This window comes from Haloarchaeobius sp. FL176, from assembly GCF_024609245.1.
Taxonomy (GTDB): Archaea; Halobacteriota; Halobacteria; order Halobacteriales; family Natrialbaceae; genus Haloarchaeobius.
Window position 1 is genome coordinate 53,308 of sequence record NZ_JANJYH010000001.1, and the last position, 111,940, is coordinate 165,247.

The following is a 111,940-nucleotide window of genomic DNA, read 5'->3' on the forward strand; positions in this document are numbered from 1 at the left end:
GCTGCTGACCGTGACCGAGCGCGGCTACGGCAAGCGCACGCTGTTGTCGAACTACCGACGGCAGTCCCGATACGGCAAGGGCCTCATCGACATCAAGACCAACGAGCGGAACGGGCGCGTCACGTCGGTCAAGGCCGTCGACGAGGACGACCACCTCGTCGTCATGTCCGAGCAGGCCCAGATCATGCGGACCCGCGTCTCGGACATCTCGCTCCAGGGCCGCAACACCATGGGGGTCACCGTGATGGACGTCGTCGAGGACGACGCCGTCGCGACGGTCGACGTCATCCCGACGCCGGAGGACGACGTCGCAGGTGACGCCGCAGGGAACTGATCCAGAGACTGCGGCCGTTTTCGGCCGTCGTGGACCGTCTCAAAACTTCTTTACTGTCGAATTTGCACTGAACGGTATGGCTGTCAACCGTACGTCGGTCGGCGTCCGGCTCATCGGGGCCTACTTCGTGCTGAGCGCTCTCGCGTTCGGCCCGGTCGGGCTGGGTGGTATGGACCAAGGGTTCGGGCAGTAAGGAGAAAAGGCCGAGCTCGGGTTCCTGGGCGCCAACGGGTCCACGCGGCCTCTGAACCTACAGGATTCGTTTTCCGAGCGCGCTGGCTGCGAGCTCCGTCGCCAGCTTCGCCGTCTGGTTGTGCTCGTCGAGCACCGGGTTAACCTCGACGGCGTCCATCGAGCGGAGTACGTCGTGGTTCTCGTCGTACTCAGCCACCCGTTCGAGCGCGTAGTGTGCCTCGCGGTATGTCGCACCGCCGTGGACCGGCGTGCCGACGCCCGGCGCTTCGTTCGGATCGAGCCAGTCGAGGTCGAGGCTGACGTGGATACCGTCGACGCCGTCGGTCGCGACTTCGAGTGCCTGGTCGATGATCTCGCTCATGCCCTGTTCGTCGATGTCCGACATGGTGAACGCGGTCGCCTCGCTCTCGCGGATGGCCTTCCGCTCCGCGTCGTCGAGGGACCGAAGCCCCACCCAGACGACGTTCTCCTCCTGTAGGCCGGGCGCGTTGGCCCACTCCACGTCGGCCAGGTCGCGATGGCCGAGTGCCGCCGCCATCGGCATCCCGTGGATGTTGCCGCTCGGCGAGGTCTCCGGCGTGTTGTAGTCGCCGTGTGCGTCGAACCAGATGGCACCGATGTCGGCGTCGCGGCTGGAGCCCGAGAGGCAGCCGATGGCGATGGAGTGGTCGCCACCCAGGACGAGCGGGACGCGCCCGTCGTCGATGGCCTCGGCGACCTGGTCCGCCAGCCGGAGCGAGACGTCCTCGACCTCGCGGACGAACTTCGCGTTCCGGCCCTCTTCCTCGGGCTCATCGACGTTCGGGTCCCGGGTCTCGGCCGTCGGTACCAGCAGGTCTCCGGTGTCGGTCACGTCCGCGCCAGCCGCTCGAAGCTCGTCCGCCAGCCCGGCGTATCGGATGGCCGACGGTCCCATGTCGACGCCGCGTCGGTTCGCCCCGTAGTCTGTCGGTGCGCCGATAATACGGACTTCTCTTCCCATAGACCCGCGTTCTCGCGGGCCCGGTAAGAACAGTCCGGTCCGGTGGCGTGACAACGGTGAACATTTAACCTACGGTGAGCTATAAGTAGACAACGGAGAGTCCGAAGCACATGAGCACGGAAGAGTACTACTCGGACGAGGATGGTCGGAGCAGCCTCCTCCTCCGCTTCGTCGTCTGGGTCCTCGCGGTGTTACTGCTGGGTCGGGTGTTCGACAACAACTCGCTGTACGACCTTCGGCAGCTCAGAGCGGAGCAGGTGGTCGTCCGGCTCGGGACGCTGGCCGTCATCGGGAGCTTCTTCTTCTGGACCATCTTCGTCGCTCGTCACGACGTCGTCGCCATCGTCTTCGCCGCCTCGGCCGGCTTCATCGGCATGTACACCCTGCCGCTCGTCGCGGTCAAGCTGATGACCTACGCCACCGACCGGGCCGACTACGAGGAGGCCCGTAACTGGGAACGCATCACGGAAGACCGCGACTTCGACTGACTACTCCAGGTACGGCGCACAGACCCGCTCCAGCCCCTCCTCGAACGAGATATCGGGCTCCCAGCCCGTCGCCTCCTGCATCTTCGTCGCGTCCGCCATCGTGTGCTGGACGAACACGTCCTCGTCGATGGGGTTCTCGACGTGCTCCGGTTCGACGTCGCTATCAAGAATCGAACAGAGCCGTTCGACGACCTCGTTCGCGGTGTGCTGCTCGCCAGTTCCGAGGTTGTAGATGCCCTGGAGCTCGTGGTCGGCCGCGAGCTCGATGCCCCGAACGATGTCCTGGACGTGGGTGAAGTCCCGTGAGTGCGTGCCGTCGCCGTAGATGACCGGCGACTCGCCGTTCGCGACGTCGTCGGCGAACTGCGCGATGATGTTCGCGAACTCGCCCTTGTGTTCCTCTGCGCCCCGGTAGCCCTGGTACACCGAGAAGAAGCGCAGCCCCGCCATCGACATGTCGTGGTAGTTGTGGAAGTACTCGGCGTAGCGCTCGCGGGCGAGCTTCGACGCTTCGTAGCCCGTGTTCGCCTCGACGGCCATCGACTCCGGGGACGGCTCGGTCCGGTCGCCGTAGATGGAGGAGGTCGAGGCGTAGACCACGGTTTCACAGCCGTCCTCGCGAGCCTGCTCGACGGTGTTGGCGAAGCCCTCGACGTTCACCCGCAGCCCGGTACAGAGGTTCTCGCGGGAGTCCTCGTGCATCTTCAACGACGAGAGGGCGGCGAGGTGGAACACCGCGTCGACGCCTTCGGTCGGGAGGTCGTCGTCGAGCACGCTCTGCTCGTGAAACTCGACACTGTCGTCGAGGTTGTCGGCCGTGCCGAGGTAGCAGTCGTCGACGACGACCACCTCGTTGTCGGCGGCGAGGTGGTTCGCGAGGTTCGACCCGATGAAGCCAGCGCCCCCCGTCACGAGGACCCGGTTTCCATTCATACACCGGCGTTCGACGGACCGGGTTGTAGCATTGTCGCTTCACGCCCCCCTGAGGACCCAGCCCGCGTTCTCGGGGTGTGCAGGGCCATCCCACGGATTTAAGGACGCGAGCGACCAATCGGACGCTATGTCGTCTATCGAACTAACGCCGAGCCAGAAAAACATCTTGCAGGCGTTGATCAACCAACACCGGGAGGACGAGAGCGCAGTAAAGGGGGAAGACATCGCACAGCGGGTCGACCGGAACGCGGGCACCATCCGGAATCAGATGCAGAGCCTGAAGGCGTTGCAGCTGGTCGAGGGGGTTCCGGGGCCGAAGGGCGGGTACAAGCCGACAGCGGCCGCCTACGAGGCACTCGAGATTCAGCAGATGGACGAGCCGGCGACGGTCCCGTTCCGTCACGAGGGCGAGACCGTCGAGGGGGCCATCGTCGAGGAGATCGACCTCTCGTCGGTCCATCACCCGGAGCTCTGCCGTGCCGAGATCCACGTGCAAGGTTCGGTCCGAGACATCCACGAGGGCGACGAGGTCATCGTGGGCCCGACGCCGCTCTCGAAGCTCCGCATCGAGGGCACTGTCGACGGCAAGGACGACACGAACAACATCATCATCCTCCGTATCGGCGAGATGACCGCGCCGTCGGAAGAGCCCGAACACTGACCCGACTTCTATCCTGACAATCTCTCGCACGCCCATCGGGGTTTCAACACCTTTGTATCGGTCGGTTTCTGAAGCTCTCGTATGGCTACGAAGGTCGTCGTGCTCGGCGCGGGGTACGCGGGCGCTGGCACGGTCAAAGACTTACAGAAGCAGCTGGGCCAGGGCATCGAACTGACGTGGGTGGCCGACGTCGACTACCACCTCGTTCTCCACGAGTCCCACCGCGTCATCCGGGACCCGTCGGTTCAGCACAAAATCACGATTCCCGTCGGCGAGATCGCAGACCCCGGCACCGAGTTCGTGCGGGGCGAGGTCACCGGACTCGACACCGACGAACGCGTCGTCGAGGTCGACGACGGCGAGACGACGGTCGACTACGACTACGCCGTCGTCGCACTGGGCAGCCAGACCGCCTACTACGGCATCCCCGGACTCGAGGAGCACTCCCACACGCTCAAGGGCCTCGACGACGCACTCGAAATTCACGAGGCCGTCAAGAACGCCGCACAGGACGCTACCCGCGACGACCGGGCGCAGGTCGTCGTCGGCGGTGCTGGTCTCTCGGGCATCCAGTCCGCGGGCGAGATCGCGGAGTTCCGCGACAAGCACCGCGCGCCGATGGACATCTACCTCGTCGAGGCGCTGGAAGAGATCTTCCCCCCGGGCGACCCGGAGATCCAGGGCGCGCTCCGCAAGCGCCTGCAGCAGAACGACATCGAGATCCTCACCGACGACCCCATCACGGAGGCCGAGGAGGACGCCATCCACTTCGACGAGCGCGACCCCATCGACTTCGACGTGTTCCTCTGGACCGGCGGCGTCACCGGCCGCGACGCGATGGACGGCGTCGACGTCGAGAACGAGCACAACCGACTGAACGCCGAGATGGACTTCCAGACGTCCGACGAACGCGTGTTCGCCCTCGGTGACTCCGCCATCGTCGACCAGCCCGGCGAGCACCCCGCGCCGCCGACGGCCCAGGCCGCCTGGCAGGCCGCTGAGGTCGTCGCCGACAACGTCGTCCGCGCCATCAACGGCCAGCGACTGGAGACCTGGACCCACGAAGACAAGGGTACCGTCGTCTCCGTCGGCGAGAGCGCCGTCGCCCACGACGTCTACATCTCCCCCATCGACACCTTCGGCGGCCTCCCCGCGAAGATGCTCAAGAAGGGCATCGCCGCGCGCTGGATCGCCGACCTGACCTCCTACAAACGCGCCTGGAACGCCTGGGACGCGCTGTAGAACGAACCGCCGCTCTCTCCGGTTCCGCTCCGACTGTTTATACCCGAAGCCGCGCCCAGAGCCGTCGTGACCTGAGCGACGACGGCGTGGGGGACGAGGCGGGTGTGCGACACACCCCACGCTCGCGGTGCCGTCGCCTGTTCGCAAAAGGGATTCCCGGTAGCAGTGCAGCGTTACTCGATGGAGAGCCCGGCGTGCCAGCGGTCGACCCCCGCCTCCTGCTTGACCTCGTCCATCTTCGCGAGGAGCTTCGTCGCCAGCGACGCCGTCTCCGAGGCCCGGCGCTCGCCTTCGGTCCGGAACTCACCGGTGACGCGGTTGGCGTACACCGAGCAGACTGCCCCCGCCCGGAGCCCGTAGACGTTGGCGATGGTCATGATGGCTGCGGCCTCCATCTCGATGTTCTTCACGTTGGCCTCCTGCAGGTGCTCGACGAGTTCCTCGGCGCCTTCGGCCATGAAGCCCTCGAAGCCGGGGCGGCCCTGCCCGGAGTAAAAGGAGTCGGCGGACATCGTGACGCCAGTGTGGTAGTCGTAGTCGAGGCGCTCGGCGGCGGCGACGAGCGCGCTGACGACCTCGAAGTCGGCCGTCGCGGGGTACTCGTCCCGGACGTACGCCTTGCTGGTGCCCTCCTGACGCATCCCGCCGGTCGTGATGACGAGGTCGCCGACGTCCATCTCGGGCTGGATGGCACCACAGGAGCCGACGCGAATGAACGTGTCCGCGCCGACGCGGGCGAGCTCTTCGACGGCGATTGCGGCCGACGGCGAGCCGATGCCCGTCGACGTGACCGAGATGGGTTCGCCGTCGTAGGTGCCCGTCGCGGTGCGGTACTCGCGGTGGTAGGCGATCTCCTCCGACTCGTCCCAGTAGCTCGTGATCTTGTCGACTCGCTCGGGGTTGCCCGGCAGCAGGACGGTGTCGGCCACGTCGCCAGCCGTCAGCTCGACGTGGTACTGCATCTCCTCGTTCGGGTCCTCGCTCGCGTCAGTCATGGCCCCGCCTTCACCGTCCGACAAGAAAGGTCTGTTCACTCCCGCCCCAGAGTCTTCGCGGAGATAGCGTCGGGGAGGAGAGTGCCGAGCGAGTACGACCGGTTCGTGTCCCCCTCGTCGCAGACGACGACCAGGTCGTCGTCCGCGAACTCCGAGAGCGTCTGCCGGCACATCCCACAGGGCGTGACGCCGTCCTGCGCGCCCGAGGAGACAGCTACGCGCTCGAACTCCTGCTGGCCGTCGGAGATGGCCTTGCCGACGGCGACCTCCTCCGCGTGCAGGCTGTTCGAGTAGTTCGCGTTCTCGATGTTGCAGCCGGTGTAGACGGTGCCGTCCGCCGTCAGGAGTGCGGCACCGACAGTGTACGTTGAGTACGGCGCGTACGCGTTCTCTCGTGCTGTCCGGGCGTGCTCGACGAGGTCTGCGTCGTCCATGCCCCTCGGTACCCGAGCCAGGGTGAAGTAGCCCCCGGCTTTTCGGGGGTCGTTCGGGAGACGGCGGTGATGTGGACCGCCAGAGACGGCAGTCAGTCCTCGCCGGACTCGTAGTGCTCGCCGGCGGCCTCGGGCAGTCGGGTGCGGCCGACCAGTACGAGCACGATGACGACCACGACGTACGGCAGCATCAGGAACACCTCCGTGGGGGCGATTCCCTGAAGCCGGATCTGCAGCGCCTGCAGTCCGGAGAACAGGTACGACGCGGCGAACGCGCCGAAGGGGTTGTAGTTGCCGAACAGGTACGCTGCGATGGCGATGAATCCGCGACCGTCCACCATCGTCTGGCCGGCTCCGTTGAACAGCCCCCCGCTCCCGAGCGAGAGCGCACTGCCGCCGATCCCGGCGAAGAAGCCGGAGATGAGGACGGCAGCGTAGCGGACGCGATTGACGTTTACACCGACGGTATCGAGGGCCTTCGGGTTCTCACCACTCGCCTGGACCCAGTAGCCGAAGCTGGTCCGGTTGAGCCCGTACCAGGCCACGGGCACCGAGACGAGCATGATGAACACCATCGGGTTGGCGTCGAACAGGATGGGGCCGACGAACGGGATGTCCGACAGGACCGGCACCGTCCACTCGCCGAGCCGGACGACCTGCGGCGTCGACGGCTGGCCGTACATCACCTTCGAGGCGAACGGTGCGAGCCCGAGCGCGACGAGCCAGACCGCCAGCCCGGCGATGATCTGGTCGCCCTCGTAGCGGATGCAGATGACGGCGAACAGGAACGCGAGCAGCATGCTCGCGAGCACGCCGCCGGCGATGCCGAGCCAGACGTTCGGGACGAGCAGCTGGACGCCCGGGTCGATGGTGTACGTGCTGCCGCCGACGTCGAAGCTGACGACCGGCGGGAAGCCGGTCGAGCCGGCGCCGCCGAGCACGTCGGCGACGACCACTGCGGCGAACGCCGAGATGATGAGCAGCCCCTCCAGACCGATGTTGATGACGCCGCTCTTCTCGGCGTAGAGGCCGCCGATGGCCGTCAGCGCGATGGGGACGGCGAGTCGGAGCGACGACTCGATGGTGCTCTGGCCGATCGCGGTCCAGAACACCTCGCCTGCCGTCGAGCCGGGGAAGACGATGCCGTAGAGGGCGACGAGGGCGAGTACGCCGACGGTCAGCCAGGTCGCGAGTCGCCGCGCGTCAGCGCGGCTCATCGAGCGGAGTTCGGCCACGCTGAGCGGCAGTACCTCGGGAGCTGCGTTGCGCAGTCGACGCTCGAGGTCGTCCCTATCCATCGTCCTCACCTCCGTCGGTGGCGACGGTGGCCTGTTCGTCGCCGATACCCATGCTCCGGCCGATGAGCCGGAAGAACTCGGGCATCGCGACGAACAGGATGATGAGGCCGGAGAGGATGGAGACCAGCTCCGGCGGCACGTCGGTCTGGAAGTTCAGCGCGTTGCCACCGCTCTTGAGTACGCCGAACAGGATCGAACCGAAGATGACCCCGAGCGGGTTGTTCCCGGCGAGCACCGAGACGGTGATGCCGTCGAATCCGAGGCTCGGCACCTCGGTGCCGGTCAAGAACCGGCCGTTGGCGAGGAGCACCCAGAGCGCACCGGCGATACCGCCGAGTGCACCCGAGATCGTCATACTCCGGACGATGGTCCGTTCGGCGTTCACGCCGGCGTACGTCGCCGCCTCGGGCTGGAGACCGCTCGTCCGGACGTCGAAGCCGAACGAGGTGCCCCAGAGCACGAAGTAGACGACGAACGCGAGCACCAGCGCGAGCACCAGCGCGAGGATCGAGAAGCGGGTGCCCTGGAACCCGAAGGGGATGCTCGGGACTAGCGAGTTGCCGGGCACCATCCGGGTCTGCGTACCACCGGCGGATTGTGGGTCCTGGAAGAACTCGCTGACGAGCAGCGTAGTCCCGAAGGTCGCCACGAAGTTCAGCATGATCGTCGTGATTACCTCGTTCGCGTCCGCGTAGGCCTTCAGTGCACCTGGTATCGCGCCCCAGATACCGCCCGCCACGGCCCCTGAGACCAGCGCGAGCGGGAGCAGGATTGCGGTCCCTGCCAGCCCGGCCGGTGCGAAGTCGGCGACGAAGAGGACGGTGACGGCGGAGACGAGCGCGCCCCAGATCATCTGCCCCTGCGTCCCGATGTTGAACAGTCCGGCGCGGAACGCGACCGCGACCGAGAGGCCGGTGAACAGCAGCAGGGTCGCTCGCTGGAGGAACACCTCCATCGCGAAGTTCGTCGGCTGCCAGCCGCTCTCCCACGGGAGACCGCCGATGGCCCCGATGAAGAGCTTCTCGTAGACGTTGATCGGGTCGTAGCAGGACTGGAAGCCGAGCATCGAGAGCCGACCGTCGAACAGGAGAATCTCGACGCTACCCGGCAGCGGGATGGCGATGTGGTAGTTCGCGCCGGCCTCGCAGGCCGCACCGAGACCGGAGACGAACACGATGAGGCCGCCGACGACGATCGAGAGCGCAAGCGCCGCCATACTGATGACGGCCCGTTCGACCCCGGAGGCACCGACGAGCCGTTCGAGCACGTCGCGGGCCCGGCTCATGGCCTGCCACCTGTCGTCCGCATACTCTCGATACCGTCCGGTCGTTCACCGGCCATCAGCAGACCGATCTCCTCCTCGGACGTCTCGTCTGGGTCGACGATGTCGACGAGTTCGCCCTCGTACATCACGCCGAGGCGGTCCGAGAGCTGTCGCACCTCGTCGAGCTTCGAGGAGATGAGCAGCACGGCGCGGTCGCGCTGCCGCAGGTCGAGCAGTTCCTCGTGGATGAACTCCGTCGAACCGATGTCGACGCCACGGGTCGGGTGCGTGGCGACGACGACCGACGGGTCGCGTTCGAACTCGCGACCGACGATGAACTTCTGCTGGTTCCCACCGGATAGCGAGTGTGCGTCGGCGTCAGCGTTCGGGGGCCGCACGTCGTACGTCTCGATGATGTCCTCTGCGTGCCCCCTGACGGTGTCCCACTCGATGCGACCGTTCTTCGAATACGGCTCTGCGTGCTGGCTCCCGAGCAATCCGTTCTCGACGAGGTCGAAGTCCATGACGAGCCCGCGCTCGTGGCGGTCCTCCGGGATGTACGCCATCCCGTCGTCGATGCGCTGGCGGCGGGAGTGTCCGGTGATGTCGTCGCCTTCGACCACGATTCGGCCCGATGTGGGTGACTCGAGACCGGTGATGGCCTCGACCAGTTCGGACTGGCCGTTGCCGTCGACGCCGGCGATGCCGAACACCTCACCGGCTCTGACCTCGAACGAGACGTCTTTCACGCGGTCGATGTCGTCGCCATCGGTGACAGTGACGTCGTCCACGGCGAGGGTGGTCTCGCCGGGCTCGTGTTCGGGCACGTCGACCTCGAGCAGCACCTCCCGGCCGACCATCATCTCCGCGAGTTCGTTCTGGTTGGTCTCGTCGACGGACACGGTGGCGATGCTCTCGCCGTCACGGAGGACGGTGATGTCGTCCGCGGAGTGCATCGCCTCGCCGAGTTTGTGCGTGATGAAGATGACCGTCTTGCCCTGTGCGGTCAGCTCGTCGAGCACGTCGTAGAGGTCCTCGACCTCCTGTGGTGTGAGCACCGCCGTCGGCTCGTCGAGGATGAGTACGTCCGCACCGCGGTAGAGCGTCTTCAGAATCTCGACGCGCTGCTGTACGCCGACACTGACGTCCTCGACGGTCTCGGTCGGGTCGACCTCGAAGCCGTAGCGTTCACACAGGTCGTGGACCTGCTGGATTGCCGCCTGTTCGTCGACGGCGAGCCCGAAGTACTTCCGGGGCTCCTGGCCGAGGACGATGTTCGCCCATATCTGCATGGGGTCGACCAGCATGAAGTGCTGGTGGATCATGCCGATGCCCGCGTCGATGGCGTCACGGGGCGACTGGAACTCGCGGCGCTCGCCCTTGACGTACACGTCGCCCTCTTCGGGCTGGAGCAGGCCGTAGAGCACGTTCATCAGGGTTGTTTTCCCCGCCCCGTTCTCCCCGAGCAGTGCGTGTACCGACCCCTTCTCCACGGTCAGGTCGACCTGGTCGTTCGCGACGACACCCGGGAATCGCTTCGTGATACCTGCCAGTCTGACTGCTGTGTTACTCATTGCTATCCGATGGAACGTGGTTCATCTGGGACCGGGCTCAGGGCTCGGTCGGAACGGTGATCTCGCCGTCGATGATGGCCTGCCGGGAGGCGGCGACCTGGTCCTTGACGTCCTGCGGGATGGCGTCGCCGAGCGCATCGCCGTAGACGCATGCCACGCCGTCCGACTCCAGTCCGAGCGTCGTGACGCTGCCACCGTTGAACTCCTCGTCGACCTCGTTCTCGATTGCTGTGTACACCGCGGTGTCGACACGCTTGACCATGCTCGCGAGAATCCAGTCGGCGAAGTCGGGTTCGCTGCGCGACTGGTCTGCGTCGACGCCCATGGCGAACTTCCCACGCTCCTGTGCGGCCTGGAACACACCGAGACCGGACGCGCCGGCGGCGTGGTAGACGATGTCCGCACCGGAGTCGTACATCGAGAGTGCGGCCTCGCGGGCCGTCGCGGCGTCGTTGAACGAGCCCACGTAGGACGTCTGGATGTCGATGTCCTCGTTCGCGTACTGCGCACCGGCCTCGAAGCCGGCCTGGAACTTCCGGATGAGCGGCACGTCGAGGCCGCCGACGAAGCCGACGCTCGTCGAGTCGCTGCTGGTCGAACCCTGGCCGGCCTCGAACGACTGAGAGGTCAGGAGGCCGGCGAGGTGACCGACCTGGAACGAGCCCTCGTGCTCACGGAACACGTAGCTCGCGACGTTGTTCGAGTCGATCGTCGAGTCGACGATCTGGAAGTGCTGGTCGGAGTAGCGGTCCGCGTTCTCCGTGAGCGCGTCCGTCTGCGCGAACCCGATGCAGGAGATGAGGTCGTAGTCGCCGGACTCGGCGAAGTTACGCTGTGCCGGCGAGAAGTCGGAGTTCTGTTCGGGCTGTGCCTGGTCGAACGAGATGCCGAGTTCCTCCTCGGCCTGGAGGGCCCCCTGTCGGGCCATGTCGTTGAACGACTTGTCGCCGAGGCCGCCGGTCGCGTACACCATCCCGATGTTCACGTCGGCACCGGCGTTGCTACCGTCGTCCGTCTCCGTCTCGGTCCCGTCTCCCGATTCCGTCTCCATCGAATCGGTCTCCTCGGTCGGGGTGTCCGTGTCGTCTCCACCGTTGTCTGTGCTGCTGATACACCCTGCGAGCGCGATGGTACCGACCGCACCGGTACCCTTCAGGAACCGCCGCCGACCACTGTTCGGGCTCATGGAGACAGCCTTTGCTACCATACGAAAAAACTCTTTGGAATGCGAGACGCCCAGAAACGGGCGTCTCGGTAGGCAATACGCCGAATATATAAATTGTATACCACTACAGATAGAATGAAAACGGCTGGTCTGTCTCGGACCGTTGGCTCAGCGCCCGGCGGCGACCGCCGTCTCCACGACCGAGGTGGCCTCGTCGACGAGGGTGTCGACGTCGTCGCTCTCCGCGTACACCCGGACGTACGGCTCCGTCCCGCTCGGCCGGACCAGCACCCAGGAGCCGTCCGGGAGGTCGATGCGGACGCCGTAGTCGGTGTCCACCTCGCCCTTCGGGAACGCTTCCGGGAGGCTCGTGCCGAGCCGCTCCATCGCACCCGGCTTCGCTTCGTCCGGACAGTCGACGCTCACCTTCCGGTACGGCCGCTCGGTGATCGGCTCCCGGAGCGCGGCCAGCCCGCCCGCGTCGGCGACGAGGGTCGACACGACGGCCGCGCTCGTTACCCCGTCGATCCAGCCGCCGAAGGCAGTGTGAATGTGCTTCCACGGCTCGGCGGCGAACACGACCTCGGTTCCTTCGTCGCCCGCCTCGCGCTCCCGCGCGATGCCCTCGTGCAGTGCGCCCAGTCGGACACGCTCGACCCGTCCACCAGCCTCTTCGACGCGTTCGTCGATGCGAGCGGAAGCGTTCGGGGTCGTCACGACCACAGGGTCGGTAGCGTCGCTCAGTCGGGTGTAGTGGCCGGCGAGCATGGCGAGCACCGTGTCCTCGTGGACGACCTCCCCGTCGCCGGTCGCGACGACGATGCGGTCCGCGTCGCCGTCGTGGGCGATACCGAGGTCGAACGAACCGTCGGCGAGCAGCGACAGGAACTCCGTGAGCGTCTCCGGCGTCGGCTTCGACGGGCGGCCCGGGAACCGACCGTCGACGTTTGCGTTGACCGCGACGACCTCGGCACCCAGCGCCCGGAGCACCTGGGGCGTCGCGAGACCCCCCATGCCGTTGCCACAGTCGACCGCGATTCGCAGGTCGGTGAGCGGCTCGGTCCCTGGCTCCGCCTCACCGCCCAGACCCCGTGCGTACGCCGCCACCGCGTCGCGGTAGTCGTCGAGGACGGCCGCAGTGTGGCCGTCGCCCCACTCGTCCCACGAGACGGTGGCGTTCTCGCCGTCGACACGTTCCTCGATGCGCTCCTCGGCGTCGCGGGCGTACTCGACGCCGTCGTCGAACAGCTTGATGCCGTTGTCCTCGGGTGGATTGTGGCTGGCGGTCAGCATCACTCCACGCCGCCCCCGTGAGGCGAACGCGAGCGCCGGCGTCGGCAACTGGCCGACCCGGACGACGTTCGCGCCCGAACTCTCCAGTCCGGCCTCCATCGCGGCCGCCAGCGCGGGGCCCGTGTCCCGGCCGTCGCGGCCGACGACGAACCGGTCACCGTCGCGGCCGGCCGCCCGCCCGACCGCCATCGCCAGCTCCGGTGTGACGCGCTCAGCGACCGGTCCTCGAATCCCCGCCGTCCCGAACAGTGTCATACCGGGGGGTTGCCCCGAGGCCCACTTAATTTGTGGCATACGGCCGTCGGACGGCGGCCCGGGGTTTAACCGAGGCCGTCACGTACGATGTCGCCATGTCTGCACGCCGGCTTCGAGGTGGGGTGACGCTGTGTACGACGTGAGCGACCACCTACCGGTCGGCGAACTCAGACGGGGGACGAACCTCCTCGTGACCGGCCCGCAGGGCGTCGGGAAGTACGAACTGCTCCGTGAACTCCTCGCGACGGGCGTCGAGCGTGGCCAACGCGGCGTCGTGGTCTCGACCAGCCGGAGCGCGCCGACCATCCGTGACGATGTCTCGGCCAGGACGACGACTGCGGACCCCGACCTGTCGGTCGTGGACTGCGTCTCCGAGCGCCGTGGCGAGTCGACACCCCCGGACGTCGACACCGAGTACGTCGCCTCGCCGTCGGACTTCAGCAGTATCGGCGTGGCCGCATCCGAGTTCCTCGGCCAGGCGGACGGGCGGGCGACGGAGACCCGGCTCGGGTTGCACTCGCTCTCGAACATGCTGCTGGAGGCCGACGTAAAGACCGTGTTCCGGTTCACGCACATCCTCACCGGGCGTCTCAGCGGCGTCGAGGGGCTCGGAGTCGTGACGCTCGACGATGGACACGACCAGCAGACCACGAACACGCTCAGACAGCTGTTCGACGGTGTCGTCGAGACCAGACACGGCGTCGACTCGCGCGAATGTCGAGTCGTCGGGGTCGCGGAGTCGGCGACCGAGTGGGCCGGGTTCTAGAGTTCGACGCCGCTCGGGATGAGACTCTGGTTGCGGAGGAGGTTCCCGTCGGCGTTGTAGACCAGGAACGTGCTCTTGTCGTAGCTGACGAACTCCTCGCCGTCGAGCAGGATGTGGACCCCGTACTCGCCCTCGTCGCCCGCGTGCTCGCCGTAGCGTCGGGCGGCGCGGATGAACTTCAGGACGTTCCCGGCGGATTCGTTGAGTTCGAGGACGAAGTCACCGGTGATCCTGTTCGTGACGCTGACGACCCCCTGGGCGTCGCTGTCGTCGACCGCGGTCTGGAGCCGGAACGCGACGTCCGTCTCGGCGGCGTCGAGCGGTTCGCCAGCCGGCCCGGTGAGGCGCTCTCGCAGTGTGGCGACTGGTCCCTCGAACGAGATGGTTACCGTCGGCCGTTCGGGGGTCCCGTCCTCATCGACCCAGTCGACGTTGCTGACCTGCAAAGTGAAGTAGTCACGCCTCATTCAACAGCCCTATCTTCGGTCTCACGCGGTATGAACGTAACGACCGGGGCAGGCCGGCGGACGCCACTCACCCCCACGGTTTCTGGCGTCCTGACCTGTCTCCACGACGGGAGGAACTGGCACCGACAGCTTTTACGTCCGGCGGCGAGGCGTCGTGGGTATGGTGTGGATCAACTCCGAGTACGTCGAGGAGTTCGCCGTGCTCACGACGTGGCTGTCCGTGCTCCTCCCCTGGTCCGTGGTACGAGCCACCAGCGAGCAGGGCGCGGAACTCGTCGTCCTCCGGTTCCCGTTCTTCGGTATCCAGTACGTGTTCGGCACGGGGCTCGTCGACGGGACGACCATCAGGACACCCTGGGAGTACTATACGCTCAACGCGGGACAGTTACCTGCACAGGCGACGGCGTACCTCGTCTGGACGGTGGCCGCCGTCGTACTGGTCGCGGCCGTCGTGGTCAGCCTGTTGATGTACTTCGAGCACGACCTGGCCGAGAAGCTCCCGGGACGTGGCGTGTACGTCCTCGGTGGAGCGATGCTCGTCCTCGGGGTCGCCTTCACCGCTGCCGCCATCCAGCTCCACATGAACCAGCCGGCCGACATCCTCGGCTGGAGCGTCTTCGTCCCCATCGGACTGCTCGGCGTCGTCTTCTTCTACGCGTTCGGCGTCCTCGACCTCTTCGCAGACCGGGCCTGACCGGCCGGCCGCTGGCTCTCGTTCGAGAGTTGGCCACCTCATTTAAGTCTCGGTACCCCCAATCGATTCCAAGAACCACCGTTCGGTCCGTCGGACGGGCCCGTCCCAGGGGAGGCGACCGTACACACGATGACAGAACCAGGCCAGCAGGCACCGAACGCGATCTCGAGCGACGAGAGCGACGGCACCATCACGCCCGGGGCAGTCGCCTCTGGGCGGAGCGACTCACTGACCGACCGAATCAAGCACACCCTCCAGATGCTCAGGGGGACCACCATCTCCCGCGAGCCGTACTACCCGGACGAACACGGCGAGCTCGTCACCTTCGACGGGCTCGACGGCTGGGAGGAGATCGACCGCTACTGGGTGAACGCCCCGTACGCCTACGTCAGCATCAACCACGATACGGACGCCAACGAGTTCCGGTACCACGTCGTCGAGCCCGAACTCGACGAGTACGAGCACGCGCTGCTCGAGACGCTCTTCGAGGACGTCCGCGACCCGCTGGTCTATCAGCGAGATATCGACGATGGCGAACCCGACGAGGTGCTCGACGACGCGCTGCTGGACCACCTCGAACGGTACGGGGCCGATGTGGACATGGGCACGTACCACAAGCTGTTCTACTACCTCTGGCGGGCGTTCCGTGGGTACGGAAAGCTCGACCCAGTGATGCACGACCCGCACGTCGAGGACATCTCGTGTGACGGCTACGACCTCCCGCTGTTCGTCTACCACGACGAGTACACCGACATCGAGACGAACGTCACCTTCCCGCAGGAGGAGCTGGACAACTTCGTCGTCCGGCTGGCCCAGCACTCGGGTCGACACATCTCAATCGGTGACCCGATGGTCGAGACGACGCTGCCGGACGGTTCGCGTGCCGAGCTGGCACTGGGCGAGGAGGTGACCCCGCGCGGTTCCGCGTTCACCATCCGGAAGTACGCCGAGGAGCCGTTCACGCCCATCGACCTGCTGGAGTACGGCACGTTCAACGTCGACCAGATGGCCTACCTGTGGCTGGCCATCGAGAGCAACAAGTCGCTCATCTTCGCCGGCGGGACGGCGTCCGGGAAGACGACGAGCATGAACGCCATCTCGATGTTCATCCCGCCACGCTCGAAGGTGCTGACCATCGAGGACACCCGCGAACTGACGCTGTACCACGACAACTGGCTCTCCTCGGTCACGCGCGAACGGCTCCACGAGGGCACCGACGTGACGATGTACGACCTGCTGCGTTCCGCACTGCGTCACCGCCCCGAGTACATCATCGTCGGCGAGGTGCGTGGTGAGGAGGCTATCACGCTGTTCCAGGCGATGAACACGGGCCACACGACCTACTCGACGATGCACGCTGACTCCGTGCGCACCGTCATCAACCGGCTGGAGAACGAGCCAATCAACGTTCCCCGGTCGATGGTCCAGAGCCTCGACATCCTCTGTGTCCAGACGCTCACCCGGTTCGACAACGAGCGCGTCCGCCGGAACAAGACCATCGCGGAGATCGAAGGCATCGACCAGCGGACCGGCGAGCTCGACTACTCGACGGCGTTCACCTGGGACGCCGAGGACGACACGTTCGGCTCCTCGGGCTCCCAGGTGCTCGACGAGATCCGCGACGAGCGCGCCTGGAGCCAGCAGGAGCTACTGCAGGAACTCCGGAACCGCCGCCGGTTCCTCGAGTACCTCCGCGACCAGGGCATCAACGACTACCGGCGGTTCACGGCGCTGATCAACGAGTACTACGCCGACCCCGATGCTGCACTGGGGCGCATCGAGGCGATGGGCCAGGAACGGGAGTTAGCCGAGGCCGAGACGGACTGATATGTCCTGGGCGAACTGGATTCCGCTGGTGCTGGCGGTCTTCATCGTGCTGCCGGTGCTTCTGGCGCCCGTGAGCGTGCACGCTGACCGCGTCGTCTCCCGGTTCGCCCTGCTCATCTTCGGGACGTACGCGAGCCGGAAGGGCCGGAACAAGGCAATCCGGAAGAAGCAGCTCCGGGCGGCGCACATGCCGACGACGTACCGGACCTACTCGGCGAAGACGATGCTGTACAGCGCGGTCTTCGCCGTCGCCGGCACGATCATGGGGATGTACGTCATCTGGTTCGGGCTCGTCCTGCTCGCCATCGACGCCGAGACCATCCGCCAGACGTTCCCCACGGAACTGCACTTCCTCACGGACTTCGTGGGGCTGCCGTCCCTGTCCGTGCTCGAACTGTTCGGACTGATGGTCGTGACGAGCCTGACCCTCGGTGTCGCCTTCGCCGGGGCGACGTACTGGCTGCGCTGGTGGTACCCGCAGTACGTCGCCGACGAGCGCGAACGCCGCATCGAGGCGTCCCTTCCGCGGACCATTGCGTTCATCTATGCGCTGTCGCGCTCGGGCATGGAGTTCCCGAAGGTCCTCCGCATCCTCGCCGAGAACGACGGTATCTACGGCGAGTCCGCCAACGAGGTCCGCGTCGCGGTCAGGAACATGGACATGTTCGGACAGGACATGATAACGGCTATCCAGACGATGGCCCGGCGCTCGCCGAGCTCGCAGTTCAAGGAGTTCTCCGAGAACCTCGCGAGTGTACTTCAGTCCGGGCGGTCGCTCTCTACGTTCCTGGAGCAGCAGTACCGCGACTTCCAGGAGGAAGCCGAGTCCCAGCAGGAGAAGCTGTTGGACCTCCTCGCGACGCTCGCGGAGGCGTACGTGACGGTTCTGGTGGCCGGCCCGCTCTTCCTCATCACCATCCTGGTCGTCATCGGTATCGCGGTCGGCAACACGCTCGAACCGTTGCGCGTGTTCGTCTACGTCATCCTCCCGGCGTCGAATCTGGCGTTCCTCGTCTACCTGCTCTCGGTGACCGACACGCTGTCCACCCAGCGTGGCTACGAGGATGTCGATGCGCCGGTGGACGGGCTCGCGGGAGTCCGCCTCGCCGACGGTGCTGGCTCAACGGGCGCACAGACCGACGGTGGCTACGAGCAGGCCGAGACGAGCGCGGATCGACAGGCCGCAAACCGCGACCGGCTGGACGCCTATCGGCGGTTCCGGTGGCTCCGAGGCAAGCTTGGCAACCCTATCCGAACCGTCGTCGAACGGCCGGTGACGGTGCTCTGGGTGACGCTCCCGATTGCATTCCTCATCGTGGCGCTCCGACTCCCGGGGAGCCTCACTGCGACCGGCCTCGACATCCGGTCGTTCGACGACGTACTCATCCAGGCGCTCCTGTTCGTGGTCGGGACGTTCGCAATCGCGTTCGAAGTCCACCGGCGACGTGCGGAGGCCATCGAGTCAGCCGTGCCGGACCTGCTCGACCGTCTCGCCAGCGTCAACGAGGCCGGAATGACGGTCGTCGAGTCCATCGAACGGGTTCGCCGGAGCGAGCTCGGCGCGCTGGACGCCGAGCTGGACCGTGTCTGGGCTGACATCCGCTGGGGGGCGGACGTCGAGACCGCGCTCAAGCGGTTCGAGTCCCGGCTGCGGACCTCCATCATCTCCCGCGTGGTCACGCTGACGACGCAGGCGATGAACGCCAGCGGCGACCTCGCGAGCGTCCTGCGCATCGCCGCGGGGCAGGCGAAGTCTGACCGGCGCCTGAAGCGCGCACGCAGGCAGGAGATGCTGACCTACATGGCGGTCGTCTACATCGCCTTCTTCGTCTTCCTGTTCATAATCGTCGTGCTCTCGACGGTGCTCATCCCCAACCTGCCGGACAGCGGCACCGGCGTCATCAACGGCACCGGCGCGGGGCAAACAGGGGCCTCGGGCGTCCCCGCGGTCGGGGGCGTCGGTGCCACCGGAGGGATAGACAAGGCGGAGTACACGCTCGTGTTCTTCCATACGACCGTCCTCCAGGGGCTGCTTTCCGGGTTCGTCGCCGGCCAGCTCTCCTCGGGTGACGTCCGCACCGGCGCGAAGCACGCCGCCATCCTCGTCGCGCTGGCCTACGCCTGCTTCCTCCTGCTCATTCCGGGGCCGTGAGCGAACGGAACCGCTAACCGACTGTGGACCGACGCTTCGCCCATGGATCGGTCGCCGAACGGGACGCGGTCGACGTACGACCGCATCGCCGACCACTTCGCCAAGACCCGCGAGTACGCCTGGCCGGAGGTCGAGTCGTTCCTCGAGAACCAGGAGGGCGCCGTGGGCCTCGACCTCGGCTGCGGCAACGGTCGGCACGCGGAGCTCCTCGCGGCCCGCTGTGACCACGTCGTCGGCCTCGATATCTCCGGCGGGCTACTCGCGACGGCCCGGGAACGCGCCCGCGAGCGCGGCTTCGACGTCGAGCTCGTGCAGGCCGACGCCGCGCGGCTCCCGGTGGCGACGGGCAGCGTCGACCTCGCGGTGTACGTCGCCACCCTGCATCACCTCCCGAACCGCGAGGCCCGTCGTCGGAGCCTCGACGAACTCGCTCGGGTGCTCTCGCCCGACGGGACCGCCCTCGTCTCCGCATGGAGCACCGCCCACGACAGATTTGACCGCGAGGTGGGGTTCGATACGACGGTCGACTGGACCCTGCCCGGCGGCGAGACCGTCCCGCGGTTCTACCACGTCTACAGCCCGGCGGAGTTCGACGAAGACCTCGCCGCCAGCGACCTCGGGATCGTGTCGTCGCGGGTCTCCTCGGGCAACTGCTACGCAACCGTCACCGAACAGAAAAGACCTTAAGTCGTCGTGGAGAAGTCCCCTGTGCGCACACCCGTTGGTGTGGGATTCGCGTGCCCTGTGGGCCCTCGCGCACGGCTCGCATGGGCGTCATCGGTGATGGTCTTCATCACCGCTTTCGAACGACCCCGTACCACCTCGGTTCGCGGTCCGGTGCGGCGTCGGCTTCCGAAGGAGTCTTAATGTGCGGCGCGACAAGCAGGTAGTGACGCGTTCCGGTGTCCGGTCGTGTGCCGCACGACCGGCACGAAACGTGTGAACGCCGGTGTCCTGCGGAGCGAAGCGACGCAGGGCTCGGCGCGAGAGGCGAAGCGACGAAGCGCGCCGGTGGTCTAGTGGTAGGACCTGAGCCTTCCAAGCTCATGGCCCGGGTTCAAATCCCGGCCGGCGCATTTCTGCAGCGCAACTGAGTGAGGAGCACTACCTCCGAACGAAACATGCTGAGAAGGGCAACCCTGTGAGATTCTGAACCCGACGGGGCACAGCCCGGGTAGCGGAGCGAGCAGGAACGTCTCGGATTGGTTCGAATCTCTGCCGGCGCACTCTCTCGAACCAGTGATCCAGGAACGAGTCGACTCAGAGCAACGTCGCGTCGACCGCTGGCGCGTACTCGTCGAGGATGCCGGCGACGCGGTCGGGCTGCTCGAAGTGTGCCCGGTCGAACCGGTAGGCCTGGAGCGGGAACCAGGTGTGGACGACGAACTCGCGGTCGGTCAGCTCGTAGCCGCGGACGTACCACCACGAAAGCGTCGAGCGGAGGCCCGAGCGCCCGTTCTGGACGACGATTCCGTCGTCGTACACGGTGAGCCGTCGGTCGCGGTCCGGCATGAGGAACGTCCCGATTGACGCTCCGAGAACGCCGCCGATGATGCTCGGGGCCACCTCGGCGAGGAGTCCCCAGGCACGGGTCGATTCCAACCAGCCGAGTCGGTGTGGGAGCAGAGTAAAGATGACGAGCGGGAACGCGATCACCATCACGGCGGCGAGGACAGCCACGATTCGCATCCGTCTGACCGTCCGGGGGTGCGGGCCGCCGAACCAGCTGACCCGGGCGGTCTCGCCTCCAAAGACCGTCTGGACGTGGCGGTCACGGAGGAGGACGAACGCGACGACGCCCGCGAGGGCGCTGAGGATGAACGGGAACACGAGCGGATGCGCCGCCTCCGGCCCGTTGCCTGCATCGAGCGCCAGCAGTGCGAGGAGGCCACCGACGTGGACGGCGAGCGTGACCGAGGGGACGTGGTACCGGACCACCGGCTCGGCAAGGGACGGCCGTCGGGCGAAGGCACCACCAACGAGCAGACATGTCAGGACACCAGCCGCCTGAACCGGAGGTTCGGACAGGCCGGTATCGCGCAGCAGCGCGCTGGCGAACGCGACGAGGAGACCGACGTAGGAGCCGACGGAGAGGCCGAGTTTGAAATCGAAGGAGGGCACGATTCGAACATTTCAGTTTCGATATAAAGGCGTTGTCGTCCACGGTCTCCAACCGCGTACGACCGCTCAGGGGACAAGCAGCACGGCCAGCGTCGCGGCGATGAACACTACCTTCAGCACGGTGTTCACCACGACCACCTTCGTCCCGAACTCGGCCCCCCAGATGCCGAACTGGAAGGGGATGGAGCGTTTGAACGTCGAGAAGGCGAACGAGACGATGCCGCCGACGAGCATCGTGGCGACGGCAGCCTCGGGCGTGAACGGGTCGCCGAGCATGGGGGCGACGAACGCCGCACCGCTGGTGGTGTCGATGGCGAAGACGCCGACGACGGCGGCGGCCTCACCGGGCAGTCCGAGGAGGCCCGTCACCGGCTCGGCGACGACGGTGAACGCGGAGATGTCGACGCTGGCGGTAAGCATGGCGACGATGGTGTAGACGAGAACGAGCCGTGGAGCGATGTCCCGGAGCTTGTCGCGGGTGCTCAGCAGCGCGTCGAGGACGGTCTCGCGGCGGGTCCGAGGCTCTTCGTCGTCGTCGTCACCGACCGCAGGGCCACCGTCGCTGGCGACGCCGTCGGGGAGTTCGTCGGGCTCGTCGTCCGGCGGCGAGAGCAGGACCGCGCCGGCGACGATGCCCGTCAGCGTGATGGCCAGCGAGATCGCGGCGCGCGAGCCGACGTACAGCAGACCGACACGCAGGCCGAGGATGGGGATGAGAACCGGGACGTAGAACGTGAAGATGTGCTGGACGAAGCCGAAGAACGTGTTGATGGTGACCGCCACGAGCGTCGCCCGATCGCCGAGGATGCCCTCCTCGCGGAACTCGGCGAGCATACCGTAACCAGCAGTCGGCGACGCAGCCGTCGAGAGGATGGCGGTGCCGACCTCGTCGGGCAGGTTCGCCGGCGCCGTGAGCGGCCGGGAGAAGATAGCGACGTACTCGACCAGCCCGAACTCGACGGCGAGGTTCGCGAGGGTGAGACCGAACCCGATGAAGACGAGGATGTAGAGCACCCGGCGGAGCACCGAGACCAGCAGGTCGAGCGGGACGCTTTCGATGCCGGTCTGCAGCGTCACGAGAGCGACGGGGAGCGTCACGGCTGGGCGTTGGCGTGGGACCGAAAAATGTGCGTCGGAACCGGTCTGCTTCGTCGACAGTGGCTGGCGTCGCCGTTACCGTCGGCGGAGTGTGACCAGTGCCGCGGCGACGAACGGGACGAGCGCGACCACTGGTCCGAAGCCGGGCGAGCCGCCGTTGACGTGAGCGCGTCCGCGGTCGTCGCGGCGACCGTCGCGCCTGCCGCCGTCGTCGGTGGTCGAAAGACGGTAGTGTCGACCGTCCCTCGTTCCACCCGTGAGCGACCCCGAACTCGCAGTCCTCGGCTGGCCGGCAGACGGCCCGACGCTCCGGCTCGACCACCGTCGGTTCAGCTACGCCGGGAAGTTCGTGATGTCCTCGACCGGGAAGGCCGTGGTCCGCGACGAGTCCTTCGATCCCGATGCCGGAGACGAGTACGACGACCACGTCCTCGCCGCAGTCGCCTTCAACGAGGACCGCACGGACCCCGACACGCTCTGGCTCCGGTACGTGACGGTGCGCGAGGACCACCGGGGAGAGGGGCTCGGCCCCCGACTCGTTCGATTTGCCGACGACCGGGCTCGCGAGCGTGGCTACGAGCGCGTTCGCATCGCCGTGAACAACCCGTACTCCTACGAGGCGCTCTACCGGGCGGGGTTCGGCTTCACGGGCGACGAGACCGGCATCGCCGAACTCGTGCTCGAACGACCGGGAGACCGGTCCACCGACCGCTACCGCGCCGGACTCGACGCCTTCGCGGAGCGGGAGGACCTCTCGGCCGCCGAGCGCGAGTTCGTCGCCGAGAAGCGCGAGCGCGGGCCGCCGGCGACCCTCGACGACGGGGCCGCGGGCACGGACCGCCAGGATTGAAGCCTCCCGAGCCGAAGAACGACCGATGGGTAACGCAGACCTCCGGGACCTCGCACACCTCGAGACGGTACCGTTCGACGAGCTTGACCCCGGCGTCGTCGCGGTCGACGCCCACAACTGGCTCTACCGCTACCTCACGACGACCGTCCGATGGACGAACGACGGCGTCTACACCACCAGCGACGGCGACGAGGTGGCGAACCTGGTTGGCATCGTCCAGGGACTGCCGAAGTTCCTCGAACACGACCTGAACCCAGTGATGGTGTTCGACGGCGGGCCGTCCGAGCTGAAGGCCGACGAAATAGCCGACCGGCGCGAACAGCGCGAGAAGTACGAGTCCCAGCTCGAAGACGCCCGCGAGGCGGGGGACGCCGTCGAGGTCGCCCGGCTCGAATCCGCCACGCAGCGGCTCACGCCGGTCATCCAGGAGACGAGCCGCGAGCTGCTCGAACTGCTCGACATCCCGGTCGTCGAAGCACCGGCGGAGGGCGAGGCGCAGTGCGCCCACATCGCCAGGCGTGGAGACGCCGAGTACGTCGGCAGCGAGGACTACGACGCTCTGTTGTTCGGTGCACCAACGACGCTCCGGCAGCTGACGAGCAAGGGCGACCCCGAGCGCATGACTCTCGACGAGACGCTCGCGGAGCTCGACCTCTCGCTCGAACAGCTCGTCGACGTGGCCATCCTCTGTGGCACCGACTTCAACGAGGGGGTCCACGGCTACGGCCCAAAGACCGCCCTGAAGAGGGTCAGAGAGCACGGCGACCTCTGGGCCGTGTTCGAACAGGAGGACGTCTACGTCGAGAACGCCGACCTGGTGCGCGAGCTGTTCCGGAACCCGAACGTGACCGAGGAGTACTCGTTCGACGTCGACCTCGACCCCGACATCGAGGCCGCCCGGGCCTACGTCGTCGACGAGTGGGAGGTCGCGGCGGACGAGGTCGAACGTGGCTTCGAGCGCATCGAGGACGCGCTCACCCAGACCGGCCTCGACCGCTGGACGTGACGGGTGCTCCCGTCTCGGTCGACGTGGCCGTTGGCGTGCCGCCGGCCGGCCGGACCGGGCGGTCGCCGGGCAGGTTCGGTACGGTGGTCTTTTGCCCTCCAACGCCCCAGAGGCAGACATGGAACCCGACGAGGTCGCGGCACTCATCGAAGCTGGTATCGAGGACTGCGACGCAACCGTCGAGCGCGCCCGCGGCGAACACGACGACGACCACCTGCGGGCGACGGTCGTCTCCCCCGCGTTCGAGGGCCTGCCGCTGGTGCAGCAGCACGAACTGGTGTACGACGCCCTCGGCGAGCACATGACGACGGACATCCACGCACTGGAGCTCAAGACGTACACGCCCGAGGAGGCAGCGGGCTGATTCACGGAGCCTGAAGCCGACCCCGCCGCTATTTGTGTGCTCAGGCCGACCTCCACGCTATGGAAGCCCTTCACGCGAGAATCCGAATCAGGTGGGTCCTCCGGGCCCTCATCGGTGCTGTCGTGCTGGCCGGCGTCGTCACGGTCGGAGCAGTGTTCTTCGAGGAGCAACTCGTCGACGCAGGCGTCCCGACGTTCCTCCCCGGGGCGCTCGTCGCGGCCCTGGGACTGCTGCTCGGCACCGCACACGCCGTCCTGCTGTACCGTGACTGGCGCTTCGAGCTGCAGGACGACGCGCTCTACCTCGAACGCGGCGTCCTCACCCGGGTCGAGACCGCGGTGCCGTACGTCCGGGTCCAGCACGTCGACACGCGACGGTCGCCGGTCGACCGCGCGCTCGGCCTCTCCTCGGTCGTCATCTACACGGCCGGCTCGCGCGGCGCGGACGTGACCGTGCCCGGCCTCACGCCGGAGCGGGCGAAGCGCCTGCGGAACGAACTCCGGGAGCTCGCGGTCGAGAGCGAGCCGGAGGACGCCGTATGAAGCGGCTCCACGCAGTCACCGGGGTCGTCCGGGCGCTGCAGTACGGCGTCAACGGGCTCTCGGTCCCCTTCTTCGTCCTGCTCGTTGGCTCGACCGGTCTCGAGGCGGCCCTCGGCATCGACTTCGGCGGGAGCGTCATCGACCTGCTGTTCGTTGTGGCACCGCTGTTCGGCCTGCTCGGGGCCGGCTACGGGGTCGCGACCTACCTCCGGTTCGAGTACGAGCTGACCCCGGACACGTTCGACTTCGCCGCCGGGGTCGTCGGACGGACCGAGCGCGAGATCCCCCTGCGGCGCATCCAGAACGTCGACATCTCCCAGAGCCTCTGGCATCGCCTGTTCGGCGTGGCAGTCGTCCGTATCGAGACCGCCGGCGGTGGCGGGACCGAGGCCCAGCTCTCGGTGGTCTCGCTCGCCGAGGCCAACCGGCTCCAGCGCGAGATCCGCGAACGCCGGAACAGTTCGCAACGCGCCACCGAGGCCGAGCCCGCGGCGGCTGAGGCCGACGGGGAGGCCCCCGCCGCGGATGCACCCACAGGGGCGTCGACGACGGACGGAGCAGCCAGCACTGGCGACTCGGGCCCGCTCGAGCCGCTGTTCACCATCACGCCCATCGAGCTGGTCGTGCTCTCACTCACGCGGTTCCGGCCGGGGGCCATCGTACTCGTCATCATCGGTCTCCCGGTCCTGCCGGAGCTGGCCGGCGAGGTCCTCCTCGCCACCGCGGACCCCTTCGGCGGCCCCGAGACGATGGCCCTCTTCGAGGCGACCGCCGACGAGCTGCTCGTGCTCGCGGTCGTCTCGCTGCCGCTCCTGCTCGTCAGCTCGTACCTCGTCAGCGGCGTGCTCTCCGCAGCCGGGTACTACGGCTTCCAGCTGGCACGTAGCGGCACCGACCTCGTCTACGAGCGCGGCCTCGTCCAGCGGTACTCCGGCTCCATCCCGAGCGACAAGATACAGACCGTCACGCTCCGGGAGTCGCTCCCCATGCGACTGCTCGGCTACGCGGCCCTCGACGTCGAGACGGCGGGCTACGCCGGCCAGCGGGCCGAGCAGGGGAGCCAGTCGGCCATCCCCGTCGCCGAACGCTCGCGCGTCGTCGAACTCGCACGCGACCTCGGGGAGTTCTCGGACCCCGACTTCGAGCGCCCGCCGAGACGTGCCCGTCGGCGCTACGCCGTCCGATACGGGCTGGTCGTCGCGGGCCTCCTCGCGGTCCTGTACGCCGCTTCGACCGTCGTCGCCGGCTTCACGCTCTGGTACCTACCGGCGGTCCTGTTCCTCGGTGTGCCGCCGGCAGCCCACCTGAAGTGGACGAACCGCGGCTACTACGTCGGTGAACAGACCGTCGTCGTCCGCACCGGTTTCTGGCGGCGGCGCACGCAGGTCGTCCCGTACTACCGGCTCCAGACCGTCATCCGGCAGGCGACGGTGTTCCAGCGACGGCTCGCGCTCGCCTCGCTCGTCGTCGACACCGCCAGCTCGAGCACGCTCGTCAGGTCGACGCCGACCGCGTTCGACATCGACGCGGGGACGGCAGCCTCGCTGCAGCGGACACTTCGAGACAGGCTCCATCTGGAGCTCCACGGGCGAGAACGAAGGGAGAACTGACCGCTCAGACCGCGCGACCGAGCGTCTCGGCGTCGTCCAGCGAGCGGTTCTTCACCGCCTGCCCGGTGTCGGCGTCGAACAGGTGGATCGCGTCTTCCGGGACGTGAGCGACGATGGGCTGGCCGGCCTCGATACGGTTCATGCCACCGGTCGTGGCGATGAACGTGTCCGGTTCGCTCGCGTCCGGGTCGAACGTCAGGTAGAGGTTGTTCTCGTCGCCCGTCGGCTCGACGACGTCGACGACCGTCTCGAAGTCGTGGGGACTGCTCGCCTCGGTCCGGAGCTCGATGTCCTCCGGCCGGATGCCGAGGCTCAGCTCGGTCCGGTCGCCGACCGTCGAGAGCGTCTCGTTCGACACTGGGTAGGCGAAGTCCTCGGCCAGCAGGCGGTCGCCCTGTACCTCGACCTCGAAGAAGTTCATCGCTGGCTCGCCGATGAAGTCCGCGACGAAGCGGTTCGCGGGCTCGTGGTAGCACTCCAGCGGGGTGCCGACCTGCTGGAGCACACCGTCGTCGAGCACCGCGATACGGTCGCCCATCGTCATCGCCTCCGTCTGGTCGTGCGTGACGTAGATGGTCGTCACGTCGAGGTCGTCCTGAAGGCGCTGTAGCTCGGTGCGCATCTTCGAACGCAGCTTCGCGTCGAGGTTCGACAGCGGCTCGTCCATCAGGAACACCTCGGGGTCACGGACGATGGCACGGCCGAGCGCGACGCGCTGCTGCTGGCCGCCCGAGAGCTCGCCGGGCTTCCGGTCGAGCAGGTCGCCGATGCCCATCATCTCGGCCGCCTCGGTGACCGTCTCGGCGATCTCTGCGGCGGGCATGTCGGTCGACTCCTCCAGCCCGAAGCTCATGTTCTGCTTGACGGTCATGTGCGGGTAGAGCGCGTACGACTGGAACACCATCGCGGTGTTCCGGTCCGCGGGCTTGCGCTCGTTGATGCGCTCGCCCGCGAGCCGTAGCTCGCCGGACGTGATGCTCTCGAGGCCGGCGATCATCCGTAGCGTCGTGGACTTGCCACAGCCCGAGGGGCCGACGAGCACGAGGAACTCGCCGTCGGCGACCGTCACGTCGACGCCGTCGACGGCCACGATCTCGTTCCCGTCGTCCTCGACGAACACCTTGGTGAGGTCGTCGAGTTCGAGTTCAGCCATGCGTGTACCTCCGTCGTCCGCGTGTGTAATCGTTGTTCATAGTCATGCGGTCACTCCCTTCGCGAACTGTTCGCCGAAGAAGATGTACACCAGCAGCGTCGGCAGGGCGGTGACGAACGCCGCCGCCATCTGCAGCGGGAAGTTGGTCACCGCCTCCGACTGGCCGATGCCGATCAGACTCTGCGTGATAACCGACGCGTCACCCGGTCCGACGATGATGAGTGCGAACAGCAGGTCGTTCCAGATCTGGGTGAACTGGTAGATGAGCGTCACCGCGAACATCGGGACGGACAGCGGGAGGATGATGCGCCGGTAGATACGACGGATGCTCGCGCCGTCGAGCCGTGCGGCCTCGACCATCTCGTCTGAGACGGACTTGTAGTACGACCTGAACAGCAGCGTACAGATGGGAATTCCGTACGCGATGTGGGTAATCGTCAACGCCAGCAGCCCGGCGTAGTCGGTCCCGAGCCCGGTCAGGTTCCAGATCGGCTCCAGCCAGATGTGGAGCGGGGCCCACTGCGACCAGAACCGCTTGAGCGGGACGAGGACAGCCTGGTACGGCACGAAGATGCCGGCGACGAACAGCACGTAGACACCGACCTGTCCGCGCCAGTCGATGTTCGTCAGGCCGTAGGCGGTCATGCTCCCGAGCAGCGCCGAGAAGACGGTCGCGGGGACCGCCATGAGGACGCTGTTGAACAGCCCAGCCGACAGCTGGTCGACGGCAGACGACCACTGCGCGACCGTGAACCCGCCCAGTGCGGGCAGGAACGGCGCTGTCTGGCCGTACGCGCGCATCGTCTTGAACGAGGTGACGATACCCGCCTCCAGCGGGAGGAGGTAAAACACCACGAGCCCTAGCAGTATGGCGTAGATGCCGATACGGTCCAGCGACAGTCCATCGTCGTCGAGCCTCGTCTGGGTCATAGTGCACCTCGTCTGTACTCGCTGTAGAGGTACGGCAGTACGATCGAGAACGCCAGCGCGAACAGGACGACCGCGACGGCGGACCCGTAGGCGATCCGGCTGGCGTCACCGAAGGCGACACGGACCATGTAGGTTGGGAGGATGTCCGTCCCGACCGCGGGCGTGTCGTTCCCGTACAGCGCACGGAGGAAGTCGAACGCCTTCAGTCCGAACACCATCAGGACGACCGACGCGCTCACGGTCGCGGTCCGCAACTGCGGGATGACGACCCGCCAGTACATCTTCACGATGCTCGCGCCGTCGACGCGGGCCGCCTCGAAGTGCTCGTCGGGGATCGCTCGCAGCCCGGCGAGGTAGACGACCATCGCGTAGCCGCTGAACTGCCAGATGAGCGCGAACACTACCGCCGCGAGCTGGACGTTCGGGTCCGGATTCCTGATGAAGTTCACCGGCCCGATGCCGACCACGCCGAGTGCACGGTTCACGAACCCGCCGTTCGAGCTGTACATCCAGAGCCACATCTTCGCCGTCACGACGAACGAGAGGCTCATCGGCAGCAGGTAGATCGTCCGGAACGTGTTCTCGAAGCGGATGTCACGGTCGACGAGGATGGCCACGACCAACCCGAACGCGAGACAGATCAGCGTGAACGCTACCAGCAGGACGATGGTGTTCACGAACGCGTTCGTGAACGAGTAGGAACCGGTCTCCTGGAGCATCTGCCGGTAGTTCTCTAGGTCGAAGCTGGCGTACTGCGGGTCGCCGAGGCCCTCGTAGTCGGTCAGTGAGATGATGACGTTCCAGACGATCGCCCCGTAGACGAACAGCCCGACGAGCAGGAACGAGGGGAGCCAGAACGGGGCCGATTCGACGGCGTCGCTGTCGAGGTAGCGACCGAGTCCCGACCGTCTCTCGCCCTGAGACACTTCGGATGCTGTCCCGCCGTCCGTCCGGACCTGCTGGTCGGTCTGGATACTGTCGATTCTGCGCCGCAGCCACGAGCGTACTGAGTCCATGGGAACGTTGTTGGCGGGGTGGACTTACTGGACCGCCGAGACGACCTCGTCGGCGGCGGATTCCACGTTGTATCTCCCGATGAAGGCGCTGATGGCCTCGACGACGTTCGTGCGCTGCTCGGGTGCGAGCGCGAGACCGTGCTGCATCGACGGCGGCTGGTGGTCGACGTTGCCGAAGTCCTCGATCTGGTCCTGCTGGAACTGCGGGAACTCCGAGGGGTCCACGTCGCCACGCGGCGGGATGGAGCCCTTGGCCTTGTTGAACCGAATCTGTGCGTCCTTCGTCCCGCAGTAGCGGAGGAACTTCTCCGTGGCTTCGGGCGTCGGGTTGTCCGCCGCGTACGGGAACGAGTCCATGTTCAGCTGGTAGCTGTGTTCGCTGCCCGGGAACGGCACGTAGCTCCAGTCCTCGCCGTAGGCGAAGTCGTCGGGGTACGCGCCGGCCGCCCAGTCGCCTTGGTGGATGAACGCGGCCTCGCCGTTGATGATCTTGGCGTTCGCGCCGGTGAGCTCGAGGGTCGACGAGTCGTCCGGGTAGTACTCGCTGAGCTGGGAGACGATGTCGAGGGCGGAGGCGACCGCTTCGCGGTCGGGATTGCCCTCGTAGAAGTTCTGGTAGGCCTCGTGGCCGGAGTCGGCGAGGAGCACCGTCGCCCAGAGCTGGACCGTCGACCACGGGCTCTTGGTCTGCTGGGTGAACGGCACCGCTTCGGTCTCCGTGGCGATGGTCTCGCAGGCCGAGACCAGGTCAGCCGGCGAGGAGAGGCTGGTCGGGTCGACGCCCGCCTCCTCGACGACGCTCTTGTTGTAGAACAGGTTGTTGATACGGTGGATGTTGATGGGGACCGATACGTAGTGGTCGGTCGTGCCCTTGGCCTGCTCCTTCGGGCCCTCGCGGTAGGCCGACTCCATGTCGTTCTCGCTCCAGACGGAGTCACTGATGTCACCGAGTGCGTTCGAGTCCACGTAGGGAGTCAGCGCCGCGCCCGGCCAGTTCTGCCAGGTGCTCGGCGGGTCGTCGTTGCGGATGCGCTCGTTGACGACCTGGCCGAGGTTCTGCGTCGCCGCACCGGAGATACCTTCACTGCTGAGTTCGATGTCCGGATACTCTTCGTTGAAGCCCTCGAACAGGGCCTCGATGGCTGCTGCGCCGTCACCGTTGCTCCACGCGTGGAGCAGCTCGAGAGGCTTTGGGCCGCTATCGCCGCTGCTCAGGCCACTGAGGCAGCCGGAGAGACCAGCCATGCCGGCCGCGCCCGCTGCACCGGTTGTCTTGAGTACTGTACGTCGCGAAACGCTGGAGTCCGAATCGTGTCCTGTCATGCCACCACGTGTCTCTATGTGAGACGTACCCATTCTTTACGCAAGGTCCTACTTAATAGTTCCCCAAATTAATTCGTTTCCGAGTAAGTGAATTGCTCACACGAGACGGGCCGCGCTGGCGGTCGAGACCGGCCGCCCAGTGTTACTCACGGGTGAGCCGGGACGGCAATATTAAATGGAACGCCTGTTTAGTGTGAACACACACCATGTCATATCTGGTCGGGGTCACTGCAGTGATGGCGGTGTTCCTCGCCGCCGTCGTCGCCTTCCTGGCGAGCCGTGCCTGGAAGGAATACGAACCCGGGGACGCGGACGGAGAGTCGTTCCTGCGGTCGCTCAAGGGAAGCCCACTCGTCTGGGTGGTCTCGTTCCTGCTCGTGGTCGGTGGGGTCGCCGCGAGCGTCGTCGTGTTCGTCTCCGGCCCGCCCGGCCAGCAGGCACTCGTCAGCGGCGTTCTCGTCGGCGTCGGTGCGCTGCTGCTCGTCGGGTACGTCGGCTACGGGACGTTCACGTCCACTCGCGCGCACGGACACACGAACGCGGTGGCGGCGATGCTCAGCGCGTGGGCCCTCGGCACCTTGCTCCTGTTTGCCGTCACCGCCAGCCTCCTGCTCGCCTGACGATGGCCGCGAACACGGCGACCGTCGACCCCGAGACGCTCCCCAGCGAGCGCACGCTCTGGCTCCTCCTGCTGGTCGCGGTCGAACTACTCGTCCTCGCGGCGTACTTCGTTGCGACCGGCGAGCGCGTGTTCGACCTCCGCTACGTCGTCTACCCGTTCGTCTGGATCAACGTCGCCGCGTACGCGGTGGTCCACACCGCACCCGTCACCGGCTCGCCTCGGACGAAAGCGGTCGCCGCCGCCGTCGCCCTCGGCTACCTCGCGCTGCTGGCCTGGCTCGTCGGCATCGTCGGCCTGCACGACGTGGGCACGGCGGCGACCGGCCTCTCGGTTCGTCTCGCTTCACCCGGCTGGGGGCCCATCGTCGCCTACGTCGCACCGTTCGGGCACGTGACGCTCGTCCCGTTCCGGGTGCTCGGCTACCTCGCGCTCTCCTATCTCGTGTACGCGACCGTCGTCGAGGCCGCCAGCTCGTCGGTCGGCGGCCTGGTGGGGCTGTTCTCCTGTGTGAGCTGTGCCCTTCCGGTGGTCTCCTCGGTCGGTGCGAGCCTGACCGGTAGCACGAGCGCCGCGCTCGGCACCGTGTACGCGTTCTCGCTCGACGCCTCGACGCTCGTCTTCGTCGTCGCGGTCGCGTTACTCTACTGGCGCCCCGAGGTGAGCCTCCGTGCGTCGGCGTGAGGCCGGACGCACCCTCCTCGCGACCGTCGGTGCGACCCTGCTCGCGGAGCCGGTGCTCGCGCACTCCGGCTCCCTGGCGGGCTCGCTCACCTCGACGTCGGTGCCGTTCTGGCTGGTCGCCCTCTCCGGTGGCGGCCTCGTCGGCGCGTCGTTCCTGTTCACGAGCTTCGCGACCGACCACGAGTTCATCGCGTGGCTCAACGACCGACGACTCGGGCTCCCGTCGGCCGCGTCGCTCTCGCGGTGGGTGGTCGGCGGGCTCCGCCTCGCGAGCGTCGCAGCCCTGGTGCTGTTGCTCGCCGTCGCGTTCGTCGCCCCCGCGGACCCCCGCCGGAACCTCGCCATCGTCGGCGTCTGGGCCGTCTGGTGGGCCGGCTACACGGCATCGGTGTACCTGCTGGGGAACAGCTGGCCGGCGCTCAACCCGTGGCGGGCCATCAGCGGCGTGCTCCCCGATGTGAACGACCGCGACCTGCCGGCGTGGGCCGGGGGGTGGCCGCCGACGGTCGGGCTGCTCGGGATGGTCTGGCTGGAGGTCGTCACGCCGGTGGCCTCGGAGCCGGTCCTGCTCGCGACGGTCGTACTGGCCTACAGCGTCGTCACCCTCGCCGGGGCAGCCGTCTTCGGCGACGCCTGGTACGAGTCCGTCGACCCCATCTCCCGCGTGTTCGCCGTCTACGGCCGGGTCGCCCCGGTCCGCCGGACGGACGATGGGTTCAGCGTCGAGCTGCCCGGCTCGCGGCTCGTCCACGACGCCGACGGCGCGACCCGGGCCGACGTGTGGTTCGTCCTCGCGCTCGTCTGGGTGACCTCGTTCGACGGGCTGGTGTCGACGCCGACGTTCGCCGGGACGGTCCGCTGGCTCGACGACCTCGGCGTGCCCGCGCTCGCGGTGTACGTCGTGGCGGTCCTGCTGGGGTACGCGCTGTTTCTCGGCGTCTACCGCCTCGCGGCACGCATCGGACGTCGAACCGCAGGGAGCTACGTCACCGCGGGCACGGTCGAGCGCCGGTTCGTCGGCTCGCTGGTACCCATCGCGGCCGGCTACCACCTCGCGCACTTCCTCGGCTACTTCCTCTCCTTCGTGCCGACCGTCGAGGTGCTCTTGCTCGACCCGTTCTCGCCGCCTCAGGGCCCGCCCGTCGCCGTGCTGCCGGGCTGGTTCGGATCGGTTGGGCTCGCGTTCGTCGTCCTCGGGCACCTGCTCGCCATCTGGGTCGCGCACGCCATCGCCTTCGAGACGTTCACCGGCCGGCTCCAGCCCATCCGCAGCCAGTACCCGTTCGCGCTCGTGATGGTGTTCTACACGATGACCAGCATGTGGCTGCTCGGGCAGCCGTACGTCTCCCCGCCAGTATGACCACGACACACGACCGCTCCACGGACGAGGCGAACGCGACCGACGAGGCGTCGGAACCCGCGGCGTCACCGACGTCGAACCCGACGGGCCACAGCCAGCCCGGCTTCGAGGTGCCCGTCGGCGAGGACCCGGCGGCGACGTGCGAGCGCTGCGGCCGGCCGTTCCCGACGACGATGCACCGCGACCTCCATCTCGGGGAGGTCCACGTCGAGGAGCTGACCGAGCGCGAACACGAGCGGTACGAGGACGCTGTCGAGGCGGAGACGGACGAGCTGTTCGTCTACCACCTGAAGGTCATCGCGGCGCTCGCGAGCATGTACGCCGTGCTCGTCCTCGTCTACATGGTGGTGTTGAGCCTGTGACCCGCCCTCGCTGGCGGCTGCGGACGCTCGCATTCGCCCACGCGTCGACCTGCTCCTCGTCGTACGTCCGCGCGCCGAGGCCGCGGATGGACGCCTCGTGGACGCGTCTGACCGCCGCGATGTCGTCTGCCGTCGCTTCACGGACCTGCATGGACCAGTGTCCGGTCGGATTCCTCCTCGAACTTTCGGTCGCACAGCCGAGGCTGCCGGGTTCGAGAGCACGAAAACGGCGGCCGGCGGTCAGAGGATGGAGTACGACGCGGCGACGGTGAGCGCGACCGCACCGAGCAGGCCCAGCAGCATCAGCGTCGTCAGCGAGCGGGGCTCCCAGCGCAGGTGCTGGTACCAGCCCGCGACGACGACGGCCTTGACCGCCGACAGGACCATGATGGCCCAGAACGCCAGCCAGTACGACTCCTCCAGATAGCCGGCCTGCTCGACGACTGCCTGTGCGGTCGCCAGCACGAACAGGACGACGTATATCGCGGTGTAGAGTTTGGTTCTGGACATGGGTATCACACGATGTAGAACAGCGGGAACAGGAACAGCCAGACGATGTCCACGAAGTGCCAGTACAGGCCGAAGTACTCGATGGGCTCGTCGTCGCCCATGTACGCCCCACCCCACGCTCTGAATATCATGTAGCCGGCGATGACGAGGCCGACGATGACGTGCAGCGCGTGCAGGCCCGTCGTGACGTAGAACGTCGTCGAGGCGATGTTCGTCCCGGGGTCCCAGCCGGCCGGGAACGCCTCGGTGTGGATGTGGAACAGGTGCTGCCACTCGATACCCTTGTTGATGAGGAAGCCGACGCCGAGGCCGACCGTGGCCACCAGCGAGCCGACGACGCCGAGGCGGTTCTCCCGCTTGGCGAACTCCATCGCGATGACGACCGCGAACGAGCTGGTCAACAGCAGGTACGTGTTGATGAGCCCCGGCAGCACCACGTGCGCCTCCGGGATGAGGTGGTGCCAGTCGGTCCAGCCGTGTGCGACGCGGGAGAACACGTACGCACCGATGAACGCCCCGAAGAGGATGACGTCGGAGGCGAGGAAGATCCACAGCCCCAGCTTCGTGTTCTCGACGGTCGTGAACGGCCAGCTCTCCCCGAACGGGCCCTCGGGGCCGTGGAACTTCTCGCGAGTCATCGCGACGAGGCTGCCGAACGCAAGCACCCCGCCGACGATGGCCGTCCCGATGTGCACCCCGCCCATCGTGCCCTCGGGGAAGTAGCCACGTTGGAGCCCGGAGAGTCCGAGCAACACAAGGAATGCGCCCGCGCCGAGGACGAACGGCCAGATGCTCGCGTGGCTCTCGCCGCCCCCGTGCTCGGTCTCGGTCACCTCGCTGCCCGGGAGCGCCGCGGCCTTGCCGTGGACCGCGCCGCCGTCGGTCTGGGCGCTCCCGCCGTCCTCGAACTCCAGGCGGCCGCTCGCGTACGTCGGCACGCCCGGGAAGTTCTCCAGCGGCGGCGGCGAGGGAACGGTCCACTCGGCCGTGGAGGCGAAGTCCCATGGCTGCCCCTCGACCTGCTCGCCGACGAACGCGCTCTTGAACAGGTTGTAGAACATCACAAGGAACGACGAGCCGAGCAGGAACGCTCCGACCGTCGAGAGCTGGTGCCAGCCGGTGAGTGCGGGCGCGTACTCGAACACCCGACGCGGCGTCTCCCAGGCCAGGAACATCGGGAAGTACAGCAGGTTGAAGCCGACGAAGTACATCCCGAAGTGGACTTTGCCGAGCGTCTCGTCGTACATCCGGCCGGTCATCTTCGGGAACCAGTAGTAGAGGCCGCCGACCAGCCCCGTCACGCCGCCGACCATCACGTAGTGGAAGTGCGCGACGACCCAGTAGGTGCCCCGGAGCGTGTAGTCGAGCACGACCGCGCCGAGGAACACGCCGGTGATGCCGCCGAGGATGAACAGCACCAGCGCGCCGAAGCCGAAGAGGAACGGCGTCTTGAACCGTATCTTCCCCTTCAACATCGTGTAGATGAGCGAGAACACCATCAGGTCGAACGGCAGTGATATTCCGATGGTCGTCGCCATGAACAGCGTCTTGATTTCGAGGTTGATGCTCGTCAGGAACATGTGGTGCATCCAGACGACGAAGCTCTGAATGGCCACGAGCAGCATCGCGCCGATGAACCACTTCCGACCGACGAGACGGCGGCCCGTGAACGTCTGGAAGATCTCCGCCATCGCGCCGAGGGCGGGGAAGAAGACGATGTACACCTCGGGGTGGCCGAAGAACCAGAACAGGTGTGCCCACAGCATCGCGCCACCGGGGCTGCTCTCGGCGAAGTAGGCCGTGCCGATGAGCCGGTCGGAGCTGAGCAGCATCAGCGCGGCCAGCAACGCGGCGAACGCAAAGAGCATCATCCACACCGTCAGCAGGATGCTCCAGGTGAAGATGGGCATCCGGCGGAGGGTCATCCCCTCCGCACGCATCCGGTGCATCGTCGTCAGGAAGTTCACCGACCCCACCGTCGCCGAGGCGACGAACAGTATCAACGCCAGGACCGTCGTCGTCCCGCCTATATCTGGCGTGTAGACGGGCATGTTCAGGGGCGCGTACATCGTCCAGCCGCCGTTGAACGTGCTCCCCTGGAAGAAGGAGATGCCCATGAGGATGCCCGAGAAGAGGTAGAGCCAGTACGAGAGCGCGTTCAGCCGCGGGAACGCGAGGTCCTTCGCGCCGATCTGCAGCGGGACGACGTAGTTCGCGAACCCGAACGCCAGCGGCGAGAGGAACCAGAACACCATGATGAGCCCGTGCGCGGAGACGGCCTGATTGTACGAGCCCGCCGCGAGGAAGTCCGCGCCGGGGGCCCACAGTTCGAGGCGCATCAGGAGGGCGAGCAGGCCGCCGAAGATGAGGAAGAACAGGGCCGTCACCGTGTACAGCAGCCCGATGTCCTTGTGGTTGGTCGTGACGAACCAGCGCCGGATGGAGTGGGTCGGCGGCAGCCCGTGGTCGTCCCCATGGGGGGTGTCCGGGACGCCGTCGGCCGGGAAGTCGTCGTCAACGATTGAACCGCCGTCGCTGGCCGTGCCGCCGTCGCTCACGGCTGGTTCGTCACCGGTCGGGTCGGCCGTCGTCTCGTGTTCGTCGTCGGTCATGCCCTGAGAACTCCCTCCGTGGCTGCTGTGCGGGCGGGCAGCCTCGTCGCCACGCCACCGTCAGCCGGCAGCCCGACCGACGGTGCGGAACTGCCACCGGCCGCCGTCGCGGGGTCGACGCGCTCCGTGCCGCCGTCGCTGGCGTTCGTGCTGTTCATCGGCTCCACGAACATCCGCTCGTACTCCTCGGCGTCGATGACCTCGACGGTCCCGGTCATGTAGGAGTGGCCCGCACCACAGAGCTCGTAGCACTTGATGGTGTACTCGCCGTCCTCGACCGGACCGAACCAGGTGCTCGTGGTCTGGCCGGGGATGGCGTCGGTCTTCGTCTTGAACGCGGGGATGCCGAAGTTGTGCATCACGTCCGAGGATGTCACCACGATCCGGACGCGCTCACCCTCGGGCACGTACATCGTCCCATCGGTCGTGTTGCCGTTGGGATACTCGAACTGCCAGCCGAACTGGTAGCCGGTGACGTCCACCGTCGTCCCGTCCTCCATCTCGGGCTCCGCGGGCTGTGCGGCGCCCGCCTCGACGTACAGCAGCGCCCAGTACGTCCAGAGGATGAGCGAGATGACGATGATGGCGCTGAGGGTGAACGAGAGGAGCAGTTTGCGCCCGTGACCACCGCCCTCCGGGAGCTCTCCGAGTGTGGGCCGCCCGATGTCCTCGGTCTCCTCGGCCGGGGCGGTGCCGTCGTCGCGGTACCTGTACGCGTTGTACAGCATGTACCCGATGACGACGACACCGACCGCTGTGCCGAGGACCAGGAACACCTCGAAGATGGTTCCGAACAGCTCGGCCCGGTTCCCGTCGGGCTCCAGCTGGCCAGCCACCTGTAGCAGTAGTCCACCGTGCATCGGTTGACCGAGAGTCCAACGCGTGAGTATTTATTTATTGGGGAGTGTTACCATGGACATTGGTGCATGACAGCATTGGTCTTGGTGCGGACGAGGAGCCCTCGTACTTAATCACCGCCGAAAAATTCATAGATAGCTGCTAATTACGTCCGGTTAGCAAGGACTCGACGCGGTGTCGAGCCGCTTGCCCTCCACCCACGATGACAGAAACCCGTACCCGACCGACCAGTCGCGAGACCGACCCTCGCGAACGCGACGTCTCCGAACAGGCACGCGAGCGAGAGCGATGTCCGGAGTGTGACAGCCGGCTCGTCAACGACGGACGCGGCGAGACGGTCTGTACCGACTGCGGACTCGTCGTCGAGACGGAGAGCGTCGACCGCGGGCCCGAGTGGCGTGCGTTCGACGCCGCCGAGAAGGACGAGAAGTCCCGCGTCGGTGCGCCGACGACGAAGATGATGCACGACAAGGGGCTGTCGACGAACATCGGCTGGCAGAACAAGGACGCCTACGGCCGCTCGCTGAGCTCGAAACAGCGCCGCAAGATGGAGCGCCTGCGCACCTGGGACGAGCGCTTTCGCACGCGTGATTCCCGCGAGCGCAACCTGAAGCAGGCCCTCGGCGAGATCGACCGGATGGCCAGCGCGCTCGGGCTCCCGGACAATATCCGTGAAACTGCGTCGGTCATCTACCGGCGCGCGCTCGACGAGGACCTCCTGCCCGGCCGCTCCATCGAGGGCGTCGCCACCGCCGCGGTGTACGCTGCCGCGCGACAGGGCGGTGTGCCGCGCAGCCTCGACGAGGTCGCCCGCGTCAGTCGCGTCGACGACATGGAGTTCAAACGCACCTACCGGTACATCGTTCGCGAACTCGGCCTCGAGGTCGAGCCAGCGGACCCCGAGAGCTACGTTCCCCGGTTCGCGAGCGACCTCCGACTGAGCGACGAGGGTGAGATGCGTGCCCGCGAACTCCTCCGGGATGCCAGGGGGACCGGTATCCACTCCGGCAAGTCGCCCGTCGGCCTCGCCGCTGCCGCCGTCTACGCGGCGTCGCTGCTCACCAACGAACGAGTCACCCAGAGCGTGGTCAGCGACGTGGCCGACGTGAGCGAGGTCACGATCCGCAACCGCTACAAGGAACTTCTCGATGCTGCAGACGAAGGCGGCGCGAGCTACTGATCCCGCGTCACGACACGGATGTCGCAGCTCCGGATGGTCCTCGGGACCACGGTCGCCACCTTCTCGCCGGCGTTGAGGTTCGTCGAGACTGCAACCCCAGTACCGTCCGAGAGCGGCGCACGGAGCAACAGCCCGTCGTCGAACCCCTTGACGACGAAGTTGAACTGCCCGAGCTGGAGGAGCTCCTCCTGGAACGCATCGCCCATGCGTCCGTCGAGACAGAGGTCGGCAGCGAGCGCGTCGAGGTCCGACGGCTCGTACTGCTCGCGGAACGTCTCGTGGAAGTAGTGGATCTCCAGCACGTCCGCGTTGTACGCCGCGACCATCGTGAGGTCGCGGCCGAGTTCGTCACGCAGTCGGTCGACGATGCCGTCCGTCCTGTCGACGATTCGCTTGCTCGAAGGCGTTTCGTCGACGAACTGGGCCCTCGCCGGCGACTGCGTCGGGCTGTCGTAAGTCATCCCAACGGCCGGAACAATGATACTGGTGGTTAAAAAACCGGGCAGTTTCCGCCCGTCAGTCCGTCGTCGGCGCGAGACGAGGCTGTTCGTCCGTCAACAGTCGGTCGAGCGCGTCGACCATCGCCTCGACGCTCGCTCGGGTGATGTCGGCGTCGCTGTGTGCCACAGTCACCTCGTCGTCGTCGCGGGCCATCGTCACCTCGACGGTGACGAGGGCGTCCGTCCCACCGGTGATGGCGTCGACGTGGTACGCCGTGAGGTGGACGTCCGTCGCGCCACCGACCGCCTTCCGGACCGCCGAGACCGCGGCGTCGACCGGCCCGGAGCCGGTGCCGCTGGCGACGCGTTCGACCGTGCCCTCCTCGACCTCGTCGTCCCCGTACTGGTCGGGACCCAGCACTGACTGATCCACGTCCAGCCTGACGCTGGCCGTCGGTGTCGCGCTGCCCGCGGTCGCCGTGACCTTGAGGAGTTCGACCCGGCGCTCGCGCTCGCGCCCGGTCACGTCCTCCGTGACCGCGAGGAGGTCGGCGTCGGTCACGCGACGGCCACGCTCCGCGAGGTCCTTCACGCGCTCGACGACGGTGCCGAGTTCGTCCTCGCTGACGTCGAGGCCGTGCTCGGCGAGCGCCGCGCGGACGCCCGCTCGACCGGCGTGCTTGCCGAGGACCAGCCGGCGCTCACGGCCGACCGCTTCCGGTTGGTACGGCTCGTACATCCGGTCGTCCTTCAGCGTGCCGTCGGTGTGGATGCCGGACTCGTGGGCGAACGCGTTCGCGCCCGTCACGGCCTTGTTCGGCGCGGGCCGCATCCCCGTCGTCCGGGCGACGACGCTTCCGAGGTCGTACAGCGTCTCCGTGTCGAGCGTTTCGACGTCGTAGACGTGCGAGAGCGCCATGACGACCTCCTCCAGCGCGACGTTGCCGGCGCGCTCGCCGACGCCGTTGACGGTCGCGTGGACGAGGTCCGCCCCTGCCTCGACGGCCGCCAGCGCGTTCGTCACGCCGAGTCCGAGGTCGTCGTGCGTGTGTGCACTGACCGGGCCGAGGGCCGCCAGGCGCTCGACGGCGTCGGCGGTCTGCTCCGGGCCAGCGTGGCCGACCGTGTCGGCGAAGCAGAACCGGTCCGCACCCGCGTCGAGCGAGACCTCGGCGAGCGCAGCGAGGTAGTCGAGGTCCGCACGCGAGCCGTCCTCGCCGATGACCTCGACCCAGAGGCCGTGGTCCGTGGCGTACTCGACGAGCTCGACGGTCGAGTCGAGCACCTCGTCGCGGGTCGAGCCGACCTTCCGCTCGACGTGGCGGTCGCTCGACGGGACGACGAGGTTGACGCCGTCGACGTCACAGCCGAGCGCGCTGTCGATGTCGGCCTGCAGTCCGCGGGCGAAGCTCGTCACCGTCGCGTCGAGCCCGAGGTCGGTCACGCGGCTGATTGCCGCGCGCTCGCCCTCGCCCGTGCAGGCCGAGCCCGCCTCGACGACGGAGACGCCGGAGCGCTCCAGCGCCTCCGCTATCTCCACTTTCTCCTCGGGCGTCAACGAGACGCCGGGTGCCTGTTCTCCGTCGCGAAGTGTCGTGTCCAGAAAGCTGACGTCAGCGTTCGAGAGTGTGTGTTCGGGGGAGCCCCCGAATAAATCGGTCACCGGTCATATGCCACTCGGTCGGAGGCCACACACGGTAATCAACGACTCCGTCGGACAGGCCGACCTGTCGGACCCGCAAAAACTGCCGCCGGTCACTCCTCCACGTGGACGACGTCGCCCGGTTCCACGTCGTCGGCTGCACCCGCCGGCAGTTCGACGATGGTGTCGGCCGTCGCACGGCCGAGCCCGACCCAGGGCCGGAGCCGCTTCTTCTGGACGACCTCGTCGTCGACCAGCCAGAGCGCGTCGATGGCGAAGGGGACGAACACCATGTGGAGGTCGTGTGTCCCCGGTCCGTCGAACTGGAACACCAGCGCGTAGTCGTCGGGAACCGAACGACGGAACATCAGTCCCCGCGCCCGCGAGAGGAAGGTGTCGGCGAACTCGACGGTCGAGGCGAGCGTCTGCGAGGTCAGCTCGTCGTCCCCCTTCGCCTCGTTGTGGACCACTCGCACAGGCAGTGGCTTCGACCGCCCCCGATTTATGTCTGCGGGTCGGGCCGTCGTCCAGCCACGTCCCTTCCGGCACGACCGGGCTCAGAACGGCACGTCGGAGAGGTCCTCCGTCGTGGGCCGGGACTCCTCGCCCATGCCGGTCTCGACGGTGACCTCGGTCAGTTCCGGAACCTCGGCCGGCAGCCGGGCACGGAGCGCTTCGGTCGTCAGACTGGAGATGCCACAGCCGTCGCAGGCCCCCGAGAGCAGCAGGTGTACCTCGCCGGTCTCCGGGTCGAGGCTCGCGATGTCCCAGCTCCCTCCGTGCATCTCTATCTGCGGGAAGTTCCGGTCGAGGAACGCCCCGATGCGGTCGCGAAGTTCCGCCTCGTCGGTCATGGTTACCGGCAGGAACGCGAGCAGTATAGACGTTGGCATAGGGCGGCGGTGCCGTGCGAACGGTTTTTGTGCTGTGTTCCCTAGCGGAGGTGAACAACCGGCCTCCATTATAAACAATGACACGAACGGTCGCGATACTCGGCGGCGGCATCGGCGGACTGAGCGCAGCACACGAACTGACGGAGCGGGGATTCGACGTGACCGTCTACGAGCGGAACGACCGCTTCGGCGGGAAAGCCCGGAGCTTCCCCGGCCCTGCCGACGGCGACGCCCACCTCCCGGCGGAGCACGGCTTCCGGTTCTTCCCGGGGTTCTACCGGCACGTCACCGACACCATGTCCCGAATCCCGGTCGACGGCGGCACCGTCACCGACCGGCTGACGACCACCGACGAGCTGTTGCAGGCAGTGACGGACGGCGACCACCGCCTCATGCGCGTCGAAGCACCGGGGTCGGTCCGGGAGTGGCGCGAGCGCATCCAGAACGTCTTCGGCTCCGACGTCCCCCGCGACGAGGGGGCGTTCTTCGCGAACCGGCTCTTGACGCTGCTGTCGAGCTCGGAGCGACGCTGGCGCGAGGAGTACGAGCACCGCTCCTGGTGGGATTTCATCCGCGCCGAGGAGATGTCGCAGGCGTACCAGACGTACCTCGGCTACGGCATCACCCAGTCGCTCGTGGCGATGCGCCCGCAGGTGTCCTCGACGCGGACCATCGGTCGCATCTACCTCCAGATGCTCCGCGGGCTGTTCGACCCGGAGCTGCCCGCCGACCGGCTGCTCGACGGGCCGACGAACGAGGCCTGGATCGACCCGTGGGTCGACCACCTGCGCCGCCGCGGCGTCGACCTCGTGCCGAGCGCGGCGGTCACCGCCATCGACGCCGACGGCGAGCGCGTCACCGGCGCGACCGTCCGCCACGACGGCCCCGACGGCGACGAGGAGCGCGTGACGGCTGACCACTACGTCCTCGCGGTACCGGCTCCGGCCGTGGCGGAGCTACTCACACCCGAACTGGAGCGGGCCGCCCCCTCCCTGTCCGGCGTGCGCAACCTCGACCACGGCTGGATGAACGGCGTGCAGTTCTATCTCCGAGAGGACGTCACCCCCGTGCGCGGCCACGGCGTGTTCTACGACTCGCCGTGGGCGCTGACCGCGGTGAGCCAGCGTCAGTTCTGGGAGCGCTTCGACTTCGACGCCTACGACGAGACCGAAGGCGTGCTCTCGGTCATCGTCTCCGAGTGGGACGAACCCGGCATCGTCTACGGGAAGCCGGCCCGGGAGTGTACCCGCGAGGAGATCGTCACCGAGGTCTGGGAGCAGCTCCGCGCCCACCTCGGCACCGACCTGCTGAACGAGTCGAACCTCGTCGCCAGCCAGCTCGACCCCGCGGTCGGCTTCGACGAGGAGACCGGCACCGTCACCAACGACGCCGAGCTGCTCATCAACACTGTCGGGAGTCTCCAGCACCGCCCCGAGGCGACGACCGCGGCCCCGAACCTCTACCTCGCCGCCGACTTCGTCCGAACCGAGACCGACCTCGCGAGCATGGAGTGCGCGAACGAGGCCGCCCGCCGTGCCGTCAACGCGCTGCTCGACGACATCGGCCACCCCGCGAAGCGCTGCGAGATATGGCCGTTCGAGTGGCCAGCCGTCTTCGAGCCGCTGCGCCGCCAAGACGACCTCGGCCAGCGCCTCGGGCTGACCCACCCGGGCGACGGCGCGTCGTCGCTCTGGTCGGCGTACCGCGACGTGGTGCGGCCCTGAAACAGGTCACGCGACGACCTCGCCGCCGTGCTCGCACGGGTCGTCGGTGGTGTTCCGTGGCTGGTTCAGCCGGACGGCCGTCGTCTCGTTGACGAAGTAGTTCGCACCCAGTCCGCCGTCAGCGACCCACACGTCCCCGTCGGTGCAGCCCTGGTACGTCACCCCGCCGGTAACGTGGATGATGAACCCGTCGGGAGTCCGGTTCACGACGGCGGCGTCGCTGGTAACGCTGAGCCCGAACTCCGCCGATTGGATGCTATCATTCCACGCCAGGGCCTCAGCGTGACTTTCGGCGAAGGAGAGTGCAGTCTCCCGAGTTGCGTTCGAGGGCAGTTCGGGGACCGGGCGTTGCTCGTACTCGACCGTCGTCGAACATGGAGCGTCCGTCGCCGTCGTCGTCCCCGGGGCTGGTGCCGACGACGAACAACCTGCGAGGACGAGGCAGAGACACAGCAGGGCGGTTCTGTGTCGCATGTCCGAGGTATCGGAGAACACGGACAAGTGTCTTCGGGAGGTCGCGACGGGCAACGTGGGATTTCCGGACCGTGACGTCGTCGTTGTCTGACCAGCCGGATGGCGCGCGGGTGGCGAGCGTGCCGCAGGCCGCTCGCCGCACTCGCGCGAGGAATGAGAAGCGCAGGGAGCTTGCGACCGAGCATCGCAGTCGGCTGGGGAGGCGTGAGGTGCGGTGCTGAGCGGGGCGGGACTTTCTGGCTGTTCGTTATCGACTCAGTATGACCCTAGTTACAGGCTCGATTTACCGGTCCCGATACGCGTCGCTTTTACCCACAGACCCGATACCGACGGGTATGAGCGAGAAGATCAGCATCGGCCTCCGCGGGTGGCGCTTCGACGAGGACGAGGTGTTCACCGAGACTGGCGAGGTGCGGCCCTTCGACGAGATCAGCGACGACACGCGCCGGCGGCTCGTCCGGCTCAGCGCCATCTTCAACGGCCCCTGCGACGCCTGCTGGCTCATCCACGGCGACGAGAACATCGAGCAGTGCAACGTGGCCGCGGCGGTGTACGGCGAGCCGCTGAACGAGGCCGTCCTGTGTGACGAGCACGAGCCGGACTTCCTCTACTGGTTCCGCGAGGAGGGCGGCGCCGAGTACGCCGAGACCGACGAGTTCGAGGACGCGTTCCACGAGTGGTTCCTGGACGGCGGCCGCGCACCGGAGGGGTACGGCGGGCTGGAGCACGTCGACACCGACCCGCGTGACCTGCCGGAGCCGGAGCTGCCCGACCCCGAGGAGTTCGCCGACGAAGAAGATGAAGAGGACCACGAGGAGAAGCGCATCGACCTGCGGAACATGGAGTTCGACCGGGACTACCCGACCGGCGGCGACACATGAGCGTCCCCGCCGTCGCGGTCGTCGACGCGAAGACCCCAGGCAACGTCGGTACCATCGCTCGCTCGATGAAGAACTTCGGGCTGTCGGAGCTGCTGCTGGTGGACCCACCCGAAGGCGTCAAGGAGAAGCACGGGGAGGCGTGGGGGTTCGCCGGCCGCGCGCGGCGCGACGTGCTCGCAAACGCGCGCGAAGTGAGCTTCGACGACATCGTCGAGAACTACTACACTGTCGGGCTGACGGCGACGACGAACGAGGACTGCCGGAAACACGTCCGGTTCCCGTACTCGACGCCGGCCGAGCTCGCGGACGACCTCGCCGAGCTCGACGGCGACAGCTGCATCGTGTTCGGCCGGGAGGCGAACGGGCTGCACAACCACGAGCTCTCCCGGCTGGACGGGGTCTGCTCCATCCCGGCCAGCGACGAGTATCCGGTACTGAACCTCGGCCAGGCCGCGACGGTGACGATGTACGAACTGCGCAAGCTCACCGTCGAGGAGAACCAGCTGCCGGACCGACAGCACGAGCGCGCCGACGAGGAACTGATCGAGCACCTGTACGAGAAGTTCGAGGACCTGCTCGACGGGATCGACCACAACGACGAGAAGCGACACAAGACCGTCAGGATGGCCCGCCGGGTGTTCGGTCGAGCACATCTGACGGAACGAGAGACGCGAACCATGATGGGCATCTTCCGCCGGGCGAGCGAGGAACTCGAACGGGGCCGAGCTGCTCGCGGCCGCGACCGCGAGCAGTAGCCGGGCCGCATGTCAACCATACCGGAAAGTCTTTAATCGACGCGAGAGACTATGTAGTAATCGGTAGGACCTATGCCTCTCCAGAGCCCCCAGCGACGGTTCCGCCCCGACGCCCCGCCTGACGCCTCGCCCGACGAACGACAGCCGACGACAGCCCACATCGCGTAGGACCATGCAACAGCTCCTGCCCTCCATCTCGTTCGGGACCCTGTTCACCATCGTCGTGACTGTCCCGACCCTCATCACGTTCGCCGTCGGCTTCGCCGTGTTCGCCCCGGATACTTCGCCCCGAGAGTTCGCCCGGGAACTAGTCAAAACTGACTGGAAGTACCTCGGTGTCGCCTGGCTCGTCACACAGGGCGTGAACACCATGGCGGCGACGTTCCACTCCGGTGCGGCGTACACCTCCGTCGTCTACGACCTGGAAGGAACGACCGTGCTCCACTTCCAGGCGTTCACGTGGGAGCCGCTGACGTACCTCTTGGCGTTCGTCTACCTCGTCGGCTTCCCGTTCCTGACCCTGTTCACGTACTTCAAGCTGAAGGTCCACGACCGCGAGCAGGCCAGGCGTTACTGTGCTGGCTACGCGCTCGTCGTCCTCCTCGCACTCCCGTACTTCCTGGCGTTCCCGGTCGCGGTGACGTCGGAGTACCTGGGACAGACCGCGAGCGGTGAGCCGGTCATGCGTGCGCTCCTGTACGACCTGCATCCCATCGTGAGCGAGGGAATCACCTCGACGGACACGCTGGTGAAGGCGTTCCCGAGCCTGCACACCGGCATCTCCGCGATGGCGGCGCTGTACGCCCGCGAAACCGACCGGCCCTACGCGTGGCTGGCCGGCATCCTGACGGTGTTCATCATGTTCTCGACGTTCTACCTCGGCGTCCACTGGCTGACCGACGCGGCGTTCGCGCTGGTGCTCGTCGGCATCGCGTACTACATCTCCCAGCGGATGCCCGACCCGGCAGTGTACGAGGCCCGCATCGCCCGGCTGCTCCCCATCGGCGACGAGGACTCCGAGGCACGCGGACAGCGCGCCGACTGAAAGAACGCTTCCCGCGCCCGTTCCTCAGGCGCGTTTCTGGATCTCCTCGCGGAGCGTGTCGCTGACGACGTCGCCGTCGGCCTTGCCCCGCAACGCACCCATGCACTCGCCCATGAGCGCCGAGAACGCGCCCATCCCCTGTTCCTCGACCTGGTCGGCGTTGCGCTCGACGACCTCGACGACGGCCTCGCGGACCTCGCTCTCGTCGACGCCGCCGAGGTCCTCCTGCTCGACCGCTTCCTCGGCGGTCAGCCCGGGGTCCGCCGCCAGTGCGGTCAGTAGTTCGGGGAGGCCCTCGTTGGGTACCTCGCCGTCCTCGACGAGGTGGAGCGCGTCACGGAGGTGCTCGTCTGTGAGGTCGGCGACGGGAACGTCGTCGCGGCGGAGCTCGGTCAGCGTCGACTCCAGTGTCCCTGCGGCGAGCGTCGCGTCCACGCCCTCGGCGACCACCGACTCGAACAGCGGCATGTGCGTGCCGTAGGCGACCTGCTCGGCGAGCCCGGCGTCGAGGTCGTACTCGTCCTGATACCGCTGCACCTTCTCGGTGAGGAGCTCGGGGACCGCGACCTCGCTGGGGTCGAGCTCGACCGGCGGCACGTCCGTCTCGGGGTACATCCGCGCCGCGCCGGGCAGCGGCCGCAGGTAGCGCGTCGTCCCGTCCTCGTTCGCACCACGGGTCTCCTCGGGGACGCCGTCCATCGCCGTCTCGGCGCGCGCTGCAGCCGCTTCGACGGCTGGCTCGGCGACGCCCGCCGCGGCGGCGACCATCGCGACCGCGTCGTCCGCACCGGCACCGACGGCCTCGCGCATGGCCGACACCTCCTCGTCGGTGACGCCGTAGGCCGGCAGTTCGTCCGTGTGGAAGATGCCGCCGGCACCGTGGCGCTTCGCGTGGTCGGAGAGCTCCGTGCCGAGCCGGCGGTCGGGCTGTATCTCCCGGCCGACAAGCCCGTCGAAGCCGTACAGCGGCACCGCGTACACCGCGCCGCCGTCGTCGAGCGCACCGCGGACGACACCCGAGTCGGTGTCTTCGAAGACCCCGGTCACGTCCTGTACCTCGCCGACGCTGGCGTCGCGTTCGTCCAGCTCGTCGGCGATGTCGAGCAGAGCGACCTGTCGGCCCGCCTCGTTCCGGACGATGTCGTCGATGTCGTCGAGGCTCTGGACGCCCTTCACCTCGACCCGGGCACCGTCGGCGATGGAGATGTTCACGTCCTGCCGGATGGTCCCCAGCCCGCGCTTTACGTGGCCCGTCGAGCGGAGGAGCATCCCGATGCGCTCCGCCGCGTCGCGGGCCTGCTCCGGCGAGGAGATGTCCGGCTTCGTGCCGATCTCCACCAGCGGGATGCCGAGCCGGTCGAGGCTGTAGGTGACACCCGCCTCGGTCTCCTCGACGCGCTGGGCGCTCTCCTCCTCCAGCATCAGGTCCGCGATTCTGACGGGCCCCTCGTCCGTCTGTATCTCGCCGTCGGTCGCCACGAGCGTCGAGCGCTGGAAGCCCGACGTGTTCGAGCCGTCGACGACGAGCTTGCGCATGACGTGGGCGACGTCCACCGGCTCCATGTCGAGCAGCTGGGCGATCTCGAGCACGACAGTGCGTGCCTCCTCGTCGAGCCGGTGCGGCGGTTCGTCGTCTTCCTCGACGAGGCAGGTGGTGTCGTAGCCGAGGTAGGTGAACTCCCGTTCGACCTGGCTCTCCTCCAGCGCCGCTTCGTCGATTTCGCCCAGTTCGCTCTTCGTGGGATGCAGGTACCGCGTGAACTGGCGGGTCGACGCTTCGGCCTCGCGGAGGTCGGTCGGACACGCACAGAACAGCTTCGTCTCGGTGTCGAGCTGCTGGTGGATCTCCAGCCCGGCCACCAACCCGAGCTCGTCGTAGTCGTGGTCGGTCATTGAGAGCAGGTCCGACCCGGAGGGGTAAAAAACCGTCCAGTCTCCCCCGGTACCGTGGCGAGTGTGCCCGAATAGTGACGGCCATCGTCCCGTCGGTCGCAGTCCGAACGTCGTCGCATCGTCGGCAGGTACCGGGTCGGACAGCAGCCAGAGAGCCCTCTCAGAATTGTCGTGCCGCAGAACCGCCCACCGTCCGTGTCCTCACTGCGTCGCTGCCTTGATGTCCTCGATGCGGACGATGTCGTCGCCGAGGCCCTCACCGTCGCACTCCTCGTCTGGACATCGGTAGTGCCAGCCGTCTCGTGTCGCTACGCGCTCCGAGAATCGTCCCCCACAGGCTTCGCAGAACAGCTGCCCCTTCTCGCATTTGTCGTGGTGTAGCTCGAGGGCGAGCTCTGTGCTGAACGACTGATTACAGTCTCTACAGGTGTACATACTGAAATCCACTCCGGCAACCCCCATAACAGCAGTGGATTGTTCGCCGTAGCGCCGTCTACCGGTCACTCACGGTAACTTACTGCAGTCGTGCGGTCAGTCTGACCTCCGCCAGATCTCTTCGAAGTAATAAATCTTTCTCCGGACGGCGGGACCGCTACGTCCTGGTCAACGGGCCGAGCCGTACGGTCCTGCCGAACGGTTCAGGGGTGCCGTGAACCCGCCTCGAGAAACGCTCCAGTGGCCCGGCTCAGTCGTCGCCCAGGATACCGGTGTAGGTCATCGCCTCGGGGTCGATGACCTCGGCAGCTTCCTCCTCGGAGAGGTAGCCCTTCTCGACGACGACCTCGCGGACGGTCTTGTCCTCCTTCAGCGCGGCCTTGGCGACCTCGCTGGCCTTGTCGTAGCCGATGTGCGGGTTGAGCGCGGTCGCGAGCGCCATCGACTGCTCGACCTGGGACTGGCAGTGCTCCTCGTTGGCCTCGAGCTTCGCGACGAACTTCCGTGCGAACACCTCGCTCGCGTTCGTGACGAGCTCGGCGGACTGCAGGAAGTTGTACGCACAGACCGGCTTGTACAGGTTGAGGTCGAGCTGACCCTCCGCAGCGCCGGCGGCGACGGCGGCGTCGTTGCCGACGACCTGCTTGTGGACCTGGTTGACCGCCTCGGCGACGACCGGGTTCACCTTGCCGGGCATGATCGAGGAGCCGGGCTGGTTCTCGGGCTGCTCGATCTCGCCGAGCCCGTTGCGCGGGCCGGAGGCGAGCAGCCGCAGGTCGTTCGCGATCTTGTTCAGGCTGCCGGCGACGGTGCGGAGCGCGCCGTGGGCCTCGCCCATCGCGTCGTGGGCGGCCTGGGCCTCGAAGTGGTCGTCCGCCTCGCGGAACTGCACGCCCGTCTCCTTCGTGATGTACTCCGCGGCGCGGGCGGGGAACTCGGGGTGCGTGTTCAGTCCGGTGCCGACCGCGGTACCGCCGAGCGCGAGCTCGCCGAGGTGCTCGCGGACGTTGTCGACGCGGACGAGCCCCTTCTCCATCTGGGTGGCGTAGCCGCCGAACTCCTGGCCGAGTCGGACCGGCGTCGCGTCCTGCAGGTGGGTACGGCCGGTCTTGACGACGCCGTCGAACTCCTCCTCCTTCGCGCGAAGCGCCTCGCGGAGGATGTCCAGCGCCGGGATGACGTCCTTCTCGATGGCCTCGAGCGCCGCGACGTGCATCGCGGTGGGGATGACGTCGTTGCTCGACTGGCCGAAGTTCACGTGGTCGTTCGGGTGAATCTCTCGGGAGCCGATGTCGCCGCCGTAGAGCTCGGTGGCGCGGTTCGAGATGACCTCGTTGGCGTTCATGTTCGAGGACGTGCCCGAGCCGGTCTGGAACACGTCGACCGGGAACTGGTCGTCGTGCTCGCCGGCGATGACCTCGTCGGCGGCGGCGACGATGCAGTCGGCCTTGTCCTCGGGGATCATCTCGAGGTCGCGGTTGGCCTGCGCGGCGGCCTTCTTCACGACGCCGAGGGCGCGCACGAACCGGCGGCCGAACGTCAGCCCCGAGATGGGGAAGTTCTCGACCGCGCGCTGGGTCTGTGCACCCCAGTAGGCGTCGGCCGGTACCTGCATCTCGCCGAGGCTGTCCTGTTCGGTGCGGTAGTCGTCGGACATGGTCGAACCGACGCGCGACGGGGCGTAAAACCCACCGAAACCGCCCCGCCAGTCGGTCGCCCTGACAGCCCCGCAGGTGACCCACGGCCGGCTGGTACCCTGGGTGGCCCGCCGAAAATTCGGCAGCGTGTCGGGGGCAGGAGGGGCCGAGCCCGACGCGTCACTCGTCGTCGTCCGTCCGGTGGGAGTACCCCTCGATGATGCCGCTCACCTGCGTCGGCTCGATACAGGCCACGTTGAACTGGATGTCCGTCGCCGGCCGTGAGTGGACCTGAAAGTACGGGATGTCGAGTCCCTCCATCGCCTCGACGATGGCGGCGTCGAGGCTGTCGTGTGACAGCATCGTCACCTTGCCCTCCACGAGGACGCTCTTCCAGCCCTCGTCGGTGTCGTCGTAGACGGTGAACGAGACGTGCTCTGTCGTCTCGAGGTAGCGTTGCTTCTGGCTCCCCGGTGCGAACCCCAGTCGCAGGTACACCGACCGGTCATCGTCGTCGTACGCGAACGAGATCGGGACCGCGTAGGCGTCGCCGTCGTTCGCGAGCGCGAGGACACCGGTCTGTTGTGATTCGAGGAACTCGTCTATCTCCAGTGCGTCCATCTGCTTCGCTGTCTTCTGCGCCATACGTGGGTATTGATAGCACGAGACAATAGGGGTAGAGGCCGGTTCCCGCCGGCTGGTAACGTCGTGTCGTCCGAGAACGGTCGAGACAGGGCACCGCCGGTCGCTCGTCGCTTCCCCCGACGCGGACGGCACGCTACGCTCGTCGTCGGTGGCTGGGGAGAACGGCGGAGAGAGATTCGAACACGGTTGTCTTGCTCGCTACGCTCGGGTCCTTGTCTCCTGAAAAGCGCCGAGAGGGAGATTTGAACTCCCGTGTCCGTGTGGACAGTAGATTTCGAATCTACCGCCTTGGCCAGGCTAGGCTATCTCGGCTCGGTCTCACCTTGCCCGCTGAGTATTTTAGGGGTTTCGATTCGGGCGGACGTGTGGTGACAATCGTCAATAATAAATTGCATGCCTTGCAGAAAGATACTATGGACGTTAGCCAAGCAAACGAGGACTGCAACGCAGTTCTCGACGCCATCGGGAACTCGGTCATCGCCGACCGAGAGTTCCTCGAGACGGTGCTGATGGGCGTCGTCGGTCGCGGTCACGTGCTCCTCGAGGACGTGCCCGGCACCGGCAAGACTCTCACCGCACGGTCGATGGCCTCCGCCCTCGGATTGTCCTTCTCCCGCATCCAGTTCACCCCCGACCTCCTGCCCTCCGACGTGACGGGGACACACGTGTTCAACGAGGAGAGCCGCGAGTTCGAGTTCCAGTCTGGCCCCATCTTCGCGAACATCGTGCTCGCGGACGAGATCAACCGCGCGCCGCCGAAGACCCAGGCCGCCCTGCTCGAGGCGATGGAGGAAGGGCAGGTCACCGTCGACGGCGACACGCGGATGCTCCCGCAGCCGTTCTTCGTCATCGCGACGCAGAACCCCGTCGAGCAGGAGGGGACGTTCCCGCTGCCGGAAGCACAGGTCGACCGGTTCATCGTCAAGTCCAGCATCGGCTACCCCGACGAGGAGGGCGAGATAGAGCTGCTCCGTCGCCGCGCGGGCCGCGTCGACCAGAGCCCGAGCGTCGACCGCGTCCTCAGCGACGAGGAGGTCGCGGAGCTCCGTGAGGTGCCGGAGGACGTGCGGGTCGACGACGACCTCCTCGCGTACATGGCCGCGGTCTGCCGCGAGACCCGGGAGGACGGCCGCGTCGACATCGGCGTCTCGCCGCGTGGGACCCAGCGCCTGTTCGAGGCCTCGCGCGCCTACGCCACGATGGTCGGCCGCGAGTACGTCACGCCCGACGACATCAAGCGCGTGGCGCTGCCGGTGCTCGCACACCGACTCGTGCTGACGCCGGACGCGATGGTGAACAACGTCGACAAACGTGAAGTCGTCCAGACGGTGCTCGACTCGGTCCCGGTCCCGACCGTCGAGTAACTCCTTCTACGTCTGTCGCAGCGACGTGGTCAGGACGAGCGCCGCGACGAGCAGCATCACCAGTGCGGGGAGCGGCTGCCCGGAGCCCGCGATCTGGTACAGACCGTACGCGACGCCGACCGTGACCCCACCGACGACCAGCGTCGCGCCGATGTGTGCGAGTTCGGCCCGGGTCGTCTCTGCCTCCCGGCCGAGCTGCTCGCCCAGCCCCACGGCGTTCTGGCCCACGTCCCAGGCGACGACGGTCGCCGCGGTGCCGACGAGCAGGAACAGCTCTGCTGCAGCGCCGGCACCGGTCGCCCCCGCGAACACCATCCCCACCGCGAGGACGACGCCGCCCCCGTGGACGAGCCGTCGCGAGCCGACCACGAGGCCGGGTGCGAGTGCGACGATGCCCAGCCCGGCGACGACGCCCCCGACGCTCGCCGTCAGGATGGCCGCGAGAGCCGCGACCGCCGCCGCACCGAGCGAGACGATGGCCGACAGCCGCACCGGCCGCCTGTCGATCTCAGTCATCGCGACCACCGCACGGTGTTCCGTGCGATCGACTCCGCGAGCGGTTCGTCGGGGTCCCAGTCGAGCACCCTGACGCCACCCTGGCGGAGCTTCGAGATCCGGTCGGCGCGCTCGACGCTGGCGAAGCGCTGGCCGAGTGTCTCGTCGTTCGTCGGGTCGGGACTGAGCACCGTCACCTTGTGCCCGTGTGCGTGGAGCAGCTGTGCCGCCTTCACCGCGTCGTCGTCACAGAGTGGCGAGAAGAACATCACCTGTATGTCGCCCGACAGGCGCTTTCGAAGGTTCCGAACGCCGAGCGTGACGGAGTAGCGACCCTGCGGGCGCTCCGCCGACAGCGCCGGGTGGTGGGCGAACAGCTCCTCGACCTCGACACGGTGCTCGTTGCCGAGTCCGGGCGAGAGCCAGACCTTCTGCGGTGCCAGCGCGGTGATACCGACCCGGTCGCCGGTCTCGAGCAGCGTCGTGAATATCTGCCCCGCCGCGTTGATGCCGAGGTCGGCCGCGTGAAGGTCGTCATCGTCGCGCCGCACGTACGCCTCCTGGCGCAGGTCGAGCAGCAGCATCACTGTCGCGGCCCGTTCCTCGCGGAACTGGAGGGTCGCGAGGTCGCCGGTTCGTGCGTAGCGCCGCCAGTCCACCCGCGACAGCGGGTCGCCGGCGCGGTACTCGCGGGTGGAGTGGAACTCGACGCCGTCGCCGGCGAGGTCCGTCTCGACGCGGCCCGCGTACTGCGAGGTCTGCTTGCGGAGCGGCATCGGCAGCGTGGACGAGAGCGACGGCGTGACGACGACCTCGCCGCCGGTCCGGAAGCAGGTGTGTCGCTCGCGCTTGCCGGCCCAGTCACGGACGATGGTGTCACACGTCTTGAACTCGTGTGTCCCCCGTCTGGCGTTCAGCGTGTACGTGAACGAGTCCGTCTCGCCGGGGCGGAGCGCGGTGCCGAGCCGGGCCGTGCCGCCCACGACGGTGAGTTCCTCCGGTACGCCGTCGACGACCCGGAGGTCCGGCAGGACACGGTCGCCGACGTTGCTGACTCTCACCGTCACCGTCAGGTCGTCGCCCAGGTCAGGAGTCGGGTCGGACAGCTCCCGTCGGATGCGAACCGTCGCCTGGGGTACCGTCGTCACCTGAACGTACGCGAGGTAGGCGACAGCGACGACCGCCGCGAGCAGCAGGGCGGGCTGTTTCAGGATGATGCCCGCGCCACCCGCCACGAACGTCAGCGCGCCGATGCCACGCCAGTGGTTCGTGTCCTCCTCGGTCTCGGAGATGACGCGCTGGCTCCCCTCGCTCCGTCCGTCTCGGGTTTCCGTCGACGGCCCGCTGCCGGACTCGGCCCCGCCGGCCGTGGACTCGTCGGTCGCGGACTGCGATAGCGTCGAACTCATGCTTCGGCCGCCTCCGACTGCCGCGTTATCTCGCTGGCGGCGTGGACCGCCCAGCGGTGGTACTGTGTCCGGTTGTCCCGCTGGAAGTCGAACCGGTCGAGCAGCGATGCCCCTTCGACGGAGCCGGTGAAGAAGGCCCGAGCGTACGGGTCGTCGGTCCACTCGCCCGACTCCAGCTGCCGTTCTGCCTCTGCCCGCGTACAGCCCTCGGTGCGGACGATGGTCGCGATGGCGGCCCGCTCCAGCCGGGTCCGCACCGTCTCGCGCGTCTCGATCTCTCGGCGGTCCGAGCCGGCCGTGACGAGCATCTCGTCGAACTCGTCACCCGGGGTGGGGAGGTCCTGAGACGCCTCGGGGTCGGGCGTCTCGACCTGCTCGTAGCTGGTGCGTGACCGGCCGATGGCGACACGCGCCCCCTGGAGGACGCCGAGGAGGCCGACGACCACGAGGACGGCCTCGTCGAGCGTGATGGACGAGGCCAGTCCGGGCGCTGCGACGAGGACGAACCCGGTCAGCGCGAGCGCCACGCCGAAGACGGCGAGCAGGGTTCGCGACTTCATTCGTTCTCACCCTCGAACTGGTCCTCGAGACGCCTCAGTGCTTCGACTGCCCGCTCCTCGCGTTCCGCGGTCGCCGCCTCGCTACCGTAGCGCACCGACTCGAACAGCTCGGTGAGTTCGCCGACCGTAGCGGCCTCGAAACCGGCGGCGACGGCCGCGCGTTCGAACTCCCGCGGGGTGCTGGTCTCGGGATGCTCCACGGGCAGATGGTCGGTCATCTCGACCCAGGCGCGGTAGATCTCGTTGTCGACCGCGGACTGCTCCTCGATGCGGTCCGCCGCCCGGCCGGCGGCCGCCGCGACCGCCGCGGAGTCGGGCGGTTCCGGCTGTTCTTCCTCGTCCTCCGGGTTGGCCGCCTTGACGAGCTCCGACTCGTCGTCCTCGTCGCCGGAGCGCACCACCCACACGCCCGCGACCACCACCACTGCGACACCGACGACGCCGAGCAGGAGCAGGAGGACGTCGGGCAGCTGCTGGCGCGTCTCGCCCTGTTCGCCGCCGCCGCTGCCATCGCCACCACCACCCGACGCCGTCTGGTTACTGACGAGGTCGGGACTGCCGTTCTGTTTCTCCTCCGGCACCGGCTGGGAGGGACAGGTCACCAGAAACGGTACCGTCGTCGCAACCAGCACACCCACCACGAAGAAGGCGCTGAGCGCGACCATCCGGTCGTACTTCCGGTACATGAACGCCGTCACTCCGACGACGATCCCCATCAGTCCGAGCAGTAGCAGCGGCGGGATCGACCGCTCGCACCGCTCGACCTTCACCGGCGGCTTCTGTTGCGTCTCACCGCCCTCCACGTTCACGTCCATCGGCGAGTCCGTCGCATCGATGCTGTCGTCCTGTTCCGGTGCCGGCTGGGTCGCGTCCTCGCCAGCACTCGTCGTCTGACTGAGCGTCCCGGCCGCGAAGACGATAGCGCCCACACAGCAGATCGCGATAATAGCGACCCCGATCGTCCGTCTGTTCACGAGGCACTGTTACCACAACCCGTACTTAACGAGTTCGTATACACAAGCACCTGCTGTACCGAACCAGCATCGGAAGCGAGGCAGGTGGCGTCAACGACGTCAGCGCTCGTCACCGTACTCGTCCTCGATGTGCCGGAGTGCTTCGACGGCACGCCGTTCCCGGTCCGCCGTCACCGGCTCGCCGCCGTAGCGGACCTCCTCGAACAGCTCGGTGAGTTCGGTCACGTCCTCGCGCGAGACACCCGCCTCGACGGCCGCGTCGGCGAACTCAGAGGGGGTGCTCGACCGTGGGTGCTCGACGGGGAGGTGCCGGGTCATCTCGACCCAGGCGCGGAACACCTCGTTCTCCGTGCCAGTGGTCCGTTCGAGCCTGTCGGCGATCTGGCCGGCGACGTTGCCGAGCTCGGTGATCTGTCTCCGGTCCCCCTCGTCGGCGATTTCGTCATCGGGTGCCTCCGCCTCCCTCGCGTCGTCGTCCGTACTCGACAGGGCGGCGTAGCCGAGGAGGCCGACGACCAGGGTCGCCGCGACGAGCACCACGAACACCGAGGGCTGGGTGATGACCAGCCCGGAGTCGTCGGCGATGCCGACCGAGGCGTTGCCCCCGATGCTCGGCGGTGCCGGCTCGGAGGGGAGGATGTCGACGGAGGTCGGCTCGGGCTGGTCCGCACAGTTGGTCAGCAGCATCCAGACGAAGAAGGCGGGGAACCCGATGGCGACGAGCACGGCGGAGGCCGCGAACCCGTCGTCGCGGTACGCGAGCGCCGACCAGAGGAGGAGTCCGACGCCGATGACGATAGCGAGGAACTCGCCCGTCAGCAGGAACGGGAGACAGATGCCGAAGGAGAACGAGAACTCGCCGGGGTCGGTGAAGGGTTCGCGCCCGCTGCTGCCGTTCTCTCCGGAGTCGCGGTCGTTGCCGCCGGTGGGGTCGCTGACGCTCGACCCGCCGCCGCCGTCGGCTGGGTCCACCACGCTCGCGGCGACCAGCGAGAGCGCGACCACGCAGACGAGTGCGAGGACGACCGGGAGGAGCCGCTCTCGGTTCACGCTCGCCACTCGGGACCGATGGTATGAGTGGTTTTCGTTGACACACACGTCGACTGTACCGACCGCACCGACGCTCCGGGTCCCGGCAGTCGCTCCGGGGAACACGGCCCTTTTCACTGGCAGCGCCCCCAGAGGAGGTATGCAGAACGTCGACGCCGCCGGACTCGGTATCGGGGACGACCACCCGACACGAATCATGGGCGTGCTGAACGTGAGCGCGGAATCGCCGTACGACCCGAGTGTGTTCGACGACCCCGCCGAGGCAGCCGCCTACGTCGAGGACGAACTCGTCGGGGAGGGGGCGGACATCGTCGACATCGGCCTGGAGTCGGCGAACAAGCGCTTCGAGGTGCTCAGCGCCGAGGAGGAGCTGGACCGGCTGGACGTGGCGCTGTCGGTCATCGAGAACGCGTCCGTCGACCCGGTCTGGTCCATCGAGACGCGCTACCACGAGGTCGCCGCGGCCGCCCTCGACGGTGGCTTCGACATGATAAACGACATCGCGGGCTTCGCTGACCCGGAGATGCCACGGGTCGCCGAGGAGTACGGAGTCGCCGCCGCGAAGATGGCCAGCCCGCCGGACCTCACGCGCCCCGGGGCCGTCGAGGAGACGCCCTGGGCGGAGCGCAAGGGCGAGGACTGGGCCGAGCAGGCCGACTACGTCGACATGGTGTACGAGGCTCTCAAGCAGAACGGACTGCCCGACGACACCATCGTCGACCCCGCGTTCGGAGGCTGGTCCGAGGCCAAGACCGTGGCGAACGACCGGGAGACGTTCAGGCGGCTCCGCGAGTTCCGTGGCCTCGGCCGGCCGATGCTCGTCTCCATCAACCGGAAGAACTTCCTCCGGTCGCTGACCGACCGCCCGACAGAGGACGCACTGGCCGTCTCCCTCGCGGCCACCTCGATGGCCATCGAGCGCGGCGCACACGTGATCCGGACGCACGACGTGCGGGAGACGGTCGACGCGGCTGCCGTGGGCGACGCGTTCATGCCCGAGCGACACCGGACCCACGCGAACGGCGTCAGCGTCGAGGAACTCGACGTCAGCTCCGAGGGCGACGTGCGACGGCACGCGGACCGTCTCGGCACGGCCGACCTGGCCGCCACAGCCACCCTCGCCGTGTTCGACGTCCGTGGACTCACCGAGGATGCCTGCGAGGAGCTGGGGGGACTCGCTGCCGACGCCGAGACGACGTTCGCGATGAACGCGGCAGGCGACGGTGGCTTGCTCGTGGGAACCCACGCCGCACTCGAGACGCTCGTCGAGACCACGCCCGCGACTGCGGGCACCGGGGCAGTCCTCGACGCCGTCGCGTCGGCCCTGAAGTGAGCCTGTACCGTGGTCCGTCCGCTGGTGGACGGTGCACCACGGTCCCGTCGGACACCGAGGGCCGACAGTCTCCGAGCCGTATATCTATTGAATTTCGCGTGCAGACGGCTCTAACGACCCGTTATGGGTCGTATAACTCGGTAAGAGAAAACTTATACCGGTGGATTCAGAAGGTGGGGGTGGAAGCCGGGAGGGCCTCTCGGGTAGGGGTACTCACAAGAGGCAATTCCGGCCCACACCAACGGTTATCTTGGAACTACATCCGACAGCTACAGCCATGGACTTCGAAACGTTCGAGCCGGTGTACGAGACCATCCTCGCTGACTTCGGCTTCGACCGCGCCGGCGACGAGCGCGCACGCGACGTCCTCGCCGAGCTGACGACCCCGTTCGACGAGTCGCGTCTCTCGGTGCTCGCCGGCGAGCACGTCGCCGTCTGTGGTGCCGGCCCGACGCTCGCCGCGGACCTCGCGGACTGTGAGGCCGACCGGGTCGTCGCCGCCTCCTCGGCGGCGGCGGTCTGTCGTGAGCGGGGCGTCCCCGTCGATGTCTACGTGACCGACCTCGACGGCGAGCCCGAACTCGTGAACGACCTCGCCGCCGAGGGGACGCCAGTCGCGGTCCACGCACACGGCGACAACGTCGAGCGGGTCCGGTCGGTCGTGCCCGGCCTGCCCGCCGAGCCGGTGCTACCGACGACACAGGCCGCACCCGTCGCACACGTCCGGAACTACGGGGGTTTCACCGACGGCGACCGGGCCGCGTTCCTCGCGGACCACGCCGGCGCGGCCCGGCTCTCGTTCCCAGGGTGGTCGTTCGACGACCCCGGCGTCGGGCCGATGAAGCGGCGCAAGCTCCGCTGGGCGGCGCGGCTGCTCGCGTGGCTGGAGCGGCGGCGCGACGAGCGGTTCGCAGTGCTGGACGGTGCCCGGGACGAGCTGGAGCCGCTGCCCTGAGTGTCTCGTCGGCGAACAGCCGGACGGGCTGGCGTCTCCCTGTGCGAACGTAGCCCACTGTTGAACTCATAGGAGCGCTTTCCCCCGTCGGCCCTCGCTTTCCGTGCGATGGCTTCGACCGACAGGACCACCGGGGAACTGGTCGCCAAGACCGGCGTCTTCATGCACCACGTGACCGAGAGTACCGACGACCTCGCTGCCGCACTCGACGCCTACGGGACCGATGGGGACGCGTTCACGTCCGCCGTCGATCGCCTCGTCGCAGTCGAATCCGCCTGCGACAGCACGCTCCACGACCTCCGGCGGACGGTGGCCTCGGAGATAGACCCCAGCTTCAGTGGTGCGTACCTCCAGAAGAAGGACCTCCTCGAGCTGTTCACCCACGTCGACAGGATTCCGACGGGTCTCGAGCGGTTCGCTCACCAGCTTCGGGCGATGGCTCCCGTCCTCTCGGCCGAACAGCTCGCGTCGTTCGCAGCGATGACCGACCACATCTCGGCCGCCGTCAGGACGCTCACCGAGGCGATTTCGGGCTTCGTCGAGCGGCTGGTCGAGGGTGGGGACCGGGATGACCCGGCCGAGACGGTCGCACGCGTCGCTGAACGCGAGTCCGCCTGTGACCAGTTGAAGTACGACGCGGTGGCGGCGGCGTTCGAGGAGGGGGCGACGCCGCGCACCCTGATGGTTCGCGAGCTGTTCGTCTGTCTCGACGGAGCGATGAACGCGGTAGAGGACGCCGCCGACCACCTGCTGTTCGCGTCGGGGACGACACTCCCCTGAACTCACCCGTCGCGCTACGGCTCCAGCACGACCTTGCCGACGGACTTGCGGTCCTCGATGTACTCGTGCGCCTCGCGGGCGTCCTCGAGGGCGAACGTCTCGCCGACGACAACCTCCAGCTCGCCCTCGCTGAGCCCCTGGGTCAGGTCCGGCACCGCCTCGAGCACCTTCTGGGGCTTGCGGGCCATCGCACGGCCGAGGTGGTAGCCGATGACCGACTGGTTCCGGAAGAACATCTCGCTGGTGTCGAGCGTGCCGGGCACGCCGCTGGCCGCGCCGTAGGAAACGATACGCCCGAAGTCCTTCGTCGCCTGGATGGAGTCAGAGAACACGTCGTCGCCGACGCCGTCGAGCGCGAGGTCCACGCCGGCGCCGTCGGTCTCGGACTGCACCACGTCGACGAACTCCTCCTCGGTGTAGTTGATGGGGTGATCACAGCCGAGCTCCGCGGCGAGGTCGAGCTTCTCCTGTGTGCTCGCGGTGCCGAACACCTCCGCGCCGGCACGGTCGGCGAGCTGTACTGCCGCGGTGCCCACGCCGCCTGCGGCGGCCTGGATGAGCACCGACTCGCCCTCCTCCAGCCCGCCCCAGCCGAACAGGCAGTTGTGGGCGGTGAGGAACTGCACCGGGAAGCCCGCGGCCTCCGCGAAGCTCATCCCCTCCGGGATGGGGAACAGGGAGTCGACATCGGTGACGGCGTACTCGGCGTAGCCGCCGACGCCGACCATACCGACGTAGCGCGAGCCCTCCTCGATGTCGACGCCCTCGCCGGTCGCGTCGACGGTACCGGCGGCCTCGAAGCCGGGGACGAACGGCGCGTCCGGTCCGCCCGGATAGTGGCCCCGTCGCTGCATGATGTCCGCGAAGTTGATGCCCGCCGCCTCGACCGCGATGCGGACCTCGCCCGGGCCGGGCTCCGGTTTCTCCTGCTCGACGACTTCGATGTTGTCGCTTCCGCCGTACTCGGTGACCTGAATGGCGCGCATGTTCGAACCATCGTACTACCGCCGGCGGGAAAAGCCTCGGCCAACCGGCGAAACCATCCACAAGTTCAGTGTTCAATCCAGCTGGGGACCACGACCACCACGGGAGACAGTTTTATCGCCGGGGTCGCCCCACGTCTCCGTATGACAAACGACTGTTCGTTCCTCGACGAACTCGCTCTCGACGACGACCAGGTGTCGTTCGCCGAGCCGACGCGGGAGGCCCACGACAGCGACTGGGGGACGAAGCCGGGCGACGAGGTGCTACCCGACGCCGTGGTGTACCCCGAGTCGACAGCGGACGTCTCGGCCGTCCTCGAGGCTGCGACGGGACACGACGTTCCGGTCACGCCGTACGCGGCGGGCACCAGCCTCGAAGGGAACGCCGTGCCGGCGCACGCGGGCATCAGCCTCGACCTGACCCGGATGGACGCGGTGCTCGACGTCCGCCCCGAGGACTTCCAGATCGACGTCGAACCGGGCGTCATGGGCTCGGCTGTCGACGACGCGGCGGGCGAGCACGGGTTGTTGTTCCCCCCGCTCCCGTCCTCTGGCAGCATCTCGACCGTCGGTGGGATGGTTGCGAACGCCGCCAGTGGCATGCAGACGGTGCGGTACGGCGAGGTCGCGGACTGGGTGCTCGAACTCGAGGCCGTGCTCGCCGACGGCTCCGTCATCACGGCCGGCTCGAAGGCGGTCAAGACCTCCTCGGGCTACAACCTGCGCGACCTCCTCATCGGCAGCGAGGGCACGCTCGCTGTCGTGACCCGGGCGACGCTCGAACTCGCTGGGCGACCCGCACAGATTCGCGGCGGCCGCGCGCAGTTCGAGACGCTCGACGACGCCACCGCCGCCGTCGAGGACGCCGTCCAGTCCGGCGTCGACGTGGCGAAGCTCGAACTCATCGACGCCGAGAGCGCGATGATGGCCAACGCCTACTCCGGCACCGACCTTCCCGACCGACCCACCGTCTTCGTCGAGTTCCACGCCAACCACGGCATCGACGAGGAGGTCGACTTCTGTGAGTCCGTCTTCGCGGCCCACGACGCGACCCTGTTCGAGGTGGCCGAGGCCGACGCCGGTATGGACGAGCTGTGGGCGGCCCGCAAGGACCTCGCCTACGCGATGGAGTCCTGGGACCCCGAGCTGACGCCGCTCCACCCCGGTGACATCACCGTCCCCATCTCGAAGTACGGGGACGCTATCCGCTACGCGAAGGAGCTCGCTGCCGAGCACGACCTCCTGATCCCCTGCTTCGGGCACGCCGGCGACGGCAACGTCCACTACTCCGTGCTGGTCGACGAGGACGACCCCGATGCGGTCGAGCGTGGCGAGGCCGCATACCGGGACATCGTCGAGTTCGCCATCGAACGGGGCGGCACCTGCACTGGAGAGCACGGCATCGGCCTCGGCAAGCGGAAATACCTCGTCCGCGAGCACGGCGAGGCGACCGTCGACGCGATGCGCCGGGTCAAGCGCGCGCTCGACCCGACGGACACGCTCAACCCCGGCAAGATGTTCCCGGAGACCGTCGACGGACACCGCGTCCGCGACGGGGAACAGTAGGATGGCACCCCGCCACGTCCTCGTCCCGCTCGACGGCTCGCCGCTGTCCGACCGCGCGCTCGTCCACGCACTGGAGACGTACGACTGCCGGACGACGGTGCTCAACGTCGTGACGCCGCTGGACACCTCGATGAGCGAGGGCGGCATCCTCGACGCAGACGAGGACCGGGAGGAGTCCGCCGAGGACCGCGCCGAGACGATAATCGAACGGGGGAAGCGCCGCGCGGAGGAGCACGGTCACACCGTCGAGACGGCCGTCGAGACCGGCGACCCCGCCGAGACAATCCTCGAGTTCGCCGAGTCCACCGACGTGGACCACATCGTGATTGGCGGGCACGGGGGCGGACGCAACGGTCTCGTGGCACGGCTGCTCGGCACCGTCGCGACGACCGTCGTCAGCGAGGCGACGATGACCGTGACCGTGGTCAGAGACTGACGCGGGGCCGAGCGCTCAGCCGGTCGCGCCGCCGAGGACGAACGCGAAGACCCGATAGACCCCGAAGCCGAGCACGACCGACGTGCCGAGGGTCAGCACCCAGAAGAGAAGCGTCGTCCCTATCTTCCGCCGGGAGACACCGGCCGAGCCGCCAGCCAGTCCGCCGCCGATGACGCCCGAGATGATGATGTTGTTGAACGAGATGGGGATGCCGAGCAGGATGGCCGCCTGCGCGATGATGAACCCGGGGACGAGCGCCGCGATGGACCGGCGGACCCCGAGCTGGGCGTACTCCCGCGAGGTCGCCTGCAGCAGCCGCGGTGCACCCATCCACGCGCCGCCGAGGATGCCGACCGAGCCGACGGTCAGCAGGGCGATGCCCGGCAGGCCGAGCTCGACGCCGTAGAGGTTCTCCAGCGGCCCGGTCGCCAGTCCGACCTGACTGCCGCCGCTGGAGAACGCGACGATGCTCCCCAGGATGAGCAGGAAGCTCTTGATGCCTCTCTCGACCGACGTCTGGGTCCGCCGGCGGATGAACTGGAAGCTCACCACGGCGAAGACGAGCGTCACGACCGGCACCAGTAGGTCGACCTGGCCGACCGTCGGCGACGGGACGGTGCCCGAGACGAAGCCCGCGACGGACTCCTGGGAGTGCCCCGTCGGCGACGGGATGACGCTCAGCCGGATGTTGGCGACGATACCCCCCACGACGGCCGCTAACAGCGGGATGCTGACCGTCTCGGGGATGTCGTCTCGACGCAGGAGCGTCGCGGTCGTGTACGCCAGCCCACCCGACACCGGCGGAACGAGCAGCCAGAACGTCGCGATGCGCTGGTAGGTCCCGACCGCGGGGTCCCCGCCAAGCGAAAGCCCGACGCCGATCATCGCTCCCGTCGTCGCGAACGCCGCCGGCACCGGGTAGCCGGAGTAGATGCCGAACGCCATGAACGCCATCGCCGTCAGCAGGCCGGCGGTCGCCGCCAGCGACGTGATGGTAGCTCCCTGGATGAGCCCCGCTCCGACGGTCTCGGAGATACTTCCGCCCTGCGTGAGCGCGCCGAGCGCCGCGAGGATGCCGATGAGGAACGCGGCCTTCATCGTCGAGACGGCGTTGGCCCCGATGGCCGGTGCGAACGGCGGCGAGTTGCTGTTCGCGCCGAGGGTCCACGCGGTGCCGAGGCTCGTCAGGGTGGCCACCACGACCAGTCCCCAGAAGACGAGATCGGTCATCGGGCCCGTCCCGGGTCGGTCACGGCGAGACTCTCCGGCAGGTGGTTCGCTGCGTCACTGTCATACCACTCGGTTGGTGCTATCAGGTGAAGTAAGTACCCGCCCGGGCCGGGCATCGCTCACCGCTCGAACTCCCGGCGCTCGTCGTCTGACGCCTGTTCCTGCCCGCGCTCGACTCGCGACCGGACCCGCTCTACGTCCTCGTTCTCCAGGACGCGCGCCGTGCGTTGCTCGAACTCGGCCTCCGAGAGTTCGCCGCGGGCGTACATCCGCTGGAGTTCGTCGAGCGCGTCGTTCGTCGGGTCCGGCCCGTCCGCAGGGTCGGGCTCGCGGCCGAACAGTCGCCGGAGCTCGTCCCTGAACAGGAACGACAGCGGGAGGACGATGACGAACCCGAGGGCGACGAGCGGCGCTGTGACGGCGTAGGCCCCGACCCCGTTCCCGACGATGGCGACCGCCAGCGTGGCGAACACCACGAGGGCCGGGAGCTTCTCGAAGAAGTCCCCGTGGACCGGGTCGAACCCGCTAGCTCGGTCAGACATGGCCGGAGTGTTCGACCGCCTCGACCATATCGTTTGGTGGTTGCCCGGTCGCGGGGTCGCCCCCGACGGTTCAGTCGTGGACGAACGCGTCGACGACCGTCGGCCCCTCGGCCGCGACGGCCGCCCCGATGGTCGCCTCGAGCTCCTCGCGGTGCTCGACCGTGAAGCCGGTCGCGCCGTGACTCTCGGCGTTCGCCGCGAGGTCGACCGCCGGCTCGAAGTCCATCCCGACGTACTCGTAGTCGTCGACCTCGCCGCCGAAGATGGCCGCCGTGTTGTCCTTCAGGATACGGTAGTTCCGGTTGTCCGGCACGACGACGGTGAGGTCCAGGTCGTGGCGCACGGCGGTGTTGAGCGACTGGGGGTAGTAGAGGTAGGAGCCGTCGCCCACGAATCCGAAGACAGTCCGGGGGTCCTCGCGCTCTGCCTCCGCGAGAGCCGCGCCGACGGCCGCCGGGAGGCCGTAGCCGAGTCCGCCGCCCTTGTTGCCGAACAGGTGTCCCGGCGCGAAGTCCCAGCGCGTGAGCAGCGCGTAGCGTGCCGTGACGCCCTCGTCGATCACGAGCGCGTCCGGCGCGACGGCGTGCATCGCGTCGACGAGGTCCGCCTTCGACCCCCGCGCGTCGCCCTCGGGGGCCTCGTCCTCAGCCATCGCGTCCATCTGCTGGGCCGCGAGCTGCTTCATCGCGTCCACCTGCACGAGCCGCTCCTCACGCGTCTCGTCGTCGATCCGGTCCGCCACGGCGTCTGCGAGTTCGTCCACGACGTGCCCGAGGTCTCCCGTGACGACCGTCGCGGGCTGGTTCTTCCCGCCCTCCCACGGCTCGTCGGTGAGGTCGACGACCGTCGCGTCCTCGGGGACGAGCGGGTTCTCGTGGCCCCAGAGCGTCGTGTTCGTCGAACAACCCGCGAAGACGAGCGTGTCCGTGTGGAACAGCGTCGAGGCGACGTCCTCGCTGGGGGGAACGTTGCTCACCCACTGCTCGTGGTCCGTCGGGAAGTTCACCTCGTAGCCCAGAATCTCGCCGTGCACCCGCATCCCGCCCGCTTCCGCGAGGTCTACTGCCGCGTCGACGGGTTCGACGCCGGACCAGGCACGGTGGCGGCCGACGTGGTCGCCGACGACGAGCACCGGGTTGTCGGCTTCGGCGATGGCGTCGGCCGCCGCTTCGATGGCCGAGGGGTCACCCCGGCCCGGGTTCTGGACGGCGCCGCCGAGTGGCTCCGGCTCGGCGTCGGTCTCCTCGCGCATCACGTCCATCGGGAGTCCGAGGAACACCGGGCCGGTCGGCGGCGTGCACGCGACGCGGAACGCCCGACGGAGCATCCGGGGGAGCGCCTCGACCGAGAGCACCTCGTCCGACCACTTCGTGAACTGGTCGGTCAGCTCGACGAGGTCTCCCGAGAGGATTGGCTCCTCGGCCCGGAAGTCGCGCTCGTGGTTGCCCGCCGTGACGACCAGCGGTGCACCCGCCATCGCTGCGCCGTAGAGGTTGCCGAGTCCGTGAGCCGTCCCGGGTGCGACGTGGAGGTTCACCACGCCGACCGGGAGGCCGTCGAGTTCGTCCGCGCGCTGCCGTCGCACGCTCGCGTAGCCCGCCGCTGCCCCGACGGCCACGTCCTCGTGCAACCCCAGCACGTACTCGAGCTCCGAATCCACGAGTGCGTTCATCACGGGGAGCTCCGTCGTCCCGGGGTTGCCGAAGACGTAGTCTATGCCGTACTCCGAGAGGGCGTCGACGAACAGGTCCGCGCCGGTGTACTCGCTCATAGTTCTCCCCTCGGCGGGGGGAGTGAAAATCGTTGGCACGGCGGCACCGAGGGTTCAAGTCGGATAGCGGGGCCAGCATCGGCGTGTACTGAGCACGGCCGTGGGACGCCCAGCGGGTGTGCGACGCACCGTTCCACGTCCTCGTCGTCGAAACCAGCGTCGCCTGTTCGCCCTCCCGCGCCAGCGACCCGTCACACCTACCTGTCGGGCACTCGCACGTCCGGACGATGTCGGTCGGCTCGACAGACGCACTGGGGAGCCAGCGTGCGACGACTGTCGCCGCCACCCTGCTGACGGTCGTCCTCGTCGCTCCAGCGGCTGGGCTCGCGGGTCGTGTCCCGCCGCTCGCGCTCGCGCTCGCCGTCGGGGTTCTCCATGCGGTCGTCGTGCTCGCCGTCTGGGCGGTGGTGGTGCGCCGTCACACCGAGCTGCTGCGGACGTACGTCCACGAACGATTCCGCTTTGCAGCGCGGCTGGTGTCGGGCGGCTGGCTCGTCCTCTGCGCCCAGGCAGCGGTCCCGACGTACCTCCTCGGACGCTGGGCACTGCTGGCCCCCATGCTCGCACTCGTCCCAGTGACGTGGGCACTTCTCGTGACGTTTCTCACCCGCAGCGGCGACACCGACCCGCTCGGCCTGTACGTGTTCTACGGCCCGCTCGTGGTCCTGACGCTCTCGATGCTCGGCGGCGTCGAACTGGTGCTTCGGCACGCGCCGGTGCCCCTGTGACAGCGGTCTACTTCCGGTGAGCCACTTAACCGCCAGGACTACTGGAACAGTTTGCTGACTGCCCGTCGTGAGAACGTCCATCCACGAGTGGCGACGCGACCCTCCTGCCCGAGTTCATCGCCGAGGTGCTGTTCGGCCAGTCGGTGGGACCTGCCGGCGCGTTCGCGAATCCAGCGCTGACCGGCCACCTATCCCATCAGCTTTCCGATGGTTCTCTGGACAACCGCTACGGCGTACTGGTTCACCATTCGATATCTCTATATATTCCGCAATAGGCAACTTATCGTCGACGTACCATACGTATCCGTACAGTGGTGTCCGTTCCGATTTGGAGTGGAACCGTTCCGTCGGTACCGCTATTATAAATCGCTTTACATACTACTCGTTTCCTTGCACCTGATGACGCAGGACTCGACGCGTCTGGAAGAGGTGGCATCACGTCGTAAGTTCCTCCTGTCGACAGGGGCCGCGGGACTCACCATGCTGGCTGGCTGTTCCCAGTCCAACGATGGGGAGGAGGGAGGGGACGACACCCAGACTGATGGGATGGACACCGAGAACAGCGACCAGGACACCGAGAACAGCGACCAGAACACCCAGAATAACGAGGAAAGCAACGAGTCCGGGCTGGACACGACCGTCCTGACCGGTGACGGCTCCTCGACGGTGTTCCCCATCACGAACACCGGCGCGAGTTACTGGAACTCCAACCCGGAGGCCGGCGACGGCGACTACTGGCCGACCGAGTGGGCCGACGAGTACGGCACCGACATGCGGCTCGCCGACTACTTCGCCCAGCAGTACGGCTACGAGCCGACCGGCGAGCGCTCCCGTCCGTCGTTCCGCGTGAGTATCGCGCTGAGCCACTCCGGGACTGGTGTCGAGGGCGTCATGGAAGGTCGGGTCGACATCGGCGACTCCTCCGCCTCGGCCGAGGCAGAGCTCGCCGGAAGCGACGCCTCCGACGAGACGCTCGACAACTTCGTCGAGCACGTCGTTGGCGTCGACGGCCAGCCCATCGTGGCCAGCAACGAGATCGTCGAAGCCGGCGTCACGGAGATCACTATCGAGGAGCTCCGCGCCATCTACCGCCAGGAGATCACGAACTGGTCTGAACTCGGCGGCCCGGACCGCGACATCCTCGCGCTTGGCCGCGCAGAGGGCTCCGGGACGGACACCTCGTTCCGGTCGAACGTCTTCGGTGACCCGAATGCACCCATCAGTCCGGACCAGCGCTTCGGCCAGAACCAGCAGCTCCAGCAGGCCATTACCCAGGCCGACAACGCCATCTCCTACATCGCGCTGGCGTTCGTCGAACCCGACGGCGGGACGCCGCCGCTGGACCTGGTTATCGACGACACGACGTACTCCTACGGCGATAACCTCGGTGCGGAGGACTACCCGCTCTCGCGTGACCTCCACGCCTACACGTGGGAGGACACCTCGCGCAAGGAGGCCGCGTTCCTCAACTTCATCCTGAGCGACTTCGGTCAGGAGATCTTCGTCGCCGGGAACAACTACTTCAAGCTCCCGTCGGACCGGCTCGAGACCCAGCGCGAGAAGGTCGCCGCGTCGAACTACTCGTAACTCGGTTCCCGACGACGGGAATCGCCGTACTACCGACCATATTTCAGTACGAATGCTACAACAGATACCATACCGCGCTGGCGAGTTCGCTCGGGACGTGCCCAGGCGGCTGCGGTCGTACCGCGCTCGGACGGACGACGAGGCACTCCTCATCCACGCGCTTGGCGGGCTGACGACCCTGCTGACCTTCGTGTTGTTCTTTCAGAGCTCGAAGTGGACGGTCATCCCACTTCTTGGCTTTGTCGCCGTCACCGCCGTGGGCTGGCGGCGGCAGCAGGCGGAGGTCGCGAAGGGGTTGACGTTCCTGACCACTATCGCGACGGTGTCGATACTGGCGCTCATCATCGGGTTCCTGCTCTGGGAATCCAAGGACATCGTCGAACACATGGGCCTCGGTCTGCTGACCAAGGCGGAGGAGCCCCTGTGGGGAGCATCGAACGAGGGACAGATATACTCGCTGACCCCGATGATGATGGGGACGGCGCTGACGACGCTCATCGCGACCGCCATCGCGGCACCGCTCGGCATCGCTGGCGCAATCTTCATCAGCGAGATGGCCCCCACGCGGGTCCGCGAGGTCGTCAAGCCTGGCATCGAGCTGATGGCCGGCATCCCTTCGATCACGTACGGCTTCATCGGCCTCACCATCCTGAACCAGTACTTCTACGCCGAGTTCCGGACGCCGACCATCGGGAACTACTTCGCAGCGGGCATCATGATCGGCCTGATGGCCTTGCCGACGGTCGTCACCGTCTCCGAGGACGCCATCTCGACGGTGCCGGAGTCCATGAAGAGCGGTTCGCTCGCCATGGGTTCGACGGAGTGGCAGACGACCAAGAGCGTCACGATGCCGGCGGCGCTGTCGGGCGTCTCTGCGGGCGTCCTGCTGGGCGTCGGCCGCGCGATGGGCGAGACGATGGCCGCGACCGTCATGCTCTCGCACACGAAGGGGTTCCCCTCGCCGGCGTTCGACGTGTTCTCGAACTACGGCGAGACGCTGACGACGGTCATCGCCTTCGAGGGAGGCAGCGCGAGCGGCCTCCAGCTGAGCGCGCTGTTCGCGGGTGGCGTCGTCCTCTTCTTTACCGTGATGGTGCTCAGCATCGCCTCCCAGTGGGTCGAGTGGCGGATGCAGCAGAAGCTCGGAGGTGAGAAGTAATGAGCAACGCCACCGAGACCGAGCTGCGTGCCGGTCACTCGACGCTCGGGCGGCAGGTCGCACTGCCGGTCCTCGGGCTCGCCTTCCTGACGTTCCTCGCCACGTGGGCGACCACGTTCCAGTGGATCGACGAGACCCGGACGGTGCTTGGGATGACGGTGCTGACGCTGTTCGGCGTCGCGCTGCTCCTCATGGCGGCCGGCGTCGCCGGCATCGGCGTCCTCTCCCGATTCGGCTTCCTCGACACGACCCCGTCCCCGACCGCGGGACTGCCGGTCGGCATCGTCTTCGGCACGCTCTGGGCGTTCATCGGCATGGCCGTCTCGCTGCAGTACATCGGCAACACCATCGTCTACTGGGGGCCGATCGCGTTCGTCCTGGGCGCGGTCGGGCTCCTGACGGCGACGCTCCCCCGCGAGGACATCGGGTCGACGGTCCCGTCAGCCGTGCTACTCGCCGTCCTCGGCGGCCTCATCGTCGCCGGGGTGCTCGACGCGACCTGGGTGTACGAGGCCGAGTGGACCGGTGCCATCTTCCCCGGCAGCGAGCTCATCCCGCTGCTCGTCTCGGTTGCGACGCTGCTCGGCGTGTGGAGCGCCGGGAAGGCGAAGGAGGGCTTCGGCGCCCAGGGCCGCGAGGTGGGTGCGTTCTACATCATCGGCACCGTCGTCTTCAGCATGCTGTCGGTGCTGGCGCTGCTCATCTGGTTCATCGTCAAGAACGGCCTCGACACGTTCCTGACCGGTGCGAGCCTCACGGGCGGCCACCTGAACGTCCCGTTCGCGAGCATCAGCTTCCCGTTCATCGAGGTGCCGTTCGTCACGAACGTCACCGGCAGCCTGTTCGTCGAGACGCCGGGGGTCATGCCGGCAGTCGTCGGGACGCTCTGGCTCGTGTTCGGCGCGGTGCTGTTCGCCGTCCCGCTCGGCGTCGGTGCCGCGGTGTTCCTGACCGAGTACGCCGACCAAGGCCGGTTCACGCAGGTCGTCGAGGTGGCGACCAACGGGCTCTGGAGCACGCCGAGCATCGTGTTCGGCCTGTTCGGACTGGCGTTCCTCGTCCCGCGGATCAGCGGCGGGAACTCCATCTTCGTCGGCCAGCTCGTCCTCGGGTTCATGCTGCTCCCGCTGGTTCTCATCACCAGCTGGGAGTCGATCAAGGCGGTTCCGGACGAGTACCGCGACGCGAGCGCCGCACTCGGCGTCTCGAAGTGGCAGACCATCCGGAGCGTGGTCATCCCGGCGGCGATGCCGGGCACCATCACCGGCGTCATCCTCGGCGTCGGCCGCATCGCCGGCGAGACGGCACCGCTGCTGCTCGTCTTCGGTGGCGCACCGTACCCGAGCAAGAGCCCGAACGTCGTCGGGCAGTTCTCGTTCAGCACGGAGCCGCCGTTCATCACGAACCAGGCGCTGCTCGAACCGGCGAGTGCGCTGCCGTACCAGCTCTACGCCACCATCACGGCCGGGGTGTTCCCGCGCCCGGAGATCTACAGCAACCAGGAGTTCGGCTGGGGGACCGCGCTGGTCCTGCTGCTCGTCGTTCTCGGACTCTACGCCATCGGCGTCGCAAGCCGACTCTACTTCCGGAGGAAACTGCACTATGAGTAGTAACACCGTCGACACGGACCAGATGGACAGCCAGTTGACCACATCCGGCGAGACAGCAGAGGACATCGAAGATGCCTGGAGCGACTACCAGTTCCAGGGCGAGGCGAAGCTCTCGGTCGAGGACCTCGACGTCTACTACGGCGACGAGCAGGCCATACAGAGCGTCTCGATGAACATCCCGGAGGAGAGCGTCACCGCGCTCATCGGCCCCTCGGGCTGCGGCAAGTCGACGTTCCTCCGGTGTCTGAACCGGATGAACGACCGTATCAGCAGTGCCCGCGTCGAGGGCTCCGTCGAGTTCGACGGCGAGAACATCTACGGCGGCCGCACCAACCTCGTCGAGCTGCGAAAGCGCATCGGGATGGTGTTCCAGGCGCCGAACCCGTTCCCGAAGTCCATCAAAGACAACATCTCGTACGGCCCGCGCAAGCACGGCGACCTCGAGACCGGGCTGCTCCCCAGTCTGCTCGGTCGGGACGACACCGCCGAGGAGATGGACCTCGTCGAGCGCTGCCTGAAGCAGGCCGCGCTCTGGGACGAGGTGAACGACCGGCTCGACGACAACGCACTCGGGCTCTCCGGCGGGCAGCAGCAGCGCCTCTGCATCGCGCGCTGTCTCGCGGTCGACCCCGACGTCATCCTGATGGACGAGCCCGCGAGCGCGCTCGACCCGATTGCGACGGCGAAGATCGAGGACCTCATCGAGCAGCTGGCCGAGGAGTACACCGTCGTCGTCGTCACCCACAACATGCAGCAGGCGGCACGCATCTCCGACCAGACCGCGGTGTTCCTCACCGGCGGCGAGCTGGTCGAGTACGACGATACGGAGAAGATATTCGAGAACCCCGAGAGCCAGCGCGTCGACGACTACATCACCGGCAAGTTCGGGTGATTCTGTGGCGCGAGAAGGCTATCGGGAGGCGATGACCACCCTCCGGACCGAGGTGGCGGAGATGGGAGCGCTCGTGACCGAGCGTCTCTCGCTCGCACTGGACGCCCTCGCGGGCGACGAGGCGGCCGCTCACCGCGTCGTCGAGGGCGACGAAGCGGTGAACCAGACGTACGTCGCCATCGAGAACCGATGCCTCGACCTGTTCGCCCTCCAGCAGCCCGTCGCCTCGGACCTGCGAATCGTCGCGGCGTCGTTCAAGATAATCACCGACCTCGAACGCATCGGCGACCTCGCGTCGAACCTCGGGACGTATGCGCTGACCGAACAGCGTAGCAGCGTCCCCGAAATCGACGTGGTCGCCCTCGCGACAGACGTACAGACGATGGTCGACGATGCGATGACGGCCTACGTCGAACGCGACGTCGACGCGTGTTACGCGCTGGCCGAGCGGGACGACGCGGTAGACGCGAACGGGCTGCGGGCGAGCGAGCAGCTCGTCCGGGCGCTCATCGAGCGCGAGGACATCACGGACGCGTGGTCCGTCGAACGCGTCCTCGACGACGTCTCCCGGCTGCTCCTGACGGTTCGCGACCTCGAACGCATCGGTGACCACGCGGTGAACATCGCGGCGCGAACGGCCTACATGGTCGATAGCGACCGGACGCTCATCTACTGACAATGGAACGGAGAAAGGTTCAGAAGGTCGGCGGGTCGACGTACACGGTCTCGGTGCCGAAGGACTGGGCCCACGAACACCACATCGAGGCCGGCGAAGACGTTCACATATACACCCACGGGGACGGCTCGCTCGTCGTCCGGAGCTCGCGGACCGACGGCGAAGGGCTCGCCGAGCGCACCGTCGAACTCGACGACGAGGCTCCGGGGACGATAGAGCAGGTGCTCAGGGGACTGTGTGCCGCCGGCTTCGACGAGATAACCCTGGCCGCGCCCGCCGGGTTCGACGACGACCAGAGGCGGCGGGTCACGAGTGTCGCCCGGGACACCGTCGGACTCCAGGTCGTCGCCGCGGACGAGTCTGCCGTCACCGTCCGCAGTCTCCTCGACGCCGCCGACGTGTCGGTACAGCAGTCCGTGCTCCAGCTGCAGTTCATCGCGCTGTCGCTGCACCGCTCGGCCGTCGACATGCTGGTCACGGGCGAGAACAGCGGCCCGACCGAACTTCGCGAACGCGCGGCCGAGGTCCACCGGCTCGCGGGCATGGTCGTCCGCCACTTCAACCGCTCGCTCACCGACTTCGAGGAGACGGACGCGCTCGGGGTGAGCCGCCCCGCGCTGTTCACGCACTGCCGGGTCGCCCGGGAGTACGAGCGACTCGCGGACGACAGCGTCACCCTCGCCGGCGTCGCGGAGTCCGTCGAGCGCCCACTCCCCGACGGGTTCGGGGAGTCCTTCGAGGCGGTCGCGACCGACGCTCGAACGCTCGTCGAGGACGCCACCGGGCTGGTGCTCGAGGAGGCAACCGTCGACGAGGTCACTGACCTGCTGGGTCGCTCCGAGTCGGTCGCCGCGGCGCTGGAGACCGTCGAGACGGCCCTGTTCGAGACGGCGTCCGGTGCCGACCCACGGCTGCTGCGCGCGCTCGATTCGGTTGGGCGTACCGCCGAGGGCGGGCGTGCCGTCGCCCGGGCGGCGCTCGGGACCACGACGGCCGGGTCGCGTGCCGCCAGCGCCGGCGACGTGGGTGTCGAGGTCGCCGACGGCGAGTCGACACCCTGAGAGCGGAACTCCGTCTCGCGGCCGAACTCAGTGCTGGTCGGGAGCGAGCGCGTCGAGGGTCTCGTGGATCTCCTCGCGGGAGGCAGCGCGCGGGAAGCCCACGCTGATGTTGTCGACGCCGTCGATCTCCGCGAACTTCGCCAGCTCCTCGCGAGTACGCTCGGGCGTACCGGCGGCGGCGAAGTCGTCGAGCATCTCGTCGGTGAAGACGTCGAGTGCGGCCTCGCGGTCGCCGTTCATCCAGTTCGCGGCGATCTCGTGGGCCTCGTCCTCGTAGCCCTGTCGGGCCAGCGAGTCGCGGTAGTAGGTGCCCATCGCGCCGACGTAGAACGCCGAGTGCTGCTTGACGAGGTGGCGGGCGTGCTCGCCGTCGTCGAGCGCAGCACAGGTCAGCGAGAGCGTCACGTCCTGCTCGCTCCGGTCGCCGTCGCCCATCTCGACCCCGCGGTCGAAGTCATCGAGGCGGTCGCGCATCGCGTCCGGCGTGAACAGGATGGCGTGCCAGCCGTCGGCGAACCGGCCCGCGAGCTCGACGGCCTTCGGGCCCATCCCGGCGGCGTCGACCTTCGGGCGCGGCTCGGGCGGCTCACAGCGCAGCCGGAACCCGGAGAGGTTGAAGTACTCGCCATCGTAGTCGAGCTCTTTCCCCTCCAGCACCATCTTCACGATGTCGACGTACTCGCGGGTTCGTCGGAGGGGGTTGCCGAAGTCGATGCCGTGCCAGCCCTCGATGACGGCGGGGCCGGACGGGCCGATGCCGAGGCGGAATCGCCCGTCGGAGACCTCCTGCAGCGTCGCCGCAGTCTGGGCCAGCAGCGCGGGCGACCGCGAGTAGACGTTCATGATGGAGGACCCGATACCGATCTCCTCCGTGGCGTGGGCGATGCTCGTCATCACGGTGACGGCGTCCCGGCCCCACGTCTCTGGTAGCCAGACGAAGTCGTATCCCAGCTCTTCGGCGCGGACTGCCATGTCGACGAAGTCCTGCACCGAGTCCTGTGCGGCGACCGGCAGGTGGACGTGATAGTCTGTCACGATACTGCGGGCGTTGGAGCCGTAGGAACTTGATTACTCCCCATTTTCGTGCAAGGAACGTGGAACCGAGATGAACTCACTCGGTGTGTCCCCTGTGAGAACTAGAGTGGTCCGGCCGTTCAGACGTCCGGGTTCTCCATGATGTCGGGCAGCCCGGCGGCCGTGATGCTCTGACCCACGATGTAGGAGGACGCGGGCGAGGCGAGGAACTGCGCGAGGTCGGCGATCTCCTCGCTCAGGCCGATGCGGCGTTTCACCTCGTCGCGGTCGATCTCGTCGGCGGTGACGCCCATCTGACTGGCGACGCCGGGCGTGGCGACGAAGCCGGGTGCGATACAGTTGACGCGTACGTCGTCGTCGGCCCACTCGTAAGCGAGCGTCTTGGTGAGGTTCTCGACGGCGGCCTTGGCGGCGGCGTAGTGACTCATCCACGGCGCGCCCTGCTGGCCGGCGACGCTGGAGAGGTTGATGACTGTGCCCTCGGCCTCCTTCAGGTGCTCCTCGGCAGCCTGCGTGCAGTGGTAGGTGCCGGTGAGGTTGATGTCGACGATGGTCTTCCAGCCGTTCGGGCTGATGTCGTCGAAGTTCGCCATGAACGACGCGCCGGCGTTGTTGACGAGGACGTCGATGCCGCCGAACTCCTCGACGGTGGCCTCGACGAGCGCTTCGACGGCGTCGCGGTCGGTCACGTCGCACTCGACGGCCAGTGCACGTCCCGGGCGGTCGCTGTCCTCGATGCCCTCGACGACGGGCTCGACGTTGTCGAGTTCGCGCGAGCAGACGACGACGTCGACGCCGTCGTCGGCGAAGCGCTCGGCGATCACCCGGCCGATACCGCTCGACGACCCTGTGATGACGGCCACGTCGCCGTCGACCGCGAACTGTTCGGTACTCATCGAACCGCCTCCCGATGCTCGTGAGTCATGCTGCCGTACCGTACGGGCTGCGAGCAATAAAGATGGGTGAAGGCGGAGGCGTGAAACGCCGTGCGAATCGTTCCCAGTTTATTCTCGGTAAAAGCAACAGTTCGACCGACCGCAATTGTAGGAAAGGTATAACTATTGTGGAGTTGAAACGTGGGTAGATAGCGAAGCGGGGGAATCAATGGAACACACGAACGGGGATACCCGTCGACACGGGATGACGGTCGCCCGGGGGGGCATCGTCGTCGCGAAACGACTTGACGTGGAGTCGCTACCGCTACCGGCCGTCTCGTACGAACTTCGGTCGGAGCGCGAGGAGCGAACGGAAGTCACGCTCGTCGAGCAGCTGCCGCCGACGGTCGAGCCCGACCGGGTCGGCTACCATCCGGAGTACGGCGGCGAGGGCTGGACCTGCTACGACGGCGGCGAGCTCGTCTGGCGCGGCGAACTCGCACCGGGAGAGTCGCGGCGCGTCGTGCTCGCCGTCTGGCTCGACGCGCCCGAGACGGCGCCGTCGCTGCTGACGCCGCCGACCGTCGAGTCCGTCCGCACGGTCGCACGCGAGGCTGACCCGCACGTGCTCGACGAGACGCTGCTCACGGGTGCCGGCTCCAGCGCGGGCACGTCGGCCGTCGCGGAGCGCGTGCCGGATGCCGCGCTCCGGCAGGACGCGGAGGCCGTCCCGACGCTCGCCGAACTTCCGGACCCCGGCGACGGCCTCCACGCACCACCCCGGGCGGTCGTCGACGAGGCGGCCGACGCCATCGTGGGCGGCGGCTCGGACGAGGACCACGACCGGTACTACCACCTCCGGCTGTCGGTGGAGTCCGCGGACCGTGGTGCGCGCGAGGTCTCCGTCCTGGAGGACCTGACGAACGCGCTCTCGGTGCTGTACGCCGACGCGGACGACCGCGACTGCGGCTCGTGGCGCGTCCTCGACGTGGCCATCGGAACGAACTGGCAGGCCGAACGCATCGTGACCGCGCTGGGCGACGACCACCGGGTCTCCGGGCTGGTCGTGACCGAACTGACGGGCGCGGTCGCCGCACGGGCGGCGCGGCCAGAATCCGCCGACCCGAACCCCGACGAGTTCGCTGCCTCCGTGTTCGAGGCAGCGTCGCCGACGACAGACGAGGCGGGCGACGCTGTCGCACAGGATGGAACACCGGACGACGGCCCCGACCCGGTCGAGCCCACGACGGCGCTGGACGGCTCGGGTGCGCCGGTCGTCGCCGAGGGAACCGTCGACGACGACCTCGGCCGCATCGACTTTCCCGAACCGGGCGACCACGTCCCGAAGCCTGTCTCGCCGGGCGATGACACTGACGACGGCGAGTTCGAGACCGGTGACGGTGGGGTCGAGACCAGTGACGCCGGGTTCGAATCCGTCGACGTCGGAACCGGCGGCGACGCCGACAGCGGCGCTGGGTTCGGCGTCGACGACGAGTTCGGCTCGTCCGAGGACTTCACGTTCGACGACGAGGACGAGCCCGACGCTGGCTTCGATGCGGACGCGGGGTCGACGCTCGACAGCGACGAGCCGACCGACACGATGGCAGCGTTCGCCGAACTCCAGCAGGAGACCGAGCAGGCGGACGTCGACGAACTCGACGCCGAGTTGGAGGACATGGTGCTCTCGCCGACCGGCTCCGAGGAGTACACCATCGGGAAGCTGCTCGATGACATCGAGGACGACCAGGGACTCTCGTCGGTCTGACGGACGGTCGCGATACGTGCGGTCAGTTCTCTCGCTCGCCCCGGGACGACTGTCCCTCAAATATCTTGTTTAAACCCCGTACATAGACGGGCGAGTCTCCTCGTCGGTCCGCCCCGTAGCTGTGCACAGTGATAGCAGGATGGCAACGAACGCGTGCGGTGGCTGGAACGTGGACGGCTGCGAAGGGACGGCCTACTGTCCGCCACGCTGTCCGCGGTTCGTCGGCAAACACGGGACGAACTACCTGATACAGCCGATTCCCGCCGCTGACGCCCCGCCGGAGGCACTCGTCGAGATGTACCTGGACTACCCGCAGGAACACCGCTCGATGGGCCTCCCACCGCTCAGAGAGCGAGGGATTCGTGACTGGCTGCGGACCCTCCATGCAGGCGGCACCAACCTGCTCGCGTGGGACGACGACCGGGTCGTCGGACACACCGGGTTCGCCCCGCACGACGCCGAGGAGCCGGAGTTCCTCGTCTACGTGGACCCGGCGTACCACGGTCGCGGACTCGGGACCGAGCTCACCAGACACGCCATCGCGTACGCGGCCGCCGCCGGCCACCGGGCGCTGCGGCTCAACGTGGCGAACGAGAACCGGACCGCCATCGCCGTCTACCGGACGCTCGGCTTCCAGGTCGTCGACCGCGCCGGTATCGAGCTTGAGATGCGCCTCCCGCTCGACGGCCCGGTCGCGGTCGAGAGCCAGCTCGCGCCCGCAGCCAGAGCCTGACCACTGCTCCTGCGACCCTGCCGAAGCGGCGAGACAGCCCGACCTTCGATGGGCCGAAGTAGCTCGCTGACGACCCAGCGATGACCAGATACCCGGCGACGAGAAACCGTTCGACCAGTACCGCGCGGACGTGGACCGGCCGCCCGTACGTCTGTTCCGTGAGTACGGCCTGCCGCGGCTGCGGTGGTTCGTCGTCGGCAACGTCCCCAGCGTCGCCGGCCGGAGCGCGAGCTTCCTCCCGCCGCTGGTGCTCGTGACCGCCATCGACGCCGTGTTCAACGGAAACGGCGACTACTCACTCCCGCTCGTGCCCGGGTCGATGCTCCCGACCGAGCCCGCGGCACAGTTCCGGCTCTCCGTCGCGCTCATCGTCACGGGCTTCGTCCTGACCGGCGTCGGGACGTTCGTCTGGGGCGTGACGATGAACCGGTTCGCCCACGGCGTGATGCACGCGGTCTGGACCGACCCCACATGTCAGTCCTGACGCTCTCGTACTTCTACCGAGCCGGGATGGAACTGCTGGCGGGCATCTCCTTCGCGGTCACGCTCGTCGTCGGTGGGCTGTGGCTGTTCCAGGGCGCGCCGTTCGGGCTCACGGGCCGGCTGACCCTCGGCGAGTCCGTCGTGTTCCTCCTGCTGACACGGCGGTTCGTCGAGCCGTTCTCACAAGCCTCGAACCTCGTCGACTGGCACGAGAACGCGAAGGCCTCCGACGAGCGCGGCCTCGAACTGTCGGGCGGCCAGCGCCTCGCGATCGCCCGCGTCGTCCTGAAAGATTCGCCGAGCCTCGTCCTCGACGGCAGCGAGGCCGAGGATGTCCCGACAGCGTGTTCGGAGCGTCACACGGCACCTGATACGACGGTTCTAATCACGATTCGACAAACGCAAGAATCATGTCGATTCCGTGGGTTTACTTCGAAATACGGATGCCAGACGACCTCCGCGTCCTCTGCGTGGACGACGACCCGGACGCCGCCCGCACGACCGCGGAGTCTCTGCAGGACGCGCGGCTCGACTGTCTGGTCGCGACGACCGGTACGGACGCCCTCGACCGCCTCGGTGAGAGCCGGGTCGACTGCGTCGTCAGCGAGTACGAGATGTCCGGGATGGACGGCCTCGACCTGTTGGCGGCCGTCCGGGGGCGCAGGACCACGCTCCCGTTCATCCTGTTCACCAGCACCGGCTCCGAGTCCGTCGCCAGCGAAGCAATCTCCGCCGGTGTCACCGACTACCTCCCGAAGAGCGCGACGGAGGCCCACCAGCTCCTCCGTGAGCGTGTCGAGAACGCCGTGGACCAGTGCCGCGCCGAACGCGGGCTGGAGGAGACCCGGGGCCGCCTCGAAGGGCTCCACCATCACGCCGTCGCCATCGCCGGGGCGCACGACCGCGAGACCGTCGTCGACCAGGCGCTGGTCGCCGCCGAACGCATCCTCGACTTCGACGTCTCCGGAATCTACGTGCTCGAAGACGGGACGTTCGTCCCCCAGACCGAGCGCAGCTACCAGCCGGAGGGTGACCTCCCGACCGTCGACGACGGCGTACTCGGCTACACTTACAGCCAGCGCGAGTCGGTGCTGGTCAGGGACGTCCGCGAGGACACGACTGCCCGGCCGGACCAGCCGGAGTTCCGCTCGGCAGTCAGCGTCCCGGTCGGTCGCTACGGCGTGTTTCAGGCCATCTCGGAGGAGGCCAACGCCTTCACCGAGACCGACAGGGAGCTCGCGGAGCTCCTCGTCACCCACGTCACGCAGGCGTTCGACCGACTGGAGAGCGAGGCGGACCTGCGACGGGCGAACGAGCAGCTGCGAGCCATCCTCGACAACACCACGGCGAACATCTACATCAAGGACCTCGACGGCCAGTACCAGCTCGTCAACGACAGCTTCCGGGAGCTGGTCGGGCTGGAGCCGGGCGAGGCGGTCGGCAAGACCGACTTGGACCTGCAGAACGGCGAACACGCCAAGGAGGTCCGCGCGAACGACCGGCTGGCCGTCGAACGCGGCGAAGCCATCCAGATCGAAGAGACCGGCGAGTTCCAGGGCGACGAACGGATCTACTACTCAGTGAAGGTCCCGCTGTACGGGGACGACGGCGAACCCGTCGGCGTCTGTGGCATCTCCTCGGACATCACGGAGCTGAAGCAGCGTGAGCGGGAGCTACAGCGCCAGAAGGAGCGACTCGACGAGTTCGCCCACCTCGTCAGCCACGACCTCCGGAGCCCGCTCAGCGTGGCGCATGGCTACCTCGACCTCATCGAAGCGGATGTCGACCACGAGTACATCGGGAAGATTGCGAACGCACACGAGCGGATGGAACGCATCATCGAGGGCGTCCTCACGCTGGCCCGTGAGGGTCGGGAGATCGGCGACCGGCGACCCGTGTCCATCCGGGCACTCGCCACCGAGGCGTGGAAGACGGTGGAGACGGGGGCAGCGACCCTGTCCGTCGTCGACGACACGACAGTCGAGGCCGACCGGGACCGGCTCCGACAGGTGTTCGAGAACCTGTACCGCAACGCGCTGGAGCACGGCGCACCAGACGACGGCAACGAGCTCACTGTCACGGTCGGAACACTCGCCACGGGCGGTTTCTTCGTCGCGGACGACGGTGTCGGCGTCCCCGAGTCGCTTCAGGACGAGCTGTTCGAGGCCGGGGAGAGCTCGGACAGGGACGGCACCGGCTTCGGGTTGGCCATCGTCGAGCGCGTGGTCACTGCCCACGGGTGGACGGTCGAGCCAGTCGACTCGCAGGACGGCGGCGCGCGGTTCGAGATCCGGACCTGACTACTGTCCGAACCGGGTGACGTTCTCCAGCTCGTCCAGCTTCGGCTCGGCGAACGCCTCCCGGGCGATGCTGCGGAGGTGGACCTCGTCCGCGCCGTCGATGATGCGGAACGCACGGACGTTCTCGTAGAAGTCCGCGAGCGGCAGGTCCTTCCCGATGCCGTTACCGCCGCAGATCTGGACGGCCTCGTCGACGGCCTCCTGTACGACGTTCGCGGTGAACACCTTCGCCATGGCGACGCCGATGCGGGCCTCCTTCCCGGCCGCGATGTCGTCGGCCGCGTGGCGAATCATCGTCCGGGCCGCGTGCAGTCGGGTCCGCGAGCGCGCGACGCGGAACCGGAGTGCCTGCTTCTCCGCGATGGGCTCGCCGAAGGACTCCCGCTCGCTCGCGTACGCCGTGGCGATGTCGAGCGCGCGGTCGGCCATCCCGCCGAAGCGCATGCAGTGGGTCAGTCTGGCCGGGCCGAGGCGCTTCTGGGCCACCGCGAAGCCGGCGTTCTCCGGGCCCAGCGTGTTCTCGACCGGGACGCGCGCACCGTCGAACTTCACCTCGGAGTGGCTGGAGCCGACGGGCTCGCCGCCCAGGTGCGGGATGTCGCGGACGACCTCGACGCCGTCCGTGTCACGCGGCACGAGGACGATGCTCGCACCCTCGTAGGGGTGTGCGTCGGGGTCGGTGCGGGCCATCACGAGGAAGACATCGGCGTCGGCACCGCCCGTTGTCCACCACTTGTGACCGTCGATGACCCACTCGTCGCCCTCCTTCTCGGCCGTGGTGCTGAGCATCTTCGGGTCCGAACCGCCGCCCTGCATCGGCTCGGTCATGCAGAACCCGGAGTTCATCTCGCCGGCCGCGAGCGGTGCGAGCCAGCGCTTCTGCTGCTCCTCCGTCCCGACGATCTCGAGCGTGTGCATGTTGCCCTCGTCCGGGGCGGCACAGCGCATCGCGAGGCCGCCGAGCAGACTCCGCCCGGCCTCCTCGAACACGGGCAGCATCGCACGGAAGTCCAGACCGAGTCCACCGTACTCCTCAGGTATCTGTGGCCCGTACACCTCGTACTCGCGGGCCGTCTCGCGCAGGTCGTCGATGACCGAGTCGGGGATCGACTCGTGACCCAGCCACTCGCGCTCGACGGGGATGACCTCGTTCTCGACGAACTCGCGGGCTCGCTCGGCGACTTCCTGTCCGGCGTCCGGGTCGTGGTACTCCATGGCACCTGTTTCGGACGCCGGGGTCAAAAACGGTCCCACACAGCAGGGAACTCGTTCGGCGTTTCCCCTCGTCCTCGGGCGGTAGCGGCCATTTCTACCCCATTTTAACATTGTTAGCTGCCGTGACCCGAGGTTATTCCTACGACCCCCACGTCGTCCCGGGCGTGACAGACGAACCCGACGAGTACTTCGACCGACTCGTCGACGAGGCCGCCCTGGAGTCGTACCTCCGGGCGAACCTCGGCGACGCGGACGACTTCGAGGTACGCCGCCACCAGGCCGGCCATTCCAACGAGACGCTGTTCGTCACCTGGGGCGGCGAGGAGCTGGTACTCCGGCGGCCGCCGCCGGGCGAGACGGCCGACAAGGCCCACGACGTGTTGCGGGAGTACTCGGTCGTCGACGCGCTCCAGTCGACCGACGTGCCGCTCCCCCGGACTGTCCTCGCCTGCGACGACCACGACGTGGTTGGCAGCGACTTCTACCTGATGGAGCGTCTCGACGGCACGGTCGTTCGGGGCGGGGACGGTGACCCGCTCTCTGCGCCGGCGGACCGCAGGCACATCGGCGAGGAGCTGGTGGACACGCTCGCGGCCATCCACACCGTCGACGTCGACGACGTGGGACTCTCGGAGTTCGGCCATCCGGAGGGGTTCAGCCAGCGGCAGGTCAAGCGGTGGTCCGAGCAGCTCACCTGGGCGTTCTCGAAGACGAGCGACGAGCGCGAGGTCCCGGCCATCTACGACGTCATGGAGTGGCTGCAGGAGAACGCACCCGAGGAGCACCCGCACACGCTCGTCCACGGCGACTACAAGCTGGACAACGTGATGTACGACCTCGCCGACGAGCCAGAACTCATCGGCGTGTTCGACTGGGAGATGAGCACCCTCGGCGACCCGCTGACGGACCTCGGCTGGATGCTGTCGTTCTGGCGTGACGCCGGCGACCCCGACCCGGTCTCGGGCGAGTTCTTCGACGCGTTCCTCGAGAACGAGGGCTACCCGACCCGGCGGGAGCTCGTGGACCGGTACGAGGCCGCGACCGGCATCGAGTACACCAACGACCGGTTCTACCGGGCGCTGGCGGTGTACAAGCTCTGTGGCCTCGGCGAGATGTTCTTCGCGCGCCACCTCGCCGGCGACGCCGACGACCCGCTCTATCCGAAGATGCGCGAGGCCGTCCCCGCGCTGGCCGACCGTGCCCAGCGCATCATCGACGGCGAGGAGCCACTGTAGCCCGGAGGCCCGCCGCCAGCGGTGCTTGCCATAAATTTCGATAGATTATGATATCTATACCAATAGTTCTTTGACACTTGGAAACCTGTGCGTGAGTATGGGGGTGCTCGCCGCACTCGCCAGCTTGGGGGCTGGCACGACAGCGACTGCAACGACCACGGGGTTGGGGGACCTCGGCGCGTTCTGGACTCTCTCTGTTCCGGTTCGAGCCGCGGTTCTCTCCGCCTCGACACTACTACTCGGGATACTTGTCGTCGGCCTGTTCCCGGACTACGGAACGACAGCGATCGACCACGTCCGCGAGGGCATGGTCTCCTCGTTCCTCATCGGGAGCGTGGTCGCCGCCGCCTACGGGGCCTGCATCGGCATGATCTGGTACGCAGCGGGACAGGACCCGGTCGTCTCACTCATCGCGATGCCGGTGCTCTTCGTCCTCGTCGGCCTCGGCACGGTCTGGACGGCCATCGGCCTCGTCGGCCTCTGTCAGGCCGGTGCCGACCTCCTCGGTGCCGACCACTCCGCGTGGGGCGTCGGCGGCGCGGTCGTCGTCGCCGGGGCGAGCGTCATGGTCCCGGCCTACGGGCTCGCCATCGCCGTCCTGGCGGCCGTCTTCGGCTTCGGGGCCGGCATCCGGACGCGTCCGAGCGTCCGTACCCGCGACGAGCGGGTCGTCCCGCCGGACCGCAAGGTGTAGCGCGACGTTGGCAGTAGCTTAAGGGAGCGACCGGTTCTTCGGTCGGGTATGCAACTGCACTGGCACCGCGACGACCTGCGGGTCGCGGACAACCTGGCTCTCGCGACAGCGACCGACCGCGCCGTCGACCGTGGTCCCGTCGCCCCGGTCTTCGTGTTCGACGACGACGTACTCGCGCACGGCTCGCCGAACCGGGTCGCGTTCATGCTCGACGCGCTTTCACAGCTCCGGGAGGCGTACCGTGACCGCGGCAGCGATCTGCTCGTCCGGCACGGCGATCCCCGCGAGGTGCTTCCCGCGCTCGCCTCCGACCTCGGTGCCGAGTCGGTGACGTGGGCGGCGGGCTACTCCGGGCTCGCGAACGAGCGCGACGCCGCGGTCCGACAGCGCCTCGACGCGGTCGACGTGGCTCGCGAGTCCGTCACCGACGCGCTCCACCACGAGCCGGGGTCCATCACGACGAACGACGGCGACCCGTACTCGGTGTACACGTACTTCTGGAAGAAGTGGCGCGACCGGCCGAAGGCCGATCCGGTCGACGCGCCCGAGGCCGACGCGCTCGCGGACGCCGACGAACTGCCGGAGCCCGAGCCGTTGCCAACACTCGCCGACCTCGGCTTCGCGGAGCCCACCGCGGACGTACAGCCGGCGGGGACCGACGCCGCTCGCGATCGGCTCACCGCGTTCTGTGACGGTCCGGTGTACGACTACGCGGAGCGCCGCGACTACCCCGCCGACGGCTGCACGTCACGGCTCTCGGCCGACCTCAAGTGGGGGACCATCGGCGTCCGCGAGGTGTACGAAGAGACCGCGGCCGCCGCCGACCTCGCCGACTCGGAGGCCGACCGCGAGTCCGTCCAGGAGTTCCAGAGCCAGCTCGCGTGGCGCGAGTTCTACCACCACGTCCTCTTCTTCAACCCCGAGGTTGTCTCGGCGAACTACAAGGAGTACGAACACCCTATCGAGTGGCGGAACGACCCGGCGGAGCTCCAGGCCTGGAAGGACGGCGAAACCGGCTACCCAATCGTCGACGCCGGGATGCGACAGCTCCGCGAGGAGGGGTACATGCACAACCGGGTGCGGATGATCGTCGCGTCCTTCCTCACGAAGGACCTCCTGATCGACTGGCGCGAGGGCTACGAACACTTCCGCGAGCATCTTGTCGACCACGACACTGCGAACGACAACGGCGGCTGGCAGTGGGCCGCCTCGACGGGCACCGACGCCCAGCCGTACTTCCGCATCTTCAACCCGATGACCCAGGGCGAGCGCTACGACCCCGACGCCGAGTACATCACGCAGTACGTCCCCGAACTGCGCGACGCCGACCCGTCGCTGATTCACGGCTGGCACGAGGCGAGCGAGATGATGCGCGAACAGGGCGCACCGGAGTACGCGCGCCCCATCGTGGACCACGGAGAGCGCCGAGAGCAGGCCTTAACAATGTTCAAATCGGCGCGCGGCGAGGAGTGACACACGCCGAATCGTTCGGCGGGCCGGTGGTGGTCACCGGAGCGGCACAGCCCCGGGCCGAACTCCGACTCCCCTGGGCGATGGGACCGACTGGTCGGTAGCCAGCTGAGTCGCCGTCGGCGGCCGTGCGAGCCCGTCGAGCGCCTCCTGACATCCCGTGCTCGAACCCATCGTGACCGGACGTACCGATAGACGAATCGACGCACACCAGACGTTCTATTATCTTCTTCATAGTTGCAAAGAACCCCTCGATTAAAGGCTACAGGGTTGAAATAATTGTTGGCAATCGTACTAAGCTATTTCCGGGGTCGTACCCGACTGCCATCTGTTCTATGAGTCAATCGAACGACCCCTACGGACCCGAACAGTACAGGTACCGCCTTCCGGACCCGACCGTCGCCGTCGAGCGCGCGTTCGGTGTGGCGAAACACGCGTCCGTCCTCGACGGTCTCGTCGCGGCGACGAAGGTCGTCGTGGTGTCGTTGCTCCTGTCGCTACCGCTCACCACGGCGGCACTGCTCGCCGGACTCGTCACGTTCTCGGTCTACGGCTCGAACAAGCTCGTCGACGCCGAAGACGAGGTCAACTGCCCCGACCGTGCCAGCTTCGTCGCCCGGAACCGCGAACTGCTGCTGTTTGGCACGCTCGGCGCGTACGTCGTCGCACTCGGCCTCGCAGCGCTGGACGGAGTCGACTCCTTCCTGCTGACGCTCGTCCCCGCTGTCGCCGCAGTGCTGTACAGCACCCCCTGGCTGCCGTTCGACGGCGGAACCCGGGTGAAAGACCTGCTCGTCGCCAACACCGTTCTCGTCGCCGGCTCCTGGGCCGTCTACGTGACGTTCATCCCCGTCGCGTACGCAGATGCAGCCGTCTCGGTGACCGCCGTGGTCGTCTGTGTGTTCTTCTTCCTCCAGACCGTCGTCGCGGGTGAGGTCCTCAACGCCCGTGACGTGGTCGGCGACCGTGCGGAGGGCGTCCGGACGATGGCAACCGTCTTCGGCGTTCGGCGGACCCAGTGGGCGCTCTACGCGCTCGACGGGTTCTCCCTCGTACTCCTCGCCTGGGCGGCGACGACCGACATCCTGGCGTCTCCCCTCGCAATCGCCCTGGTGCCCGCGGTCGGCTACTCGGTGCTGGTGACCGCGCTGGTCGGCCGCGACGTCGACCGCAGACGGCTCGGCACCTGCCGCGACTGCCAGTACCTCGTCATGCTCTGCTGTGTGGCGGTCGCCGCCTGAAATCGCGGCTCGATATTGCCAGTCGAGTTAAGGGCGTGGGACGAGAACCCGATGTACATCGGCTCCCCCCGGAAATGTCCGCCTCGCTCGTTCCCATGTCAGGGCTCCTCATCATCGCCGCCGTGGCCACGATAGTCGCCTGGCTCGCATACCGTCAGCGCCCGAAGCCAGGAGCGACGTGGCTCGCCGTGATGCTCGTCGCGGTCTCGTGGTGGGCAGCCCTCTACGCACTCGAACTACCGATACAGCGGATGGCGGTCCGTCGTCCGTTCATGAAGCTCCAGTGGCTCGCGAGCCTCACCATCCCCGTCCTGTGGTTGCTCTTCGCTCTCGAGTACACCGGCCGTGACCGCTACGTTACCCGCCGGTCCGTGGCGGCACTGCTCGTCGTCCCGGCGGTCGTGTTCGGCTTCGTCGCGACCTTCGAGCGTCACTCGCTCGTCTACCAGAACCCGCAGATCGTCGAGCAGGGCGGTACGTACGTCGTCGACCACGTGTTCGGGCCGCTGTTCTACCTCGGTATCGGCTACGCCTACCTCGTCATCCTCGTCGGGTCGCTGCTGTTCGTCTCGCTCATCTTCGACCGCAGTCCGACGCACCGACGGCAGTCGTATGCCCTGCTCGCCGCCGTTCTCGCACCCTGGGCCGGCAACCTGGTACACGTCCTCCACATCCCGATGTTCGCGCTCGACCCGACACCCATCGCGTTCATGGTGACCGGCGTCGCCAGCTACGTCGCACTCGACGAACTCGAGCTGTTCGAGGCTGTCCCCGTCCCCGACCACATCGCCCGGGACGTGGTCGTCGAGGGGATGACGGACCCCGTCGTCGTCATCGACGAGCGTAACCGCGTCGTCGACGCGAACTCGGCCGCGTCGACGATCCTCGGCTACGACGCGGCCGCCGCGCTCGGTCGCGACGCCGCGCGGGCGATCCCCGGCTACCCAATGGCACTCGACAACGACAACGAGACAGTCGAGGTCGAGACCGCACGAGGGAGACGGTACTTCGACGTGACGGTCTCCGCCGTCACGAACAGCAACGACAGCCGCATCGGCCGGGTGGTGACGATGCGCGACGTGACCGAACGCACCCACGACGAACAGCGCCTCGACGTGCTGAACCGCGTGCTCAGACACAACCTCAGGAACGAGATGAACATCGTCGCTGCCTGCGCCGAGGAGCTCTCGGACCGGGTCGAGGACGACGACCGCGAACTCGCCGAGACCATCCAGGAGCGTGCCAACGACGTCGCCTCCCTCGGTGACACCGCGCGGCGAATCGAGACGCTGCTGGAGAGCGCGGATGAGAGCGCTCTGGAGCCACTCGAGACGATGCTCTCGCGCGTTCTCGAGCGGGGACGGAACCAGTACCCGACAGCGACGTTCGAGTGTGCATGGACGACCGAGCAGGAGGTGGTATACTGTCCACGGACCCTCCAGCCTGTCGTCTGGAGTCTCGTCGAGAACGCCGCAGCGAACGGGGACGCGACGGTGACGCTCTTCGTCACGCTGGGGACCGACGGCTTCGTGTCCGTGACCGTCGCGGACGACGGCCCGGCCATCCCGCAGCGCCAGCGCGAGGTGCTCAAGTCCGGGACGGAGACGCCGCTCGACCACACCAGCGGCCTGGGGCTCTGGCTGGCCGTCTGGGGCGTGCGGTCCATCGGCGGCACCATCGACTTCGAGAGCGAGGCGGAGACCGGCAACGCCATCACCCTCCACGTGCCCTGCGAAGTCGACGAGCCGGCGACCGCCGAGAGCCGGGTTGCCAACTAGACGCATACGGGTTCTAAACTTTTAAAGGGTAATCGACCGTATGGTAAGACTGGGTGATACAAATGGCCGAGAAATCACACGCTGAACTACCGCCGCTTCCGTACGACTACGACGCACTCGAACCATCGATATCCGAACAGGTTCTCACCTGGCATCACGACACACACCACCAGGGGTACGTCAACGGTCTGAACGCCGCCGAGGAGACCCTCGCCGAGAACCGCGAGGCCGGGGACTACTCCTCGACCGCGAGCGCACTCGGGAACGTGACCCACAACGGCTGTGGGCACTACCTGCACACCCTGTTCTGGGAGAACATGTCCCCGAACGGCGGTGGCGAGCCCGAGGGCGAACTCCGCGACCGCATCGAGGAGGACTTCGGCTCCTACGAGGGCTGGAAGGGCGAGTTCGAGGCGGCTGCCTCGGCCGCCGGTGGCTGGGCGCTGCTCGTCTACGACCCGGTCGCCAAGCAGCTTCGTAACGTCAAGGTCGACAAGCACGACCAGGGCGCACTCTGGGGCGCACACCCCATCCTCGCCTGTGACGTCTGGGAGCACTCCTACTACTACGACTACGGCCCGGACCGCGGCAGCTTCATCGACAACTTCTTCGACGTCGTGAACTGGGACAAGGTCGCAGCGGAGTACTCGAAGGTCGTCGGTCGCGTCGAGTAAGCGACGAGCCGTACACCACCGAATTTTTTCGCGCCGCCGCGGCAGTCAGTTCACGACAACGCCAGCAAGATAGAACAGATCCCCGAGCGAGCGGCTGCGGCCGTCTGACTGTGGCCGGATCCGGATGTCAACGTGCCGACGGCCGACCACAGAGCCGAGTGGCATCAAGAGGGCCAGCCCCGTCGACGCGAGAAGGGTCGCCTGGTACATGGTGGTGACAGGGAGCCCCACGAACATTACTGGGTTCGGTGGGTACGTCCAGTTAGATTCCCCGGCCCGGGTGCGCATTACGGCACAAAGCACGGTGAGACGACGGTGTACGCGCCTTGCTATCGATGTCTATGTAGGCCACCGTAGCCGGCTGTCCCTCTCAGAACAGAATATATATTAAATTCGATAGCTTTAGGCGTCGCGGTGTCGTGCCTCCACTTGCTGCCAGCCGCCGCAGTCCTACCGTGCCACTGCCCTCGCCGTCGCGGACGGCGACCGACTGCAGAGCGCAGCACCACCACCACCACTTGCGAGTCGACACACTCGCAGCCTGCACCCGGCCCACCGACCGGCGTACCGCAGACCACCACCTGTCATCCTGCCGGTCGGACGGGCCGTCCCTTGCTCGAACGGGACCGCGGCTCTGAGCCCCGATCCCGTTCGACGATACTCACGACCAGCGGCCGCCGTGGACCACACGCTTTAGGTCGGGCACGGACCTACGGGGCCGCATGCCCACCGCGAAGTCAGAATTCGACGATCTCCACCCGTGTGATTTCTACGAGCCGGACGAGCTGCTCGAGGCCGACCAGATGTACACCGTCTACGAGATCGCTCGCCTCCTGCAGGGGATCGAGCCCGACGCCGAACTCGACCCGGAGACGGAGGATGTCCTGCTCGACTGGGCGATCCCGTGGATCATCGGCAACGCCGACGACCTCGTCGTCGCCACTCCCCGGTCCGACGACGAACCCGGCTACTACGGCGTCGCCACATGAGGCTCCTCGTCGCCGGCGACGCCCGTGTGGACGCCGGAAAGACGACCTTCTCGACCGGCCTCTGCGAGTACCTCGACGCCACCGGGTTCAAACCCCGGGCCGGCAACGACCACTGGTTCGACCACGACGACTACCTCACCGCCGTCACCGACGGTCGACTGTACGGCAAGGACGCGAAACGGCTCGCGGCGGCGAGTCCGGGCGACCGCCCTCCCGAGGACCTGAACCCGCTCCACCGGCTGTGGCGGCCCGCACCGGGCAGTGACACCGGCATCATCGGCGCGAGCCACCGCCAGTTCGTGCTCGACCGCGTGGGCGACCGGTTCGTCGTCAACGAGCGCGCCGACGTACCGGACGACGCCCGCGAGCACCTCCCGCTCGACGACGCCATCCACGTCGGGACGCTCGACGAGTTGAACGCGGTGATGGAGCAGCTCCACGCGCCGGCGCTCGCGGAGATACGCGAGACGGTCGAGGCGGCCAACCGGGCGGTCGTCGAGTCCTACGCGGACATCGCGCTCCCGCTCCAGGATGTCGCCTTCGACGCGGTCGCCGTCGTCGAGCCGGAGCGCGCCAGGGTGTATGGCGGCGGTCGCTACGGTCGGGCCTGCGAGGCCGTCAGCGGCAGTCCGCGCGAGGGGCGGCTGGAGGAACGTGTCGAAGACGTGCTGTCGTTCTGTGACCCGCTCGCGACCTGTCGGCTCCCCGCGCTCTCGAGCGACGAGCGGTCCCACCCGGCGACGGTCGCCGACGCGTACGAGGTCGCCTACGAGGCGCTCGTGACGGCCGCGCTCTCCTGAGTCAGGGCCCCGAAGACCGGGCCATCCGCGCCGCCAGTTCGATCTGACTGTACGGGCGGTCGGTCATCGACGGGCCGTGCCCGACGTGCATCTCGTCGAGGTCGTCGTCGACGACGTCGAGGACCCGGTCGATGCTCTCGACGAGCAACCCGTGGTCGCCCTCCTCGAGGTCGGTACGGCCGAAGCTCCCGTTCTGGAACACGAGGTCGCCCGCGAACAGCACGCCGGCGGCCGCGCTGTAGAAGCAGCAGTGGTCGTTCTTGTGCCCCGGCGTGTGCAGGGCGACGTACTCGTGGTCGCCGAGCTGGACCGTCTCCTCGTCCGCGATCCGTTCGTCGACCCCCGGTTCGTCCGTGTCGAACCCCCAGGCCCGCACGTCGAACTCCGCTTTCACGTCGGCGAGGTTACCGACGTGGTCCTCGTGCGTGTGGGTCATCACGACCGCGTCGATGCCACCGTGCTCGGCGACGCGGTCCGTGATGTCGAAGTTCGCACCCGTATCCACGAGCACGCGACGGTCGCCCTCGACCAGGAAGGCGTTGCTGGTGAACGCACGGACGCCAGCGGCGAGATTCTGTATCATGGGCGTCCCTACCCGGGCGACGGGTTTCACGGTTGCGGAGCCGGCGGACGGGGCTGACTGTTCCCCGCTGGTTACGGAGCGGTCCCGACGAGCACGAGCTGCGCGCGCTCGTCGCCGTCGTTGTGGATCTGGCGCGTCTGGTCGGCCGACAGTCGGATTGCCTCGTGTTCGCCGACGTGGACCGTCTCGTCGCCGAGGTCGATGGCGACCTCGCCCGCGACGACCACGTACACCTCCTCCTGGCCGTCGCCCTCGTGGTCGTGTTCCTTGCCCTTCGCGCCGGGTTCGAGTTCGAGGATTGTCACGCCCACCGCCTCGGTATCGAGGGCGTCCCTGAGGAACCACATTCCGCCGTACTCCTCCGGGACGACCGAGTCCACGTCGTCGGTGCTGGCTTTCGTGTAGGACATACGTATCAGAGGATGGCCGCGACGGGCAAGAAGCTATGTTTCACGGTGGAACAGGACGGCGGTACCACCGGCTCCGAACCGACACGCTCAACGGGCGTTCGACCCAAGCGACGGTCGATGAGGAGCGAGTACGCTGGCGTCGTCTACGACCTCGACGGGACGCTGGTCGATCTGGTTGTCGACTGGGACGCGGTCGCGGCGGACGTCCAGACGGTGTACACCGATGCGGGCGTCACGCCGGCCGACCGGGACCTCTGGACGATGCTCGGCGAGGCACGCGAGCACGGGCTCTACGAGGCGGTGGAAGCAGCCATCGCGGCCCACGAGTGTGACGGCGCCCGCGAGTCGCATCTGCTCCCCTGCGCCGACGAGCTCGTCCGCGAGGTCCGCCCCACCGCCGTCTGCTCGCTCAACTGCGAGGCCGCCTGTCGAGTCGCGCTCGACACCCACGACCTCACCCCGCACGTCGGCCCGGTCGTCGGCCGCGACACGGTCTCGACCTGGAAACCCGCCCCGGAGCCGCTGCTCCACGCGGTCGACGGACTCGGCCTGTCGCCCGAGGACGTGCTGTTCGTCGGCGACTCGGAACGCGACGCGGTGACGGCCGAGCGCGCCGGCACCGGCTTCCAGTGGGTCGACTGACCCGCCGGTCAGCGCTTGCGTGACGCGTAGAGATAGACGCCGATAGCGGTGCCGAACCAGACCACGGCACCGACCCGGACGGCGAACTCGGCGCGCGCGTTCCACGTCGGCAGCGAAACCGGTACCGAGAGCAGTGTCACCAGCGGTGCACCCACGAGGATGGTGACGACGAACGTCGTCCGCATCACCCACGCGTAGTCGACGCCCTCGTCGTCGCTCTCTCTCACGGCTGCGTCGACGACCTCCTCGGGGTTGCTGACGGGTTCCGGCTCCTCTTCGCTGGCGGTGCTGGCGGGTTCCGGGTCGTCCGCCTCGGCGTCTGCATCGCTCACAGTCGGTGCTGACCCCGCCAGTGGGTAAGGTCTGCCGATTTTGCGGTCGGGAGGTGGTGGACGCCATCCCGACCGCCGGTTTACTACGAGTGTAAACTCCGGGCTCGACCCCATCTTCGAGCGGGAGAGAGCCTGGTATGTGACCACCAGCCGTCACGGAACCGGCAGGCGTTTGAGCGATGTCGAGCTAGTTCGGGACATGCGAACCACGGTGCGTGACGTGCGAGAGAAGGCGGGTGACGACCCGATCACGATGCTCACCGCGTACGACGCGGTGACGGCGAGAATCGTCGACGAGCAGGGCGTGGACGTCATCCTGGTGGGCGACAGTATCGGGAACACGAAGCTCGGCCACGAGTCGACGCTCCCCGTGACGGTCGACGAGATGGCGAGCGCCACGGCCGCCGTCTCGCGGGCGACCGAGGACGCGCTGGTCGTCGCCGACATGCCGTTCCTGAGCTACGGCCACGACGAGACGGAGAGCATCGAGAACGCCGGCCGGATGTTGAAGGAGGCCGGTGCGCACGCGGTGAAACTCGAGTGCGGGCCCCACACGGTGGAGCTGACGGAGCAGATGAGCCAGCTCGGCATCCCGGTGATGGCACACCTCGGGCTGACCCCCCAGCGCGTGAACCAGCTGGGTTACGCGCGACAGGGCACCACGGCGGAGGCCGCGGCGGAGATGCTCGACCTCGCGGTCGCTCACGAGGAGGCGGGCGCGTTCTCGCTCGTGCTGGAGCACGTACCGGCCAACGTCGCCCGCGAGGTGACGGAGACGGTGTCGATGCCGACCATCGGCATCGGCGCGGGCCCGGACTGCGACGGGCAAGTGCTCGTCGTGGACGACGCCGTCGGCCTCTCGACGTGGACGCCGTCGTTCGTCGAGGAGTTCGGTGACGTGCGGAGCGAGATGGCCGACGCCGTCGACTCCTACCGCGAGGCCGTGGAGTCGGGCGAGTTCCCGGCGGAAGAGCACAGCCACGTCGAGGACGACCTCGACGGCATCTACTGAGTCTACTCCTGTACGCGTGCCACGAACCGGTCGAGCGCGCTGTTGAACGCCTCGGGCTGTTCGAGCATCGTGAGGTGGGCAGCGCCCTCGACGACTGCGACGCGGCCGTTCATGGCCTCCGCGAGGTAGTCGTGGTAGTGCGGCGGCGTCAGCTGGTCGTGCTCGCCGACGATACAGAGCGTCGGCACGTCGAGACCGTCGAGTTCGCCACGGACGTCGAACTCGTGGCAGGTCCGGAAGTCACGCTCCGTGACCGCCCGGCCACAGGCTCGCATGCTCTCGGTCGACAGTTCGACGAGCCGCGGGTCGGGGTCGTGGAACAGCCGGTCGTCCGCGTGGAGGAACTCGATGGCGCGCTCGAAGTCGTTCGCGAGCCAGTTTCGAAGGTCCTCCAGTACCCCCAGCTTCGCGCCCGTGCCGGCGAGGACGACACCGTCGAACTCGGCGTCGCGCTCGAGCAGGACGTGCAGGGCGACGGCACCGCCGAGCGAGTTGCCGACCAGGACGCTCGCCCCCACCTCCTCGGCGACGGCGAGCACGTCGTCGGCGTAAGCCGACAGCGACTCGAAGCCCGCGCTGGCGTCGGTGTCGCTCGCGCCGCCGTGGCCGCTGAGGTCGAGCGCGACCACGGGGAACTCGTCGGCGAGCCGAGCCTGTGACTTCCAGAGCCGTCGGCTTCCGCCGCTTCCGTGCACGAACAGTACCGTCTCCCCCGACCCGCCACGGTCGAAGCTCTCGTACGTCGTCGTCCGACCGTGGTGTGTGACCTGCTGCATACGAACAGGTTGCCGGGCCGAGGGCATAAAGCCTAAGTCTGTCGTGAACCGCAGATACACCGTCCGTAGTAGAACCCGCTACCGTCTGGTGGTTCCGCCGGCGAATCATTTATATAGTAGTACGACTAACTTTAGGTTAGTTGAAATCATGAATATCCAAGACTTCACCGCGGCGGACGAGCTGTTCGTCCGGCAGTACGCGTACGACGACACCCACGTCGTGGCAGTGGACCTCGCCGACGAGTTCGCCGGCACCGGGTCCGTCGACATCATCGGCGAGACGGTCATCGTGGTCGGCGACGGGGACGAGCAGTACGAGCTCGAGGCCCCCGGCGTCTCGCAAGCGTTTATCAGAAACGGCGTCCTCACTATCGAGATGGAGGTCAGTGCATGAAACTCACCGTCAAACCCCTCAAACAGAAGGACGCCGGTCGTGGACTCGCCGCGATCGACAGAGGCTCGATGGCCGAGCTCGGGCTCGAGAACGGCGACTACATCCGTCTCGTCGGCAAGCAGGACGCGACCACGGTCGCCCGCGTCTGGCCCGGCTACCCCGAGGACCAGGGCCAGGGAGTCGTCCGTATCGACGGTCGCCTCCGCCAGCAGGCCAACGTCGGTATCGACGACCGCGTCGAGGTCGAGAAGGCCGAGGTGAAGCCCGCGACGAACGTGACCGTCGCCCTCCCGCAGAACCTCCGTATCCGCGGGAACATCGGCCCGCTCGTCCGTGACAAGCTCAGTGGGCAGGCCGTCACCAGCGGCCAGACCGTCCCGTTCTCGCTCTCGTTCGGTCCGATGGGCGGCAGCGGCCAGTCCGTCCCGCTGAAGATCGCCTCGACCGAGCCGTCGGGAACGGTCATCATCACGGACTCGACCGACATCCAGATATCCGAGACGCCCGCCGAGCAGGTCGGCCCCAGCAGCGAGGGCGACGCCGAGGGCGTCCCGAACGTGACCTACGAGGACATCGGCGGCCTCGACAACGAGCTCGACCAGGTGCGCGAGATGATCGAGCTGCCGATGCGCCACCCAGAGCTGTTCCAGCAGCTCGGCATCGAACCGCCCAAGGGCGTGCTCCTGCACGGCCCGCCGGGGACCGGGAAGACGCTCATCGCCAAGGCCGTCGCCAACGAGATCGACGCCCACTTCCACACCATCTCCGGGCCGGAGATCATGTCGAAGTACTACGGGGAGAGCGAGGAGCAGCTCCGCGAGGTGTTCGAGGAAGCGGAGGAGAACGCACCCGCTATCGTGTTCATCGACGAGATCGACTCCATCGCGTCGAAGCGTGGCGAGGCCTCCGGTGACGTGGAGCGCCGCGTCGTCGCCCAGCTGCTCTCGCTGATGGACGGCCTCGAGGAGCGCGGCCAGGTCACCGTCATCGCGGCGACGAACCGCGTCGACGCGCTCGACCCCGCGCTCCGCCGCGGCGGCCGGTTCGACCGCGAGATCGAGATCGGCGTCCCCGACACCGGTGGCCGCCTGGAGATCCTCCAGGTCCACACCCGCGGGATGCCGCTGTCGGACAGCGTCGAACTCGACGACTACGCGGAGAACACGCACGGGTTCGTCGGTGCAGACATCGCCAGCCTGACCAAGGAGTCGGCGATGAACGCGCTCCGGCGCATCCGGCCCGAACTCGACCTCGAACAGGAGGAGATCGACGCCGAGGTGCTCGAGAACCTGCAGGTCACCGAGAAGGACTTCAAGGAGGCGATGAAGTCGGTCAAGCCGTCGGCGATGCGCGAGGTGTTCGTCGAGGTCCCCGACGTCACGTGGAACGACGTGGGTGGGCTGGAGGACACCAAGGAGCGCCTCCGCGAGACCATCCAGTGGCCGCTCGACTACGGCGACGTGTTCCAGGCGATGGACCTCGAAGCCGCCCGTGGCGTGTTGATGTTCGGTCCGCCGGGAACCGGCAAGACGCTGCTGGCGAAGGCCGTCGCCAACGAGGCCAACAGCAACTTCATCTCCATCAAGGGGCCGGAGCTGCTGAACAAGTACGTCGGCGAGTCGGAGAAGGGGGTCCGCGAGGTGTTCGACAAGGCGCGCTCGAACGCCCCGACGGTCATCTTCTTCGACGAGATCGACTCCATCGCCACGGAACGTGGCAGCCGGACCGGTGACTCCGGCGTCGGCGAACGCGTCGTCTCCCAGCTCCTGACCGAGCTGGACGGGCTCGAGGACCTGGAGGACGTCGTCGTCATCGCCACGACGAACCGCCCGGACCTGATGGACGGCGCGCTGCTGCGCCCCGGCCGACTGGACCGTCACGTCCACGTCCCCGTTCCCGACGAGGACGGTCGCAAGCGCATCTTCGAGGTGCACACCCGCGACAAGCCGCTCGCGGACGACGTCGACCTCGAGAAGTACGCGAGGCAGACCGAGGGCTACGTGGGTGCAGACATCGAGGCGGTCTGCCGCGAGGCGTCGCTCGCAGCGACCCGCGAGTTCATCAACTCCGTCGAACCGGAGCAGATGGCCGATTCGGTCGGCAACGTCCGCATCACCGCCGACCACTTCGAGCAGGCCTTGGACGAGGTGACTGCGAGCGTCACCGAGGAGGTCAAGGAACGCTACGAGGAGATCGAGCAGCGCTTCGGCCGGGAGGACGTCGTGGCCGAGGAACAGCAGATCGGTCGGACGTTCCAGTAACGCTCAGTCGAGGTCCGCGAGGATCTCCTCGGCGTGCTCTTCGGGGTCGACACCGTCGTAGACGAGTTCGATGGTGCCCTCGTCGTCGATGACGTACGTGTTCCGGAAGACGCCGTCGAACGTGTTGCCGAACAGCTGCTTCTCGCCGTAGGAGTCGTAGATGGTTGCGACCTCGCCGTGTTCGTCCGAGAGCAGGCGCACTGGCAGGTCGTGGTCCGCCTCGAACTCCTTGAGATCCGCGACCTCGTCGTCGCTGACCCCGAGCACCGCGATGTCGCGGTCCTCGAAGGCGTCCCAGTTGTCGCGGAACGAGCAAGCCTCCATCGTGCAGCCCTCGGTGTTCGCCCGGGGGTAGAACCAGAGGACGACTTTCTGGCCGCGGTAGTCCGAGAGCGATACGAGGTCGCCGTTCTGGTCCGGGAGTTCGAAGTCCGGAGCCGCCGCGCCAACGTCGAGCATAGACGCTGGAAGGCAACGACGGGTAAAACGGATTTCGCTTCCGGCGAGCGCTCACTCCGGCGCGACGGTGTCACCGACCGCCAGCACGCCGGACTCGACGATGGTCGCACGCAGGCCGCCCCGGTGGACGAGCGAGCTGGCGACGCCGTCCTCAGTGAGTCCCTCCAGATACGAGCAGGGCTCGCAGAGCTCGACGCCGCGACAGACCGCGTCGCCGACGCGGAACTCCTCGTCGACGAGGTGGTTCAGTGCGACCCCCCGTGTCGTCACGTTCCGGCGGTGTCGCCCGTCACGCAGCTCGACGCCGTAGTCGCTCTCGGCGGCCTCGATGGCCTCCGCCTCGATGAGCGTGATGCCACGGGGCGTGCCGTCGGAGAACGTTCCGCTCTCGTCGAAGTAGCGATCGCCACGTAGTCCCGCCTCGGCGACGGCCTCGACCCGTTCGACGGGCTCGACCGGCTCGCCCGACTCGGGCGCGAGGTGGATGGCCTCGACCGTTCCAGTCGTCGCTGTGGCGTCGCCCGCGGCCGCAGTCGCAGCGTCCGTCTCCCTCATGCCACCGGCTACGGAGCACCGGTGCAAGAACCTACTGGAGGGATGTGAGGGCGTGTCAGTGAACGACGACTCAGTCGAGTCGTTCCGCGGCCTCGCGGTCGAGCAGGGGTTCGGCGTTCGCCGTCGGGAGCGTCACCACGTCGTCCGTGCCGAGGCTGTACTCGCGCTGGTCGACGCCGAATATCTCTCCGACCTCGTCGGTGATGCGGACCGTCGTCCGTTCGACAGTCGCCCCGCCGTCGTCGCCGGGCTCGCCGACACCGCGTCCCGCCGCGTCGTCGCTGCTCGTCGACTCGGCTGCGCCGCCGGCCGGAACCGGCTCGGCCGGCTGGTCCGTGGACTGTGCCGCGACGCCCGAACCGTCCGTGGCCGCGTCCCCGGGTGACGGGTCTTCACTGGTCGATGGTGTCTCGCCCATCACGTCCGCGGCGCTGACGCCGTCGGCTCCCGGGTCGGTCTCGTCGGCGCCCGCGACCGCACTCGCCTCCGCGGCTGCAACGTCGGGCGCGCGGTCGTCGTCCGGCGCTGGCTCGTCGTCCGCTGGTGCAGCCGTCGAACTGTCCGTCTCGGCCGCCGCCGTCGGGTCGGCCGTCTCCCGACCGCCCGCCTCGGGTGCAGCCGACGACCCGCCCGCCTCCGTCGCCATCCCGTCCTCGGGGTGGTGTGCGGGCGACTCCTCGTCCGCGACGGCTGGCGGCGACGTCGCCTCGCCGGCGATGACGTCGAACATGTGGTCCTTGTTGCCCTCGATGCGGTCGACGAGGTCGTCGTACAGGGCGTGCTCCTCGTCGGTGAGGCCCTTGACTTGGTCCATGCTCGCCATGTCGGCGGCCGCGAGGCTGGCCTGCTTGACCAGCTTGCCGAGGCGGCGCTCGTACAGCGATTCGGCGGTCGACCGCGCAGTGTCGATCTGGTCGGTGAGCCGCTGGACCTCCGGCGAGCCGAACGGGTCGTCAGACTCCGCGGCCACCCGGTCGCGCTCCGCTTTCAGCTCCTCGACGAACTCCGCGACCTCCTGGTAGAAGGAGTCGCGCAACCCCTGGAGGCCACCCTTCTGTCGTTCCGTGTCGAGCGCAGAGCGCAGTTCGTCGAGATTCATTCTTTCCCCTTCTCGGCGTGGTCGCGGGCCATCAAGAATACGCCCACGTACTCCGGTACAGTCTGTGTGCCTGCCTCCACCGTAAAGCTACCGCCACCGAGTTCCACCTCGGTCGGTTCGTCGACCGTGACCTCGATGTCGTTCCCGACGAACGTCTCCGGAACGGCGTCGTGCAGTGGATCGAACTCGGCGACCTCGTCACGCGGAATGCGCGTCACCGCCAGGCCTGTCCCGCCGTGCAGACTCCCAGGTAGCCGGATGAGCCGGTTGATGTCCGTCGTCACCGGCTCGTCGATGGGTGCCGTCTCGGCCGCGAACGTCTCCTCGGCGAAGATGTCGGCGAGCCGGACGACCGTCGGGTGCACGTCGAGGTTGCCGGCGGCGAGCTCGTCGTAACGGTCGTCGAGCACCTCGACGAGCTTCTTCGAACGGCCGGCACCGATGCCCTCGAAGGACTGCAAGTGTTCCCGGCCCTCCTCGTCGGGTAGCTCGCGCACCTCGTCGACGAACGCCAGCAGCCGGTCGTGGACGCGCCGACCCCAGCCACCCGTCGTGTCGAGGCTGCGCTTGTCGGTCGGGTTCTTCAGCCCCAGCCCGGCGACGGACTCGCGGTTGACCAGCGACTCGAAGTCCACCTGGTTGGCCATCACGTAGTCCACGATCTCGCGGCGGTTGCCGCGGTCCAGCTCATCGACGCCGTCGTCGCGGACGTGCACGTGGTAGCCCCGGCCGCCGGAGAAGACCACGGTGAGGTCCTCGAAGCCGAAGTCGGTTTCGAGCAGGTCGAGCAGCCGCAACAGGGCGTCCTTGCAGACCGCGAGCATCTCGCCGTAGCTGTCCTCGTCCGGGTCGACCCCCGGCAGGTGGTCGGCGTCCAGGTCGAACACAAGGTCCGACCCGCGCCAGCCCTTCTTCGACATCGAGCCCGCGCCGGGGTCGTCGTACCGGCCCGCGGAGAAGTAGACGTGTCGCGGGCGCTCGTCCGTGAGGAACGTGCGAAGGTCCCCGACCTCCATCCAGGAGTGATGGCGGATCATCGTCGTGCCACCCGACGACCAGGTGATGTACCCCCACTCGCGCTCGTTCGGCTCGGGCGGGGGCGAGAGCTCCGTCCCCCGGTAGTGGTCGCCGAAGCGACCGCGGAGGTATCGTCGGGTGCGCTCGTTCATGGCTCTCGTTGGTTCGGAAGGGGGTCGTACAAACCTTGCGGAGTCGGCCCGTCTCAGCGACGCATGAACTCGGAGAGCCGCCCCGTGATGCTCACGTCGTCCCCGAGTTTCAGGTAGTACGCGTCGCCGCCGTCCTCGTAGTAGTTGTCGATGCGTCGCTTGATGTCGAAGCCGAGGTGCTCGTAGAACCGGAGCGCGTTCTCGTTGCTGGTGCGTGCGTGGCACGTCACGGTGCGGTGCTCCTCGGCGACGCGGGCGACGAGTCGTTTCCCGATGTCCTCACCACGGTAGCTCGGGTCGACCGCCAGAAAGAGGATGTAACCGTCGCGGCGGACTGCGGCGAACCCGATGACCGGCCGGTCCTTGCCTTCGTCGAGGAAGAGGTGGACCTTCGACCGGCGATACGCGTCGGTGAAGAAGCTCTTTCGCTGCTTGAGTACGTCCTCATCCCGGCGGATGCGCTCTTTCAGGCGCCACGCATCCTCGACGTACTCGTCGCTTCCGGGAGAGACGACGCGCGTGTCGACGTTGACGCTCACTGTCGTGAAGCTCCGGGACACGGCGATATAATTCCACCGGCACCCGAGCGGGACCACGAGAGTTTGGGGAAAGGCTTTCACAGGCGCCGGCCCTCCACCCTACGAATGAACTCCTCAGGGGACGGAGAGGCTGACGCGGGACGGTTCTCACCACTGGACGTGGTTCAGGACGCATTCATCGCCGGGCTCGCGGTCGTGATCCCCCTCATCGTCACCCTGTTCGTGTTGAACGTGCTCGCGGGCTACCTCTTCACCTTCCTCGACGCCGTCGTCGTCGCGCTCGGGGAGGCAGGGTTGAGCCAGGGCGTCTCGGTGCTGGTCGTCCAGACGCTGACCATCCTGTTCGTCGTCCTGCTCGTGCTCACGATCGGCTTTCTCACCCGGTTTCGGTACGGGGAGCTCGCCATCTCGTACGTCGATGGCTTCGTCGCGCGCATCCCCGGCTTCGGCTCCATCTACGACAGCTTCCGCGAGATGTCCGAGGTCATCGTCCAGAGCGAGGAACGGAACTTCCGGGACGTCAAACTCGTCGAGTTCCCGCAGGAGGAGACGTACACGATCGGCTTCCTCACCACCTCGACCCCGCAGCCACTTCAGGAGGCCGTCGGCCGGAACGACATGGTCACGCTCTTCCTCCCGCTCGCACCGAACCCCGTGATGGGTGGCAATCTGGTCCACGTGCCGGAACATCGCGTCGTCGACGTCGACATGTCCGTCGAGGAGGGCATCCGGACTATCGTGACGACCGGCGTCGCGACCGGTGGCGACCCGAGCGAGCCCGACAACCTCACCGAGGCGGAACTCAGTCAGATGGCCGCGTTCGAGCAGGCCGAGAACGACGTTGGGACGGCGGCCGAGCCCGAGGTCGAACCGGACGTACTCGACCAGGAGACGGCGGACGAAGCCGAACAGACGGCGGAGGAAGTCGTCCCCGACGGCGACCTCGACATCGAGACCGGCGGCCGGCGACAGGCCGGTGCGCGCGAGGAGCACGAGCTCGGTGGCGATGCCACGACGGCGGAGGACGCGGACGACGACGACCGACAGACAGAGGCCGATATGACCGACGAGAACACGCCATGAGGAACGTCGGCGAGGTCGTCCGGGGAGCGAGGCGCTCGGCATCGGCGGCCAGGTCGCACGCACGCTCCCCGTCTGCAGCATCAAGGACTGAGCGGCGGCAACTCGCCGCCGGCCGTCCGGCCATTCAAGTGCGAAGCCGGGGCCAGACCAGGCGTGGTGTGACCCACGCCGCACTCCGGTCCGGGTGGTTGCGCGGCACGCCGGATGCGGTCCGACACGTGCCGCCTGTTCGCCAACCGACCGCGAGCGCCCGCTACTTCAGCCGATAGGGGTTGTCGTCGTCATCGTCGCCCCCGCCAGCCCCTTCGGGCACGTCGCTCTCGGGGAACTGCCGGCGTGCGGTGAGCGTGATGGTCGCTTCCGGGGTGTCGTCCTCCTCCCACGGGCTCTCGTACACCGATAGCTCAGACTCCGTCACGTCCCAGCCGTGCGCTTCGAGTACGCGGACGAGTTCGCGCTGCTCGTCGAGTATCTCGTCGTCCATCACCTCGGTATCGGGGGTGACGCCACAAAAGCATCCGGCTGGCGGCTACCTGTCACCCGTCAGCGCAGGAAGTCGAACCGGGGCTTGTCGATGTCCGGGACGCGATGCTCGACCGGCTCGCCCGCCTCGTACTTCACGAAACTGAGGTAGAACGTGCGGCCACAGCCAGCATCCGCCTCGTCGTCGGCATCACCGAGACAGACGAACTCGACACCGTCGGCCGCCTCGTACTCGCCGGTGGTCGACGCGTACTCCCAGCCCGCGAGCGGCTCCTTCGTGACGCACTTGTCGGCCATGTAGGCGTCGCGTTCGAGGCTCGTCAGCGCCTCGCAGTAGGGACAGTAGTAGGTGACGGAGACCATACCTGCAGTACGCCCCGGACGGACTTAGCTCCGCGGCCTCCCGTCACAGTGGAAAGGTCTTTGACACCGAGCGGCGACGTTTCGACCATGATAGACGAGACCGTCGAGGAGATCGAGGAGATGCAGACCCACTCCTCCTCGGTCGTCGCCGTCAAGGCGACCCGCGCCCTGCTCGAGCTGCTCGACCGCGAGTTCGCGACCGTCGAGGAGTACGAGCGGGCACTCGACCGCAACGCGAGGGCGCTCCAACGGGCGAACCCGTCCCACGCCTCCCTGCACAACGCGATGCGGGAGGTGGTCGATACGGTGAGCACGGCCGACAGCGAGGACGTCGAGGATGTCAAGGCGACGACGAGCGAGGCGGTCGAGCGCGTCGTCGAGTCCGTCGAACACGGCAAGAGCGGGGCAGCCGAGCGCGCGGCGGAGCACATCGAGGACGGGAGCACCATCCTCACCCACGACTACTCCTCGACAGTGCTCGAGGCCGTCGAGCTCGCGACGCGCGACGGCGCACACGTCGAGATGTTCGTTACGGAGGCCCGTCCCCGGTACCTCGGCCGGAAGACGGCCCGGACACTCGTCGGCAACGACCGCGTCGAGACGCATCTCCTGACCGACGCCGCCTCGGGGTACTACCTCGAGGAGTGCGACGAGGTGTTCGTCGGGATGGACTGCATCGTCGGGGACACGCTGTACAACCGCGTCGGTACGTACACCATCGCGGCGACTGCCGACCACTGCGACGTGCCGGTGAGTGTCGTCGGCTCCAGCTCGAAGGTCATCGAGAGCGGCTTCGTCTTCGAGAACGAGTTCCGGTCGCCCAGCGAGGTGATGCGCGAGCCAGCGGAGGGCTTCGACGTGCGCAACCCCGCCTACGATTCGACGCCGGTGTCGCTACTGGAGCGTGCGATAACGGACGAAGGCGTGATGGAGTTCTGAGCTAGCGGTCGACTGCCGGCGGCTCGTCCCGACCGATGGTTATCTCGTGGGCTTCGACGTCCTCGTAGGCCGCAACCTGGCCACCGACGGTGACCACACCGTCGTCGGTCTCGAGCGTGAGTCCGGCGACCTCCTCGGTCATCTCGAAGTCGATGTCGGTGACCTGCCCACGAACGAGTCTGGGCGTGCCGGTCTCGACGTCTCGCCCCTCGATGGTGGCGTAGAACTCGCCGCCCTCCTCGATGAGGTCCTTCACTGCGCGCCGGATGGAGGAGTAGCGCCGGGGGAACGGCCGGTTCTCGCCGTCGGCGAACACCTCGTCGGCGGTCGTCCAGAGCACCGTCCCGAAGAAGCCGGAGACGAGGAAGCCGAGGGCGGAGCGGTTGAAGATGACGCCGTAGCGGTCCTGGTCGTCCCGGAGCGCGTCCTGCGTGGCGTAGATGGAGTAGGAGCCGTCGGCGACGGCCATGACGGGGGTCGTGATGCCGCGGCGAACCCTGACCGTCGTCGCGATGCGGTCGTAGTCGAACTCGTCGGGGTCCGGTGCCCCGGCGGCCGGGGTGACGAGCAGTTCGATGCTGATGCCCTGATGGTGGCGGTTCGCCAGGAGGTCCTCGAAGCGTTCGAGCAGGTCGGGCGTGAGCGACAGCGCGAGTTCGTACTCGGCGGCGTCGATGACCTCCTCCAGGTAGCGGAGGATGGTCGAACGCGACTTGACGAGGGAGACGGCTTCAGTGTCGCGAGCGGGGGCCGTGTACCGGGCGTTCAGTTCGTCGACGAGCTCCGAGAGCGAGGATTCGAGGTCGGAGAACGCATCGTCGGGGTCGACGGCGATGATCTTCATCGGTCGGGACTCGCGCAGTTCGACGAGGCTCCGGTCCGAGAGGCTACGAACCGTGTCGTACACCCGCGGCTGGGGGATCTCGGTCCGGTCTGCGATCTCCGATGCGGTGAGCTGCCCGTGTTCGAGCACAGTCAGGTAGGCGTCGATCTCGTACTCCCCGAGATTGAACCGCTCCCCAACGCGCTCCATCGTCCCACGGAGGTCGTCGGATGGCATACTGTATCAACTCGGGGGGAGCGTTAAACCATTTACTGAAATTCGAGTAGCACGCTGTTCCGAAACGGGCTCCTGTCAGAGCGTCACATGTACATCCGGTCGTCCGGCGTGTCGCGTTCCGGGACAGCCTCGAGGCGCTCCGCGAGTTCGGCGTAGTACTGGGCGACGCGCTCCGCGAACTCCTCCAGGGGACCGGTTTCGAGGTCGAGATCGTACACTGCCCCAACGGCGTCGAGCAGGTTCAACGCGGCGTCCACGTCGGGTGCCTGTGCGTGGACCGGCGTGGCGTAGACACCGACGGCGAGCGACGAGGTCATGCCGCGTTCGACGAGCGCAGCGTTCACCCCGTCGAGGAAGCCGTTGGGCATCGGTGAAACCTCGCTCCCTTCGAGCCGACCGCTTCGGTAGTCCTCGGTGGCGACGTAGAACGTGCGATGGTCCTCCGGCCCGTGCGGGACCGGCACGCCGGAGAGGATGGCGACCTCCTCGACGGCGTTCGTCTCGGTCCAGTCGAGCACTGCGCGTGCGAACGGCTTCGCGGCCCAGACGGGGACGAACAGCTCGGACATCAGTACGGTCAGGTTCAGGTCGTCCCGCGAGAGCAGCCGGGTACTGTGGCGCGGAACGCCGTCGTCGAACGGCGTGATGGAGGGCAGGTCTTGCGCCACGATGTGGCCGGTCTGTTCGAGTTCCAGTTGCTCGACAAGGTAGTCGACGGCGGTGAGTCCGGCGAGTCCGAACTGCGAGAACCCGGCGACGACGACGTCCGAGACCGGCTCGTCGTGCGACACGTCGAACCGCACGTCATCGATGGTCTGCGTAGCCATACTACCAGTACGTCCCTGCCAGCGATAAATCCCGGAGCAGGTCCCGCGTCGGCCGGGGTCCCAACCCTTATTTCGGGGCAGCGAGAGGGCTGGGATATGATACCCGGACTGGTCGCCCAGGTTGGCGGAACCACGACCACCGGGAACGGAACGACGACCACGGACAGTGCGACTCAGGAAGGCGTTCGGCTCGTCGAGCAGTTGCTTCCAGAGGGGATTCCGGGGTGGCTGATCGAGTACGGGATGGCCGTGCTGGTGCTGGTGATCGGGCTGTACGGCTCCAAGCTGGCCATCCGGCTGTTCGGGCGCACCATCGCCCGCCGCATCCAGCGGCCGAGCATCACCCAGACGGTCCTCAGATCGGTCCGGCTGGCGATAATGCTCGTCGCGGTCGGAATCGCACTCGCCATCGTCGGCTTCCGTGGGAGCGATATACTCCTCTCAGTCGGTGTGTTCTCCGCGGTGCTCGGTATCGTCCTCGCTCCCATCGTCGGGAGCATCATCAACGGCGTCTTCGTCCTCGCCGACCAGCCCTACGAGATCGGCGACATGATCGAGATCTCCGACACGAACACCCGCGGGTTCGTCGAGGACATCACCATCCGGTACACGAAGATTTTCACGCTCGACAACACGTTCATCGTCATCTCGAACTCCTCCATCCGTGACCGCGACGTCGTCAACTACTCGGCCGAGGACGAGCGCACGCGGCTCTCGCTGAAGCTCACCGTCACCTACGAGGGTGACCTTGACGAGGCCCGGAATCTGATGGAGACCGCAGCGAGGAGGGTCGACGAGGTCATCACGGGTGGTCCGGACATCCGAATCGGGTCGGCACGCTACCCGGCCGCGCCGACGTGTTACATTGAGGAGTACGCCGACCACGGCGTGCAGCTCGTCCTCCGTTACTGGGCGAAGGAGCCGTACAAGCTCATGACAGTGCGCTCGAAGGTGAACGAACGGGTGTGGGCCCAGCTCGAAGACGCGGATGTCCACATCCCGTACCCGCACTCCCACGTGGTCTTCGACGAGACGAGCGGCTCGCTCCCGGTGGAGATGCAGCGTGAGGGCCAGCCCACTGGACGTGCAGGACAGGCTCCGGAGGAACGCGAGGAGTGATTACTGGGCCTCGACGGTGAGGACCTCGCAGTCGAGGTTCCGCCGGAGGTAGTCGTCGATGTCGGGTTCGTCCACGACCTTGCGGAGCATGCGGTGCCACCGGCCTACCTGCTTCGAGCCGATGACGACCACGTCCGCACCCTCGGCGGCGACTTCGTCCAGGATGGTCTCCTCGACGAGGAACCCACGGCGGACGACGTACCGGGCGTGAGGGACGGTCCCGAACTCGCGTTCGGTTGCCCGCTTGAGGTCGGCTCGGGAGACGCGCTTGCCGTTCTGGTAGAGGTCGACGTGGAGGACCGTCAGCGCAGCGTCGCGTTCCGTCGCGATGTCGATGGCAGATTCGAGCGTGGCTCTGGAGTGCTTGCTCAGCGGATACCGGACGGGGACGACGACGCGGGTCATCGGTATGAGGAAGTCCACGGAACCGCGTAAATCTTCTCAATCACGACGCCAGACGATGCGGCCGTCGACCGACGGGTCGACGCCGACCGACCGGGCGTACGCCGCCAGGACCTCGTACTGGGTGTCGTGGAGCGCGACCCGGTGGTCCTCGTCGAGCGTCGGGAACTCGTGGTCCGTGTGGAACAGGTAGTCCGTCGTCGCGACGGTGTAGGTCGTCTCGGGGTCGACCGGCTCGCCGTCGACGGTGGCGTCGACGAGTTCGTGCTCGCTCCGGTCCCAGGTGACCGACGCGCCGCTGAGGTGGGCGTGCCACCAGTCGAGCTCGCCGAACGCGAGGTTCGCGCCGCTGGCCTCGCGGAACACGTCGCGCAGCTCCGCGCCGGAGACCTCCGCGATGGCGACGGGCTCCTGGAACGGGACGACGCTGACGAGGTCCGCGATGGTGACCTCGCCGTCGAGCGCGTCGCCCTCGCGGATGCCGCCGGAGTTCTGGAGGCCGACGTCGGCCTCGGTCGCCCAGCGGTAGGCGTCGGCGACGAAGTTCCCGATGCGGCTCTCGCCGCGGAACGCCGCCGAGTTCGTCCGTTCGATGGGCTCGTCGACGTGGCCGACGACCTCGTCCAGAGCGGCCGCACTCATCCGGTCGCGGAGGGTGTCCGCGAGCGCCTCGTCACGGTTGCCGTCCATCGGGTCGTGGCGGATGGCCGACGGACCGTCGGGCCCGAGTTCGACCTCGTAGACGGCGGCGGCGTTGACGCCGGGGCGAAGGAGGAGCGTGTCGTCGATCCACTCCTCTACGACGCTGTGGACGTGGCCACCGAGGACCACGTCGACGTCGACCGAGACGGCGAGCTCCTCGTCGCCGCGGCCGAGGTGGGAGACCGCCACGACGTAGTCCACGCCAGCGTCACGGAGCGCCGCGACCGCCTCCTCGGCCGCAGCGATCGGTTCGGTGAAGTGGAGTTCGGTCGCGTTCGGATTGATCGACGGCGTCTTCGGGTCGGTGACGCCGAAGAAGCCGACGCGCGCGCCGTCGACCTCGCGGACGGTCCACGGTTCGGTCTCGCCGGCCGCGAAGCGGTCGTCGCCGTCTCGGACGTTCGCGGAGACCCAGGTCTGTGGCGAGTCGGCGACGAGGTCGTGGGTCGCCTCGGGCCCGTAGTCGAAGTCGTGGTTGCCGAAGGTCTCCACGTCGGTGTCGACGGCGTGGAAGAAATCGAGCGCCTGTCGACCCTCGTTCACGAGCGAGAGCACCCCGGGGGAGGTGTTGTCGCCGGAGCCGACGACGAGCGCGTCGTCGTCGCGGAGGGCCGCGAGCGTGCCGGCGAGCCGCCCGATTCGGTCGGGGTCGTCGTAGGCGTTCTCGACATCGGAGTAGTGGAGCAGACGGGGAGACATCCACTCCCGGTAGCGGGTGTCCCAGTATGAACGTGTCGTTCCGGCAGGGCCTTCGCTGGCTGGGTGGCCGGCGCGACCTTCAGCTCGGCACGTCGTCGGGCGTGCCGTCCCGAACGTCGTCGAGTGTCGGTCGCCGAACCCGGCCCTCGATACGTGGAGAGACGTCGTTCTGCCGTGCGTACTCGACGACCGCGTCGTACTGCTGGCCGTGTCTGTCGACGATATCTTCGGGTCCGAACCCGTCGAACAGGTGGGAGGATTCGACGTAGTAGCCGCTCGTCGCGAGCGTGTACGTCGCGTCGTGGTCGAGCGGCTCGCCGCCGACGTGTATCTCCCGTGCCTCGTCGGCCACGTCGTCCCAGACGACCGAGAGGCCGCTGAGGTGGCCGAACCAGTGCGCCGGCACCTCGTCGCCGTACTGGGCGAGGGCCGCATCGTGGACGGTCCGTCTGACCTGCTCGCCGGTGATGCGGACCGACACCAGCTCGTTCTCGAACGGGCAGAGGCCGATGACGTCGGCCGCCGTCACGTCGCCGGCGAGCGGGTCGGTCGGTCGGAGGCCGCCCGACGAGTGGACCGCGATGTCGGCGTTTGCGGCCCATCGGTAGGCGTCGGTGACGAGGTTGCCGACGCGGCTCTCGCCCTGCTTCGTGTCGGCCCGGTCGACCGATACTGGCTCGTCGAGGCTGGCGACTTCGTCCGTCAGGCCCGCCTCCAGACGACGGGTATCGAGCGCGTCGAGGAGGTCCGCTGCGACCGGGGCGTCGCGGGTCGGCAGCCGGTAGCCCCGGGGGCGGTCCTCGAAGACGACCTCCGAGAGCCCGGAGGCGTTCGAGCCGGCGCGGACGAGCAGTGTTCCCGCCACCGTATCGATGTACTCCTCGTGGGCGTGTCCGCCCAGGACGACGTCGACGTCGAGCTGCTCGGCGAGGGCCGTGTCGTCGCCGCAGTGTGAGAGCACCACGACGTGGTCCACCTGCCGCTGGCGCAGTTCGGTGACCGCCTCGCCGGCGGTCGAGACGGGGTCTGCGAAGGTGAGCCCCCTGGCGTCCGGGTTCATGTCGGGTGTGTCCGGGTTCGCGACACCGGTCACGCCGACGCGGTGCTCGTCAGTCTCGAGAACGGTCCACGGGACGACGCCCTCGTCGGCGGCGAACAGCTCGCCGTCGGCGTGGACGTTGGCACAGATCCACGGCATCGGGGAGTCCGCGACGACGTCGCGGGTCACCTCGGGGCCGCGGTCGAAGTCGTGGTTGCCGAACGTGTCGCCGTCGGGCTCGACGGCGTCGAAGAAGTCGAGGGCGTGGCGGCTGTCGGTCACGAGCGAGAGCACGCCCGGACCGAGGTTGTCACCCGCGCCGAAGACGAGCGTCTCCTCGTCGCGGCGCTCGCGGACGAGGCCGACGAGTCGTGCGAGCAGTTCCGGGTCGTCCGGCGCTCGCTCGACGTCCGCGTAGTGGAGGATACGGAGGGACATAGTGAAGCCGTGCGGCCATCGGGTCATGAGCGTTCTCCTTCCCTGTCAGGACCCCCCGCGCGCTCGGAGGCGGCCGTTACGGCCCGTCGACGCGCTGGAACCACTCAACCGGCTCCGTGGGGATACCTGCCCGTTCGGCGTGCGCGACCATCGCCTCGTGGATGGTTCCGGGCTCGGCGACGACCTGGTCCTCCGTCAGCGTCGGGAACTCGATGTCCTCGACGACGAGGTAGGGGATGGTGGTGAGCCGGTAGGTCGCGTCGTCGGCGAGTGGCTCGCCACGGACCGACAGCTCCGCGGGCACGTCCCGGTCGGCGTCCCAGACGACGTCGAGGCCGGCGAACTGGCCGTTCCACCGCGCTCCGTCCTGGTCCCGGTGCTCCTCGCCGGCCTCCCGGACGACCGACCGGAGCTCGTCGCCGTCGA

At 67.6% G+C, this 111,940-nt stretch carries 114 protein-coding genes and 2 tRNA genes (2 of these 116 running past the window's edge); 56 read left to right on the forward strand and 60 right to left on the reverse strand.

What is annotated here, in order from left to right; translation table 11 throughout:
- A protein-coding gene (gene gyrA / locus NO978_RS00315; protein WP_257297506.1) for a DNA gyrase subunit A crosses the window boundary here: on the forward strand, positions 1–334 show its end. 2,150 nt of this gene lie to the left of the window's left edge; the window shows 334 of its 2,484 coding nt (coding positions 2,151–2,484); its start codon lies off the left edge, out of view; its stop codon occupies positions 332–334.
- A 250-nt stretch (positions 335–584) separates the two neighbouring features.
- Here the strand turns inward: gyrA and rocF are convergent, their stop codons facing one another.
- Positions 585–1,511 carry an arginase gene (rocF, locus tag NO978_RS00320; RefSeq protein WP_257297507.1) on the reverse strand — a complete coding sequence of 309 codons (927 nt, stop codon included), beginning with the start codon at positions 1,509–1,511 and terminating at the stop codon, positions 585–587.
- A 110-nt stretch (positions 1,512–1,621) separates the two neighbouring features.
- Between rocF and NO978_RS00325 the strand changes: the two genes are divergently transcribed.
- On the forward strand, positions 1,622–1,999 hold the full coding sequence (locus tag NO978_RS00325) for a hypothetical protein (protein ID WP_257297509.1): 378 nt from the start codon (positions 1,622–1,624) through the stop codon (positions 1,997–1,999).
- Here the strand turns inward: NO978_RS00325 and NO978_RS00330 are convergent, their stop codons facing one another.
- Positions 2,000–2,932, reverse strand: a complete 933-nt coding sequence (locus NO978_RS00330) for an NAD(P)-dependent oxidoreductase (RefSeq protein ID WP_257297510.1) — start codon at positions 2,930–2,932, stop codon at positions 2,000–2,002.
- Positions 2,933–3,059: 127 nt separating this feature from the next.
- Here NO978_RS00330 and NO978_RS00335 point away from each other — a divergent pair, with 127 nt between their 5' ends.
- Positions 3,060–3,593 carry an HTH domain-containing protein gene (locus NO978_RS00335; RefSeq protein ID WP_257297511.1) on the forward strand — a complete coding sequence of 178 codons (534 nt, stop codon included), beginning with the start codon at positions 3,060–3,062 and terminating at the stop codon, positions 3,591–3,593.
- 81 nt (positions 3,594–3,674) lie between these two features.
- The gene (locus NO978_RS00340) at positions 3,675–4,835 is read left to right on the forward strand and encodes an NAD(P)/FAD-dependent oxidoreductase (protein WP_257297512.1); all 1,161 of its coding nucleotides are present in this window, start codon (positions 3,675–3,677) and stop codon (positions 4,833–4,835) included.
- A gap of 173 nt (positions 4,836–5,008) precedes the next feature.
- Here the strand turns inward: NO978_RS00340 and NO978_RS00345 are convergent, their stop codons facing one another.
- The 7 genes from NO978_RS00345 to NO978_RS00375 all read right to left on the reverse strand — a co-directional run bounded on the left by NO978_RS00345 (position 5,009) and on the right by NO978_RS00375 (position 13,113).
- Complete coding sequence (locus NO978_RS00345; RefSeq protein ID WP_257297513.1) at positions 5,009–5,830, reverse strand: nucleoside phosphorylase; 822 nt, start codon at positions 5,828–5,830, stop codon at positions 5,009–5,011.
- Positions 5,831–5,865: 35 nt separating this feature from the next.
- Positions 5,866–6,264: a cytidine deaminase gene (gene cdd / locus NO978_RS00350; protein ID WP_257297514.1), complete on the reverse strand. Its 399-nt coding sequence runs from the start codon at positions 6,262–6,264 to the stop codon at positions 5,866–5,868.
- 92 nt (positions 6,265–6,356) lie between these two features.
- Positions 6,357–7,481, reverse strand: a complete 1,125-nt coding sequence (locus tag NO978_RS00355) for an ABC transporter permease (RefSeq protein ID WP_257298048.1) — start codon at positions 7,479–7,481, stop codon at positions 6,357–6,359.
- Between the two features lie 73 nt (positions 7,482–7,554).
- Positions 7,555–8,847 (reverse strand): ABC transporter permease, encoded by a 1,293-nt coding sequence (locus NO978_RS00360; protein ID WP_257297515.1) that lies wholly within the window; start codon positions 8,845–8,847, stop codon positions 7,555–7,557.
- A complete protein-coding gene (locus NO978_RS00365; protein ID WP_257297516.1) occupies positions 8,844–10,400 on the reverse strand; it encodes an ABC transporter ATP-binding protein in 1,557 nt (518 codons plus the stop codon). Before NO978_RS00365 ends, NO978_RS00360 begins: the two co-directional genes overlap by 4 nt.
- 37 nt (positions 10,401–10,437) lie before the next feature.
- A complete protein-coding gene (locus NO978_RS00370; RefSeq protein WP_257297517.1) occupies positions 10,438–11,586 on the reverse strand; it encodes a BMP family protein in 1,149 nt (382 codons plus the stop codon).
- A 147-nt stretch (positions 11,587–11,733) separates the two neighbouring features.
- Complete coding sequence (locus NO978_RS00375) at positions 11,734–13,113, reverse strand: phosphopentomutase/phosphoglucosamine mutase (RefSeq protein WP_257297518.1); 1,380 nt, start codon at positions 13,111–13,113, stop codon at positions 11,734–11,736.
- A 139-nt stretch (positions 13,114–13,252) separates the two neighbouring features.
- On the opposite strand from NO978_RS00375, the gene NO978_RS00380 reads away from it, so the two are divergent.
- Complete coding sequence (locus NO978_RS00380; protein ID WP_257297519.1) at positions 13,253–13,879, forward strand: hypothetical protein; 627 nt, start codon at positions 13,253–13,255, stop codon at positions 13,877–13,879.
- On the opposite strand, the gene NO978_RS00385 is transcribed toward NO978_RS00380, so the two are convergent.
- Positions 13,876–14,346, reverse strand: coding sequence for a DUF5793 family protein (locus NO978_RS00385; RefSeq protein ID WP_257297520.1), 471 nt, complete (start codon positions 14,344–14,346; stop codon positions 13,876–13,878). The two genes, NO978_RS00380 and NO978_RS00385, sit on opposite strands and share 4 nt — an antisense overlap.
- 160 nt (positions 14,347–14,506) lie before the next feature.
- Between NO978_RS00385 and NO978_RS00390 the strand changes: the two genes are divergently transcribed.
- The 5 genes from NO978_RS00390 (at position 14,507) to NO978_RS00410 (ending at position 20,095) form a co-directional block, all read left to right on the forward strand.
- Positions 14,507–15,040 (forward strand): hypothetical protein, encoded by a 534-nt coding sequence (locus NO978_RS00390; RefSeq protein WP_257297521.1) that lies wholly within the window; start codon positions 14,507–14,509, stop codon positions 15,038–15,040.
- A 129-nt stretch (positions 15,041–15,169) separates the two neighbouring features.
- The gene (locus NO978_RS00395) at positions 15,170–16,867 is read left to right on the forward strand and encodes a type II/IV secretion system ATPase subunit (RefSeq protein ID WP_257297522.1); all 1,698 of its coding nucleotides are present in this window, start codon (positions 15,170–15,172) and stop codon (positions 16,865–16,867) included.
- Position 16,868: 1 nt separating this feature from the next.
- Positions 16,869–19,019 carry a type II secretion system F family protein gene (locus NO978_RS00400; protein ID WP_257297523.1) on the forward strand — a complete coding sequence of 717 codons (2,151 nt, stop codon included), beginning with the start codon at positions 16,869–16,871 and terminating at the stop codon, positions 19,017–19,019.
- Positions 19,020–19,061: 42 nt separating this feature from the next.
- On the forward strand, positions 19,062–19,706 hold the full coding sequence (locus tag NO978_RS00405) for a class I SAM-dependent methyltransferase (RefSeq protein ID WP_257297524.1): 645 nt from the start codon (positions 19,062–19,064) through the stop codon (positions 19,704–19,706).
- 318 nt (positions 19,707–20,024) lie between these two features.
- Positions 20,025–20,095, forward strand: a tRNA-Gly gene (locus NO978_RS00410).
- A 184-nt stretch (positions 20,096–20,279) separates the two neighbouring features.
- On the opposite strand, the gene NO978_RS00415 is transcribed toward NO978_RS00410, so the two are convergent.
- The 3 genes from NO978_RS00415 to NO978_RS19855 form a co-directional block, all read right to left on the reverse strand.
- Positions 20,280–21,140: a hypothetical protein gene (locus NO978_RS00415; RefSeq protein WP_257297525.1), complete on the reverse strand. Its 861-nt coding sequence runs from the start codon at positions 21,138–21,140 to the stop codon at positions 20,280–20,282.
- 66 nt (positions 21,141–21,206) lie between these two features.
- A complete protein-coding gene (locus NO978_RS00420; protein ID WP_369684077.1) occupies positions 21,207–22,238 on the reverse strand; it encodes a nucleoside recognition protein in 1,032 nt (343 codons plus the stop codon).
- A gap of 75 nt (positions 22,239–22,313) precedes the next feature.
- Entirely contained in the window at positions 22,314–22,571 is a 258-nt protein-coding gene (locus NO978_RS19855) for a PGF-CTERM sorting domain-containing protein (protein WP_369684088.1), read from the reverse strand.
- Here NO978_RS19855 and NO978_RS00425 point away from each other — a divergent pair.
- From NO978_RS00425 to NO978_RS00445, 5 genes are all read left to right on the forward strand, one after another.
- Entirely contained in the window at positions 22,495–23,088 is a 594-nt protein-coding gene (locus NO978_RS00425) for a GNAT family N-acetyltransferase (protein WP_257297526.1), read from the forward strand. The two genes, NO978_RS19855 and NO978_RS00425, sit on opposite strands and share 77 nt — an antisense overlap.
- 25 nt (positions 23,089–23,113) lie before the next feature.
- A complete protein-coding gene (fen, locus tag NO978_RS00430; RefSeq protein WP_257297527.1) occupies positions 23,114–24,094 on the forward strand; it encodes a flap endonuclease-1 in 981 nt (326 codons plus the stop codon).
- A 118-nt stretch (positions 24,095–24,212) separates the two neighbouring features.
- The gene (locus NO978_RS00435; protein ID WP_257297528.1) at positions 24,213–24,458 is read left to right on the forward strand and encodes a BolA family protein; all 246 of its coding nucleotides are present in this window, start codon (positions 24,213–24,215) and stop codon (positions 24,456–24,458) included.
- 59 nt (positions 24,459–24,517) lie between these two features.
- Positions 24,518–25,000, forward strand: a complete 483-nt coding sequence (locus NO978_RS00440) for a PH domain-containing protein (protein ID WP_257297529.1) — start codon at positions 24,518–24,520, stop codon at positions 24,998–25,000.
- A complete protein-coding gene (locus tag NO978_RS00445) occupies positions 24,997–26,610 on the forward strand; it encodes a PH domain-containing protein (protein ID WP_257297530.1) in 1,614 nt (537 codons plus the stop codon). Before NO978_RS00440 ends, NO978_RS00445 begins: the two co-directional genes overlap by 4 nt.
- A gap of 4 nt (positions 26,611–26,614) precedes the next feature.
- Here the strand turns inward: NO978_RS00445 and NO978_RS00450 are convergent, their stop codons facing one another.
- Genes NO978_RS00450 through NO978_RS00465 form a run of 4 tightly spaced genes read right to left on the reverse strand, consistent with a single transcriptional unit; the run spans position 26,615 to position 31,032 of the window.
- Positions 26,615–27,763, reverse strand: a complete 1,149-nt coding sequence (locus tag NO978_RS00450; protein ID WP_257297532.1) for an ABC transporter ATP-binding protein — start codon at positions 27,761–27,763, stop codon at positions 26,615–26,617.
- Positions 27,764–27,805: 42 nt separating this feature from the next.
- Positions 27,806–28,693, reverse strand: coding sequence for a carbohydrate ABC transporter permease (locus NO978_RS00455; RefSeq protein ID WP_257297533.1), 888 nt, complete (start codon positions 28,691–28,693; stop codon positions 27,806–27,808).
- Complete coding sequence (locus tag NO978_RS00460) at positions 28,690–29,709, reverse strand: carbohydrate ABC transporter permease (protein WP_257297534.1); 1,020 nt, start codon at positions 29,707–29,709, stop codon at positions 28,690–28,692. The genes NO978_RS00455 and NO978_RS00460 overlap by 4 nt, the downstream gene beginning before the upstream one ends.
- A 24-nt stretch (positions 29,710–29,733) precedes the next feature.
- Positions 29,734–31,032, reverse strand: a complete 1,299-nt coding sequence (locus NO978_RS00465; RefSeq protein WP_257297535.1) for an ABC transporter substrate-binding protein — start codon at positions 31,030–31,032, stop codon at positions 29,734–29,736.
- A gap of 206 nt (positions 31,033–31,238) precedes the next feature.
- Between NO978_RS00465 and NO978_RS00470 the strand changes: the two genes are divergently transcribed.
- Genes NO978_RS00470 through NO978_RS00485 form a run of 4 tightly spaced genes read left to right on the forward strand, consistent with a single transcriptional unit; the run spans position 31,239 to position 34,057 of the window.
- A complete protein-coding gene (locus NO978_RS00470; protein WP_257297536.1) occupies positions 31,239–31,652 on the forward strand; it encodes a hypothetical protein in 414 nt (137 codons plus the stop codon).
- Between the two features lie 2 nt (positions 31,653–31,654).
- Positions 31,655–32,335, forward strand: coding sequence for a hypothetical protein (locus tag NO978_RS00475; protein ID WP_257297537.1), 681 nt, complete (start codon positions 31,655–31,657; stop codon positions 32,333–32,335).
- Positions 32,322–33,695, forward strand: coding sequence for a hypothetical protein (locus tag NO978_RS00480; RefSeq protein WP_257297538.1), 1,374 nt, complete (start codon positions 32,322–32,324; stop codon positions 33,693–33,695). Before NO978_RS00475 ends, NO978_RS00480 begins: the two co-directional genes overlap by 14 nt.
- Positions 33,692–34,057 (forward strand): hypothetical protein, encoded by a 366-nt coding sequence (locus NO978_RS00485; RefSeq protein ID WP_257297539.1) that lies wholly within the window; start codon positions 33,692–33,694, stop codon positions 34,055–34,057. Before NO978_RS00480 ends, NO978_RS00485 begins: the two co-directional genes overlap by 4 nt.
- Before the next feature lie 240 nt (positions 34,058–34,297).
- On the opposite strand, the gene NO978_RS00490 is transcribed toward NO978_RS00485, so the two are convergent.
- Genes NO978_RS00490 through coxB form a run of 3 tightly spaced genes read right to left on the reverse strand, consistent with a single transcriptional unit; the run spans position 34,298 to position 38,039 of the window.
- Positions 34,298–34,567 carry a cytochrome C oxidase subunit IV family protein gene (locus NO978_RS00490; RefSeq protein WP_257297540.1) on the reverse strand — a complete coding sequence of 90 codons (270 nt, stop codon included), beginning with the start codon at positions 34,565–34,567 and terminating at the stop codon, positions 34,298–34,300.
- A 5-nt stretch (positions 34,568–34,572) separates the two neighbouring features.
- Complete coding sequence (locus NO978_RS00495) at positions 34,573–37,179, reverse strand: cbb3-type cytochrome c oxidase subunit I (protein ID WP_257297541.1); 2,607 nt, start codon at positions 37,177–37,179, stop codon at positions 34,573–34,575.
- Positions 37,176–38,039 carry a cytochrome c oxidase subunit II gene (gene coxB / locus NO978_RS00500; RefSeq protein WP_257297542.1) on the reverse strand — a complete coding sequence of 288 codons (864 nt, stop codon included), beginning with the start codon at positions 38,037–38,039 and terminating at the stop codon, positions 37,176–37,178. The genes NO978_RS00495 and coxB overlap by 4 nt, the downstream gene beginning before the upstream one ends.
- Before the next feature lie 200 nt (positions 38,040–38,239).
- Here coxB and NO978_RS00505 point away from each other — a divergent pair, with 200 nt between their 5' ends.
- Positions 38,240–39,217 carry a transcription initiation factor IIB family protein gene (locus NO978_RS00505; protein ID WP_257297543.1) on the forward strand — a complete coding sequence of 326 codons (978 nt, stop codon included), beginning with the start codon at positions 38,240–38,242 and terminating at the stop codon, positions 39,215–39,217.
- Here NO978_RS00505 and NO978_RS00510 read toward each other — a convergent pair.
- The 4 genes from NO978_RS00510 to NO978_RS00525 form a co-directional block, all read right to left on the reverse strand.
- Entirely contained in the window at positions 39,211–39,678 is a 468-nt protein-coding gene (locus NO978_RS00510) for a hypothetical protein (RefSeq protein WP_257297544.1), read from the reverse strand. The genes NO978_RS00505 and NO978_RS00510 overlap by 7 nt on opposite strands.
- A gap of 55 nt (positions 39,679–39,733) precedes the next feature.
- Entirely contained in the window at positions 39,734–41,320 is a 1,587-nt protein-coding gene (locus NO978_RS00515; protein ID WP_257297545.1) for an alpha-isopropylmalate synthase regulatory domain-containing protein, read from the reverse strand.
- Between the two features lie 92 nt (positions 41,321–41,412).
- Complete coding sequence (locus NO978_RS00520; RefSeq protein ID WP_257297546.1) at positions 41,413–41,775, reverse strand: DUF192 domain-containing protein; 363 nt, start codon at positions 41,773–41,775, stop codon at positions 41,413–41,415.
- Positions 41,776–41,856: 81 nt separating this feature from the next.
- Positions 41,857–42,153 (reverse strand): NifU family protein, encoded by a 297-nt coding sequence (locus NO978_RS00525; RefSeq protein WP_257297547.1) that lies wholly within the window; start codon positions 42,151–42,153, stop codon positions 41,857–41,859.
- Between the two features lie 116 nt (positions 42,154–42,269).
- On the opposite strand from NO978_RS00525, the gene NO978_RS00530 reads away from it, so the two are divergent.
- Positions 42,270–43,916 (forward strand): FAD-dependent oxidoreductase, encoded by a 1,647-nt coding sequence (locus tag NO978_RS00530; protein WP_257297548.1) that lies wholly within the window; start codon positions 42,270–42,272, stop codon positions 43,914–43,916.
- Positions 43,917–43,922: 6 nt separating this feature from the next.
- Here NO978_RS00530 and NO978_RS00535 read toward each other — a convergent pair whose 3' ends face one another.
- Positions 43,923–44,390, reverse strand: a complete 468-nt coding sequence (locus NO978_RS00535; protein ID WP_257297549.1) for a hypothetical protein — start codon at positions 44,388–44,390, stop codon at positions 43,923–43,925.
- Positions 44,391–44,725: 335 nt separating this feature from the next.
- Here NO978_RS00535 and NO978_RS00540 point away from each other — a divergent pair, with 335 nt between their 5' ends.
- From NO978_RS00540 to NO978_RS00550, 3 genes are all read left to right on the forward strand, one after another.
- Positions 44,726–45,271 (forward strand): hypothetical protein, encoded by a 546-nt coding sequence (locus tag NO978_RS00540; protein WP_257297550.1) that lies wholly within the window; start codon positions 44,726–44,728, stop codon positions 45,269–45,271.
- Positions 45,268–46,026: an RNA methyltransferase gene (locus NO978_RS00545; protein WP_257297551.1), complete on the forward strand. Its 759-nt coding sequence runs from the start codon at positions 45,268–45,270 to the stop codon at positions 46,024–46,026. Before NO978_RS00540 ends, NO978_RS00545 begins: the two co-directional genes overlap by 4 nt.
- A 172-nt stretch (positions 46,027–46,198) precedes the next feature.
- Positions 46,199–47,071, forward strand: a complete 873-nt coding sequence (locus NO978_RS00550; RefSeq protein WP_257297552.1) for a phosphatase PAP2 family protein — start codon at positions 46,199–46,201, stop codon at positions 47,069–47,071.
- Between the two features lie 24 nt (positions 47,072–47,095).
- Here NO978_RS00550 and gatE read toward each other — a convergent pair whose 3' ends face one another.
- From gatE to NO978_RS00575, 5 genes are all read right to left on the reverse strand, one after another.
- Positions 47,096–48,964 (reverse strand): Glu-tRNA(Gln) amidotransferase subunit GatE, encoded by a 1,869-nt coding sequence (gene gatE, locus NO978_RS00555; protein ID WP_257297553.1) that lies wholly within the window; start codon positions 48,962–48,964, stop codon positions 47,096–47,098.
- Positions 48,965–49,165: 201 nt separating this feature from the next.
- Positions 49,166–49,399: a transcriptional regulator gene (locus NO978_RS00560; protein WP_257297554.1), complete on the reverse strand. Its 234-nt coding sequence runs from the start codon at positions 49,397–49,399 to the stop codon at positions 49,166–49,168.
- Between the two features lie 250 nt (positions 49,400–49,649).
- Positions 49,650–51,056, reverse strand: coding sequence for an aspartate ammonia-lyase (locus NO978_RS00565; protein ID WP_257297555.1), 1,407 nt, complete (start codon positions 51,054–51,056; stop codon positions 49,650–49,652).
- 160 nt (positions 51,057–51,216) lie between these two features.
- Positions 51,217–51,681: a pyridoxamine 5'-phosphate oxidase family protein gene (locus tag NO978_RS00570; protein WP_257297556.1), complete on the reverse strand. Its 465-nt coding sequence runs from the start codon at positions 51,679–51,681 to the stop codon at positions 51,217–51,219.
- Positions 51,682–51,908: 227 nt separating this feature from the next.
- Positions 51,909–51,993, reverse strand: a tRNA-Ser gene (locus tag NO978_RS00575).
- A 101-nt stretch (positions 51,994–52,094) separates the two neighbouring features.
- Here NO978_RS00575 and NO978_RS00580 point away from each other — a divergent pair.
- Entirely contained in the window at positions 52,095–53,045 is a 951-nt protein-coding gene (locus NO978_RS00580) for a MoxR family ATPase (RefSeq protein WP_257297557.1), read from the forward strand.
- Positions 53,046–53,051: 6 nt separating this feature from the next.
- Here NO978_RS00580 and NO978_RS00585 read toward each other — a convergent pair whose 3' ends face one another.
- The 5 genes from NO978_RS00585 to NO978_RS19860 all read right to left on the reverse strand — a co-directional run bounded on the left by NO978_RS00585 (position 53,052) and on the right by NO978_RS19860 (position 57,533).
- Positions 53,052–53,561: a hypothetical protein gene (locus NO978_RS00585; RefSeq protein WP_257297558.1), complete on the reverse strand. Its 510-nt coding sequence runs from the start codon at positions 53,559–53,561 to the stop codon at positions 53,052–53,054.
- Entirely contained in the window at positions 53,558–54,949 is a 1,392-nt protein-coding gene (locus tag NO978_RS00590) for a DUF58 domain-containing protein (protein WP_257297559.1), read from the reverse strand. The genes NO978_RS00585 and NO978_RS00590 overlap by 4 nt, the downstream gene beginning before the upstream one ends.
- Positions 54,946–55,509: a hypothetical protein gene (locus tag NO978_RS00595; RefSeq protein WP_257297560.1), complete on the reverse strand. Its 564-nt coding sequence runs from the start codon at positions 55,507–55,509 to the stop codon at positions 54,946–54,948. Before NO978_RS00595 ends, NO978_RS00590 begins: the two co-directional genes overlap by 4 nt.
- Positions 55,506–56,483 carry a DUF4129 domain-containing protein gene (locus tag NO978_RS00600; RefSeq protein ID WP_257297561.1) on the reverse strand — a complete coding sequence of 326 codons (978 nt, stop codon included), beginning with the start codon at positions 56,481–56,483 and terminating at the stop codon, positions 55,506–55,508. The genes NO978_RS00595 and NO978_RS00600 overlap by 4 nt, the downstream gene beginning before the upstream one ends.
- Positions 56,484–56,582: 99 nt before the next feature.
- Positions 56,583–57,533, reverse strand: a complete 951-nt coding sequence (locus NO978_RS19860) for a DUF4129 domain-containing protein (RefSeq protein ID WP_257297562.1) — start codon at positions 57,531–57,533, stop codon at positions 56,583–56,585.
- Positions 57,534–57,672: 139 nt separating this feature from the next.
- On the opposite strand from NO978_RS19860, the gene folP reads away from it, so the two are divergent.
- The 3 genes from folP (at position 57,673) to NO978_RS00620 (ending at position 60,601) form a co-directional block, all read left to right on the forward strand.
- The gene (folP, locus tag NO978_RS00610) at positions 57,673–58,866 is read left to right on the forward strand and encodes a dihydropteroate synthase (protein ID WP_257297563.1); all 1,194 of its coding nucleotides are present in this window, start codon (positions 57,673–57,675) and stop codon (positions 58,864–58,866) included.
- Between the two features lie 277 nt (positions 58,867–59,143).
- The gene (locus NO978_RS00615; RefSeq protein WP_257297564.1) at positions 59,144–59,821 is read left to right on the forward strand and encodes a 6-hydroxymethylpterin diphosphokinase MptE-like protein; all 678 of its coding nucleotides are present in this window, start codon (positions 59,144–59,146) and stop codon (positions 59,819–59,821) included.
- Between the two features lie 108 nt (positions 59,822–59,929).
- Entirely contained in the window at positions 59,930–60,601 is a 672-nt protein-coding gene (locus NO978_RS00620) for a DUF47 domain-containing protein (RefSeq protein WP_257297565.1), read from the forward strand.
- 14 nt (positions 60,602–60,615) lie between these two features.
- Here NO978_RS00620 and NO978_RS00625 read toward each other — a convergent pair whose 3' ends face one another.
- Positions 60,616–61,587 (reverse strand): NADPH:quinone oxidoreductase family protein, encoded by a 972-nt coding sequence (locus NO978_RS00625; protein WP_257297566.1) that lies wholly within the window; start codon positions 61,585–61,587, stop codon positions 60,616–60,618.
- A 141-nt stretch (positions 61,588–61,728) separates the two neighbouring features.
- Here NO978_RS00625 and NO978_RS00630 point away from each other — a divergent pair, with 141 nt between their 5' ends.
- Entirely contained in the window at positions 61,729–63,150 is a 1,422-nt protein-coding gene (locus tag NO978_RS00630) for an FAD-binding oxidoreductase (protein WP_257297567.1), read from the forward strand.
- Position 63,151: 1 nt separating this feature from the next.
- The gene (locus NO978_RS00635) at positions 63,152–63,586 is read left to right on the forward strand and encodes a universal stress protein (RefSeq protein WP_257297568.1); all 435 of its coding nucleotides are present in this window, start codon (positions 63,152–63,154) and stop codon (positions 63,584–63,586) included.
- A 15-nt stretch (positions 63,587–63,601) separates the two neighbouring features.
- On the opposite strand, the gene NO978_RS00640 is transcribed toward NO978_RS00635, so the two are convergent.
- The 3 genes from NO978_RS00640 to NO978_RS00650 all read right to left on the reverse strand — a co-directional run bounded on the left by NO978_RS00640 (position 63,602) and on the right by NO978_RS00650 (position 67,129).
- Complete coding sequence (locus NO978_RS00640) at positions 63,602–64,816, reverse strand: inorganic phosphate transporter (protein WP_257297569.1); 1,215 nt, start codon at positions 64,814–64,816, stop codon at positions 63,602–63,604.
- A 119-nt stretch (positions 64,817–64,935) separates the two neighbouring features.
- The gene (locus tag NO978_RS00645; protein WP_257297570.1) at positions 64,936–65,358 is read right to left on the reverse strand and encodes an SHOCT domain-containing protein; all 423 of its coding nucleotides are present in this window, start codon (positions 65,356–65,358) and stop codon (positions 64,936–64,938) included.
- Positions 65,359–65,428: 70 nt separating this feature from the next.
- Positions 65,429–67,129, reverse strand: coding sequence for a thiamine pyrophosphate-binding protein (locus NO978_RS00650; RefSeq protein WP_257297571.1), 1,701 nt, complete (start codon positions 67,127–67,129; stop codon positions 65,429–65,431).
- A gap of 116 nt (positions 67,130–67,245) precedes the next feature.
- Between NO978_RS00650 and NO978_RS00655 the strand changes: the two genes are divergently transcribed.
- From NO978_RS00655 to NO978_RS00685, 7 genes are all read left to right on the forward strand, one after another.
- Complete coding sequence (locus NO978_RS00655) at positions 67,246–67,857, forward strand: hypothetical protein (protein WP_257297572.1); 612 nt, start codon at positions 67,246–67,248, stop codon at positions 67,855–67,857.
- A gap of 399 nt (positions 67,858–68,256) precedes the next feature.
- On the forward strand, positions 68,257–69,444 hold the full coding sequence (locus NO978_RS00660; RefSeq protein ID WP_257297573.1) for a substrate-binding domain-containing protein: 1,188 nt from the start codon (positions 68,257–68,259) through the stop codon (positions 69,442–69,444).
- Positions 69,445–69,541: 97 nt separating this feature from the next.
- Complete coding sequence (gene pstC, locus NO978_RS00665) at positions 69,542–70,603, forward strand: phosphate ABC transporter permease subunit PstC (protein WP_257297574.1); 1,062 nt, start codon at positions 69,542–69,544, stop codon at positions 70,601–70,603.
- Positions 70,603–72,213 (forward strand): phosphate ABC transporter permease PstA, encoded by a 1,611-nt coding sequence (gene pstA / locus NO978_RS00670; RefSeq protein WP_257297575.1) that lies wholly within the window; start codon positions 70,603–70,605, stop codon positions 72,211–72,213. The genes pstC and pstA overlap by 1 nt, the downstream gene beginning before the upstream one ends.
- Entirely contained in the window at positions 72,206–73,105 is a 900-nt protein-coding gene (gene pstB / locus NO978_RS00675; RefSeq protein ID WP_257297577.1) for a phosphate ABC transporter ATP-binding protein PstB, read from the forward strand. The genes pstA and pstB overlap by 8 nt, the downstream gene beginning before the upstream one ends.
- A 4-nt stretch (positions 73,106–73,109) precedes the next feature.
- Positions 73,110–73,781 carry a phosphate signaling complex protein PhoU gene (phoU, locus tag NO978_RS00680; RefSeq protein WP_257297578.1) on the forward strand — a complete coding sequence of 224 codons (672 nt, stop codon included), beginning with the start codon at positions 73,110–73,112 and terminating at the stop codon, positions 73,779–73,781.
- Positions 73,782–73,783: 2 nt separating this feature from the next.
- Complete coding sequence (locus NO978_RS00685) at positions 73,784–74,842, forward strand: AbrB/MazE/SpoVT family DNA-binding domain-containing protein (RefSeq protein WP_257297579.1); 1,059 nt, start codon at positions 73,784–73,786, stop codon at positions 74,840–74,842.
- A gap of 27 nt (positions 74,843–74,869) precedes the next feature.
- Here the strand turns inward: NO978_RS00685 and NO978_RS00690 are convergent, their stop codons facing one another.
- Entirely contained in the window at positions 74,870–75,877 is a 1,008-nt protein-coding gene (locus NO978_RS00690; protein ID WP_257297580.1) for a TIGR04024 family LLM class F420-dependent oxidoreductase, read from the reverse strand.
- Positions 75,878–75,996: 119 nt separating this feature from the next.
- Positions 75,997–76,773: an SDR family NAD(P)-dependent oxidoreductase gene (locus tag NO978_RS00695; protein ID WP_257297581.1), complete on the reverse strand. Its 777-nt coding sequence runs from the start codon at positions 76,771–76,773 to the stop codon at positions 75,997–75,999.
- Between the two features lie 244 nt (positions 76,774–77,017).
- Between NO978_RS00695 and NO978_RS00700 the strand changes: the two genes are divergently transcribed.
- The 3 genes from NO978_RS00700 (at position 77,018) to NO978_RS00710 (ending at position 79,734) form a co-directional block, all read left to right on the forward strand.
- Entirely contained in the window at positions 77,018–78,517 is a 1,500-nt protein-coding gene (locus tag NO978_RS00700) for a hypothetical protein (RefSeq protein WP_257297582.1), read from the forward strand.
- A gap of 139 nt (positions 78,518–78,656) precedes the next feature.
- Positions 78,657–79,250 carry a GNAT family N-acetyltransferase gene (locus NO978_RS00705; protein ID WP_257297583.1) on the forward strand — a complete coding sequence of 198 codons (594 nt, stop codon included), beginning with the start codon at positions 78,657–78,659 and terminating at the stop codon, positions 79,248–79,250.
- 130 nt (positions 79,251–79,380) lie between these two features.
- Positions 79,381–79,734, forward strand: coding sequence for a hypothetical protein (locus tag NO978_RS00710; protein ID WP_257297584.1), 354 nt, complete (start codon positions 79,381–79,383; stop codon positions 79,732–79,734).
- A gap of 179 nt (positions 79,735–79,913) precedes the next feature.
- Here NO978_RS00710 and NO978_RS00715 read toward each other — a convergent pair whose 3' ends face one another.
- On the reverse strand, positions 79,914–80,093 hold the full coding sequence (locus NO978_RS00715; protein WP_257297585.1) for a hypothetical protein: 180 nt from the start codon (positions 80,091–80,093) through the stop codon (positions 79,914–79,916).
- An 83-nt stretch (positions 80,094–80,176) separates the two neighbouring features.
- Here NO978_RS00715 and NO978_RS00720 point away from each other — a divergent pair, with 83 nt between their 5' ends.
- Positions 80,177–82,033 carry a PAS domain-containing protein gene (locus NO978_RS00720; RefSeq protein ID WP_257297586.1) on the forward strand — a complete coding sequence of 619 codons (1,857 nt, stop codon included), beginning with the start codon at positions 80,177–80,179 and terminating at the stop codon, positions 82,031–82,033.
- Here NO978_RS00720 and NO978_RS00725 read toward each other — a convergent pair whose 3' ends face one another.
- Entirely contained in the window at positions 82,034–83,248 is a 1,215-nt protein-coding gene (locus tag NO978_RS00725) for an acyl-CoA dehydrogenase family protein (RefSeq protein WP_257297587.1), read from the reverse strand. It lies immediately after the preceding gene.
- 164 nt (positions 83,249–83,412) lie between these two features.
- Between NO978_RS00725 and NO978_RS00730 the strand changes: the two genes are divergently transcribed.
- From NO978_RS00730 to NO978_RS00765, 8 genes are all read left to right on the forward strand, one after another.
- The gene (locus NO978_RS00730; RefSeq protein ID WP_257297588.1) at positions 83,413–84,483 is read left to right on the forward strand and encodes a phosphotransferase family protein; all 1,071 of its coding nucleotides are present in this window, start codon (positions 83,413–83,415) and stop codon (positions 84,481–84,483) included.
- A 97-nt stretch (positions 84,484–84,580) separates the two neighbouring features.
- Positions 84,581–85,177: a hypothetical protein gene (locus tag NO978_RS00735; RefSeq protein WP_257297589.1), complete on the forward strand. Its 597-nt coding sequence runs from the start codon at positions 84,581–84,583 to the stop codon at positions 85,175–85,177.
- Positions 85,178–85,225: 48 nt separating this feature from the next.
- Positions 85,226–86,650 (forward strand): deoxyribodipyrimidine photo-lyase, encoded by a 1,425-nt coding sequence (locus NO978_RS00740; protein WP_257297590.1) that lies wholly within the window; start codon positions 85,226–85,228, stop codon positions 86,648–86,650.
- Between the two features lie 332 nt (positions 86,651–86,982).
- Positions 86,983–87,888: a UbiA family prenyltransferase gene (locus NO978_RS00745; RefSeq protein ID WP_257297591.1), complete on the forward strand. Its 906-nt coding sequence runs from the start codon at positions 86,983–86,985 to the stop codon at positions 87,886–87,888.
- 95 nt (positions 87,889–87,983) lie between these two features.
- Positions 87,984–89,666, forward strand: coding sequence for a histidine kinase N-terminal 7TM domain-containing protein (locus NO978_RS00750; protein ID WP_257297592.1), 1,683 nt, complete (start codon positions 87,984–87,986; stop codon positions 89,664–89,666).
- A 62-nt stretch (positions 89,667–89,728) separates the two neighbouring features.
- Entirely contained in the window at positions 89,729–90,340 is a 612-nt protein-coding gene (gene sod, locus NO978_RS00755) for a superoxide dismutase (RefSeq protein ID WP_257297593.1), read from the forward strand.
- A gap of 722 nt (positions 90,341–91,062) precedes the next feature.
- Positions 91,063–91,329 (forward strand): DUF5827 family protein, encoded by a 267-nt coding sequence (locus tag NO978_RS00760; RefSeq protein WP_257297594.1) that lies wholly within the window; start codon positions 91,063–91,065, stop codon positions 91,327–91,329.
- The gene (locus NO978_RS00765) at positions 91,326–92,129 is read left to right on the forward strand and encodes an ATPase (RefSeq protein ID WP_257297595.1); all 804 of its coding nucleotides are present in this window, start codon (positions 91,326–91,328) and stop codon (positions 92,127–92,129) included. The genes NO978_RS00760 and NO978_RS00765 overlap by 4 nt, the downstream gene beginning before the upstream one ends.
- A gap of 1 nt (position 92,130) precedes the next feature.
- On the opposite strand, the gene NO978_RS00770 is transcribed toward NO978_RS00765, so the two are convergent.
- Positions 92,131–92,712: an MBL fold metallo-hydrolase gene (locus NO978_RS00770; RefSeq protein ID WP_257297596.1), complete on the reverse strand. Its 582-nt coding sequence runs from the start codon at positions 92,710–92,712 to the stop codon at positions 92,131–92,133.
- A gap of 71 nt (positions 92,713–92,783) precedes the next feature.
- Positions 92,784–93,122 (reverse strand): cupin domain-containing protein, encoded by a 339-nt coding sequence (locus NO978_RS00775; protein WP_257297597.1) that lies wholly within the window; start codon positions 93,120–93,122, stop codon positions 92,784–92,786.
- A gap of 117 nt (positions 93,123–93,239) precedes the next feature.
- Here NO978_RS00775 and NO978_RS00780 point away from each other — a divergent pair, with 117 nt between their 5' ends.
- Positions 93,240–93,764, forward strand: a complete 525-nt coding sequence (locus tag NO978_RS00780; protein ID WP_257297599.1) for an HAD family hydrolase — start codon at positions 93,240–93,242, stop codon at positions 93,762–93,764.
- Between the two features lie 8 nt (positions 93,765–93,772).
- Here NO978_RS00780 and NO978_RS19865 read toward each other — a convergent pair whose 3' ends face one another.
- Entirely contained in the window at positions 93,773–94,096 is a 324-nt protein-coding gene (locus NO978_RS19865; RefSeq protein ID WP_369684079.1) for a DUF5822 domain-containing protein, read from the reverse strand.
- Between the two features lie 199 nt (positions 94,097–94,295).
- Between NO978_RS19865 and panB the strand changes: the two genes are divergently transcribed.
- On the forward strand, positions 94,296–95,108 hold the full coding sequence (panB, locus tag NO978_RS00790) for a 3-methyl-2-oxobutanoate hydroxymethyltransferase (protein WP_257297600.1): 813 nt from the start codon (positions 94,296–94,298) through the stop codon (positions 95,106–95,108).
- A gap of 2 nt (positions 95,109–95,110) precedes the next feature.
- On the opposite strand, the gene NO978_RS00795 is transcribed toward panB, so the two are convergent.
- Complete coding sequence (locus tag NO978_RS00795; RefSeq protein ID WP_257297602.1) at positions 95,111–95,884, reverse strand: alpha/beta fold hydrolase; 774 nt, start codon at positions 95,882–95,884, stop codon at positions 95,111–95,113.
- Positions 95,885–96,032: 148 nt separating this feature from the next.
- Between NO978_RS00795 and NO978_RS00800 the strand changes: the two genes are divergently transcribed.
- Complete coding sequence (locus tag NO978_RS00800) at positions 96,033–96,278, forward strand: Hsp20/alpha crystallin family protein (protein ID WP_257297603.1); 246 nt, start codon at positions 96,033–96,035, stop codon at positions 96,276–96,278.
- Complete coding sequence (locus tag NO978_RS00805; protein ID WP_257297604.1) at positions 96,275–98,539, forward strand: CDC48 family AAA ATPase; 2,265 nt, start codon at positions 96,275–96,277, stop codon at positions 98,537–98,539. Before NO978_RS00800 ends, NO978_RS00805 begins: the two co-directional genes overlap by 4 nt.
- Before the next feature lie 3 nt (positions 98,540–98,542).
- Here NO978_RS00805 and bcp read toward each other — a convergent pair whose 3' ends face one another.
- The 5 genes from bcp to NO978_RS00830 form a co-directional block, all read right to left on the reverse strand.
- On the reverse strand, positions 98,543–98,998 hold the full coding sequence (bcp, locus tag NO978_RS00810; RefSeq protein ID WP_257297605.1) for a thioredoxin-dependent thiol peroxidase: 456 nt from the start codon (positions 98,996–98,998) through the stop codon (positions 98,543–98,545).
- A 51-nt stretch (positions 98,999–99,049) separates the two neighbouring features.
- Positions 99,050–99,553, reverse strand: a complete 504-nt coding sequence (locus NO978_RS00815) for an MOSC domain-containing protein (protein ID WP_257297606.1) — start codon at positions 99,551–99,553, stop codon at positions 99,050–99,052.
- Positions 99,554–99,623: 70 nt separating this feature from the next.
- Complete coding sequence (locus NO978_RS00820) at positions 99,624–100,652, reverse strand: hypothetical protein (RefSeq protein WP_257297607.1); 1,029 nt, start codon at positions 100,650–100,652, stop codon at positions 99,624–99,626.
- Complete coding sequence (gene priS / locus NO978_RS00825; RefSeq protein WP_257297608.1) at positions 100,649–101,821, reverse strand: DNA primase small subunit PriS; 1,173 nt, start codon at positions 101,819–101,821, stop codon at positions 100,649–100,651. The genes NO978_RS00820 and priS overlap by 4 nt, the downstream gene beginning before the upstream one ends.
- Before the next feature lie 53 nt (positions 101,822–101,874).
- Complete coding sequence (locus tag NO978_RS00830; RefSeq protein ID WP_257297610.1) at positions 101,875–102,360, reverse strand: N-acetyltransferase; 486 nt, start codon at positions 102,358–102,360, stop codon at positions 101,875–101,877.
- A gap of 105 nt (positions 102,361–102,465) precedes the next feature.
- On the opposite strand from NO978_RS00830, the gene NO978_RS00835 reads away from it, so the two are divergent.
- Positions 102,466–103,443, forward strand: a complete 978-nt coding sequence (locus tag NO978_RS00835) for a DUF502 domain-containing protein (protein WP_257297611.1) — start codon at positions 102,466–102,468, stop codon at positions 103,441–103,443.
- Positions 103,444–103,696: 253 nt separating this feature from the next.
- Here NO978_RS00835 and NO978_RS00840 read toward each other — a convergent pair whose 3' ends face one another.
- Together NO978_RS00840 and NO978_RS00845 are read right to left on the reverse strand one after the other, a co-directional pair.
- Positions 103,697–103,927, reverse strand: coding sequence for a hypothetical protein (locus NO978_RS00840; RefSeq protein WP_257297612.1), 231 nt, complete (start codon positions 103,925–103,927; stop codon positions 103,697–103,699).
- 59 nt (positions 103,928–103,986) lie between these two features.
- Positions 103,987–104,289: a hypothetical protein gene (locus NO978_RS00845; protein ID WP_257297613.1), complete on the reverse strand. Its 303-nt coding sequence runs from the start codon at positions 104,287–104,289 to the stop codon at positions 103,987–103,989.
- 87 nt (positions 104,290–104,376) lie between these two features.
- Here NO978_RS00845 and NO978_RS00850 point away from each other — a divergent pair, with 87 nt between their 5' ends.
- On the forward strand, positions 104,377–105,228 hold the full coding sequence (locus tag NO978_RS00850; protein WP_257297614.1) for a translation initiation factor eIF-2B: 852 nt from the start codon (positions 104,377–104,379) through the stop codon (positions 105,226–105,228).
- 1 nt (position 105,229) lies between these two features.
- Here the strand turns inward: NO978_RS00850 and NO978_RS00855 are convergent, their stop codons facing one another.
- Both NO978_RS00855 and NO978_RS00860 read right to left on the reverse strand, forming a co-directional pair.
- Positions 105,230–106,288 (reverse strand): HTH-type sugar sensing transcriptional regulator TrmB, encoded by a 1,059-nt coding sequence (locus tag NO978_RS00855; RefSeq protein WP_257297615.1) that lies wholly within the window; start codon positions 106,286–106,288, stop codon positions 105,230–105,232.
- Between the two features lie 83 nt (positions 106,289–106,371).
- Positions 106,372–107,115 (reverse strand): proteasome assembly chaperone family protein, encoded by a 744-nt coding sequence (locus NO978_RS00860; RefSeq protein WP_257297616.1) that lies wholly within the window; start codon positions 107,113–107,115, stop codon positions 106,372–106,374.
- A gap of 96 nt (positions 107,116–107,211) precedes the next feature.
- Here NO978_RS00860 and NO978_RS00865 point away from each other — a divergent pair, with 96 nt between their 5' ends.
- Positions 107,212–108,234 (forward strand): mechanosensitive ion channel family protein, encoded by a 1,023-nt coding sequence (locus NO978_RS00865; protein ID WP_257297617.1) that lies wholly within the window; start codon positions 107,212–107,214, stop codon positions 108,232–108,234.
- Here NO978_RS00865 and NO978_RS00870 read toward each other — a convergent pair whose 3' ends face one another.
- From NO978_RS00870 to NO978_RS00885, 4 genes are all read right to left on the reverse strand, one after another.
- Positions 108,235–108,639 (reverse strand): universal stress protein, encoded by a 405-nt coding sequence (locus tag NO978_RS00870; protein ID WP_257297618.1) that lies wholly within the window; start codon positions 108,637–108,639, stop codon positions 108,235–108,237.
- Between the two features lie 36 nt (positions 108,640–108,675).
- Complete coding sequence (locus NO978_RS00875) at positions 108,676–110,037, reverse strand: bifunctional UDP-sugar hydrolase/5'-nucleotidase (protein ID WP_257297619.1); 1,362 nt, start codon at positions 110,035–110,037, stop codon at positions 108,676–108,678.
- 79 nt (positions 110,038–110,116) lie between these two features.
- On the reverse strand, positions 110,117–111,514 hold the full coding sequence (locus NO978_RS00880) for a bifunctional UDP-sugar hydrolase/5'-nucleotidase (protein ID WP_257297620.1): 1,398 nt from the start codon (positions 111,512–111,514) through the stop codon (positions 110,117–110,119).
- Positions 111,515–111,590: 76 nt separating this feature from the next.
- Positions 111,591–111,940, reverse strand: the final stretch of a protein-coding gene (locus NO978_RS00885) for a bifunctional UDP-sugar hydrolase/5'-nucleotidase (RefSeq protein WP_257297621.1). The gene runs 1,000 nt beyond the window's last position; 350 of the gene's 1,350 nt are visible here — the last part of the coding sequence; the start codon falls outside the window, past its right edge; it ends in the stop codon at positions 111,591–111,593.

Bases quoted from the DNA above. Each gene is read 5' to 3' on its own strand.
- NO978_RS00490 (WP_257297540.1), bottom strand. From the start codon at position 34,567: ATGTCCAGAACCAAACTCTACACCGCGATATACGTCGTCCTGTTCGTG.
- NO978_RS00760 (WP_257297594.1), top strand. From the start codon at position 91,063: ATGCCCACCGCGAAGTCAGAATTCGACGATCTCCACCCGTGTGATTTC.
- NO978_RS00640 (WP_257297569.1), bottom strand. From the start codon at position 64,816: ATGACCGATCTCGTCTTCTGGGGACTGGTCGTGGTGGCCACCCTGACG.
- priS (WP_257297608.1), bottom strand. From the start codon at position 101,821: ATGAACGAGCGCACCCGACGATACCTCCGCGGTCGCTTCGGCGACCAC.
- bcp (WP_257297605.1), bottom strand. From the start codon at position 98,998: ATGCTCGACGTTGGCGCGGCGGCTCCGGACTTCGAACTCCCGGACCAG.
- NO978_RS00505 (WP_257297543.1), top strand. From the start codon at position 38,240: ATGACAGAAACCCGTACCCGACCGACCAGTCGCGAGACCGACCCTCGC.
- NO978_RS00325 (WP_257297509.1), top strand. From the start codon at position 1,622: ATGAGCACGGAAGAGTACTACTCGGACGAGGATGGTCGGAGCAGCCTC.
- NO978_RS00565 (WP_257297555.1), bottom strand. From the start codon at position 51,056: ATGTCCGACGACTACCGCACCGAACAGGACAGCCTCGGCGAGATGCAG.
- rocF (WP_257297507.1), bottom strand. From the start codon at position 1,511: ATGGGAAGAGAAGTCCGTATTATCGGCGCACCGACAGACTACGGGGCG.
- NO978_RS00735 (WP_257297589.1), top strand. From the start codon at position 84,581: ATGGGGGTGCTCGCCGCACTCGCCAGCTTGGGGGCTGGCACGACAGCG.
- NO978_RS00560 (WP_257297554.1), bottom strand. From the start codon at position 49,399: ATGTACACCTGTAGAGACTGTAATCAGTCGTTCAGCACAGAGCTCGCC.
- NO978_RS00765 (WP_257297595.1), top strand. From the start codon at position 91,326: ATGAGGCTCCTCGTCGCCGGCGACGCCCGTGTGGACGCCGGAAAGACG.
- NO978_RS00750 (WP_257297592.1), top strand. From the start codon at position 87,984: ATGTCAGGGCTCCTCATCATCGCCGCCGTGGCCACGATAGTCGCCTGG.
- NO978_RS00455 (WP_257297533.1), bottom strand. From the start codon at position 28,693: ATGACCCAGACGAGGCTCGACGACGATGGACTGTCGCTGGACCGTATC.
- NO978_RS00625 (WP_257297566.1), bottom strand. From the start codon at position 61,587: ATGCGCGCCATTCAGGTCACCGAGTACGGCGGAAGCGACAACATCGAA.
- NO978_RS00465 (WP_257297535.1), bottom strand. From the start codon at position 31,032: ATGACAGGACACGATTCGGACTCCAGCGTTTCGCGACGTACAGTACTC.
- NO978_RS00705 (WP_257297583.1), top strand. From the start codon at position 78,657: ATGGCAACGAACGCGTGCGGTGGCTGGAACGTGGACGGCTGCGAAGGG.
- NO978_RS00540 (WP_257297550.1), top strand. From the start codon at position 44,726: ATGAGCGAGAAGATCAGCATCGGCCTCCGCGGGTGGCGCTTCGACGAG.
- NO978_RS00795 (WP_257297602.1), bottom strand. From the start codon at position 95,884: ATGCAGCAGGTCACACACCACGGTCGGACGACGACGTACGAGAGCTTC.
- pstA (WP_257297575.1), top strand. From the start codon at position 70,603: ATGAGCAACGCCACCGAGACCGAGCTGCGTGCCGGTCACTCGACGCTC.
- NO978_RS00375 (WP_257297518.1), bottom strand. From the start codon at position 13,113: ATGACACTGTTCGGGACGGCGGGGATTCGAGGACCGGTCGCTGAGCGC.
- NO978_RS00400 (WP_257297523.1), top strand. From the start codon at position 16,869: ATGTCCTGGGCGAACTGGATTCCGCTGGTGCTGGCGGTCTTCATCGTG.
- NO978_RS00620 (WP_257297565.1), top strand. From the start codon at position 59,930: ATGGCTTCGACCGACAGGACCACCGGGGAACTGGTCGCCAAGACCGGC.
- NO978_RS00770 (WP_257297596.1), bottom strand. From the start codon at position 92,712: ATGATACAGAATCTCGCCGCTGGCGTCCGTGCGTTCACCAGCAACGCC.
- cdd (WP_257297514.1), bottom strand. From the start codon at position 6,264: ATGGACGACGCAGACCTCGTCGAGCACGCCCGGACAGCACGAGAGAAC.
- NO978_RS00395 (WP_257297522.1), top strand. From the start codon at position 15,170: ATGACAGAACCAGGCCAGCAGGCACCGAACGCGATCTCGAGCGACGAG.
- NO978_RS00850 (WP_257297614.1), top strand. From the start codon at position 104,377: ATGATAGACGAGACCGTCGAGGAGATCGAGGAGATGCAGACCCACTCC.
- NO978_RS00635 (WP_257297568.1), top strand. From the start codon at position 63,152: ATGGCACCCCGCCACGTCCTCGTCCCGCTCGACGGCTCGCCGCTGTCC.
- NO978_RS00595 (WP_257297560.1), bottom strand. From the start codon at position 55,509: ATGAAGTCGCGAACCCTGCTCGCCGTCTTCGGCGTGGCGCTCGCGCTG.
- NO978_RS00510 (WP_257297544.1), bottom strand. From the start codon at position 39,678: ATGACTTACGACAGCCCGACGCAGTCGCCGGCGAGGGCCCAGTTCGTC.
- panB (WP_257297600.1), top strand. From the start codon at position 94,296: ATGCGAACCACGGTGCGTGACGTGCGAGAGAAGGCGGGTGACGACCCG.
- NO978_RS00845 (WP_257297613.1), bottom strand. From the start codon at position 104,289: ATGGTCTCCGTCACCTACTACTGTCCCTACTGCGAGGCGCTGACGAGC.
- NO978_RS00385 (WP_257297520.1), bottom strand. From the start codon at position 14,346: ATGAGGCGTGACTACTTCACTTTGCAGGTCAGCAACGTCGACTGGGTC.
- NO978_RS00580 (WP_257297557.1), top strand. From the start codon at position 52,095: ATGGACGTTAGCCAAGCAAACGAGGACTGCAACGCAGTTCTCGACGCC.
- NO978_RS00330 (WP_257297510.1), bottom strand. From the start codon at position 2,932: ATGAATGGAAACCGGGTCCTCGTGACGGGGGGCGCTGGCTTCATCGGG.
- NO978_RS00440 (WP_257297529.1), top strand. From the start codon at position 24,518: ATGGAAGCCCTTCACGCGAGAATCCGAATCAGGTGGGTCCTCCGGGCC.
- NO978_RS00495 (WP_257297541.1), bottom strand. From the start codon at position 37,179: ATGACCGACGACGAACACGAGACGACGGCCGACCCGACCGGTGACGAA.
- NO978_RS00645 (WP_257297570.1), bottom strand. From the start codon at position 65,358: ATGTCTGACCGAGCTAGCGGGTTCGACCCGGTCCACGGGGACTTCTTC.
- NO978_RS00545 (WP_257297551.1), top strand. From the start codon at position 45,268: ATGAGCGTCCCCGCCGTCGCGGTCGTCGACGCGAAGACCCCAGGCAAC.
- NO978_RS00700 (WP_257297582.1), top strand. From the start codon at position 77,018: ATGACGGTCGCCCGGGGGGGCATCGTCGTCGCGAAACGACTTGACGTG.
- NO978_RS00780 (WP_257297599.1), top strand. From the start codon at position 93,240: ATGAGGAGCGAGTACGCTGGCGTCGTCTACGACCTCGACGGGACGCTG.
- NO978_RS00485 (WP_257297539.1), top strand. From the start codon at position 33,692: ATGACCACGACACACGACCGCTCCACGGACGAGGCGAACGCGACCGAC.
- NO978_RS00470 (WP_257297536.1), top strand. From the start codon at position 31,239: ATGTCATATCTGGTCGGGGTCACTGCAGTGATGGCGGTGTTCCTCGCC.
- NO978_RS00460 (WP_257297534.1), bottom strand. From the start codon at position 29,709: ATGGACTCAGTACGCTCGTGGCTGCGGCGCAGAATCGACAGTATCCAG.
- NO978_RS00370 (WP_257297517.1), bottom strand. From the start codon at position 11,586: ATGAGCCCGAACAGTGGTCGGCGGCGGTTCCTGAAGGGTACCGGTGCG.
- NO978_RS00475 (WP_257297537.1), top strand. From the start codon at position 31,655: ATGGCCGCGAACACGGCGACCGTCGACCCCGAGACGCTCCCCAGCGAG.
- NO978_RS00650 (WP_257297571.1), bottom strand. From the start codon at position 67,129: ATGAGCGAGTACACCGGCGCGGACCTGTTCGTCGACGCCCTCTCGGAG.
- NO978_RS00800 (WP_257297603.1), top strand. From the start codon at position 96,033: ATGAATATCCAAGACTTCACCGCGGCGGACGAGCTGTTCGTCCGGCAG.
- NO978_RS00340 (WP_257297512.1), top strand. From the start codon at position 3,675: ATGGCTACGAAGGTCGTCGTGCTCGGCGCGGGGTACGCGGGCGCTGGC.
- NO978_RS00365 (WP_257297516.1), bottom strand. From the start codon at position 10,400: ATGAGTAACACAGCAGTCAGACTGGCAGGTATCACGAAGCGATTCCCG.
- NO978_RS00775 (WP_257297597.1), bottom strand. From the start codon at position 93,122: ATGTCCTACACGAAAGCCAGCACCGACGACGTGGACTCGGTCGTCCCG.
- NO978_RS00390 (WP_257297521.1), top strand. From the start codon at position 14,507: ATGGTGTGGATCAACTCCGAGTACGTCGAGGAGTTCGCCGTGCTCACG.
- NO978_RS00615 (WP_257297564.1), top strand. From the start codon at position 59,144: ATGGACTTCGAAACGTTCGAGCCGGTGTACGAGACCATCCTCGCTGAC.
- fen (WP_257297527.1), top strand. From the start codon at position 23,114: ATGGGTAACGCAGACCTCCGGGACCTCGCACACCTCGAGACGGTACCG.
- NO978_RS00335 (WP_257297511.1), top strand. From the start codon at position 3,060: ATGTCGTCTATCGAACTAACGCCGAGCCAGAAAAACATCTTGCAGGCG.
- NO978_RS00815 (WP_257297606.1), bottom strand. From the start codon at position 99,553: ATGAGGGAGACGGACGCTGCGACTGCGGCCGCGGGCGACGCCACAGCG.
- NO978_RS00860 (WP_257297616.1), bottom strand. From the start codon at position 107,115: ATGGCTACGCAGACCATCGATGACGTGCGGTTCGACGTGTCGCACGAC.
- NO978_RS00865 (WP_257297617.1), top strand. From the start codon at position 107,212: ATGATACCCGGACTGGTCGCCCAGGTTGGCGGAACCACGACCACCGGG.
- NO978_RS00835 (WP_257297611.1), top strand. From the start codon at position 102,466: ATGAACTCCTCAGGGGACGGAGAGGCTGACGCGGGACGGTTCTCACCA.
- gatE (WP_257297553.1), bottom strand. From the start codon at position 48,964: ATGACCGACCACGACTACGACGAGCTCGGGTTGGTGGCCGGGCTGGAG.
- NO978_RS00450 (WP_257297532.1), bottom strand. From the start codon at position 27,763: ATGGCTGAACTCGAACTCGACGACCTCACCAAGGTGTTCGTCGAGGAC.
- NO978_RS00725 (WP_257297587.1), bottom strand. From the start codon at position 83,248: ATGGAGTACCACGACCCGGACGCCGGACAGGAAGTCGCCGAGCGAGCC.
- sod (WP_257297593.1), top strand. From the start codon at position 89,729: ATGGCCGAGAAATCACACGCTGAACTACCGCCGCTTCCGTACGACTAC.
- NO978_RS00355 (WP_257298048.1), bottom strand. From the start codon at position 7,481: ATGAGCCGCGCTGACGCGCGGCGACTCGCGACCTGGCTGACCGTCGGC.
- NO978_RS00720 (WP_257297586.1), top strand. From the start codon at position 80,177: ATGCCAGACGACCTCCGCGTCCTCTGCGTGGACGACGACCCGGACGCC.
- NO978_RS00585 (WP_257297558.1), bottom strand. From the start codon at position 53,561: ATGACTGAGATCGACAGGCGGCCGGTGCGGCTGTCGGCCATCGTCTCG.
- NO978_RS00875 (WP_257297619.1), bottom strand. From the start codon at position 110,037: ATGTCTCCCCGTCTGCTCCACTACTCCGATGTCGAGAACGCCTACGAC.
- NO978_RS00745 (WP_257297591.1), top strand. From the start codon at position 86,983: ATGAGTCAATCGAACGACCCCTACGGACCCGAACAGTACAGGTACCGC.
- NO978_RS00345 (WP_257297513.1), bottom strand. From the start codon at position 5,830: ATGACTGACGCGAGCGAGGACCCGAACGAGGAGATGCAGTACCACGTC.
- NO978_RS00535 (WP_257297549.1), bottom strand. From the start codon at position 44,390: ATGCGACACAGAACCGCCCTGCTGTGTCTCTGCCTCGTCCTCGCAGGT.
- NO978_RS00855 (WP_257297615.1), bottom strand. From the start codon at position 106,288: ATGCCATCCGACGACCTCCGTGGGACGATGGAGCGCGTTGGGGAGCGG.
- NO978_RS00435 (WP_257297528.1), top strand. From the start codon at position 24,213: ATGGAACCCGACGAGGTCGCGGCACTCATCGAAGCTGGTATCGAGGAC.
- NO978_RS00630 (WP_257297567.1), top strand. From the start codon at position 61,729: ATGACAAACGACTGTTCGTTCCTCGACGAACTCGCTCTCGACGACGAC.
- NO978_RS00525 (WP_257297547.1), bottom strand. From the start codon at position 42,153: ATGACCGACGAGGCGGAACTTCGCGACCGCATCGGGGCGTTCCTCGAC.
- coxB (WP_257297542.1), bottom strand. From the start codon at position 38,039: ATGCACGGTGGACTACTGCTACAGGTGGCTGGCCAGCTGGAGCCCGAC.
- NO978_RS00685 (WP_257297579.1), top strand. From the start codon at position 73,784: ATGGAACGGAGAAAGGTTCAGAAGGTCGGCGGGTCGACGTACACGGTC.
- NO978_RS00840 (WP_257297612.1), bottom strand. From the start codon at position 103,927: ATGGACGACGAGATACTCGACGAGCAGCGCGAACTCGTCCGCGTACTC.
- folP (WP_257297563.1), top strand. From the start codon at position 57,673: ATGCAGAACGTCGACGCCGCCGGACTCGGTATCGGGGACGACCACCCG.
- NO978_RS00695 (WP_257297581.1), bottom strand. From the start codon at position 76,773: ATGAGTACCGAACAGTTCGCGGTCGACGGCGACGTGGCCGTCATCACA.
- NO978_RS00805 (WP_257297604.1), top strand. From the start codon at position 96,275: ATGAAACTCACCGTCAAACCCCTCAAACAGAAGGACGCCGGTCGTGGA.
- NO978_RS00360 (WP_257297515.1), bottom strand. From the start codon at position 8,847: ATGAGCCGGGCCCGCGACGTGCTCGAACGGCTCGTCGGTGCCTCCGGG.
- NO978_RS00590 (WP_257297559.1), bottom strand. From the start codon at position 54,949: ATGAGTTCGACGCTATCGCAGTCCGCGACCGACGAGTCCACGGCCGGC.
- pstB (WP_257297577.1), top strand. From the start codon at position 72,206: ATGAGTAGTAACACCGTCGACACGGACCAGATGGACAGCCAGTTGACC.
- NO978_RS00740 (WP_257297590.1), top strand. From the start codon at position 85,226: ATGCAACTGCACTGGCACCGCGACGACCTGCGGGTCGCGGACAACCTG.
- NO978_RS00550 (WP_257297552.1), top strand. From the start codon at position 46,199: ATGCAACAGCTCCTGCCCTCCATCTCGTTCGGGACCCTGTTCACCATC.
- NO978_RS00405 (WP_257297524.1), top strand. From the start codon at position 19,062: ATGGATCGGTCGCCGAACGGGACGCGGTCGACGTACGACCGCATCGCC.
- NO978_RS00820 (WP_257297607.1), bottom strand. From the start codon at position 100,652: ATGAATCTCGACGAACTGCGCTCTGCGCTCGACACGGAACGACAGAAG.
- NO978_RS00880 (WP_257297620.1), bottom strand. From the start codon at position 111,514: ATGTCCCTCCGTATCCTCCACTACGCGGACGTCGAGCGAGCGCCGGAC.
- NO978_RS00870 (WP_257297618.1), bottom strand. From the start codon at position 108,639: ATGACCCGCGTCGTCGTCCCCGTCCGGTATCCGCTGAGCAAGCACTCC.
- NO978_RS00445 (WP_257297530.1), top strand. From the start codon at position 24,997: ATGAAGCGGCTCCACGCAGTCACCGGGGTCGTCCGGGCGCTGCAGTAC.
- NO978_RS00570 (WP_257297556.1), bottom strand. From the start codon at position 51,681: ATGGCGCAGAAGACAGCGAAGCAGATGGACGCACTGGAGATAGACGAG.
- NO978_RS00530 (WP_257297548.1), top strand. From the start codon at position 42,270: ATGACACGAACGGTCGCGATACTCGGCGGCGGCATCGGCGGACTGAGC.
- NO978_RS00660 (WP_257297573.1), top strand. From the start codon at position 68,257: ATGACGCAGGACTCGACGCGTCTGGAAGAGGTGGCATCACGTCGTAAG.